This is a genomic window from Streptomyces griseus (genome assembly GCF_900460065.1).
Lineage (GTDB): Bacteria > Actinomycetota > Actinomycetes > Streptomycetales > Streptomycetaceae > Streptomyces > Streptomyces griseus.
Window position 1 is genome coordinate 517,378 of the sequence record NZ_UAVD01000029.1, and the last position, 111,985, is coordinate 629,362.

Annotated in this window: 111 protein-coding genes, 1 pseudogene and 1 riboswitch (2 of these 113 running past the window's edge); of the genes and pseudogenes, 70 read left to right on the forward strand and 42 right to left on the reverse strand. The window is 73.7% G+C overall.

Annotation, left to right across the window (positions count from 1 at the left end):
- The 11 genes from DTB53_RS22080 to DTB53_RS22130 all read left to right on the forward strand — a co-directional run.
- A protein-coding gene (locus tag DTB53_RS22080; protein ID WP_012377889.1) for an acetaldehyde dehydrogenase (acetylating) crosses the window boundary here: on the forward strand, positions 1-535 show its 3' portion. It extends 392 nt beyond the left edge of the window; only the last 535 of its 927 coding nucleotides appear in the window; its start codon lies beyond the left edge, outside the window; it ends in the stop codon at positions 533-535.
- Positions 532-1,554: a 4-hydroxy-2-oxovalerate aldolase gene (dmpG, locus tag DTB53_RS22085; protein ID WP_003964429.1), complete on the forward strand. Its 1,023-nt coding sequence runs from the start codon at positions 532-534 to the stop codon at positions 1,552-1,554. Before DTB53_RS22080 ends, dmpG begins: the two co-directional genes overlap by 4 nt.
- Positions 1,555-1,583: 29 nt before the next feature.
- A complete protein-coding gene (locus DTB53_RS22090) occupies positions 1,584-2,453 on the forward strand; it encodes a cupin-like domain-containing protein (protein WP_003964428.1) in 870 nt (289 codons plus the stop codon).
- A complete protein-coding gene (locus DTB53_RS22095; RefSeq protein WP_012377887.1) occupies positions 2,450-3,703 on the forward strand; it encodes an 8-amino-7-oxononanoate synthase family protein in 1,254 nt (417 codons plus the stop codon). The genes DTB53_RS22090 and DTB53_RS22095 overlap by 4 nt, the downstream gene beginning before the upstream one ends.
- Complete coding sequence (locus tag DTB53_RS22100) at positions 3,700-4,569, forward strand: HpcH/HpaI aldolase/citrate lyase family protein (RefSeq protein WP_012377886.1); 870 nt, start codon at positions 3,700-3,702, stop codon at positions 4,567-4,569. Before DTB53_RS22095 ends, DTB53_RS22100 begins: the two co-directional genes overlap by 4 nt.
- A complete protein-coding gene (locus DTB53_RS22105) occupies positions 4,566-5,591 on the forward strand; it encodes an ornithine cyclodeaminase family protein (protein ID WP_012377885.1) in 1,026 nt (341 codons plus the stop codon). Before DTB53_RS22100 ends, DTB53_RS22105 begins: the two co-directional genes overlap by 4 nt.
- On the forward strand, positions 5,578-6,936 hold the full coding sequence (locus DTB53_RS22110; protein ID WP_012377884.1) for a hypothetical protein: 1,359 nt from the start codon (positions 5,578-5,580) through the stop codon (positions 6,934-6,936). Before DTB53_RS22105 ends, DTB53_RS22110 begins: the two co-directional genes overlap by 14 nt.
- Before the next feature lie 85 nt (positions 6,937-7,021).
- The gene (locus DTB53_RS22115; protein WP_003964423.1) at positions 7,022-7,576 is read left to right on the forward strand and encodes a MaoC family dehydratase; all 555 of its coding nucleotides are present in this window, start codon (positions 7,022-7,024) and stop codon (positions 7,574-7,576) included.
- 112 nt (positions 7,577-7,688) lie between these two features.
- Positions 7,689-8,138 (forward strand): nuclear transport factor 2 family protein, encoded by a 450-nt coding sequence (locus DTB53_RS22120; RefSeq protein WP_012377883.1) that lies wholly within the window; start codon positions 7,689-7,691, stop codon positions 8,136-8,138.
- A complete protein-coding gene (locus DTB53_RS22125; protein WP_012377882.1) occupies positions 8,135-9,343 on the forward strand; it encodes an MFS transporter in 1,209 nt (402 codons plus the stop codon). Before DTB53_RS22120 ends, DTB53_RS22125 begins: the two co-directional genes overlap by 4 nt.
- 76 nt (positions 9,344-9,419) lie before the next feature.
- Complete coding sequence (locus tag DTB53_RS22130) at positions 9,420-10,085, forward strand: TOPRIM nucleotidyl transferase/hydrolase domain-containing protein (protein WP_012377881.1); 666 nt, start codon at positions 9,420-9,422, stop codon at positions 10,083-10,085.
- Positions 10,086-10,235: 150 nt separating this feature from the next.
- Here DTB53_RS22130 and DTB53_RS22135 read toward each other — a convergent pair whose 3' ends face one another.
- From DTB53_RS22135 to DTB53_RS22145, 3 genes are read right to left on the reverse strand one after another with little or no spacing between them, the layout of a single operon-like run.
- Entirely contained in the window at positions 10,236-12,383 is a 2,148-nt protein-coding gene (locus DTB53_RS22135) for an iron ABC transporter permease (protein ID WP_003964419.1), read from the reverse strand.
- A gap of 2 nt (positions 12,384-12,385) precedes the next feature.
- Positions 12,386-13,360, reverse strand: a complete 975-nt coding sequence (locus tag DTB53_RS22140; RefSeq protein WP_003964418.1) for an ABC transporter substrate-binding protein — start codon at positions 13,358-13,360, stop codon at positions 12,386-12,388.
- A gap of 8 nt (positions 13,361-13,368) precedes the next feature.
- Complete coding sequence (locus DTB53_RS22145) at positions 13,369-14,169, reverse strand: ABC transporter ATP-binding protein (protein ID WP_003964416.1); 801 nt, start codon at positions 14,167-14,169, stop codon at positions 13,369-13,371.
- A 568-nt stretch (positions 14,170-14,737) separates the two neighbouring features.
- On the opposite strand from DTB53_RS22145, the gene DTB53_RS22150 reads away from it, so the two are divergent.
- Complete coding sequence (locus DTB53_RS22150) at positions 14,738-15,181, forward strand: subtilase-type protease inhibitor (RefSeq protein ID WP_003964415.1); 444 nt, start codon at positions 14,738-14,740, stop codon at positions 15,179-15,181.
- Between the two features lie 274 nt (positions 15,182-15,455).
- Here the strand turns inward: DTB53_RS22150 and DTB53_RS22155 are convergent, their stop codons facing one another.
- The 5 genes from DTB53_RS22155 to rpmG form a co-directional block, all read right to left on the reverse strand.
- On the reverse strand, positions 15,456-17,069 hold the full coding sequence (locus DTB53_RS22155; RefSeq protein WP_012377880.1) for an MFS transporter: 1,614 nt from the start codon (positions 17,067-17,069) through the stop codon (positions 15,456-15,458).
- 89 nt (positions 17,070-17,158) lie between these two features.
- On the reverse strand, positions 17,159-17,407 hold the full coding sequence (rpsR, locus tag DTB53_RS22160) for a 30S ribosomal protein S18 (protein WP_012377879.1): 249 nt from the start codon (positions 17,405-17,407) through the stop codon (positions 17,159-17,161).
- An 85-nt stretch (positions 17,408-17,492) separates the two neighbouring features.
- Positions 17,493-18,647: a CobW family GTP-binding protein gene (locus tag DTB53_RS22165; RefSeq protein WP_012377878.1), complete on the reverse strand. Its 1,155-nt coding sequence runs from the start codon at positions 18,645-18,647 to the stop codon at positions 17,493-17,495.
- Entirely contained in the window at positions 18,644-18,898 is a 255-nt protein-coding gene (locus DTB53_RS22170) for a type B 50S ribosomal protein L31 (protein WP_003964411.1), read from the reverse strand. Before DTB53_RS22170 ends, DTB53_RS22165 begins: the two co-directional genes overlap by 4 nt.
- A gap of 61 nt (positions 18,899-18,959) precedes the next feature.
- Positions 18,960-19,124, reverse strand: coding sequence for a 50S ribosomal protein L33 (gene rpmG / locus DTB53_RS22175; RefSeq protein ID WP_003964410.1), 165 nt, complete (start codon positions 19,122-19,124; stop codon positions 18,960-18,962).
- 68 nt (positions 19,125-19,192) lie between these two features.
- Between rpmG and rpmB the strand changes: the two genes are divergently transcribed.
- On the forward strand, positions 19,193-19,429 hold the full coding sequence (gene rpmB, locus DTB53_RS22180; RefSeq protein WP_012377877.1) for a 50S ribosomal protein L28: 237 nt from the start codon (positions 19,193-19,195) through the stop codon (positions 19,427-19,429).
- Complete coding sequence (gene rpsN, locus DTB53_RS22185) at positions 19,429-19,734, forward strand: 30S ribosomal protein S14 (protein ID WP_012377876.1); 306 nt, start codon at positions 19,429-19,431, stop codon at positions 19,732-19,734. Before rpmB ends, rpsN begins: the two co-directional genes overlap by 1 nt.
- A gap of 63 nt (positions 19,735-19,797) precedes the next feature.
- Here rpsN and DTB53_RS22190 read toward each other — a convergent pair whose 3' ends face one another.
- On the reverse strand, positions 19,798-21,078 hold the full coding sequence (locus DTB53_RS22190; protein WP_012377875.1) for a hypothetical protein: 1,281 nt from the start codon (positions 21,076-21,078) through the stop codon (positions 19,798-19,800).
- Between the two features lie 199 nt (positions 21,079-21,277).
- Between DTB53_RS22190 and DTB53_RS22195 the strand changes: the two genes are divergently transcribed.
- The 11 genes from DTB53_RS22195 to DTB53_RS22240 all read left to right on the forward strand — a co-directional run bounded on the left by DTB53_RS22195 (position 21,278) and on the right by DTB53_RS22240 (position 34,759).
- On the forward strand, positions 21,278-22,264 hold the full coding sequence (locus DTB53_RS22195) for an ABC transporter substrate-binding protein (protein ID WP_042495464.1): 987 nt from the start codon (positions 21,278-21,280) through the stop codon (positions 22,262-22,264).
- Positions 22,261-23,322 (forward strand): FecCD family ABC transporter permease, encoded by a 1,062-nt coding sequence (locus DTB53_RS22200; RefSeq protein ID WP_012377873.1) that lies wholly within the window; start codon positions 22,261-22,263, stop codon positions 23,320-23,322. Before DTB53_RS22195 ends, DTB53_RS22200 begins: the two co-directional genes overlap by 4 nt.
- On the forward strand, positions 23,319-24,377 hold the full coding sequence (locus DTB53_RS22205) for a FecCD family ABC transporter permease (protein WP_012377872.1): 1,059 nt from the start codon (positions 23,319-23,321) through the stop codon (positions 24,375-24,377). The genes DTB53_RS22200 and DTB53_RS22205 overlap by 4 nt, the downstream gene beginning before the upstream one ends.
- 85 nt (positions 24,378-24,462) lie before the next feature.
- Positions 24,463-25,368: an ABC transporter ATP-binding protein gene (locus tag DTB53_RS22210; protein WP_012377871.1), complete on the forward strand. Its 906-nt coding sequence runs from the start codon at positions 24,463-24,465 to the stop codon at positions 25,366-25,368.
- Positions 25,369-25,441: 73 nt separating this feature from the next.
- Positions 25,442-25,576, forward strand: coding sequence for a streptamidine family RiPP (amiA, locus tag DTB53_RS36910; protein ID WP_003964402.1), 135 nt, complete (start codon positions 25,442-25,444; stop codon positions 25,574-25,576).
- Between the two features lie 155 nt (positions 25,577-25,731).
- Positions 25,732-26,721, forward strand: coding sequence for a hypothetical protein (locus DTB53_RS22215; protein ID WP_042495461.1), 990 nt, complete (start codon positions 25,732-25,734; stop codon positions 26,719-26,721).
- Entirely contained in the window at positions 26,718-28,346 is a 1,629-nt protein-coding gene (locus DTB53_RS22220; RefSeq protein ID WP_012377868.1) for a CocE/NonD family hydrolase, read from the forward strand. Before DTB53_RS22215 ends, DTB53_RS22220 begins: the two co-directional genes overlap by 4 nt.
- Entirely contained in the window at positions 28,343-29,710 is a 1,368-nt protein-coding gene (locus DTB53_RS22225; protein WP_012377867.1) for a YcaO-like family protein, read from the forward strand. Before DTB53_RS22220 ends, DTB53_RS22225 begins: the two co-directional genes overlap by 4 nt.
- Before the next feature lie 14 nt (positions 29,711-29,724).
- The gene (locus DTB53_RS22230; protein ID WP_042495456.1) at positions 29,725-31,224 is read left to right on the forward strand and encodes a nitroreductase family protein; all 1,500 of its coding nucleotides are present in this window, start codon (positions 29,725-29,727) and stop codon (positions 31,222-31,224) included.
- Positions 31,221-32,960, forward strand: a complete 1,740-nt coding sequence (locus DTB53_RS22235) for an ABC transporter ATP-binding protein/permease (RefSeq protein ID WP_012377865.1) — start codon at positions 31,221-31,223, stop codon at positions 32,958-32,960. Before DTB53_RS22230 ends, DTB53_RS22235 begins: the two co-directional genes overlap by 4 nt.
- On the forward strand, positions 32,957-34,759 hold the full coding sequence (locus DTB53_RS22240) for an ABC transporter ATP-binding protein (RefSeq protein ID WP_012377864.1): 1,803 nt from the start codon (positions 32,957-32,959) through the stop codon (positions 34,757-34,759). Before DTB53_RS22235 ends, DTB53_RS22240 begins: the two co-directional genes overlap by 4 nt.
- 43 nt (positions 34,760-34,802) lie before the next feature.
- Here DTB53_RS22240 and DTB53_RS22245 read toward each other — a convergent pair whose 3' ends face one another.
- The 3 genes from DTB53_RS22245 to DTB53_RS22255 form a co-directional block, all read right to left on the reverse strand.
- Positions 34,803-37,268, reverse strand: coding sequence for a SpoIIE family protein phosphatase (locus DTB53_RS22245; RefSeq protein ID WP_012377863.1), 2,466 nt, complete (start codon positions 37,266-37,268; stop codon positions 34,803-34,805).
- A 216-nt stretch (positions 37,269-37,484) separates the two neighbouring features.
- A complete protein-coding gene (locus DTB53_RS22250; RefSeq protein ID WP_012377862.1) occupies positions 37,485-38,738 on the reverse strand; it encodes a glycoside hydrolase family 26 protein in 1,254 nt (417 codons plus the stop codon).
- A 122-nt stretch (positions 38,739-38,860) separates the two neighbouring features.
- The gene (locus DTB53_RS22255) at positions 38,861-40,150 is read right to left on the reverse strand and encodes a cytochrome P450 (protein WP_042498075.1); all 1,290 of its coding nucleotides are present in this window, start codon (positions 40,148-40,150) and stop codon (positions 38,861-38,863) included.
- 253 nt (positions 40,151-40,403) lie between these two features.
- Between DTB53_RS22255 and DTB53_RS22260 the strand changes: the two genes are divergently transcribed.
- Together DTB53_RS22260 and DTB53_RS22265 are read left to right on the forward strand one after the other, a co-directional pair.
- Positions 40,404-40,889: a tyrosinase family oxidase copper chaperone gene (locus tag DTB53_RS22260; RefSeq protein ID WP_042495453.1), complete on the forward strand. Its 486-nt coding sequence runs from the start codon at positions 40,404-40,406 to the stop codon at positions 40,887-40,889.
- A gap of 19 nt (positions 40,890-40,908) precedes the next feature.
- On the forward strand, positions 40,909-41,772 hold the full coding sequence (locus DTB53_RS22265) for a tyrosinase family protein (RefSeq protein ID WP_003964391.1): 864 nt from the start codon (positions 40,909-40,911) through the stop codon (positions 41,770-41,772).
- Between the two features lie 67 nt (positions 41,773-41,839).
- Here the strand turns inward: DTB53_RS22265 and DTB53_RS22270 are convergent, their stop codons facing one another.
- From DTB53_RS22270 to DTB53_RS22330, 13 genes and pseudogenes are all read right to left on the reverse strand, one after another.
- Positions 41,840-42,121, reverse strand: coding sequence for a chaplin (locus DTB53_RS22270; RefSeq protein ID WP_003964390.1), 282 nt, complete (start codon positions 42,119-42,121; stop codon positions 41,840-41,842).
- A gap of 139 nt (positions 42,122-42,260) precedes the next feature.
- Positions 42,261-43,409 (reverse strand): GNAT family N-acetyltransferase, encoded by a 1,149-nt coding sequence (locus DTB53_RS22275; protein WP_012377859.1) that lies wholly within the window; start codon positions 43,407-43,409, stop codon positions 42,261-42,263.
- The gene (locus DTB53_RS22280; protein WP_012377858.1) at positions 43,406-44,077 is read right to left on the reverse strand and encodes a YveK family protein; all 672 of its coding nucleotides are present in this window, start codon (positions 44,075-44,077) and stop codon (positions 43,406-43,408) included. Before DTB53_RS22280 ends, DTB53_RS22275 begins: the two co-directional genes overlap by 4 nt.
- Positions 44,074-45,210 (reverse strand): glycosyltransferase, encoded by a 1,137-nt coding sequence (locus DTB53_RS22285; protein WP_012377857.1) that lies wholly within the window; start codon positions 45,208-45,210, stop codon positions 44,074-44,076. Before DTB53_RS22285 ends, DTB53_RS22280 begins: the two co-directional genes overlap by 4 nt.
- Positions 45,207-46,019, reverse strand: a complete 813-nt coding sequence (locus DTB53_RS22290; protein WP_003964386.1) for a polysaccharide deacetylase family protein — start codon at positions 46,017-46,019, stop codon at positions 45,207-45,209. The genes DTB53_RS22285 and DTB53_RS22290 overlap by 4 nt, the downstream gene beginning before the upstream one ends.
- Positions 46,009-47,715 (reverse strand): murein biosynthesis integral membrane protein MurJ, encoded by a 1,707-nt coding sequence (gene murJ / locus DTB53_RS22295; RefSeq protein ID WP_012377856.1) that lies wholly within the window; start codon positions 47,713-47,715, stop codon positions 46,009-46,011. Before murJ ends, DTB53_RS22290 begins: the two co-directional genes overlap by 11 nt.
- On the reverse strand, positions 47,712-49,070 hold the full coding sequence (locus DTB53_RS22300; protein ID WP_012377855.1) for an O-antigen ligase family protein: 1,359 nt from the start codon (positions 49,068-49,070) through the stop codon (positions 47,712-47,714). The genes murJ and DTB53_RS22300 overlap by 4 nt, the downstream gene beginning before the upstream one ends.
- A 2-nt stretch (positions 49,071-49,072) precedes the next feature.
- Positions 49,073-50,554 (reverse strand): exopolysaccharide biosynthesis polyprenyl glycosylphosphotransferase, encoded by a 1,482-nt coding sequence (locus DTB53_RS22305; RefSeq protein ID WP_012377854.1) that lies wholly within the window; start codon positions 50,552-50,554, stop codon positions 49,073-49,075.
- Positions 50,551-51,714 carry a glycosyltransferase gene (locus tag DTB53_RS22310; protein WP_042498070.1) on the reverse strand — a complete coding sequence of 388 codons (1,164 nt, stop codon included), beginning with the start codon at positions 51,712-51,714 and terminating at the stop codon, positions 50,551-50,553. Before DTB53_RS22310 ends, DTB53_RS22305 begins: the two co-directional genes overlap by 4 nt.
- Before the next feature lie 328 nt (positions 51,715-52,042).
- Complete coding sequence (locus DTB53_RS22315) at positions 52,043-52,633, reverse strand: cysteine hydrolase family protein (RefSeq protein ID WP_012377852.1); 591 nt, start codon at positions 52,631-52,633, stop codon at positions 52,043-52,045.
- Positions 52,634-52,747: 114 nt separating this feature from the next.
- On the reverse strand, positions 52,748-53,797 hold the full coding sequence (locus tag DTB53_RS22320; RefSeq protein WP_012377851.1) for a polyprenyl synthetase family protein: 1,050 nt from the start codon (positions 53,795-53,797) through the stop codon (positions 52,748-52,750).
- Complete coding sequence (locus DTB53_RS22325; protein ID WP_012377850.1) at positions 53,794-54,852, reverse strand: tetratricopeptide repeat protein; 1,059 nt, start codon at positions 54,850-54,852, stop codon at positions 53,794-53,796. Before DTB53_RS22325 ends, DTB53_RS22320 begins: the two co-directional genes overlap by 4 nt.
- A gap of 222 nt (positions 54,853-55,074) precedes the next feature.
- A pseudogene (locus DTB53_RS22330) lies at positions 55,075-55,236 on the reverse strand (TetR/AcrR family transcriptional regulator); the annotation flags it as partial.
- Between the two features lie 49 nt (positions 55,237-55,285).
- On the opposite strand from DTB53_RS22330, the gene DTB53_RS22335 reads away from it, so the two are divergent.
- The 3 genes from DTB53_RS22335 to DTB53_RS22345 are packed head-to-tail and all read left to right on the forward strand — an operon-like array spanning position 55,286 to position 57,610.
- Positions 55,286-55,963, forward strand: coding sequence for an ABC transporter permease (locus DTB53_RS22335; protein WP_012377848.1), 678 nt, complete (start codon positions 55,286-55,288; stop codon positions 55,961-55,963).
- A 25-nt stretch (positions 55,964-55,988) separates the two neighbouring features.
- A complete protein-coding gene (locus DTB53_RS22340) occupies positions 55,989-56,663 on the forward strand; it encodes an ABC transporter permease (protein WP_003964377.1) in 675 nt (224 codons plus the stop codon).
- Positions 56,660-57,610 carry an ABC transporter substrate-binding protein gene (locus tag DTB53_RS22345; RefSeq protein WP_012377847.1) on the forward strand — a complete coding sequence of 317 codons (951 nt, stop codon included), beginning with the start codon at positions 56,660-56,662 and terminating at the stop codon, positions 57,608-57,610. The genes DTB53_RS22340 and DTB53_RS22345 overlap by 4 nt, the downstream gene beginning before the upstream one ends.
- Before the next feature lie 16 nt (positions 57,611-57,626).
- On the opposite strand, the gene DTB53_RS22350 is transcribed toward DTB53_RS22345, so the two are convergent.
- A complete protein-coding gene (locus DTB53_RS22350) occupies positions 57,627-58,526 on the reverse strand; it encodes a nitroreductase/quinone reductase family protein (RefSeq protein WP_012377846.1) in 900 nt (299 codons plus the stop codon).
- A gap of 311 nt (positions 58,527-58,837) precedes the next feature.
- Between DTB53_RS22350 and DTB53_RS22355 the strand changes: the two genes are divergently transcribed.
- Entirely contained in the window at positions 58,838-59,137 is a 300-nt protein-coding gene (locus DTB53_RS22355) for a DUF2087 domain-containing protein (RefSeq protein ID WP_012377845.1), read from the forward strand.
- Positions 59,138-59,167: 30 nt separating this feature from the next.
- Here the strand turns inward: DTB53_RS22355 and DTB53_RS22360 are convergent, their stop codons facing one another.
- Both DTB53_RS22360 and DTB53_RS22365 read right to left on the reverse strand, forming a co-directional pair.
- Complete coding sequence (locus DTB53_RS22360; protein ID WP_012377844.1) at positions 59,168-59,992, reverse strand: aldo/keto reductase; 825 nt, start codon at positions 59,990-59,992, stop codon at positions 59,168-59,170.
- Between the two features lie 173 nt (positions 59,993-60,165).
- On the reverse strand, positions 60,166-61,329 hold the full coding sequence (locus tag DTB53_RS22365) for an ABC transporter ATP-binding protein (RefSeq protein ID WP_012377843.1): 1,164 nt from the start codon (positions 61,327-61,329) through the stop codon (positions 60,166-60,168).
- A gap of 151 nt (positions 61,330-61,480) precedes the next feature.
- On the opposite strand from DTB53_RS22365, the gene DTB53_RS22370 reads away from it, so the two are divergent.
- A complete protein-coding gene (locus DTB53_RS22370; RefSeq protein WP_012377842.1) occupies positions 61,481-62,776 on the forward strand; it encodes an alpha/beta fold hydrolase in 1,296 nt (431 codons plus the stop codon).
- Positions 62,777-62,836: 60 nt separating this feature from the next.
- Here DTB53_RS22370 and DTB53_RS22375 read toward each other — a convergent pair whose 3' ends face one another.
- Positions 62,837-63,409, reverse strand: a complete 573-nt coding sequence (locus DTB53_RS22375) for a rhodanese-like domain-containing protein (RefSeq protein WP_003964370.1) — start codon at positions 63,407-63,409, stop codon at positions 62,837-62,839.
- A 286-nt stretch (positions 63,410-63,695) separates the two neighbouring features.
- On the opposite strand from DTB53_RS22375, the gene DTB53_RS22380 reads away from it, so the two are divergent.
- From DTB53_RS22380 to DTB53_RS22450, 15 genes are all read left to right on the forward strand, one after another.
- Positions 63,696-64,430 carry a PIG-L deacetylase family protein gene (locus DTB53_RS22380; protein WP_012377841.1) on the forward strand — a complete coding sequence of 245 codons (735 nt, stop codon included), beginning with the start codon at positions 63,696-63,698 and terminating at the stop codon, positions 64,428-64,430.
- A gap of 110 nt (positions 64,431-64,540) precedes the next feature.
- Entirely contained in the window at positions 64,541-65,140 is a 600-nt protein-coding gene (locus tag DTB53_RS22385) for a helix-turn-helix domain-containing protein (RefSeq protein ID WP_003964368.1), read from the forward strand.
- Between the two features lie 128 nt (positions 65,141-65,268).
- A complete protein-coding gene (locus DTB53_RS22390) occupies positions 65,269-66,234 on the forward strand; it encodes an NADPH:quinone oxidoreductase family protein (RefSeq protein WP_012377840.1) in 966 nt (321 codons plus the stop codon).
- Positions 66,231-67,424, forward strand: a complete 1,194-nt coding sequence (locus DTB53_RS22395; RefSeq protein WP_003964366.1) for an acyl-CoA dehydrogenase family protein — start codon at positions 66,231-66,233, stop codon at positions 67,422-67,424. Before DTB53_RS22390 ends, DTB53_RS22395 begins: the two co-directional genes overlap by 4 nt.
- Entirely contained in the window at positions 67,421-68,539 is a 1,119-nt protein-coding gene (locus DTB53_RS22400) for an acyl-CoA dehydrogenase family protein (RefSeq protein WP_012377839.1), read from the forward strand. Before DTB53_RS22395 ends, DTB53_RS22400 begins: the two co-directional genes overlap by 4 nt.
- Positions 68,540-68,684: 145 nt before the next feature.
- On the forward strand, positions 68,685-69,200 hold the full coding sequence (locus DTB53_RS22405; RefSeq protein WP_042495450.1) for a hypothetical protein: 516 nt from the start codon (positions 68,685-68,687) through the stop codon (positions 69,198-69,200).
- A 152-nt stretch (positions 69,201-69,352) separates the two neighbouring features.
- Positions 69,353-70,969, forward strand: coding sequence for an ABC transporter substrate-binding protein (locus tag DTB53_RS22410; protein ID WP_012377837.1), 1,617 nt, complete (start codon positions 69,353-69,355; stop codon positions 70,967-70,969).
- A 23-nt stretch (positions 70,970-70,992) separates the two neighbouring features.
- Positions 70,993-71,958, forward strand: a complete 966-nt coding sequence (locus DTB53_RS22415; RefSeq protein ID WP_172595286.1) for an ABC transporter permease — start codon at positions 70,993-70,995, stop codon at positions 71,956-71,958.
- A complete protein-coding gene (locus DTB53_RS22420; RefSeq protein WP_003964361.1) occupies positions 71,951-72,808 on the forward strand; it encodes an ABC transporter permease in 858 nt (285 codons plus the stop codon). The genes DTB53_RS22415 and DTB53_RS22420 overlap by 8 nt, the downstream gene beginning before the upstream one ends.
- Complete coding sequence (locus DTB53_RS22425; protein ID WP_012377835.1) at positions 72,805-73,806, forward strand: ABC transporter ATP-binding protein; 1,002 nt, start codon at positions 72,805-72,807, stop codon at positions 73,804-73,806. The genes DTB53_RS22420 and DTB53_RS22425 overlap by 4 nt, the downstream gene beginning before the upstream one ends.
- The gene (locus tag DTB53_RS22430; RefSeq protein WP_012377834.1) at positions 73,799-74,479 is read left to right on the forward strand and encodes an ABC transporter ATP-binding protein; all 681 of its coding nucleotides are present in this window, start codon (positions 73,799-73,801) and stop codon (positions 74,477-74,479) included. The genes DTB53_RS22425 and DTB53_RS22430 overlap by 8 nt, the downstream gene beginning before the upstream one ends.
- A 216-nt stretch (positions 74,480-74,695) precedes the next feature.
- Positions 74,696-75,574, forward strand: a complete 879-nt coding sequence (locus DTB53_RS22435) for a phosphatidylinositol-specific phospholipase C/glycerophosphodiester phosphodiesterase family protein (protein WP_012377833.1) — start codon at positions 74,696-74,698, stop codon at positions 75,572-75,574.
- Positions 75,575-75,691: 117 nt separating this feature from the next.
- Positions 75,692-75,886 (forward strand): hypothetical protein, encoded by a 195-nt coding sequence (locus tag DTB53_RS22440; RefSeq protein WP_003964357.1) that lies wholly within the window; start codon positions 75,692-75,694, stop codon positions 75,884-75,886.
- Between the two features lie 112 nt (positions 75,887-75,998).
- Complete coding sequence (locus DTB53_RS22445) at positions 75,999-76,742, forward strand: hypothetical protein (protein ID WP_012377832.1); 744 nt, start codon at positions 75,999-76,001, stop codon at positions 76,740-76,742.
- Positions 76,743-76,899: 157 nt separating this feature from the next.
- Entirely contained in the window at positions 76,900-78,489 is a 1,590-nt protein-coding gene (locus DTB53_RS22450) for a hypothetical protein (RefSeq protein ID WP_012377831.1), read from the forward strand.
- A gap of 43 nt (positions 78,490-78,532) precedes the next feature.
- On the opposite strand, the gene DTB53_RS22455 is transcribed toward DTB53_RS22450, so the two are convergent.
- Positions 78,533-78,898, reverse strand: a complete 366-nt coding sequence (locus DTB53_RS22455; RefSeq protein ID WP_003964354.1) for a DUF779 domain-containing protein — start codon at positions 78,896-78,898, stop codon at positions 78,533-78,535.
- 87 nt (positions 78,899-78,985) lie between these two features.
- Between DTB53_RS22455 and DTB53_RS22460 the strand changes: the two genes are divergently transcribed.
- Positions 78,986-79,375, forward strand: a complete 390-nt coding sequence (locus DTB53_RS22460) for a hypothetical protein (protein WP_003964352.1) — start codon at positions 78,986-78,988, stop codon at positions 79,373-79,375.
- Between the two features lie 76 nt (positions 79,376-79,451).
- Positions 79,452-79,631, forward strand: a complete 180-nt coding sequence (locus tag DTB53_RS22465) for a hypothetical protein (RefSeq protein WP_003964351.1) — start codon at positions 79,452-79,454, stop codon at positions 79,629-79,631.
- Positions 79,632-79,771: 140 nt separating this feature from the next.
- Here DTB53_RS22465 and DTB53_RS22470 read toward each other — a convergent pair whose 3' ends face one another.
- Together DTB53_RS22470 and DTB53_RS22475 are read right to left on the reverse strand one after the other, a co-directional pair.
- Complete coding sequence (locus tag DTB53_RS22470) at positions 79,772-80,443, reverse strand: hypothetical protein (protein ID WP_012377829.1); 672 nt, start codon at positions 80,441-80,443, stop codon at positions 79,772-79,774.
- Positions 80,440-80,622 carry a DUF6480 family protein gene (locus tag DTB53_RS22475; protein WP_003964349.1) on the reverse strand — a complete coding sequence of 61 codons (183 nt, stop codon included), beginning with the start codon at positions 80,620-80,622 and terminating at the stop codon, positions 80,440-80,442. Before DTB53_RS22475 ends, DTB53_RS22470 begins: the two co-directional genes overlap by 4 nt.
- A gap of 312 nt (positions 80,623-80,934) precedes the next feature.
- Here DTB53_RS22475 and DTB53_RS22480 point away from each other — a divergent pair, with 312 nt between their 5' ends.
- A complete protein-coding gene (locus DTB53_RS22480; RefSeq protein ID WP_003964348.1) occupies positions 80,935-81,126 on the forward strand; it encodes a DUF6381 family protein in 192 nt (63 codons plus the stop codon).
- Between the two features lie 116 nt (positions 81,127-81,242).
- Here DTB53_RS22480 and DTB53_RS22485 read toward each other — a convergent pair whose 3' ends face one another.
- Together DTB53_RS22485 and DTB53_RS37895 are read right to left on the reverse strand one after the other, a co-directional pair.
- On the reverse strand, positions 81,243-82,247 hold the full coding sequence (locus tag DTB53_RS22485; RefSeq protein WP_012377828.1) for a PHP domain-containing protein: 1,005 nt from the start codon (positions 82,245-82,247) through the stop codon (positions 81,243-81,245).
- A 97-nt stretch (positions 82,248-82,344) separates the two neighbouring features.
- Complete coding sequence (locus tag DTB53_RS37895) at positions 82,345-83,847, reverse strand: helix-turn-helix domain-containing protein (RefSeq protein WP_042495448.1); 1,503 nt, start codon at positions 83,845-83,847, stop codon at positions 82,345-82,347.
- A 242-nt stretch (positions 83,848-84,089) separates the two neighbouring features.
- Here DTB53_RS37895 and DTB53_RS22495 point away from each other — a divergent pair, with 242 nt between their 5' ends.
- Together DTB53_RS22495 and DTB53_RS22500 are read left to right on the forward strand one after the other, a co-directional pair.
- On the forward strand, positions 84,090-84,707 hold the full coding sequence (locus tag DTB53_RS22495) for a hypothetical protein (RefSeq protein WP_012377826.1): 618 nt from the start codon (positions 84,090-84,092) through the stop codon (positions 84,705-84,707).
- A gap of 160 nt (positions 84,708-84,867) precedes the next feature.
- Positions 84,868-87,402, forward strand: a complete 2,535-nt coding sequence (locus tag DTB53_RS22500; RefSeq protein WP_042495446.1) for a SpoIIE family protein phosphatase — start codon at positions 84,868-84,870, stop codon at positions 87,400-87,402.
- Between the two features lie 16 nt (positions 87,403-87,418).
- On the opposite strand, the gene DTB53_RS22505 is transcribed toward DTB53_RS22500, so the two are convergent.
- The gene (locus DTB53_RS22505; protein WP_012377824.1) at positions 87,419-88,780 is read right to left on the reverse strand and encodes an FAD-dependent oxidoreductase; all 1,362 of its coding nucleotides are present in this window, start codon (positions 88,778-88,780) and stop codon (positions 87,419-87,421) included.
- Positions 88,781-89,263: 483 nt separating this feature from the next.
- A riboswitch (cyclic di-AMP (ydaO/yuaA leader) is annotated at positions 89,264-89,422 on the forward strand.
- A 3-nt stretch (positions 89,423-89,425) separates the two neighbouring features.
- Here DTB53_RS22505 and DTB53_RS22510 point away from each other — a divergent pair.
- Complete coding sequence (locus DTB53_RS22510; RefSeq protein ID WP_012377823.1) at positions 89,426-90,268, forward strand: transglycosylase SLT domain-containing protein; 843 nt, start codon at positions 89,426-89,428, stop codon at positions 90,266-90,268.
- Between the two features lie 164 nt (positions 90,269-90,432).
- The gene (locus DTB53_RS22515; RefSeq protein WP_012377822.1) at positions 90,433-92,076 is read left to right on the forward strand and encodes a GMC oxidoreductase; all 1,644 of its coding nucleotides are present in this window, start codon (positions 90,433-90,435) and stop codon (positions 92,074-92,076) included.
- Positions 92,077-92,145: 69 nt separating this feature from the next.
- Here the strand turns inward: DTB53_RS22515 and DTB53_RS22520 are convergent, their stop codons facing one another.
- The 4 genes from DTB53_RS22520 to DTB53_RS22535 form a co-directional block, all read right to left on the reverse strand.
- A complete protein-coding gene (locus tag DTB53_RS22520; protein ID WP_003964340.1) occupies positions 92,146-92,625 on the reverse strand; it encodes a carboxymuconolactone decarboxylase family protein in 480 nt (159 codons plus the stop codon).
- The gene (locus DTB53_RS22525; RefSeq protein ID WP_012377821.1) at positions 92,622-93,701 is read right to left on the reverse strand and encodes an NAD(P)H-dependent amine dehydrogenase family protein; all 1,080 of its coding nucleotides are present in this window, start codon (positions 93,699-93,701) and stop codon (positions 92,622-92,624) included. The genes DTB53_RS22520 and DTB53_RS22525 overlap by 4 nt, the downstream gene beginning before the upstream one ends.
- A 118-nt stretch (positions 93,702-93,819) precedes the next feature.
- Positions 93,820-96,771 (reverse strand): CARDB domain-containing protein, encoded by a 2,952-nt coding sequence (locus DTB53_RS22530; protein WP_012377820.1) that lies wholly within the window; start codon positions 96,769-96,771, stop codon positions 93,820-93,822.
- 164 nt (positions 96,772-96,935) lie between these two features.
- Positions 96,936-97,829, reverse strand: a complete 894-nt coding sequence (locus DTB53_RS22535) for a UbiA family prenyltransferase (RefSeq protein ID WP_012377819.1) — start codon at positions 97,827-97,829, stop codon at positions 96,936-96,938.
- A gap of 118 nt (positions 97,830-97,947) precedes the next feature.
- Between DTB53_RS22535 and DTB53_RS22540 the strand changes: the two genes are divergently transcribed.
- The 12 genes from DTB53_RS22540 to DTB53_RS37515 all read left to right on the forward strand — a co-directional run bounded on the left by DTB53_RS22540 (position 97,948) and on the right by DTB53_RS37515 (position 106,239).
- Complete coding sequence (locus DTB53_RS22540) at positions 97,948-99,000, forward strand: type III polyketide synthase (protein WP_012377818.1); 1,053 nt, start codon at positions 97,948-97,950, stop codon at positions 98,998-99,000.
- Positions 99,001-99,013: 13 nt separating this feature from the next.
- Entirely contained in the window at positions 99,014-99,547 is a 534-nt protein-coding gene (locus tag DTB53_RS22545; protein ID WP_012377817.1) for an isoprenylcysteine carboxyl methyltransferase family protein, read from the forward strand.
- Positions 99,544-100,560 (forward strand): NAD(P)/FAD-dependent oxidoreductase, encoded by a 1,017-nt coding sequence (locus DTB53_RS22550; RefSeq protein ID WP_012377816.1) that lies wholly within the window; start codon positions 99,544-99,546, stop codon positions 100,558-100,560. Before DTB53_RS22545 ends, DTB53_RS22550 begins: the two co-directional genes overlap by 4 nt.
- A 155-nt stretch (positions 100,561-100,715) precedes the next feature.
- Positions 100,716-102,377, forward strand: coding sequence for an MFS transporter (locus tag DTB53_RS22555; RefSeq protein ID WP_012377815.1), 1,662 nt, complete (start codon positions 100,716-100,718; stop codon positions 102,375-102,377).
- 3 nt (positions 102,378-102,380) lie between these two features.
- Positions 102,381-102,836: a VOC family protein gene (locus DTB53_RS22560; RefSeq protein WP_012377814.1), complete on the forward strand. Its 456-nt coding sequence runs from the start codon at positions 102,381-102,383 to the stop codon at positions 102,834-102,836.
- Positions 102,837-102,930: 94 nt separating this feature from the next.
- A complete protein-coding gene (locus tag DTB53_RS22565) occupies positions 102,931-103,329 on the forward strand; it encodes a DUF6221 family protein (RefSeq protein ID WP_003964329.1) in 399 nt (132 codons plus the stop codon).
- A 102-nt stretch (positions 103,330-103,431) separates the two neighbouring features.
- Complete coding sequence (locus DTB53_RS22570) at positions 103,432-104,295, forward strand: hypothetical protein (protein WP_012377813.1); 864 nt, start codon at positions 103,432-103,434, stop codon at positions 104,293-104,295.
- A 1-nt stretch (position 104,296) separates the two neighbouring features.
- Positions 104,297-104,737, forward strand: coding sequence for a hypothetical protein (locus tag DTB53_RS22575; RefSeq protein ID WP_003964327.1), 441 nt, complete (start codon positions 104,297-104,299; stop codon positions 104,735-104,737).
- A complete protein-coding gene (locus DTB53_RS22580; RefSeq protein ID WP_003964326.1) occupies positions 104,734-105,051 on the forward strand; it encodes a hypothetical protein in 318 nt (105 codons plus the stop codon). The genes DTB53_RS22575 and DTB53_RS22580 overlap by 4 nt, the downstream gene beginning before the upstream one ends.
- Positions 105,052-105,117: 66 nt before the next feature.
- A complete protein-coding gene (locus DTB53_RS22585) occupies positions 105,118-105,495 on the forward strand; it encodes a DoxX family protein (protein ID WP_003964324.1) in 378 nt (125 codons plus the stop codon).
- Positions 105,496-105,728: 233 nt separating this feature from the next.
- On the forward strand, positions 105,729-105,932 hold the full coding sequence (locus tag DTB53_RS22590) for a cold-shock protein (protein ID WP_003964323.1): 204 nt from the start codon (positions 105,729-105,731) through the stop codon (positions 105,930-105,932).
- A gap of 178 nt (positions 105,933-106,110) precedes the next feature.
- Positions 106,111-106,239 carry an LPFR motif small protein gene (locus DTB53_RS37515; protein WP_003964321.1) on the forward strand — a complete coding sequence of 43 codons (129 nt, stop codon included), beginning with the start codon at positions 106,111-106,113 and terminating at the stop codon, positions 106,237-106,239.
- Between the two features lie 172 nt (positions 106,240-106,411).
- Here DTB53_RS37515 and DTB53_RS22595 read toward each other — a convergent pair whose 3' ends face one another.
- Positions 106,412-106,660: a hypothetical protein gene (locus DTB53_RS22595; protein ID WP_012377812.1), complete on the reverse strand. Its 249-nt coding sequence runs from the start codon at positions 106,658-106,660 to the stop codon at positions 106,412-106,414.
- 335 nt (positions 106,661-106,995) lie between these two features.
- Between DTB53_RS22595 and DTB53_RS22600 the strand changes: the two genes are divergently transcribed.
- The 3 genes from DTB53_RS22600 (at position 106,996) to DTB53_RS22610 (ending at position 109,014) form a co-directional block, all read left to right on the forward strand.
- On the forward strand, positions 106,996-107,223 hold the full coding sequence (locus tag DTB53_RS22600; protein ID WP_003964317.1) for a DUF5133 domain-containing protein: 228 nt from the start codon (positions 106,996-106,998) through the stop codon (positions 107,221-107,223).
- Between the two features lie 30 nt (positions 107,224-107,253).
- Positions 107,254-108,345, forward strand: a complete 1,092-nt coding sequence (locus tag DTB53_RS22605) for a glutamate--cysteine ligase 2 (protein ID WP_012377811.1) — start codon at positions 107,254-107,256, stop codon at positions 108,343-108,345.
- 105 nt (positions 108,346-108,450) lie between these two features.
- Complete coding sequence (locus tag DTB53_RS22610; protein WP_003964315.1) at positions 108,451-109,014, forward strand: type 1 glutamine amidotransferase domain-containing protein; 564 nt, start codon at positions 108,451-108,453, stop codon at positions 109,012-109,014.
- Positions 109,015-109,050: 36 nt separating this feature from the next.
- Here the strand turns inward: DTB53_RS22610 and bla are convergent, their stop codons facing one another.
- Both bla and DTB53_RS22620 read right to left on the reverse strand, forming a co-directional pair.
- Positions 109,051-109,989: a class A beta-lactamase gene (gene bla, locus DTB53_RS22615; protein WP_012377810.1), complete on the reverse strand. Its 939-nt coding sequence runs from the start codon at positions 109,987-109,989 to the stop codon at positions 109,051-109,053.
- Positions 109,990-110,032: 43 nt separating this feature from the next.
- Positions 110,033-111,061, reverse strand: coding sequence for a S66 family peptidase (locus DTB53_RS22620; RefSeq protein ID WP_012377809.1), 1,029 nt, complete (start codon positions 111,059-111,061; stop codon positions 110,033-110,035).
- Positions 111,062-111,212: 151 nt separating this feature from the next.
- Here DTB53_RS22620 and DTB53_RS22625 point away from each other — a divergent pair, with 151 nt between their 5' ends.
- Positions 111,213-111,985, forward strand: the 5' portion of a protein-coding gene (locus DTB53_RS22625; protein WP_012377808.1) for a siderophore-interacting protein. The gene runs 121 nt beyond the window's last position; only the first 773 of its 894 coding nucleotides appear in the window; it begins with the start codon at positions 111,213-111,215; its stop codon lies off the right edge, out of view.

The following is a 111,985-nucleotide window of genomic DNA, read 5'->3' on the forward strand; positions in this document are numbered from 1 at the left end:
GCGCAACGTCAATCTGATCAGCTGCGGGGGCCAGGCGTCCGTTCCGGTCGTGCACGCGCTCGCGGCCCGTTTCCCGGTGACGTACCTGGAGGTCGTGTCCACCGTGGCGAGCGACGTGGCCGGCCGGGCGACCAGGCTGAACCTCGACGAGTACGTGACGGCCACCGGTCACGCCGTGACGACGTTCTCCGGCGTGAGCGACGTCAAGATCATCCTCAACATCAGCCCGGCGGTGCCGCCGGCCACCTTCCGCACCGTCATCCACGCCCGGGTGCCCGACGCCGACGCGGCGGCGGTGCGAGCGGTGGTCGACCGGGCGGCCGAACAGGTGCGGTCCTTCGCTCCCGGGTACGAGGTCGTCGCCTGCACCGCGGCCGACGACCTGGTGACGATCGTCCTCAAGGTCACGGCCTGCAGCGACGTCCTGCCGCCGTACGCGGGGAACCTCGACATCATCAACGCCGCCGCCGTCCTGGTCGCCGAGCAGTACGCCGCCCGGCCGGGCCGGGTCTCCCGGACGGGGGTGTCGTCGTGAAGCAGGTGGTGATCCACGACCCGACGTTGCGCGACGGCCAGCACGCCGTCCACCACCGGCTCGGCCTGACCGAACTGCGCCGCTACGCGGAGGCGGCCGACGCTGCGCGCGTCCCGGTGGTGGAGGTCGGCCACGGCAACGGCCTGGGCGCCTCCTCGTTACAGGTCGGGCTCGCGGCGGCGACCGACGACGCGATGCTGTCGACGGTCCGTGAGGCACTGCGCCACAGCCGGCTGGGCACCTTCATGCTGCCCGGCTGGGGCACCTCCGACGACCTCCGACGGGCGATCTCCCATGGGGTCGACGTCTTCCGCGTCGGCGTGCACGCCACCGAGGCGTCCTTGGCCGAACACCATCTGGGCTTCCTCCGGGACGCCGGGGCCGAAGCGCACTGCGTCCTGATGATGAGCCATATGGCCTCCCCGGGCGAACTGGCCGAGCAGGCCGCACGGGCCGTCGGGTACGGGGCGCAGGCCGTGGGGATCATGGACTCCGCGGGACACTTCCTCCCCCCGGACGTCACCGCGCGGATCGGCGCGATCGTCGAGGCGGTCGGCACCGTCCCGGTGATCTTCCACGGGCACAACAACCTCGGTATGGCCGTCGCCAACTCGGTGGCCGCCGCCGAGGCCGGCGCCCGGATCATCGACGGCTGCGCCCGTGGCTTCGGGGCGGGGGCGGGCAACACCCAGCTCGAAGTGCTGGTGCCCGTGCTGGAGCGGAGCGGGTTCGCCACCGGGATCGACCTCTACGCGCTGCTGGACGCCGCCGACCTCGCCGAGCGCGAACTCATGCCGGCACCGCCCGTGCCCGCCTCGATGAGCATCGTCAGCGGCCTGGCCGGAGTCTTCTCCGGCTTCAAGCACCGCGTCGTGGAACTCGCCGGGGCCGCGGGTGTGGACCCGCGCGAAGTCTTCTTCGAACTCGGCCGGCGGCAGGCCATCGCCGGTCAGGAGGACCTGATCGTGGACGTGGTGGCTGAGTTGAGCGGCCGCGGACCGAAGACCGACGCGGCATGAGACCCGGCGACGAGAGGAGGACCAGCGACATGGCAGTTCCGGAAGCTGTGCCCGGGCCGAACGGGACAGCGGGTGTCGAGATCACCCGTATGACGTTCGACGAGTTCCTGGCCGTGGGCCCCCGGGGGCTGTACAAGGCCGACCGCCCCGTGGTGATCAAGCTGCCGGCCGACGTGCAGGGGCTCGGACGGGACGAAGTGGCCGAGCGCCTGGCCGGGATGACCGTCACCCTGTTCACCGAGCCGGGCGACAAGAACCACCCGGGGCGCTGGGAGACCCGGGACATCAAGCTCCGCGAGTTCTTCGCGGACGAGCGGCACCTGACCGCCACGGACACCTGGCACCGCGTGGTGTCGAACATCCGCAGCAGCCCGGCCGACGTGAACGCCGTCATCGGCTTCGACGCCGAGGAGTTCTTCGGCTACGGCGACAGCCTGTACGCGGCCAACCTGTGGATCAGCCACCGCGGCGTGTTCACCAAGAACCACTTCGACGAGTTCGAGAACTTCAACATCGCGCTCGAAGGCCGCAAGCGCTTCATCATCGCCCCACCGGGCGTGCGCGCCTACTACCCGAGGTCGGTGCTGCGCGGGTTCGGGGACAAGTCCAACGTGGTCGACCTCGACGACGCCGACCTGTCGCGCTACCCGAGGCTCGCCGCCAAGCTCGCCCAACGCCGCGACTTCGTCCTCGAACCGGGGCACATGCTCTACCTGCCGCTCGGCTGGTGGCACCAGGCCGAATCGCTGGACGAGCTGAACATCAACGTCAACTTCTGGCTCAAGTCCAAGAAGATCCTCCACCGGCCGCACGTACTCGGCGTCGCCCTGTACACGTACGCCTACCGGAGACTCAAGGGCGTCTACAGCTACAAGCCCACCGAGGGGAACTCCCGATGAGCGAGCGCAGGACCATCACCCCCACCCACCGGTACCGCAACAACGACAAACTCATCGGGATCGGCAACGCCTTCTGGAACCGTTCCTACGAGAACGGGGTCGCCGGCATCGTCGGCGACCTGGAGGACGGCGTCTTCCACATGCCCGACGGGCACGAGTTCGTCAACTTCACCGTCTGCTCCTACCTGGACCTGGACACCCACCCCGCGGTCATCGACGGGGCGGTCGCCTCACTGCGCCGCTTCGGGGTGCTCGACCACTGCATCCCGCGCACCCGCGTCCAGACCCCCGTGCTGCTGGAACTGGAGGAGTCCCTGGGCGAGCTGTTCGGCGCGATGGTGATCAGCGCGCTCTCCACCGCCGCGGCCAGCACCGGGCTGCTTCCCATGATCGCGTCGGGACACCTGGGCAACGGCACCAGGCCCCTGATGGTCTTCGACAAGAACGCCCACGTCTCCCTGGCGCACGCCAAGCCGAGCTGCGCCGACGAGAGCGAGGTCGTGACCTGCGGCCACCACGACCTCGACTTCATCGAGGACATGTGCCTCACCTACGAACGCGTCTGCTACGTGGTGGACGGCTCGGACAGCCTCGGCGGCTACGCCCCCGTCCAGGAACTGGCCGAACTTCAGGACAAGTACAACCTCCTGGTCTTCTACGACGACTCGCACTCGCTGTCCGCGTACGGCGAGCGCGGCATCGGCTACGTACGCACCCACTCCCCGGTGCTCGACGAGCGGACCATCACCGTGGCGACCCTGACCAAGGGGTTCGGAGCCGGAGGCACCGCGATCCTGCTCGACGGCTACCCCGAACAGACGCGCCGGCTCGTCGAACGGTTCGCGGGCCCCCTGGGCTACTCGCAGAAGATGAACGCCGCCGCCGTCGGCGCGGCACTCGCCTCGGCCGAGATCCACCGCACCGAGGAACTCACGCGGCTGCAGGGGCGCCTGCGCTCCAACATCGCGCTGTTCGACTCCCTCGTCCAGACCGAACAGGCCGAGGGCACCTACCCGATCCGGGTGGTGCCGATGAGCGACGACACGGTCGTCGACGCCGCGAAACAGGTCTTCGCGGCGGGGTTCTACACCTCACCGGTGTTCTTCCCCATCGTCGCGCGCGGCACCGCCGGACTGCGGGTCATGCTGCGGGCCGGCCAGAGCGCGGACCAGATCAAGCGGCTCTGCACCGCGCTGGTCGAGGCCGGGGCACGCCCGGCGGGCCCGCTCCCCGGGGCGGTGCACCGGTGACCGGGGCGACGAGGGCGATACCGCGCAGCATCCTCTACACGCCGGCCCTGTCACCGGAGAAGGTGGTGAAGGCCTGGTCGTACGACGCGGACGTGCACCTGATCGACCTGGAGGACTCCGTACCGCCCGCCGACAAGCAGGCCGCCCGCGCGGTCTGCCGGGCCGCCCTGGAGAAGTCGCCGCGGCCGGCCGGCATCGCCGTGCGGATCAACGAACTCGGCAGCCTCGCGGGGATCCAGGACGTCCAGACGCTGGCCGACAGCCCGGTACGGCCCGGCATCGTCCTGATGACGATGGTGACCACGGCGGACGAGGTCGACCTGCTGCGCCGCATGCTGGCCTCGGCGGGCGCGTCCCCCGAGATCTACGTGACGGTGGAGACGGTCGAGGCGGTCACCCGCGTCGACTCCATCGCGCGCGCCGCCGACGGCCTGGTGCTCGGCTCGGCCGACCTGGCCGCCACACTCGGGGTCGACATCAGCTGGGAGGCCATGCTGGCCGCCCGGCAGGCGATGGCGATGGCCTGCGCCCGCTACGGCACGGCGTGCGTCGACACCGCCAACTACCGGCTCGCCGAACCGGCGGTCCTCACCGAGGAGACCACCCGGGTACGGGCGCTCGGCTTCCACGGCAAGGCGACCGTGCACCCCGGCGAACTCGACGTGATCAACCGCCTCCTGCGGCCCCGGACCGAGGAACTGGCACAGGCGCGCCGCGTCGCGGACGCCGTCGCGGCGGCCGACGGCGGAATCGCCGTCCTGGACGGCAACATGGTCGGCCCGCCGTTCGCCCGGCTGGCCCGCACCACCGTGGCCCGCGACGACGCCTGGACGAGCCGGTTCGGCCGTGCCGGAGGAACCGCGTGAGCGCCCCGGTGATGGTCCGGGCCGCCGACATGGCCGGCGCCCGGCGGATGCTCCGCGTGGTCGACGCGCTCGGCGCGATGTTCGTCGACCTGGCCGCCGGCCGCACCCGCTCCCCGGCCCGCACGGTCGTCGAGCACGGCGACCGGCGCGTCCTCCTGGTCAGCCCCGCCGTCTGGGAGCAGCGTGCGGTGGGCAGCGTCAAGGTCACCACGCTCACCCCCGACAACCCGGTGCGCGGCCTGCCGCTGATCCACGGGATCGTCGCGCTCACCGACCTGGAGACCGGGCAGATCACCGCGCTCCTGGACGGGGCCGAACTCACCGCCGTGCGCACCGGCGCCGTCGCCGCTCTGGCGACCCGCCGCTGCACCCCCGACGACGCCGACGACCTGGCGGTGATCGGCGCGGGGGTCCAGGCGCACGCCCTCGTCCGGGCGGTGACGGCGGTACGCCCGATCCGTACCGTCCGGCTGTACTCGCGCACCCGCGCCCGGGCCGAGAAGCTCGCCGGCCTGATCCGCGACACCGCACCCGGAACCGTCCGCGTGCGGGTCTGCGACACCGCGAGGGACGCCGTCGCCGACGCGGCGATCATCTGCACGGCCACCTCGACCGACGACTCCGTCCCCGTGGTGCGGGCGGACTGGGTGGCCCCCGGGGCCCATGTGAACGTGATCGGCGGCACCCACCCGGACGCCGTCGAGCTCGACCCCGCCCTGCTGGCCGACGCCGTGACCGTCGTCGAGGACCGGACCGCCGCGCTGGACGGCGCGGGCGAGGTCCGGGCCGCGCTCGCCGACGGCCTGATCAAGGCCGAGGACCTGTACGAACTGGGCGGCCTGGTGAGCGGCGAGGTCGACGTCACCGGCCGCACCACGGTCCTGCGCACGGTCGGCATGGCCATCGAGGACACCGCCGCCGCGGTGGCGCTGTTCGAGGAGTACCGCACGACCGAGCAGCAAACCGGCGGCCCGGCCGCCGTTCCGCCGACGAAGGAGGGTGTGCCGGATGGACACGCATGAGGAACTCGCTCCCGGGCAGGGGCACCCGTGGTTCGGCCGGCACCGGCTGAGGCCCGCCGCCCCGGCGGAGACGATCCGCCGGATGCTGCGGCACGAACTGCGGGACACCGGCTGGCCGTACCAGAAGATCCTTCCCGCCGCGCCGATCGCGATCCCGCGCGCCTCCTACGCCGAGATCTTCCGGGTGAGCCTCGCCCTGGTCGACCTGCTGCGCCGGGCCGCCCTGGAGAGCGGGCACACCACCGCCGACCGGCTGACGGCCTACGAGATGCCCGCCACCGAGGACCGGCTCTGGCTGCGCGACCCCTTCGTCGAGGAGCGGTACGCCGACTCCGTGGTGAGGCCGGATCTGGTCATCGGGCCCGACGGGCCGCAGTTCCTGGAGTTCAACGTCAGCGGCGCGCTCGGGGGAGTGGTGGAGACCCAGAGCCGTCTGTCGGTGTGGCGCGGGCTGCACGCCGATGAGGAGGGCCGGACCCCGTTCCGGTCGCCGAGCCCGTTCGCCGTACGGGCCGAGATGTTCCGGGCGCTCAGCGCCGAGTCGGCGGTGGCGCCGAGGGTGGCCGTCGTCGGCAGCGCCCGGGTGACGGGCGTGGAGCGGCGGTACTTCGAGATGGAGGCCGACCACTACAACAGCCACGGCCTGACCGCACGCTTCTTCGAGCCGGAGGAACTCCACGAGGCCTGGGACTGCGCCCCGCATCTGCGCTATCCCGTCGGCCTGCGGAACTTCACCATCCCGGACTGGCTCGACGCCGGCCTCGACACCACCCCGGTCCAGGACGCCCTGGACCACGGCTGCCTGCTGGTGGGCACCCAGACGTCGACGTTCCTGCACAGCAAGCTCACCATGGGGCTGCTGTCCGAGGGACGGCCCTGGATGACCGAGGCCGACCGCGGGCTCGTCGCCCGGTATCTGCCGTGGACACGGATCCTCTCCGAGCGCAGGACCGACCGCGGGGGACAGCCCGTCGACCTGGTGCCGTTCGTGCTGAAGAACCGTGAGCGGCTGGTGCTCAAGGCCGCCCTCGGGGAGAGCGGACGACAGGTGCTCATCGGCCGCCGAACCGAGCAGGCCGCGTGGGAGTCGGCCGTCGGCGAGGCCGCCCGGGGCCGCACCAGCGTGGTCCAGGAGTTCGTGGAGCCGGCCACCTGCCGGGTGTCGCTGATCGCCGACGGGATCGACGAGCCGTACGACGCCGATGTCGCACCGGTGCTGGGCCCCCTGCTGTTCGGCGGCCGGCCGGCCGGCCTGTTCTGCCGGTTCTTCGGCGACGGTTCCGCCGGGATCGTCAGCGTCCGGGGCGGAACGAGCAGTTCCGACAACGTGATGGTGGCGATCTGACACCGGCCCCGCCCATCCCGCACCGCGTACCGGCGCCCCCGTCCGCGCCGCCACCGACCGAGTGACATCACCGGAGAGATGCCGCATGACCCTGCGCCACGTCAAGGACAACGAGTACGTCGAGGAACACGGCGGCGACTACGAGGACTTCGAACCGGGCATGGTGATCCGGCACTGGCCGGGCCGTACCCTCTCCGAGGCCGACAACACCTGGCTGACCCTGCTGACGATGAACCAGCACCCGCTCCACTTCGACCAGCACTACGGCGCCGGAGCCGAGTACGGAAAGGTCCTGGTGAACAGCGGCATCACGCTGTGCCTGGTCGGCGGGATGACCGTGCAGGCGCTGTCGGCGCGGGCGGTGGCCAACCTCGGCTGGGACAGGGTCCGGCTGAAGACTCCCGTCTTCGTCGGCGACACCCTGTACGCGACGAGCCGCATCCTCGACAAACGGCTGTCCCGGTCCCGGCCGGGGCAGGGCATCATCACGGTGGAGACGACCGGCACGAAGTCGACGGGAGAGACCGTCATCGTCTTCGAACGGTCCTTCATGGTCCGCTGCCGTGAGCTCCCCGCCCCGCCGACGGAACGGACCCGCAAGGAGGCGACCACCGCTGTCGAGGGCGCCCCGCCGGCGTGACGCACGCGCCCCACGGTCCCGGCAGCGCCCCCGGCCCCGCTCGGTTCACGGGCGGCCCACGCCCGGCCGCCCGTGAACTGCGACCCGCACACCCCGCGGCTACGCTCGGACCATGGAAGACAGCGGAGCCGGCTCCGTGCCGCCGCCGAACGGCGCCGACGTCCAGGACCCCGCGGCACAGGCCCGGCTCGTCGCCCTGGTGGCGGAGTGGTCCGCCGCGATCGTCTCGAACGACGTGTCGAGGATCAGGGCGTTCATGGCGGAGGAGTGGGTCATCGTCTCCGAGTCCGGCATCACGGACCGGGACGCGTTCCTCGGCTTCGTCGCGTCCGGCGACCTGACCCACTCGGCGATGCGGTCCATCAGCCCGCCGAGGGTCCGCGTCCACCGGGACACCGCCACCGTCACCGCGCGGATGACGAACACGGCCCACTACGCCGGCCGCCGCTTCGACGCCGACGAATGGGTCACCGACGTCTTCGTCCGACGCGAGGGCCTGTGGCTGTGCGTGCTCACCCACATCACCTCCGCCGCCCCGACGGACCCCGCGCCCGCCGTATGAGCCGGACGACGCCCGACTCCGCGCACCGGCGGAAACGCCTCGGCTACCCGGCCGCGGCGGCCGTCTTCGCCGTCGGCATGGCGGGCACCACGCTCCCGACCCCGCTCTACGGCCTCTACCGGGAACATCTGGGCTTCTCCGAGCTGATGGTGACGGTGGTGTTCGCCGTCTACGCGCTCGGGGTGATCGCCACCCTGCTGCTGGCCGGGAACGTCTCCGACGAAGCGGGGCGGCGGCCCGTCCTCCTGGCCGCCCTGGGCTTCTCGGCGGCCAGCGCCCTCTGCTTACTCTTCGAGGGCGGGCTCCCCGCCCTGCTCGCCGGACGTCTCCTCTCCGGGTTCGCGGCCGGCCTGCTGAGCGGCGCGGCGACGGTCACGGTGATGGAACTGGCCCCGCCGGGACGCGCGGCCCGGGCGGGACTGGCCGCGACCGCCGCGAACATGGGCGGCCTGGGGTGCGGGCCGCTGCTGTCCGGGCTGCTCGCCGAGTACGCCCCCTGGCCCCTGCGGCTCCCCTTCGTCGTACATCTGGCGCTGATCGCGGTCGCCGCCGTACTCACCTGGTTCCTCCCCGAGACGGTCGCCTCCGCCCGGGTACGGGGAGTACGACTGCGGCCCCAGGGACTGGCCGTCCCGCCCACGATGCGCGGCGTGTTCGCCACCTCGGCCCTGGCCGCCTTCGCCGGTTTCTCCCTGCTGGGCCTGTTCACCGCCGTCGCCCCCGCGTTCGTCGCCGAGACGCTCGACGTGCACAACCTGGCCCTGACGGGACTCGTCGTCTTCTCCGTCTTCCTCGCCTCGACGGCCGGGCAGGCGCTCATGGGACGGGTCGGCGAACGACGGGCCCTGCCGGGCGGCTGCTTCGTCCTGGTCGGGGGCCTTCTCCTGGTGGGCGCCTCGCTGCTGTTCACCTCGCTTCCCCTGCTCGTCGCCGGTGCGCTCTGCGGCGGCCTCGGCCAGGGGCTCGCGTTCCGGGGCGCGGTGACGGCGATCAGCGCCGCCGCGCCGGCCGAGCACCGGGCCGCGACCGTCTCCGCCTTCTTCGTCATCGCCTACCTGGGCATCTCCCTGCCCGTGGTCGGCGTCGGCGCCCTCACCCTGGGCATCGGCCTGAGGAACGCCGGGCTGACCTTCGCCGGGTGTGTGCTGGCGCTCGCCCTGGGCGTCGGCCTGTACCTGGCACGCAGACCTCCCGCACCCCGGTGACACACCCGGGACAGCCCTGGACGGCGTACCGGAAAACCCTTGCCGCCGACGTCGATCACGGTGCGAGACTGGCCCCGTGGACACAGCGACGCGCCTCCGGCAGACGGTCATCTCCTGGGCCGCGGGCGACGCGGACACGCCCGCGCCCGCCCAGGCCGGGGCCGCCCGCGCGCTGGCGGCCGAGCTGAGCCTGCGCACCGTGGTGCTCGTCGAGGGCGTCAGCGACCGGGCGGCGGTCGAGGCCCTCGCCGAACGCCGGGGCCGCACCCTGAGCGCCGAGGGCGTCGTGGTCGTGCCGCTCGGGGGAGCCACCAGCATCACCCGCTACCTGCGCCTGCTGGGGCCGCACGGCCTCGACGCCCGGCCCGCGGGCCTGTGCGACGCGGCGGAGGAGCACTTCTTCCGCCAGGGCCTGGAGCGGACCGGCTTCGGCGCCGCCCGCACCCCGGGCGACCTGGCGGCGCTGGGCTTCTTCACCTGCCGCGCCGACCTGGAGGACGAGCTGATCCGGGCGCTCGGCGCGGACGGCGTCCAGCAGGTCGTCGACGACCAGGGGGACCTGCGCACCTTCCGGATCTTCCAACGGCAGCCCGCCCAACGGGAGCGGCCGGTCGAGGCGCAGCTGCGGCGTTTCATGGGGACCATCGGCGGCCGCAAGGAGCACTACGCGCGAGCGCTGGCGGACGCGCTGGACCTCGCACGTCTGCCGGAACCGCTGGACGGGCTCCTCTCCCACATCTGACCGGGGCACACGGACCAGGGCGCCCTGCGCCACCCCGCCCGAGCGGCCGCACGACCACCGGTCGAGCCGCTTCCACGGCTGCCCCACCGGGGAACGCCGGAGCCGCGCGGTCGAGGACCGCGCGGCTCCATGACCGGGACAGTCTCCCGTTCACCCCTCGCGTCGCGACCGCCAGAGCAGCCAGATGAAGTACGGGGCGCCGATCACGGCCGTCAGCAGTCCGACCGGGATCTGGGCCGGGGCGATGATCGCCCGGCCGACCAGGTCCGACACGACCACCAGCAGCGCGCCGAGCAGCGCGCTCACCGGAATCACCCGTGTGTGGCGGCGGCCCACCAGGGCACGTGCCGCGTGCGGGGCGACGAGGCCGACGAACCCGATCACACCGACCGCCGCCACGGCGCCCGCCGTCAGGAGCACGGCCAGGCTCAGCAGCGCCAGCCGGGTCGCGCCGATCCGCACTCCGAGCAGGGCGGGCGTCTCGTCGTCCAGCCCGATCAGGTCCAGCTCACGGCGCATCAGCGCGAGGGCGGGCAGCGCCACGACCAGACCCACCAGCACCGGGATCAGCTCGGGGAACGTCCGCCCGTACGTCGAACCGCCGAGCCAGGCCAGCGCCTTGGTCTCGTTGTACGGGTCGGTGAGCACGATCAGCAGACTCACGAAGGCGCCCGCACCGGCCTGCACGCCGATGCCGATCAGCACCAGGCGGTTCTGTTCCAGCCCCCGGCGTGCGGCGAGACCGAACACCAGCGCCGCGGCGGCCGTCGCGCCGGCCAGCGCGGAGCCGCCGATCAGCCAGAAGCTCGCGAGCGGGACGACGGTGAGGACGGCGACCGCCCCGACTCCCGCCCCGCTGACGACGCCGAGGACGCCCGGCTCCGCCAGCGGATTGCGCGACACGGCCTGGACGACGGCCCCCGCCACGGCGAGCGCCGCACCGGCCAGCAGGGCCGCGGCGACCCGGGGGACGCGGGTGTCGAGCACGTAGCCGACGAACTGCCCCGCCCGGCCGGTGAGCCAGTTGCCCACATCGCCCAGGAGCAGCGTCGCGTCGCCGAACAGCGTCGCCGCCACCACCGCGCCGAGGAGCCCCACGGAGGTCGCCACCAGGGTGAGGACGAACGCCCGCCGGCTGCGCAGCCGGGCGAACGCCGTCGAGCCGCTGTCCGTGCCCATGTCGCGCGACCGGTAGGCGAGGACGATGAGGACGAGCGCGCCGAAGCAGGTCGTGACGATGCCGGTCGGGACCTCGGCCCCCGCCTGGGCGCCGAACACCGCACGCAGCAGCACATCCGCGCCGAGCACCACGAGCACACCCGCGAGCGCCGACGCGGGGATGAACGCGTGGTGCCGCACCAGCCCCGGGATCCAGGTGCTGAGCAGGCGGACCACGGCGGGCGCGCACAGGCCGACGAAGCCGACCGGGCCGGCGACCGCCACGGACACCGCCGCCAGCAGCACCGCGAGGATGACGGCGATGCTGCGCGTCAGCCGGGGGCTCACGCCCACGACCGCGGCTCCGTCGTCGCCGAGGGCCAGGATGTCCAGCCGCCGGCCCATCAGCATCAGTCCGGCGAACGCCACGAGTGCGACCGGGGTGAGCCGGTCGATGGACTGCATGCCGATCTGGGCGAGCGAACCATTGCCCCAGGCGAACAGCCCGGTCGTCTGCTGGGAGCGCAGGAGCAGCAGCATCCCGCTCAGCCCCGACAGGGCGAGCGTGAGCGCCGAACCCGCCAGCACCAGCCGGATCGGTCCGGCCCCCGCCCGGGACAGGCCGAGGACGACGCCCGCCGCCAGCAGCCCGCCGAGGAAGGCCGTGGCCCCGGCCGGCAGCGCGGGGAGCGTGATGCCGAACGCGGCGACGGCGACCACCGCGAGGTACGCGCCCGCGTTGACGGCGAGCGTGTCGGGGGAGGCCAGCATGTTGCGCGACACCGACTGGAGGGCCGCGCCCGCCGCGCCCAGCGCACAGCCGACCAGCAGCCCCGCGGCCAGCCGGGGCAGCCGGGAGTCCAGGACCACGGCGGCCGTCTGCTCGTCGGCGGTCCGGTCGGAGGCCGCTCCGGTCGCCAACTGCCAGAGCGTGTGCAGATCGACGGCGGCGGTGCCCTGGCCCACGTGCACGATCGCGAGTGCGGCCAGTGCGACGATTCCCGTGATCGCGAGGAGGAGCATCCGGCCGCGACGGGCCGGTGGGCCGGCCGCCACCGGGGGCTCGGCCCCGGCCGGACCGGCCGCGCCCGCCCCCGTCTTCACGGGGGCGGGCGGGGCGGTTGTGGTGCGTGTGCTCATCGTCAGGCGGTCAGCGCGCCGACGAGGGCGTCGATGTACTCACGCATCGACGCGGTGCCGCCGAACATCCAGATGCCGTCGGGCAGCCGGTGGACCTCGTCGTTCTTGACGAACGGGAGGGACTTCCACACCGCGTTGTCCTTGAGCCCGTCGGCGAACGGGTCGCCGCCGTCGGAGTCGTTGGCGATGTACGCGAACCGCGCGTCGCCGATCTTCGTGAGGCCCTCGACGTCGGTCGCCGCCAGGCCGTAGGCCGCGTCGCCCTTCAGCTTCCACGGGTCGACGAGGCCGAGTTCGGTGTTGACGTCGGAGAGCAGCGAGCCCTTGACGTACGGGCGGACCGAGACCTGGTTGCCCTCCTGCCAGCCGTCGGCGAAGGCGACCTTCTCGCCGTCGAGACCGGCGTCCGCGAGCTTCTTCTTGCCGTCCGCGACGGCCTTGCGGAAGGAGTCGACCTCGGACTCGGCCTTGTCCTCGTTGCCGGTGGCCTTGCCGATGAGTTCGACGGTGTCGACCATCTGGTCGATCTGCCGGCTCGCGTCGGCCGAGCGCACCACGGCGACCGGGGCGGCCTTGGACAGCTGCGCGATGGCGGAGTCGGACAGGTCGGTGGTGGCGAGGATGAGGTCGGGCTTGAGGCTCGCGACGGTGGCGACGCTGGGCTCGCCGCGGGTGCCTATGTCCTTGATGCCCTTGGCCAGCGGCGCGGCCGTGTTGTACGCGGTGTAGCCCTTGACGTCGGCCACGCCGACCGGCTGGACGCCGAGGGTCACGAGCGACTCGACGACGTTCCACTCGGTGCCGACGACGCGTTCGGCCGGACCGTCGAGCGTGATCTTCTTCCCGCGGGCGTCGGTGATCGTCACCGCGCTGTCCTTGGCGGACTCCTTCTTCGGCGCCTCGGTGGTGCCGCAGGCCGTGAGGGCGAGCGCGGCCGCGGCGGCGAGGACGGGCCACGTCAGGTGCTGGTTCTTCATGGGGGTGTTCAGGGCCTTTCGGAACGAAGGTGGTGGCGGCCGACCGCGCGGGTGCGCGGGATGCCGGTGGAGGAGTCGGGTTCGACGTCGATGCGGATGCCGTACGCGTCGCTGAGCCGCTCGGGGGCGTAGACCTCCGCGGGGGTCCCCGCGGCGACGATCCGCCCGGAGGAGAGGAGGACGACCTGGTCCGCCACGGCGGCGGCCTGGTCCAGGTCGTGCAGGACGACGCCGACGGTGACGCCGTGCGTGTCGGCGAGGTCGCGGACGAGGTCGAGGATCTCGACCTGGTAGCGCAGGTCGAGATAGGTGGTCGGCTCGTCGAGGAGGAGTACGTCGGTGTCCTGGGCCAGGCAGCAGGCGAACCAGACGCGCTGCAACTGCCCGCCGGACAGGCTCTCCACCCCGCGGTCGGCGAACTCGGTGAGGTTCGTGACGGTCAGCGCGTGCTCGACCATCCGGGCCCCGTCCGGATCGGTTCCCCGGAGCCGGGCCCGGTAGGGGTGGCGGCCGAATCCGACCACGTCGCGCACGCTGAGGCCGGCCGGTGCGTTGCGGCTCTGCGCGAGCAGGGTGACCCGGCGGGCGAAGTCGGAACGGGACAGGGCGAGGGCGTCGACGGGCTCGGAGCCCTCGCCCTGGGGCGCCACGGTCACCCGGCCGGTGCGGGCCTTGTGCAGCCGGGCCACGGCCCGCAGCAGGGTGGACTTGCCACTGCCGTTCGGCCCGATGAGCGCGGTGACGCGTCCGCGCGGCAGCCGGAGGTCGGCCCCGTGCACGACGTCGGTACGGTCGTACGCGATCGTCATGTCGCGGGCGTCGAGTCCGGCATCGGGTCCGGCGGCCTCGAAGGCCGTGGCCGGGCCGGCTTCGGCGTCGGGGGGCGCGGCGGTGGCACCGGCAGCGGGCGCGGAGCGCCGACGCGGCGGTGGGTCTTCTCGGTCGAGGGCAGGAGCGATCACGACAGTAAGGTTAGCCTAGCCTAAATTGCCCTGGTCAAGCGGGATTCGGAATCGTGTCCTCCGCGTGACCCTCGGGGATCCGTCGCCCGTCCTCCCCTCGCCGTCGAGGTGGTGACGGCGGCTCTCCCGCCCGGGGCGCGGATGCCCCGGGCGGCGGTTTCTTCCGGCCGAAGCCGCAGAGCGGCGCATCGCCGACTTTCCGTGTATCCGCAGGTCAGGAGGTAGTTCTGCGTTGAACCGCCGAGCTCCGTCCATATGCTGGACGCCTCACGCCGGGCGTCTGAGCTGCCCGAATGACCATTCGGTCGGCTCGAACGCCCGCCCGCGGCTGGAAGGCGGCCGTCGGCGTGCGCTTACTTTCCGCATGCGTAAGACTCCTGACCGCAATCAGGCATTCGACCAAGGAGCCTCACCCATGCGACGCAACCCTCACGCCGCCTTCGCGACCGTCACGGCGACCGCCCTTCTGCTCGGTGGATTCGCCACCGCCACCGCCCAGGCCGCACCGGCGGGGGCCCCGAGCCTCTACGCGCCCTCGGCGCTCGTCCTCACCGTGGCCCGCGGCGAGGACCCGCTGACCGCCACCGTCGAGCGGGCCGTGACGCTCACCTGCGCCCCCACCGCCGAGGGGACGCACCCCACCCCCGCTGCGGCCTGCAAGGAACTGGCCGCGGTCCAGGGGAAGTTCTCCGAACTGACCGCCGGTCCGTCGAACCGGACCTGCACCCGCCAGTGGGACCCGGTCGTGGTGTCCGCGCACGGCGCCTGGCAGGGCAGGCAGGTCCGGTTCAGCACCACGTACGGCAACGCCTGCGAGATGGCGGGCAGCACGAACGGCAATGCCGTGTTCGCCTTCTGACCCACCGGGGCGCGCCGACGCCGGGACGACGGAGCACGGCTCCGTCCCGCCCGACCGCGTTCCGGCGGCCTACCCGCCCCGCCCGGCGTGCCCCGCACACGCCCCCGACCGACCGGGACCGCACCGGCCGTTTCCGCCGCGGCCGGCAGCGACCCGCCCCGGTCGTTTCGCCCACCGGACCCGCCCGAGTGCGGGCGTACCTCCGGCTCCCGCTAGGTCCTGTCGTCGAACTGCCGCCTGCCCCCGGGCGACGACGGCAGTTCGACGACAGGACCTAGTCGGAGGACTCCTGCGTCACCCGGGTCCCCGGATGGCGCAGCGAGATCAGGAAGGCCACCCCCAGGGCGATGGCCATCCCGTAGAACACCCACTGGTTCGCCTCGGCGAAGTCCATCCGGATCGCCGACATCGCATCCCGTACGGTCTCGGCCACCGGCCCGGAGCCGGAAGGGCCCCGGGAGTCCGCCTGACCGGTCACCGACTGTGCGATCGACTCGGCGATGTCGCGCGACTCCCCGGGCGGCACGTCCTTGGCCCGCAGGGTCGCGTCGACCTTGGTGATCGTCGTATGGGTGAGCAGGGTCCCGAAGACGGCCAGGCCGATGCTGGCCGCGAAGTTCCGCACGGTCTGGGTGATGCCGGTGACCTCGCCGTAACTGGCGTCGATCGCCCGGTTCACCGCGTCGGTCGAGGCCGGCGCCAGCAGCAGTCCGATGCCCGCGCCCGCCATCGCCGCGTACAGCCACTGGTCGTGCATGGACAGCGTGGTCAACTTCCCCGCCCACAGGGCGAACCCGACCGCCCCGAGTGCCGTGCCGAGCTTCATCGCGGGGCGTGCGCCGCGTTTGTCGAGGATCCGGCCGCCCCACTGCGAGGCGAGGCCGAAACCGATGAAGAAGTACAGGAGGTACAGCGCCGCCTGGTTCGGCGACGCGCTCAGCGAGACCTGCGCGTACACGGAGGCGAAGAAGAACACCGGGACGAACGCCATCATGGCGAAGAACAGCACCGCGTTGTCGACACGGAACGCCAGGTCGCGGAAGACCCGCAGGTTGATCAAGGGCGAGCGCGTGCGCAGCTCCAGCCGGCAGAAGGCCGCCAGCACCAGCAGGCCGCCCGCGATGCACGCCCAGGTGGCGACGGAGTCCCAGCCCCAGGTCGACGCCTGTTGCAGCCCCAGCACGGTCAGCCCCATGCCGACGGCGACGAGCGCGGCTCCGGGCAGGTCCAGGGGCTCGCGGCGGGGCCGGTCCGGGATGCGCGCCAGTACCGCCAGCACGATGGCGACGACGGCGACCGGGACATTGACCCAGAAGATCGCCCGCCAGGTCCACCCGGTGAGCCAGCCGCCGAGCAGCGGCCCGACCGCGGTGAGCGCCCCGGACACCCCGAAGAACAGGGCCAGGGCCCGTCCGCGCCGCTCCACCGGGAACACGGCGATGACCACGGCGAGCGCGGCCGGGAACATCAGGGCCGCGCCGACGCCCTGGACGGCGCGGAAGCCGATCAGCCAGGCCTGCGCGAAGTCCCCGGAGGGCACCGCGCCGCACAGCGCGGAGGCGATGACGAAGACCAGCGTGCCGATCAGCATCACGCGGCGGTGCCCGAAGAGGTCGGACAGCCTCCCGCCCAGGGCGAAGAAGGCGGCCAGCGTCAGCAGGTAGGCGTTGACGACCCACTGCATCTGCGAGGAGGTGAGGCCGAGTTCATCGATGATGTTCGGGGCCGCGATCGCCACGATGGTCTGGTCGATGAACGTCATCGACACGGCGAACAGCATCGCCGTGAGGGCGAGGGCCTGGTTCGGGGGGCCGCTCCGCCGGCCCGCCGTTCCGGGCTCCGGCGATCCAGGCCGCGGGGTGCCCCTTTCGGGGGATTCTCTGCCCATGGGTCCATGGTCGCCGGGCCGCCGCCGTGCTGCATCCCGAGCCGCGGGCCCGCCCCGCCCGCGATGCGCGGGGCGGGCGGGGCGTCGCGCTAGGTGCCCGCCGGGGACCCGGTGTACGGCAGCAGGGCCATCTCGCGGGCGTTCTTGATCGCCGCGGCCACCTGCCGCTGCTGCCGGGCGCTGATCCGGGTGACCCGGCGGCCTCGGATCTTCCCTCGGTCGGAGACGAACCTCCGCAGCAGATCGGTGTCCTTGTAGTCGATGTACGTGATCTCCGCGGCGTCCAGGGGGTTCGGCCGGCTCTTGAACGGTTTGCGGGGTTCCTGCTGACGGGCCATGGGGCTTCCTCGTGTGCGGTCTGCGGTCGTCGGGTGTGCGGTGGTCGTCCGGGACGCGGGTTACGGGGGTGGGTGCGGGCGCGCGTCAGTGGACCGGGTCGAGGAGCGCGTCGAACGCGGCGGGAAGTCTCTTCCAGGTCTCCCGGCCGCCGCCGTACTCCTCGTCCGTGAGCAGGCAGGAGTCCAGCAGTCCGGTCAGGCCCTCGCGGTCGAGGCCGGGGGAGACGAAGACCAGGTGCTGGCAGCGGTCGCCGTGCTCCGGGTGCCAGTCCAGCGCGGCGGCGGCCCGCCGGTAGGGCGGCACCATGGACCAGGCGGCGTCCGGGAGCGAGGCGAGCCAGGGTCCGGTGTTCTCCACGCAGAGCGCGCCGCCCGCGGCATCCCAGGAGAGCAGGGTGTCGGGCCGGTCCGCGAGCCAGAACCGGCCCCGGCTGCGAGCCGCCGCGCAGCTCAGGTCCTCCAGCGCGTCGAGCAGGCGCTCGGGGTGGAAGGGGCGGTGCCGCCGCCAGACGAGCGTGCCCACCCCGGCCTCGTCGGCCTCCTGCGGAAGCAGCGCGCAGGCCGGGTGCTGGCCCGCGTCCGCCGCCTCCACGTCGAACCCCGCGAAGGCGAGCCGGGCCAACTCGGCCGATCCGGAATCGGCCTGACGGGCCGTCGGGTTCAGCTGCCGGATCAGGGCACGGTCCTCGTCGTCGGCCGCCGGGCTCGCCACCACGGCCAGTACGGGCGCGTACTCCACCTGTCGGGCCCAGGTGTCGCCGATGGTCCGCCGGTCGGCCGGCGCCGCCGCGAGACCGGCCTCGGCCAGATCGTCGCCGTTGGAGAGGCAGGGCAGCACGAGCGTGGGGTCGACCGCCGCGAACACGTTGGTGACCTCGGCGGCGGTGGTGTGCGCGGCGATCACCTCGGCCATGGACTTCGGCTCGACGGAGTCCCAGAGCTCCAGGACCGCGAGGCGGGTCCGGCCGTCCCCCGCGAGCCGCTCCAGTTCGGGTACCAGGTCCTCGCGCAGCGCGCAGCAGGCGCACGCGTTCACCAGCGGCGCCTCGCCGGAAGCCAGCTCGCCGCCGTGATCCCGCAGGGAGCGGCCTACCGTCCCTCCGGTGGCCGTGGACAGGTCGTGGTGCAGCGCGACGCTGTGCGGGACGTCCCGCAGCAGCCCTTCCACCACCTCGCGGCGTGCCTCGGAGTGCAGGCCGCAGACGATGACGACGGGCAGTATCCCGCGGTGCCCGCTCACCGGGCTCCACCGCGTCCGTAGCGGCGTTCGAAGCGCTCGACGCGTCCGGCGGTGTCCAGGACGCGTGCGGTGCCGGTGTAGAAGGGGTGGCTCGCGGAGGAGATCTCCACGTCGACCACCGGGTAGGTGTTGCCGTCCTCCCAGGCGACCGTGCGGTCGCTGGTCATGGTCGAGCGGGTCAGGAACGCGAAGTCGGCGGCCTTGTCGCGGAAGACGACGGGGCCGTAGGAGGGGTGGATTCCGGGCTTCATGAAGGTGTCCTAGGGGTCGGGTCCGGGGCGGGTGCGGGGGAGCGGAGCGGCTTCGCCGCGTTCAGCGCTCCTCGCGGAAGTCGACGTGGCGGCGGGCGACCGGGTCGTACTTGCGCAGCACCATCCGGTCGGGGTCGTTCCGCCGGTTCTTGCGGGTGACATAGGTGTAACCGGTCCCCGCGGTGGAGCGGAGCTTGATGACCGGGCGTACTTCGTTGCGAGCCATGGGCGCTACTATATGGCAATGGTTTCCATTTTCAATAATGGACGCGTCGAAGGAGAGGCAGGTAACCCATGTCCGCCCACTGCCAACTGACCGGCTCGAAGCCGGGATTCGGCAACAACATCTCCCACTCGCACCGCCGCACGTCCCGACGGTTCGACCCGAACGTGCAGCGCAAGCGGTACTGGCTGCCCGGCGAGGGCCGCTCTGTGCGCCTCACGCTGAGCGCCCGGGCCATCAGGACCGTCGACAGCATCGGCATCGAGGCCGCGGTCGCGCGCATCCGTGCGCGGGGAGGCAAGGTCTGATGGCGAAGAAGAGCAAGATCGCGCGGAACGACAGGCGCCGGGAGACCGTCGAGCGCTACGCCGCCCGCAGGGCCGAGCTGAAGGAGGTCATCCGCCGCCCCGGTACGCCGGAGCCCGAACGGAACCGGGCCGTCGAGGAGTTGCGGCGGCAGCCCCGTGATGCCAGTGCCACCCGGGTGCGCAACCGCGACAGCGTCGACGGCAGGCCCCGGGGGTATCTGCGCAGGTTCGGACTCTCCCGGGTCCGGATGCGTGAGCAGGCCCACGCCGGGTTCCTCCCGGGGGTGACCACGTCCTCCTGGTGACGGCGGACCGAACGCGGGTGGCGGTACGGCGGTCGCGCCGCGCCGCCACCCGCGACGCGTCCCTCAGCGGCCGACCGGGTCGGCCTCCGCCCCGTCCCCGGGGGTGAGGAGGGCGAGGTGGCCGCCGTCGTCCAGGGGTGTCGGGACGGTCAGGGTCGTGAGGAGGTCCGCCCGGTCCGCGTCGAAGACGTGGACCTCGCCGTGGCCTCCCCGGCTGACCGCCACCAGGCCGCCGCCGGGGGAGGCGGCGACGGCCCTGCGCTGCACGCCGTCCCAGGGGGTCCCGCCGGGCCGGGGTGCGCCGGACATGGCGGGCAGGGGCAGGCGTGCGGCGATCTCCGGACGGGACCCGGCGACCGGGGGCGCGGTGAGCAGGACCAGTTCGTCGCCGTCCGGGTGGACGCGGGTGTAGGCGATGTGGCGGGCGGTCACCGCGAGTCGGAAGACCAGTCCGGGGCCCAGGTCCAGCCGGCCCGTGACGCCCGTGTCGAGTTGGTGCCACCAGGCGTCGTTGGACCACGTGGGCCACTGCCCGGGGTCGCCGGGTCCGCCGCGCACGCAGGACCAGAGCATCCGCCGCACGGGGTCGAGCCGCAGGTAGTGACCGCGCCCGCCGGAGCGCCCGTCGGCGGACCAGGGCAGGGGGGTCTCGCCGACGAGGCCGTCCCCCTCCCGCCGTGCGCGATGCACCCCCGACCCCGCGGCGGCGAACACCCGGCGGGTGAGGGGGTCGTGGGCGTCGCCGTGGCCGTCGTCGTCCGGCAGGGCGATCCGCCCGACGGGAGCCGCCGGAGGGCAGGCCGGGGCCGAACGCATCAGGTCGCGGTGCCGGTGGGCCAGCAGTTCGCCCGGCTCCCGGTGGCGCAGCACCACGAGCGGGGACGGCCCGCCGCCGAGGACCGTGACTCCCGGCTCGCCCGTCCGCCCCCGCACGCGTACGGCGACGGCGCCGTCCGGGGCGTCGAGGTCGACGGCCGTCAGGAGTCCGGTCCAGGCCTCCTCGTTGCGCCCGAGGCCGGTGGTCACCGCGAGGTGCCGGCCCCTCGGGTCCGCCGCCAGGTGTTCGGCGGGGACCGCGACCGGTATCCGGCGCCGGACGAACGGATGTCCGGCGCCGGGGCCGTAGGGGTCCAGGACCAGCAGCTCGCCCGCCCGGTCGTCCACGCAGGCGGTGAGGCCGTCCGGCAGGGCGAGGAAACCGGCGTGCTCGGCGAGGTGCCGGTGGCGCAGTTCGGCGCGCTCCGTGCCGTCCGGGAGGTCCAACAGGCTGATCCGACCGGCGACATGGTCGGAGACCAGCAGGCGCGGCGGTGCGTGGGGCGAAGGGTGCGGGGACTGTGGCACGGCGAACTCCTGGGGTCGGTGGGGTCATGGGGGAGACGGGGGCCGGTGCGGTCCGGCCGGAGCCGGGGGCGACCCCGGCCACTTTATTGGAAATGATAATCATGTGTAAGGTTTCGGCTTGTGGCGGGGATCGCTCCCGGGGCTCCGCCGCCGCTCTGCCGCATCCCCGGGACCGCACAGGAACGTTGAGGGACCGTCGATGCCACGAACCGCGCTGAGAGTCCGCCGCTGGGCCGCGATCGCCGTACTGGGAGGCCTGTTGGCCGGCTGCGGAACGGGGGAGGCCGACCCGGCGGGACCGGCCGCCGCCCCGGGGAGCGGGGCCGGTGCCCGCACGACCACGGACGTGCGGCCCATCGAGGCCGCCACCCGGATCACCGACGCCGAGGGCGTCACGGTCTCCCTGCCGAAGCCGCCGGAGAGGATCGTCTGCCTGGTGGCCCTCTGCGACGACATGCTCGTCGAGCTGGGGATGACCCCGACCGCCACCAACTCCCGGGTGCTGGCGCACCCGAAGTTCCTGGGCGAGGAGAAGGCCGCGGGGATACCCGTCGTGCCCGGCGGCTTCCTCAGCCCCGAGGTCGAGGCCGTCCTGGCCCACCGGCCCGACCTGGTGATCGGCCTGGAGGACACGCACGGCAAGCTGGCCCCCGCGCTGAAGGGCGCCACGACGTTCTGGCCCGTCCAGCCCGGATCCTGGCAGGACAGCGTCGGCTACCTGCGAAACCTGGCAGCGCTCACCGGCCGCACCGAGCAGGGCGAGAGGGCGGAGAGGGGCTTCCGCACCCGCCTGGCACGGGCGGAGCGCAGTGCGAGCGACAGGACCGCGCTCATCGTCTACGGCAGCGACGAGAACTTCGGCGTGGCCACCCCGGAGACCGACGTGGCGGCCGGACTGTTCCCGAAGATCTCCCACTACCCCTGGAAGAGCCGGGGCGTGGAGGGCAGTTACAGCCTGGAGGAGATCCTCGCCCGGGACGTCGACGTCCTCTTCGTGGAGACGCTCTCCTTCGGCGCACCGGACGGCAGGCTCTCCGACAAGCTGGCGCAGAACCCGCTCTGGTCACGCATCCCCGCCGTGAAGAACGGCAAGGTCATCGAGGTCGACTCCGAGGTGTGGGCCAAGGGGCGCGGCACCCGTTCCCTGGGCGTCGTCCTCGACGAGGCGACGGCCGCACTGCGGTGAGGCGCCCGCCCGTCGTGCCGCTCTGCCTGGGCGCGGTGGCCCTGGCGGGCGCGGTCTGCGCGCTCAGTCTCGGCACCCCGTACGTCCCGCCCGCCGCGCTCCCGGCCGCACTGGGGTCCGACGGGCTCGCGGGGCTCGTCGTCACCGAACTGCGGCTGCCCCGCATGGTGCTGGCGCTGATCGCCGGGGCCTGCCTGGGGGCCGCGGGCCTCGTTCTCCAGGAGGCCCTGCGCAACCCGCTCGCCGTGCCCGAGATGCTGGGCGTCTCCTCCGGGGCCGCCCTGGGCGTCGCCGCACCGCTGGTCCTGGCCCTGGCCGTGCCTCTCGGACTGCAACCGTTCCTGGCCCTGGCCGGGGCGGCGCTCGGCGGCCTGCTCACCCTGGTCGCCGCCGGATTCGGGCGGAGCCCCTCGGCCGTCCTGCTGACCGGTGCCGCCGTCGCCGCCGCACTCCAGGCCGCCCTGCTGGTGCTCATGGTGATGGCCGACCAGCTCGACCTCCAGCTCATCTACCGCTATCTGCTGGGCAGCCTGTCGGCCCGCACCTGGGACGACGTCACCGGACTGCTGCCCTGGCTCGCCGCGGCCGTCCCGGCGCTGGTGCTGTGCGTACCGGTGCTCGGTGTGCTGCGCCTCGGCGACGACGACGCCCGCGCGCTGGGCGTACGGGTCGAACGCGCGCGGGTCGCCGCGCTGGGCATCGCCGTCGTCCTCATCGCCCCCGTCGTCGCGGTCTGCGGACCGGTGGCCTGGGTCGGCTTCCTCGCTCCCCACCTCGCCCGCCGGCTCCGCCCCGACGGCGGCGCGGCCGGGTGGCTCGTCCGGTCCGCCGGGTGCGGCGCGATCGTCGTGCTGTGCGCGGACCAGCCGGCCCGGCTGGCGCTCGCCCCCGTGGAGACGCCCGTCGGCGCCTGGACCGCCCTGGTCGGGGTGCCCGTCGGGGTCCTCCTGCTGAAGCGGGGGAGGCGGCCCGCCCGGGTCCGGCGGCCCCTGCCGCCGTCCCTGCCGCAGGCCCCTACGGCTCTTGCCGCTCCCGTCCTGCGGAAGGCGGAACGATGACGCTCACCGACACCGTGCCCGGACCGTCGCGTCGGTTCCCGCGCGCGCCGGGCGTCCGGATGGGCGGCCTGGCGCTGCTCGTCGCCGCGGTGGCCTGCGCCGATCTCCTCGCCGGCCGGGGCGTCACCCCCGACGGCGCCCGGGCCGTGCTGCTCGGCCACGGCGACGACCCCACCGCCCAGCACATCGTGCTCCATCTGCGACTGCCCCGGATGCTGGTGGCGCTGGTCGCCGGAGCGTGTCTCGGAGTGGCCGGGCTGGTGCTCCAGTCGGCCCTGCGCAACCCGCTGGCCGGGCCCGAGGTCACCGGCGTCACCCCCGGTGCGGTGCTCGGCGCGGTCACCGCGACCGGCCTCGGCCTCGCGGGCTGGGAGTCCCCCACGGCCGTCGTCGTGGCGGCCTGCCTCGGCGGTTTCGCCGGGGCGGGGCTGCTGTGGCTGCTCGCCGGGCGGGACCGGGGCGACCCGGAACAGACGGCCGTGTACGGGGTCCTCGTGTCGGCGGTGCTCGCCGGGCTCACCGCGGTCGTTCTCCTGGTGGCCCCCGGCGAGCTCGGCAGCGTCGTCCAGTGGCTGATCGGGTCCACCGAGGGCCGGGTGTGGCAGCACTGGGAGCTGCTCTGGCCGTGGGCCGCCTTCTGGGGCGCCGCCGCCTGGCTGCTCGCCGGGCCGCTGACCCTGTTGCGCTGCGGCGACGAACAGGCCTCCGCGGCGGGCCTGGCCACCGGTCGGGGCCGGGGGGCGGCGCTCGTCTGCGCCGTGGCGCTGACGGCCGGTGCCGTATCGGCCGTGGGGGCGCTCGGCTTCGTGGGGCTGCTGGTGCCCCACCTGGCGCTGGCCGTCTTCGGGGCCGACCTGCGCATCACCCTTCCGGGGGCGGCGCTGCTCGGCGCGGCGGTGGTGTGCGGGGCGGACGCCGCCGCCCAGTGGCTGTCACCGCTGCTGGCCACCGCGCTCGACGCGGACCGGCTGACCCTCCCGGTCGGCGCCCTGACCACCTGCGTGGGGGCGGGGCTGCTGATGGTCGTGGCGCGGCGGCGGGCGGACGAGCGATGACGGTGGACGGTGGACGGACGGGGCGCGCGTGCGCCCCGTCCGTCGACGCCGACGGAAGTGGAGGACAGCGGATGAGGAGGGTGACATGCCGGAAGGCCTGACCGGACCAGTGGAGTCGAGCCCGGTGGAGGAGGCCGGAGCGGAAGCGGAACCCGGCGGGGCGCCCGGTCCCGAGGTCGTACGGGCGGAGGGGCTGACCTTTGGCTACCCGGGCCGGCCGGTCCTGCGCGGGGTGGACCTGAGCGTCCGGGCCGGGGAGTTGGTCGCCCTGATCGGACTGAACGGCTGCGGCAAGAGCACCCTGCTCAAGCTCGCCGCCGGACTGCTCACCCCGAGCGGCGGGCGCGTTCTGCTGGAAGGCGACGACGTGGCCCGGCTGCCCCGCCGTGCCGCCGCCCGGCGCGTCGCCCTGCTCCACCAGTCGGCCCCCGCCGTTCCGGGACTGACGGTGCGGCAACTCGTGCGACAGGGGCGCTATGCCGCCCGGGGGCCGCTCGGGATGTTGCGGGAGGGCGACGACGAGGTGACGTCGCGGGCGCTCGCGGACGTCGGCGTCACCGCCTGGGCCGACCGGCCCGTGGACGCCCTGTCCGGGGGTGAACGCCAGCGGGTCCGGCTGGCCATGGCGCTGGCCCAGGACGCCCGCCTGCTCTTTCTCGACGAGCCGACCACCTATCTCGATCTGCGGCACCAACTGGAGGTGCTCCGGACGGTCGTACGGCTGCGCGCGGAACGCCGGCTGACGGTGGTGATGGTGCTGCACGACCTCAACCACGCCGCGCGGTTCGCCGATCGGATCGTCGCGCTGCGCGAGGGCCGCGTGGCCGCCGACGGGCCTCCGGCCGAGGTGGTCACCCGGCGTCTGCTGGCCGAAGTCCTCGGTGTGGAGGGCCGGGTGGGGATCGACAGTGAGGGCGGCTGGCCCGTCTGTTACCCAGATCACCCTCTCGAACCGCTCCAGCTATTGCGGAATGAAAATCATATTCATTAGTGTCTGTGCTGCGGCACGCACCGAAGCCGCGACCGAAACACCCGTCCGATCCTTCTGAATGGAGACGCAACTCATGGAGAACAACACGGTGTTCAGCCCGATCGCCGACCAGGGTCAGCTCGCCCACCTCTCCGCCACCCACTCGAACGCCCTCGTCGAGAACCCCTTCGACGACGCGGTCGAGGCCGACACCGCGGCCGAGAAGTAAGCGACGCCTGCCGCTGAGGGCAGGTTCCCCGCCTGGCGCGGGGGCGGGCCCGCCCGGTGACATCCCGGGCGGGCCCGCCCCCGTTCGGCCCCGGCGTCCACGCACGGCCGCCAACGTCCCTTCCCCGCACACCCTTCACCGCTTCGGAGGATTCCGTGACCCGCAGTCGACTCGCTCCCGGCGCCGGGATCGTCACCGTCCCCGGTCGAGCCCCCGTGCTCCGGACCTCCGGAGGGGAGTTCCTGCGCGTCGACACCGGCGGTGTCACCGGCGAAGCCCTGGTGCGCCGGCTGGCGGGGCAGGAGGAGGCGCCGGACGAGGGCGGGAACGCCGCCGAACTCGACCGTCTCGTGCAGGCCTTCGAGGCTGCCGGGTACGCGGTGTCCGCTCCGCCCCGGGCCCCGCTCGCCGGGCGCACGGTCCATGTCCTCGGCGACCCCGTGCTCGCCGAGCCGCTGGCGCGCTGTGCCGGAGCGGAGGGGGCCGAGGTCCACCGGATCACCCCGGACCGGGTGGCGGAGCTCGTCCGGGCGGCCCCGGACCCCCGCGTCGTAGGGCGCGTCGCCGTGGTGTGGTGTCTCGACTCACCCGTGCCCGAAGGGCTCTGGGACGCGGCGGACCTGCTGCCCGGGCGACGCGTCGCCTGGCTGCGCTGCCACCGCGAGGGCGCCCACAGCTGGACCGAACCCCTGGCCGCCACCCCGGGAGACGTCACCTCGCGTCACGTCCGGCTCCGCAGACTCGCGGCGACCCCCGCCCATCGCGAACTCGCCGCGTACTGGGCAGGGCACCGGACCCCCGACACCGGACCGCACCCCACCGAAGCCTCCGCCGCCCTGATCGCCGCGCTCCTCACCGCCGATCTCCTCGCCTGGGCCGAAGCCGAAGCCGAAGCCGAAGTCGAGGAACGGGCCGGAGCCGGAGCCGGGGCGCGGATCGAAGCCGGGGCAGAGCCGGAGGCCGGGGCGCGGGCCGCCGCCGAGCCCGGGGCGCGCGTTCTCCCGGTGCGCCGTCGGCTGCGCCGGATCGACCTGCGCGCTCTCACCTTCACCGAGCACCCCGTGCTCCCCGTCCCGGACGTCGCACCCCTGCCCGCCCCGGCCCCCGCGCGCGCCGGGACCGGAGTTGCCGGGGCGCGCCCGTGAGCACCCGCACCGTGTACGTCCCCACGCCGGACGGCACCGCGCTCGCCACCGACGTATGCCTCCCGGACGGCACCCGCCCGGTTCCCGCCGTCCTGATCAGAACCCCCTACGGACGCCACGCACACCGCGCCGAGCTGCGCGGCTGGGCGGCCCACGGATTCGCCGCCCTCGCCCAGGACGTGCGCGGACGACACGGCTCGCCGGGGGAGTGGCACCCCTACCGGAGCGACGAGGCGGCGGACGGCGCCGCCGCCGTCGCCTGGACGCGCGCACAGACGTGGAGCAACGGGGAGGTCGTCGCCGTCGGCGCCTCCTACGCCGCGTACTGCGCCCTCGCCACCGCACTCACCGCCCGTGGCGCCGCCGGTGGCACGACCCGCGACGACGCCCGCGACGGCGGACCCGGCCCCGCCCCCCACGGCCTCGGCCACTGGGGAGTCCCCGACGCCGTCATCGCCGCCGTCCCCGCGCTCGGACTCGCCGAGACGGCACGGGAGGCCGGGGGCCCGGAGCGGCTGTGGGCCCGGGCCGGCTGGTGGGCGGCCCACGGCGACCGCGGCGACTCCGACCCGGACGCGCTGGCCCGCGTCCTGGCGGACGACCCCCGGCTGCTGGAACACCTCCCGCTCGCCCGCCTCGCGGAGCGGCTGGCCGGGGGACTGGGACGCGAACTGCCGTCCTGGTCCCGTCTCTGGGCCGAACGGGGAAGAGGCCGGCTCGTCGCGCTGGGCGCGACCGCCCGCCTTCCCCTGCTCGCCGTCGGCGGCACCCGCGACCCCTTCGCCGAGGACACCGTGGCCCTGTGGCGCGGCTGGGGCGGACCGTCCCGCCTGCTTCTCGGGCCCTGGGGGCACCGCCTCACCGCCGACCCGGGCGCACCGGACCGCGCACACCTCAACCTCGGCGCGCTGTACGTACGGTGGGCCCGCGCGGCGCTCGCCGGGCGGCTGGACCCGAGACGGCACGGCGTCATCGCCCTGGGCGACAGCGGCCGCTGGCACACCGCCCCGGGTACGGTGCTCCCTCCCGACGCCACCCCACCGGACCGCCCGGAGACGCGGTGCCGCTGGCCCTTCGGCTCGCCCACCGGTCTGCGGCTGCTCCACGGAGCCGAGTTCAGTGCCGACCCGGACCGACCCGTGCGCTCCGACGACCTCGCCGTACCGGCCGACCGCGACCGCCCCGACCGCTGCCTGCTCCTGTCACCACCGCTGCCCCGCCCGCTCGACCTGGCGGGCCCCGCCGTCGCCCGGATCAACGTCACGGCCGATACGCCCAGTGCCGACTGGGCGGTACGTCTCACCGCCCTCGACCCGTCCGGCCGCGCCGATCCGCTCGCCTTCGGCATCGTGCGGCGTACCGGCCCGCCCGGCGAGGCCGCCGACATCACCGTGCCGCTCGGCACGGTGGGCCGTCGACTGCCCGCCGGAACCCGGTTGCGCGCGGAGATCGCCGGACACCACTTCCCCGCCCACGCCCGCAACCCGCACACCGGCGAAAACCCGGTCACCGCCACCCGGCTCGCCCCGTCCCGCCGCACCGTGAACACCCGGGGCAGCGCCCTCCACCTGCCCGTCGTCGCCCGACGCCGCTACGTCGAGCCCGCACCGGAGATATGCCGTTGACCAGCCTCCTGCCCCTCGAAGCCCTCGTCGACCCCGTCAGCGGGATCATCCGCGACGTCGCACCCGTCGAGCACCCCACCGGGGCGCCGCCCCGCTACACCGCGATGACCGCCGACGTCGCCGACGCCCGCCGCCTCGGCGCCTGGCCCGCCGACCGGGTCTCGCTCGGCACCACGTTCGGCGACCCCCGGGGCGCCTGGATCGCCGCCGTCGCCGAGGCCGTGGAGCGCTACTGCGGCAACCGCCTCCCGCCGCCCGGCCACCCCCAGGAGCCCCGGCGTGCCACCGCCGCCGAGCTGACCGCCGAGGGAGCCCGCGTCTACGGCCCCGGTGCGCTGCCGACCTACGCGCCGTGGCAGTTCGGCCGCCCGGGCTTCCCGTACGCCGAACTCACCCCCGACACACCGGCGCTGTGGACCCGGGCCGTCGAGAACGGGGAACCCTGCTGGGCCCCCGTCGCCCTGACCCACCTCAACTGGCGCCAGGGAGAGCTGCGTTCGCTGCCCCGCACCCACCACCTCAACTACGCGGGCATCGCCACCGGGCAGGGACTCGACGACGCCGTCGAGCGCGGGCTCCTGGAAGTCGTCGAGCGCGACGCCCTGGAGCTGTGGTGGCACCTGGACGGGCCCACCCGGGGCATCGACCCGGCCGGCGTCCCCGGGCTCACCGAGGATCTGGCCGGCTGCGGGCTGGACGTGCACATCGTGGAGATGCCCTCCGAGTTCGCCCCCTGCGTCGCCGCCCTCGTGCACGATCCCGGGCGCGGTCTGTACGCGGCCGGGTTCGCCTGCCGGTACGACCCGGCGGAGGCGGCCCGCAAGGCCGTTCTGGAGGCCGTGCACACCTGGGTGTTCACACAAGGCGCGGTGGATGCGGACGGGTGGGTGTACCGGGCGATCGAGGCCGGGATGCTCGCCCGTGGCCTCTACCTCGACCACCGGGCCGACCGGCGTTATCTCGACGACTGCGGGCCCGGGTTCGCCGCCGTCCGGGACCTGGGCGCCCATGTCCAGGTCTGGCTGGACGACCGGATGGCCCCGCTCGCCCGCCGCTTCACCGAACCCGCCCTGGGGGTGGTCCCGGTCACCGCGATCACTCCCGGCAGCCGCGCCGCGCTCGACGCGGCACTCGCCGCCGGGGACCACCGGGTCATCACCGTGGACCTCACCACGGAGGACGTCGCCGAGACGCCGCTGCGCGTCGCCCGCGTCCTGGTCTCCGGACTGATCCCCAACGCACCCGCTGCCTTCGGCTACTTCGGCTGCCCCCGCCTCGCGGAGGCGGCGCTCGCCCGGGGCTGGCGCACCCGACCGCCCACCGCCCCGGGGGACTTCACCCTCGCCCCGCCCCCGCACATGTGAAGGAGCGCGCCGCCATGCCCGATACGCCGGAGCGAGCCGCCGCGCCCGGTCGCGAGGCGGGTACCGTCCTGCCCGCCGCACCGGACCTCCTGCCCGAGGCGCTCGCGGACGCCCGGTCGCCGCGTGCTCCGGAGCTCTCCCCGTACGTTCCGGAGCGCCCGTTCCCGTGGAACGGCCCCGTAACTCCCTACGCCGGCGAGCCCGGGACCGCGATCGACCTGGACCGTGTGCTGCGGCTCTCGCTGGCCGCGCCCGCAGGCACACCGGGCCGGCTGCGTCCCGTCCCCTCGGCGGGTGCTCTGCACCCGGTGCGCGCCCATCTGCTGCTCGGCTCGGGATGTTCGCTGCCGCCCGGACGTTACGTCTACGACCCGCGCGCCCACCGCGCCCACCGGCGCGGTCCGGCCCCCGACGGTATACCCCCGGGAGCTCTCGCCGTCCTCACCGTGGCCGCGTCCCGTACCGTCGCCCACTACGGCCACCGGGCCTGGCCGCTGCTGCTCCTCGACACGGGGCATGCCGCCGCCGCCCTCGCGCTGGCCGGGGCCACGACCGCCGACGTGCTGGTCTCCCTCGACGCGGACGGCCCCCTCCTGTCCGCCGCGGCCGGACTCCCCGAGGCCCCGGAGTGGCAGGACGTCTGGCCCGGCACCGAGCCGGAACTACCGCTCGCGGCCGTACGGTTGACGCATCCGGGCAGTCCCGTCGAAGCCGGACCGCCGCTGAGCGCCTGGGCTGCTCGGTCCCGCGCCTCAGCCCCGACGCCACAACCCGGCGCCGATGCCACCCCGCCCCGTGGACTCGCCGCGGCACGGCACCTGTTGCACCACATCGCCGCAGTGCGTGGGCGACCCGACGGCACCTGGCACCCGGCCCCGCGCACCGGAGAGCCGACCGACCAGGATCTCCTGACGCGCCGGAGCGCCCCGCCCGAGGACCTGAACCGGCCGCCCGAGAAGGAGCTGCTGTCTCGGATCCTGGCCACCGCGGAGAGGGTGCTGCCGGAGGGGCCCGCCTGGACCGTGGCCCTGGGCGGCGCCACCCCGGGCCTGTACGCCGCGGCTCCCGGCAGGCCGGGCCTCGCCGTCCGCGCCGTGGGCGACGCGCGTCCCACCCTCGCCCACTGGGCCGCGGGCCAGCACTGGATCGGTACCGCAGGCGCGGTGCTCCTGGCCCACGGGTGCCCCGAGGACGCCCCCCGGGCCACCGTCCGCAGCAGCCACCTCGCCGCCGGATACGCGGTCGGCGCGGCCCAGGCGCACGCCACCGCACTGGGCCTGCGCTCGCGCCCCATCGGCTCCTGGCAACAGGCCGACCTGGGCGCGGCCCTCGGCGGCACCCCTGGACGCGAATGGATCGTGCACGGCCTGGCCCTCGGCGCACCCCCGACGACAGCAGCCACCCCAGCCACGACAGCGGCCACGGCCGCCGCCACTTCAGCCCCCGCAGCGACCACCCCACCCACGGCATCCGCCGCCCCCGCGACCCCGCCCGGCGAGGAAGAACGCCCATGATGCTCCACCCCGAACTCCTGCGGGCCGCGAAGACCGCGCGCCGCCCGCTCGGCCTCGCCACCGCACTGCTCGCGGCCGTCACCGCCACCCACCTGGCCCAGGCGGTCCTGCTCGCCCTCGTGCTCGCCCGGATCGCCCGGGGCGAGACGGCCGCCCTCGCCCCGCTGCTCACCGCCGTCATCGCCGTCGTCCTGGTCCGTGCCGGACTCGGCCGCGCCCAGCGCCTGACCGCCGTCACGGCGGGAGCCGCCGTACGGATCGGGCTGCGCGACACCCTCCTGGAGCGCCTCGGCGCCCTCGGCCCCACCGCGATCACGGGTGCGCGCGCCGGAGCCGTGCGCGCCACGCTGGTGGACGGGGTCGAGGGCGTCGACGCGTACGTCTCGCGCTATCTGCCCCAAGCACTCATCACCTGCGCCGTCCCCCCGCTGCTGCTCGTCGCCGTCGCCCTCGTCGAGCCGTACGCGGCCCTCGCCCTCGGCCCCGCCCTGCTGCTCGCCCTGTTCGGGCCGCGCTGGTGGGACCGGCTCCTCGCGCGGCGGGGCAAGGAGCACTGGGACTCCTACGAAGCCCTCGCCGCCGACTACCTGGAGGCGCTCCAGGGGATGCCGACCCTCCGCGCCACCGGTGCGGTGGGCCGCGCACGGGAGCGGCTGGAGCGCCGGTCGACCGCCCTGCACCGGAGCACCGTCGCCAAACTCCGGGTCTCGCTCGTCGACACCGGCCTCACCGACCTGGCCGTCCAGGGCGGCACGGCCGCCGCCGTCCTCGTGGCGTGTTCGTCGGCGGCCACCGGCCGTACCGCCGCCACCGGCACCTACCTCCTGCTCCTCCTCGCCTCCGAGTGCTTCCGCCCCGTACGCGACCTCTCCCGCGAGTGGCACGCGGGCTACCTGGGAGTGTCCGCGGCCGACGGGATCGCCGCCCTGCGCACCGCCGAGGCCACCGTGCCCGACCGGGGCGCCCTGGCCGCCGCCTGGGAAAACCCGCCCGAAATCCGTTTCCAGGACGTGCGCTTCACCCACCCGGGGAGCATGCGCCCCGCCCTCGACGGCGTCACCTTCACCGCCGCCGCCGGGCGCACCACCGCCGTCGTCGGCCCGTCCGGGGCGGGCAAGTCGACCCTGCTGAGCCTCCTGCTGCGGCAGCGCGACCCGGACAGCGGCAGCCTCACCGTCGACGGGACGGCCACCGCGGCGTACACCCTCGCCTCACTGCGCCGCGGCATCGCCGTCGTCTCGCAGGACACCTACCTCTTCCACGCCACCATCGCGGAGAACCTGCGGATCGCCCGCCCGGCGGCCACCGAGGAACAACTGCGCGCCGCCGCCCGCACCGCCGGGATCGACCAGGAGATCTCCCGGCTGCCGGACGGATACGCCACCCTCGTCGGCGAACGCGGCGCGACGCTCTCCGGCGGACAGCGCCAACGGCTCGCCCTGGCCCGGGCGTTGCTGGCCGACGCCCCCGTGCTGATCCTGGACGAGGCGACCAGCGCGGTCGACGAACGCGGCCAGGCCCGCATCGTGCGGGAACTGTCGGCGGCCGGCCGGGGACGCACCTGCGTCGTCGTCGCCCACCGCCTCGACGCCGTACGCCACGCCGACCACATCGTCGTCCTCGACGCGGGCCGAGTCGCCGATGCGGGCGACCACACCACCCTGCTCGCGGGCGGCGGCGTGTACGCCTCGCTCGTCGCCGCCGGACGCACCGCACAGGAGGACCACGCCGCATGACCCCCACCACGGCCCCGGCGGAGCCGGCGCGTCCCCCCGGCCCCGCCGCCACCGACGACGCCGCGACCGGCGCCCTGCGCTCGCTGCTCCCGGTCCTCGGCGCGCACCGCGCCACCGTCCTGCGCACCTGCCTGGCCGCCCTGGTCGACCAGGCGGCCCTGGTCGCCCTCGTGACCCTGGCCGCGCACACGGTGGGCACGGCGGTCACGGAGCACCGCCCGCCCGCCCAGGGAACCGTCGCCGTCCTGATCGGGCTCGTCCTCCTCCGGGCGCTGGCCACCTGGCGGGAGATGGACCTCTCGCACGACCTCGCCTACCGGGTCCTCGCCGAACTGCGCGTCCGGGTCTTCGACGGGCTGGCCCGCAGCGCCCCCGCCCGGATCGCGGGCCGGCGCAGCGGCGACCTCGCGGCCACCGCCCTCGGGGACGTCGAGGCACTGGAGTTCTTCTACGCCCACGCCATCGCCCAACTCCTCGCCTCCGGCGTGGTCTTCGCGGTGTCGGCCGCCGTGCTGGCGGCCCTCGGGCCCTGGCTGCTGCTCGCCGTCGTGCCCGCCGCGCTCCTGCTGATCTGGTCGCCGCTGTTCGAGGCGCGCGGACGGGCCGAACGCGGGGCGCGTACCCGGAGCGCGCTCGCCGAGGTGTCGTCCGAGACCGTGGAGAGCGTCGACGGACTGCGTGAACTCCTGATGACGGGGGCGCTGAACCGCAGGCGGGCCCGGCTCCGGTCCGCCGGACGCCGGCTCGCCCGCGCCCAGCGCGCCGAACAGTCCTGGGAGACCGGTGCGGGAGCCACCCGCGACCTGCTGGTCGTCGCCGCCGTCATCGGGGTCGTCGCCGCCGCCGCCCACGCGGCCTCCGCCGGACGACTGGACGGGGCGTGGGCCCCGGCCGCCATGGCGCTCGCCCTGGGAGCCCTGGCCCCGGTCGCCGAATCGGCGGCCGCACTCGGCCGGGCCGGAGGTCTGCGCGCCGCCGCCGCACGGGTCCGGGCCGCGTTGCACGCACCCGCCGGAGCCCCCGCCCCCGCCGACCCCCGCCCCGTACCGCCGGGACCGCTCGGTCTGCGGCTGCGCGGAGTCCGGTTCGGCTACGGGGGAGCGGCCGTGCTCGACGGCCTCGACCTGACCGTCCGGCCGGGGGAGACCGTGGCCCTCGTCGGAGCCTCCGGGGCGGGCAAGTCGACCTGCGCCCACCTCCTGGCGCGCTACTGGGACCCGCAGGCCGGCGCGGTGGAGCTGGTGCCCGAGGCCCCGGCCCACCCCGTGGACCTGCGGGACCTCACCGACGAGGACCTCCGCGCCGCCGTGTCCGTGGTGGGGCAGGAAGCCCCGCTCTTCCACGGCACCCTCGCCGAGAACCTCCGCCTGGGCAGTCCGGACGCCACGGCGGACGGACTGGCCGCGGTGACCCGGATCTGCGGCGTCGACCCCGTCACCGACACCCTGCCCGACGGCCCGGACACCGCCGTCGGCGAGCGCGGCGCGACCCTGTCCGGCGGCCAGCGCGCCCGGGTGGCCCTGGCCCGGGGGCTGCTGAGCGACCCGCGCGTACTCGTCCTGGACGAGACCACGGCCCATCTGGACCACCGGGGCGACGCGGAGCTGGCCCGGGCCCTCGCCGCCGACTCCGCCACCCGGACGACCCTGGTCATCGCCCACCGCCCGGCCACGGTCCGCAGGGCCGACCGGATCGCGGTCCTGGACGGCGGGCGCATCGTCGAGGAGGGCACCTGGGACGAGCTGATCCGGGCGGGCGGCCCGCTGACCCGCCTCTTCGCCCGCGAGGGGGGTCCTTGAAGGCGGTCCCGGGGGTGCCGGGCGCCCCGTGGGGCGGGCCGGATCAGGGGAGAGGCTGCTCCGCCCAGATGATCTTCCCCCGGGGGGTGTAGCGCGTGCCCCATCGATGGGCGAGCTGAGCGACCAGGAACAGCCCGCGCCCGCCCTCGTCCGTCGTCCTGGCGTGCCGCAGCCGCGGCGAGGTGTTGCTGGCGTCGGACACCTCGCAGGTCAGCGCCGACTGGAACAGCAGCCGCAGCCGTACCGGCCCCTCGCCGTACCGGATCGCGTTGGTCACGAGTTCGCTCACGATCAGCTCCGTCGTCATCGACAGCTCCGCGAGCCCCCACGCCTCCAGCCGGCGCGAGACCTTCGCCCGGGTCTCGCCGACCGCCGCGGGGTCCACGGGCACGTCCCACGAGACCAGGTGCTCGGGGCTCAGGCGGTGCGTCCGGGCGAGGAGGAACGCGATGTCGTCCGGCTGCGGCACGGGCACCAGCTCCCCGACCACGGCCGGACACAGCTCGTCCAGCGGCACCCCGGCCCGCGACAGCGCCCGGCCGAGCCGCTCCATGCCGCGTTCGAGGTCCTTGTCGGCCCCCTCGATGAGCCCGTCGGTGTAGAGGCCGAGGAGGCTTCCCTCGGGCAGCTCGATCTCCAGGGCCTCGAAGGGCAGCCCGCCGAGTCCCAGGGGCGGCCCCGAGGGCAGGTCGGGGAAGTGGACCCCGTCGTCCGGCGTGACGATCACCGGCGGCGGGTGACCGGCCCGCGCCATCGTGCAGCAGCCGTTCGACGGATCGTAGACGGCGTACAGACAGGTGGCCCCCACCACCGTCGTCCCGCCCCGCTCCGCCGGTCCCCCCGCGCCCTCCTCCTCGCTGAGCCGCAGGACCAGATCGTCCAGGCGGGCCAGCAGCTCGTCCGGGGGAAGGTCCATGTCGGCCAGCGTCTGCACGGCGGTGCGCAGCCGTCCCATGGTCGCGGCGGCCCCGATGCCGTGCCCGACGACATCGCCGATGACCAGGCCCACCCGGGCCCCGGACAGCGGGATCACGTCGAACCAGTCGCCGCCCACCCCGTCCTTGGCGTCCGCCGGAAGGTACGACGACGCCACGTCCAGCGCCGTCCCACCGCGCAGCGTGTGCGGCAGCAGGCTCCGCTGGAGCACCAGCGCCGCGGTGTGCTCCCGGGTGTAGCGGCGGGCGTTGTCCACGCACACGGCCGCGCGCGCCACCAGCTCCCTGGCGGGCGCCACGTCGTCCTCGTCGAACGGCACCGGATTCCGCGACCGCATGAAGGTGGTCAGCCCCAGCACGGTGTCGCGCGCCCGCATCGGCACGGAGATCAACGAGTGCAGCCCGAACTCCCTGAGCCGGGCGGCCCGTGCCGGCTGCTCCACCGTCCACCCGTGGCTGTCCGGGTCGAGCGCCGGGAGCAGGACCGGGTCGCCGTCGAGGAGGAAGTGCGCGTCGTGCGGCGGCGGGACGAAGTCGACCGTCTCCCCGACCCGTACGACCGCTTCCGGGCAGCCCTCCCGCACCGAGCTCATGCCCGCCCGGCGCATGGCCGGCCGCTCGCCCTCGGCGGGCGCCACCGCCCCCCGCCGGTCGCCGCCGAACGGGTTCTCCAGCAGGTCGACGAAGACGAAGTCGGCGAACCGGGGCACCGCGAAGTCGGCGAGTTCCTGCGCCGTGCGCTGTACGTCCAAGGTGCTGCCGATGCTCGCCCCGGCCTCGTTCACCAGCGAGAGCAGCCGACGCGCGTTCCACCGGTCGGTGACGTCGAGGACCATGTAGCCGACGCCGATCCGCCGGTCGCGGGCGTCGGCGAGCGGGAAGAACGAGCTGGCGTACGCCCGGCGGCGGTGCGGATCGGCCCAGCTCCAGCCCAGGTACTCGTAGTCCGTGATCGCCTCGCCGGTCGACAGGACCTGCCGCATCAGCCGCTCGATGGGCGCCGCCAGCGCCTCGGGCAGCACGTCGCCCGGCCGCCGCCCCAGACGCTGCTCCCGGGGCACGCCGCCGAACCGTTCCAGGGTGTCGTTCAGCCAGAGATAGCGCAGCTCGGGATCGAGCACCGCCATTCCCACCGGCGACCGGGTCAGGAAGTCGTCCAGCACGGACCCGCGCATCGTCCAGTGCGGGGTGAGCTCCCGCCCGGACACCAGGAAGCCCTCCCGCCCGGCGATCAGGAACGAGGCGGTGACCCGTACGTCGATGTCCAGCGACCGGCCGTCCCGGGCCCGCAGGGGGACCAGCCCGCTCCACCCCGAACCGGCCCGGCAGCGGGCGGCCACCGCGGCCGTGCGCCGGGCGTCCGGGGGCCCCGCGAGCAGCTGGGAGGCGGACCGGCCGACCACCTCGGCCGCCGGATACCCGAGCAGTGCCTCGGCCCCGCGGGTCCAGCCGATGACCGTGCCGTCCCCGGCGATCACCGCCGCGGCACCGTCGGTCGTCCGCACCGGTTCCCGCCCGTCCCCGGAGGGCAGCGGGCCGGGCTCCGCCGGGGAGCCCTCGTCGGCGGATGCCATTGCACCTCACCACCCTCTGTAGGTTTCCATGGTCGCTCGTCACCCCGGACCGCGCCCGGTGCGGGCTGTCCCTCGTTCGGCGGCGTGACGGAGCGGGCCGGGTCCGCGTTGGTGGGGGTGACGAGCGGTTGCTTGTCCACCTGCCCCGCGCTGGACCCGTGTGGGTGGACGGCTCCGGCCCCGACAGGAGGGCCGGAGCCGTTTCCATGCCCGGGATCAGTAACGGAAGCAGATCTCGCGCTCCCGCAGCCACGGGCCCAGCCAGTCGCCGAACGGGACCGGCACGCACCACTCACGGACGGTCGGCGCCCCGGCCGCCGGCTCCGTGGGTGCCGGCGGCGCCGGGGAAGGCGCCACGGACGGCTCGACCGTCGGGGAGGGCGCCGGAACCGTCGGCGCTGCGGTGGGGGGAGGAGTGGGGGTGGGAGTCGGTGCCGGGCTGGGCGTGGGCGCGGCCGGCGCGGCCATCTCGGTCAGCATCGTCCGGAACACCCTGGAGGACCGCGGATTGCTCTTGCACTGCCAGACGCCGTGCGGGCAGTAGTCCGTCACCGTCTGGTACAGCGGCTTGTGCCGGTCGATCCACTCCAGCATCCGTCGCATGTACTCCGGGTTGTCGCCGTTGCGGAACAGCCCCCACTCCGGGAACGAGATGGGCTTGCCGTGCTCCGCGGCGAAGTCGACGTGCTTCTGGAGCCCGTACGGGTCGGTGACCTGGTCGTCGAAGGTCTCGCCGGGCGGCTGGTCGTAGGAGTCCATCCCGATGATGTCGACGACGTCGTCGCCCGGGTAGCACTCGGTCCACGGCACGGCGTCCCGGCCCCGGCTCGGCGTGAAGTCGAAGCGGAAGTCCTGGCCGGGCACCGCGCGCATCGCCGTGACGATCCGCTGCCAGTAGGCCTTCCACGACGCGGGATCGGGGCCGCACCGATGGGTGTACGTGGTGCCGTTCATCTCCCACCCGAGCACGATCACGGTGTCCGGAACACCCAGCTCCACCAGCCGCTCCGCGAGCCGGCTGAAGTGCTGGTCGTACTCCCCGGCCGCGCCCGCCCGCAGCAGGGTGCGGACCTCGGCGTCCGGGACCCGCTCCTCGTTGCGCTCCAGCATCGGCACGTTCAGGACGAACATCCGTGCCGGGTCCGCCTGTCTCCAGTCGGCCCAGGCGTCGAGGAAGTCGGGCGCCCCCTCGATGTTCACCCACAGATCGCCCGGCAGGTACGTGTGCCCCACCCGCAGCTCCGCCCCGCCCAGCCAGCGCGACAGCTCGGCCATCCTGCTGACCCCGGCGGGCCCGTAGTCCAGATACGCGCCGTGCGCCGTGCTGCTCGCGGCCCTCGGCGCCCCGGGGGCCGCGCCGTCGACGGAATCGGCGCCCGGTGGCGACTGACCCGCGATACCGCCACCCGCCAGGAGGCTGAGAGCAGCCGCCGCGATGCACGAAACGATGAGACGGCGCTTAGCCGGCATTACTCCTCCTGGCTGCGGTGAATTCCGGCCGGTTCGGCCCGATAGGGAGAGAATCGCATCATCGTGCACCCGGGGCATGCGCAGGAGTCCATTTATCGTATTCGGCGTTGCGGGCGTGCCGATCAGGTGAATGTGGGGCCGAACGTGAAGGGCAGCGAGCCGACGCGGTTGTCGAAATTCGAGTCCACCAGGTCCGGATCTCCCAGATCGCGCATGACGGGACGACGCGCAATCAGTTCCCGGAAGAGGGCCGTCATTTCGAGCCGTGCCAGATGCGCTCCCAGACAGTGGTGCGGACCTCCGCCGCCGTATCCCAGATGGGGATTGGGCGACCGGGTGATGTCGAAGCGGTCCGGATGGGTGAAAACCGTCTCGTCGCGATTGGCCGACGCGTAGATGAGAGCGACTTTCTCCCCCGGGAGAAACGTACGACCGCCCAGGGCGCATTCCTCGGCGACCGTCCTGCGGAACTGGATGATCGGCGTCGAATGCCGCACGATCTCGTCGACGGCGCCATCGATGTACCGGTCGAAGTCGGACCGCAGCAGCTCCCGCTGCTCCGGATGCCGGTCGAGGAGGAACAGTCCGTGCGCGATGGCGTTGCGGGTCGTCTCCACCCCGGCCACCAGCAGCAGCGAGAAGAAGGCGCCGAGTTGCCGCCCGGACAGCGCCTCGCCGTCGATGTCCGCGTTGACGAGCGCCGATACGAGGTCGTCCTCGGGGCGCTGCCGCCGCTCCCGGGCGAGCCGTCCCATGACGAACTGCATCCTGGCCAGCGACGCCAGTCCACGACCGGGAATCCGCAGCCGGGCCCGGCCGCGGCGTTCGACGCCGACGTGCTCCGATGCGTGGTCGATCTGCTCCGCGATCCGCGCCCGGTACGCCGCCGGGACGCCCATCAGGTCGCAGATCACCTCCAGCGGCAGCCGCGAGGCCGCCGACGGCATGAAGTCCCGGGGGCGCTCGGCGATCAGCTCGTCCACCAGCCGCCCGGCGAGCCGGCCGACGTTCTCCTCGGCCTCCGCCAGCAGCCGGGGGGTGAAACGCCGCGAGATGATCCGGCGCAGCGCCGCGTGCTCGGGCCCGTCCATGTTGACCATCGAGTTCCCGAACAGCGCCTTGGCCCAGCCGGCCGGCTCCGGCGTGGTGACCCCCGGAGCGCTCGCGAACACCTGCGGCGTGCGGCTCGCAGTCCGCACGTCCGCGTGGCGCACCAGGGCGCGGAACGGCTTCCCTGCGGTACGCGCGGTACCGGCCCGCGGGGTGAACAGCACCGGCTCCTCCAACTCCCGCAGCAGGGCGAAGGCCCGGAGCCTCACGGGCCGGGGCAGCCGCCAGAAGGCCGGATCGGCCAGATCGACGTCCGCCGCGCGCAGTACACGGCCCTCGGACAACTGGTACGGAACGGTCATGTCCATCACCTCCACGGTTCGCCAGGCCATGGTCCGGCCGCCGGCCGCGAGGAGCACCGTCGACGCGGCCCGTCACTCCCGATGGGCCCCCACCCTCACGCGTTTGACGGAACGGACGCGGCCCGAGTGCTCCGTACGCCCCACGTACGAGAACCGTTTCGCCATCGCCTCGTTGTCAACATCGCCATCAGAAGCACCTCGGACGAGTTAACGAATCGACGAGGCGAGTCAACGAGAGGCAGGTAGTCACCTCATGAGCCCCACCCCCGCGAAACCGGGCGGCACCCGCGTTCCCTCCCGCCGGATCGTCCTGCGCGGAGCCTTCACCGCCGCAGTGGTCACGGGCACCGCGGGCGCCCTGTTCCCGCTGCTCGACCGCGGGCCGGCCGCCGAGGCCCGGCCCGCCCCCGCCGCGCCCGCGTCCGGCCCCGCGCCCCGTCCCGTGCGCACGGCCGACGAGTTCGCCGAGATGTACCGGGGCCGGGAGATCCGGGCGACGGCGACCGCGGTCGTCCCCGCCGGAGCCGCGGACGAGGACCGGGTCGCGATCGCCGCCGAACCGGGCGCCGAGGTCCGCATCGACGGCAGGCCCCTGCACGTCATGAGGCGGGCGGACGGCACCTATCTGAGCGACGTCCGGCACTACGAGTCGTACCCGACGCTGCTGGAGGCGGCCCGTGCCGCCGTCGACGAGCTCGGAGCCGCCCGACTCGCGCACCCCGCCGCGCACCGCATGTGAACCAGGAGGAGCAGCACCGGTGTACACCCGCAAGAACCAGCGCGACCTCACGCGCACCGAGAAGCGCCGACTCGTCGACGCGATCCTGAAACTGAAGCGCTCGGGCCGCTACGACGACTTCGTCGTCATGCACCGGGAGTACTACGTCATGGACACCGAGCGGCGACCGCGCCCGGCGCACATGACGTCCTCGTTCTTCCCCTGGCACCGCCAGTACCTGCTGGAGTTCGAGAAGGCGCTCCGGGGCGTCGACGCGGGCGTCAGCGTCCCCTACTGGGACTGGACCCAGGACAACAAGCCGACCTCGTCGCTCTGGGCGGAGGACTTCCTCGGCGGCAACGGCAGGACCGGCGACCGCCAGGTCACCACCGGGGCGTTCGCCTACGGCGCGGGCAACTGGAGCGTCGGCAGGGGCGTCACCGACGAGCACTACCTCACCCGCAACTTCGGCAGACCCGGCCGTGACCCGGTCTCCCTCCCCACTGAGGGCGACCTGGCGCGGGCGCTCAAGGACCCCGTCTACGACACCGAGCCCTGGAACAGCGTCTGCTCCGAGGGCTTCCGCAACCGCGTCGAGGGATGGGGGATCCAGGGCGTACGCGGGGTGGGCCTCCACAACCGGGTCCACCAGTGGGTCGGCGGCCCGATGGCGGGCGCCGCCTCCCCCGAGGACCCGGTGTTCTGGCTCCACCACTCCTTCATCGACCTGCTGTGGGACCGGTGGCGCACGGCGCACCCGGACTCCGCCTACCGGCCGGGTCGCAAGCCCGCCTCGCCGAGCCGGGACCGCGACTACGTCTTCGGCCTCGACGAGGCGATGCCCCCCTGGGGCGTGACCCCGAGGAAGCTCCTCGACCACAGCAGGACCTACCGCTACGCCTGAGCCCGGACGAAGGAACGGCCGGCCCCCTCCGCGAGGAGGGGGCCGGCCGTTCCGGAACGACGGGAGATCAGCGGCCGTAGCCGTAGCCACCGTTGTCGTGGTGGCCCGCGTCGACGTTGGCGCAGGTGTTGCCGAAGGCCGGGTTCAGCAGGCCGATCACGTTGATCGTGTTGCCGCAGAGGTTCACCGGCACGTGCACGGGCACCTGGACGGCGTTGCCCGAAGCGACGCCGGGGGAGCCGGCGGCGAGGCCCTGCGCGCCCGCGTCCGCGGAGGCCATGCCGGCGCCGCCGGCGATCAGGGCGCCGGTACCGGCCATGACTGCGGCGACCTTCGTCATACGAGACATTCGGAACTCCTAGAACAGTTAGGGGGTGTGCTGCGGACGCGAGGCCCGCACCCCCTGACAACGCGGCAGAGGCCGGACGGTAACGGATCAGCCCATAGGTGATATCTCCGACGCACCTGTCCGGCGTACGCCCGGCGCGTCAGCGCCCGATCACCGGCAGCCCCGACAACCGCTCGTGCCAGTCCCGCGCCGCCGGGAACCGGGCCTTCACGGTCTCCACGGCCCGCTCCCGTACGGCCACCTGCGACTCGCGCAGCCGCAGCAGCGGCTCCAGGCCCGGCCGCGCCAGCAGCAGTCGCTGGTTGACCACGGGCACCGGCCCCCAGTGGTTCTTGTAGCTCTCCGCACCGCGCAGCAGGCTCAGCACCGTCCGGCCGCCGTCCGAAGCCTGCTGGGCGACCTCGCGCAGCAGCATCGTCGACACGTCGACCTTCCGCTCGCGCAGCGCCGGGTCCGCACCGTACAGGTAGCCGCCCGTCAGCCGGCCGGACTGCAACGACAGGTTGGACGCCACCACCGCGCCGTTCAGCCGGAACTCGGTCATGGCCGCCGTGCCGTCCCCCACCATCCGACCCACCGACCGGACCAGGTGGTCCGAGAACCGCGACCGGAGGTGCTCGGGGTTGACCCCCCGGCCCTCCCACTGCCGTTCGTGCAGCCGCAGCAGCGTGCCGATCGCGGCGGGCACCCCGTCCCGCGGGACCCGGTGGGCCTCGACGCCCAGGGCTTCGACCTTGCGCAGCTTGGAGCGCAGCCGCTGACCCCGCGAGCCCGTCAGCCCCGCCACGAAATCGCCCAGCGGCTCGGCCGGCAGCTCCATGCACGTCGAGTCGGTGAGCCGGCTCCGGGCCCCGGCCCACCGCCCGAACAGCAACTGCGCCGACGCGTCGGGCCTGACCTCCCGCAGGTCCACCACGGTGTGCCGGGCCGCCCGGTCCAGACCCCGCCCCAGCGCCCCCACCGCGTACCCGGCCTCCTCCTCGTCGAGCAGGATGTCGAAGAAGTCGGAGATCGCCCCGCCCATCGGGACGAGCAGCGGCATCGGACGGTGCACCAGCATCAGCGGCGCCGCCCCGATCAGCCGCCCCGCCCGGCGGACCAGCAGCACCCGCAGCCGGCCCTCCTGACCGTAGGAGATCCACCACGAGTGCAGCCAGGCGTGGCTCTGGAACGGGGTCGCGGTGGCGCAGCGGCGGTGCAGCGCGTCCCACTCCCCGGCGAGGGCGCCGAACTCCCCGAAGTCCCGGCACAGGGTCACGACGAGGCCGCCCGCCCGGCGCCCCGTCATCGGACGAGCTCCCGGTCGTCCTGGGCGACGCCGCCCCCGGCCGTGGGACCGGGAACCTGCGCCGCCACGGGCCGGGCCGCCCGGCGCGGCCGGACCAGCAGCACGAGGCCGCCCAGCAGCCCGCCCGTCGCGGCCCCCACCGCGCCGCCCAGCGGCACGGACGGCGAGACCGGCCGGTCCGGCGTCATCGCATGGGTGAACTTGATCAGCTTCACCCCGGTGTCGTCGGCGACGTGGCCGCTGCTCACGATGACGGCCTCGATGACCGCGTTGGCGATGTCGGCCGCCCTGCGCCGGTCCTCGGACGTGCCCGTCACCGCGATCATCGGCGAGTCGGGAGAGGTCTCGGACCGGACGTGGGACCGCAGTTCGCGCACCGGCTCGCCCGCCGCGCCCTGGGCGTACGAGAGCGTCGCGTCGCTCGTCGTCAGCCGCCCGTACGACTGGGCGTACCCCAGGGCCGCCGAGGGGTCCGTCTCCCCTTCGGCGACCGCCATCGCATAGCTGGTGGCCTCGTACCGGTCCGCGGCGAGCGCACCGTACGAGAGCCCGGACGCGGTGCCGATCAGTACGCAGACGGGCAGCGGCCACCAGTGCGGCAGCCGGGCGAGGGCGGTGCGCAGCCGACGGACGGTGATGTGTCGCTGCTGCTCGGGCGAGTCGGTCATGAGAGGGCTCTCCGGTTCGGTGGGGCGGTGTCGAGGGCGTACGCGTAGACGTCCATCAGGCGCTCGCTGCTGCGCCTGATGTCGTAGTGGCCGACGGCCCGGGGCGGCGGCTGCCGGGCGGTCGCGGCCTGTATCCGCTGCCGCAGCCGGGCCGTCAGCTCCTCGGGGCTCCCGGCGATCCGGGTGGCCGAGGGGGCATGGGCGGCGGGCAGGTCGTCGATGGCCGGGCAGGCGTCGTGGAGCACGGGCAGTCCGGCGGCGAGCGCCTCCACGGCGGCGAGTCCGAAGGACTCCTCGCGGGAGGTGGAGACGAAGACGTCCAGGGCGCTCAGCAGCGCCGGGACACCCGGGACCGGACCGTCCCCGTGCTCGTCGCACTCCCCGAGGAACCGGATCCGGTCCACCGCCCCGAGGCGCAGGGCCAGCGCCCGCAGCGCCCCGGCCTCCGGACCGTCCCCGGCCAGCAGCAGACGGGCCTCCGGCAGGGCGGCGACCGCGCGGATCAGTACGTCGAACCGCTTGCCCGGCACCAGCCGCCCGACCCCGCCGACGACGAACGCCCCGCCGGGAATGCCGAGTTCCGCCCGCACGGCCGCCCGGCGGCCCGCGTCGAAGCGGAACAGGTCCGCGTCGATGCCGTTCGGCACCAGCCGGATGCGGTCGGCCGGCACGCCCCAGTCCCGCAGCCGGCCGGCCACCGTGGAGGAGACGGCGACGGTCGCCGCCCCGAGGCGTTCGGTCGCGAGGTAGAGGGCCCGCACGGACCGGGTGAGCGGGCGGCCCTCGATCTCGGCCCGCCCCAGGGAGTGCTCGGTGGCGACGGTGGCCCGGGTCCCGGCGATCCTGGCCGCGATCCTGCCGTAGACACAGGCCCGGTACAGGTGTGTGTGGACCACGTCGTAGCGGCCCTGCCGGATCAGCCGGGCCAGCCTGCCGACGGCCGACAGATCCCGGTTGCCGCGCATCCCGAGGTGGGTGACCCGGATGCCGTCGGACCGCAGCTCCTCGGCCACCGCCCCCGGGTTGGTGAGCGTCACCACATCGCATTCCACCGGCAGGTGCCGCAGCAGCAGCCGCAACTGCCGCTCGGCGCCGCCGACCCCGAGCCCGGTGATGACGTGCAGCGCCCTCACCGCGGGCCGCCCGTCCGCACGGGTGCGGCGACCCGGGCGCCCGCACCGGGGGCCGCCACCTGCCGCAGCCCGTGCCGCAGGTCCTTCGCCCACAGGCGCACCCCCCGGTCCGCCTGGCTGATGTGGGTGCGGGGCAGCGCGAACCGGCTGAGCAGCGGGCCGGGGGCCAGCGCGCACGCGTAGCCGTAGCCCGCCGAGCGCGCGGCCTCGGTGACCCGGCGGTCGAGGATGCCGTACGGGTAGCAGAAGCCCTCCGGGAGCGACCCGGTGAGCTCGCCGATCAGCTCCCGGCTGCGGGCGGTCTCCCGGCGCAGCTCCTCGTCCGGAAGGGCCGTCAGATCCCGGTGGTACAGACCGTGCGAGCCGACCTCCATGCCCGCGGCGGCGACCCGCCGGACGTCGTCGTGGCTGAGCAGCGGCTTGCGCGGGCCGAGCGGATCCCACTCGTTGACGCCGCCCGGCCTGCCCGGCAGGACGAAGACCGTCGCCCGGAAGCCGTGCTCGCGCAGCACCGGCAGCGCCTCGCCGAGGAAGTCCGCGTACCCGTCGTCGAAGGTCAGCCCGACCAGGCCGCGCCGCCCCGCGTCCCCCGCGCGCAGCAGCTCGGCGACCCCCACCCCCGTCAGCCGCCGGCTGCGCAGCCAGGACAGCTGCTCGTCGAGGCGGTCGGGGGAGACGGTGATGCCGTAGGGATCGTCGCTCGGGTCGGTCACCGAGTGGTAGGTGAGGATCCAGGGCTGACGGCGGGTGTGCGGGCGGGGCCGGGACGAGGGAGCGTCGGCGCGGTGTGCCGAGGATTCAGCGGCCATCAAGGAACCTCCGTCGGGTGAGTGCCAGCAGGGAGACGACCTCGGGCGAACGCAGGGCGAGCCCGGTCAGGAAGAACACGGCGGGGACGAGGAGACAGCCGACGGCCAGGCTCAGCACCGGGTCGGGCACCAGGGGAGCGCACGCCCAGCCGGCCGCGCCCGCCGCCAGCGACGCCCCGGCGAGCCGGCCCAGCGAGAGGGCCACGGCCCGCGCCCGGATCGGCACCACCCGGGTGCCGAGGCCCATGAGCAGCAGCAGAGCCGTCGAGCTGATCCCGAGCGCGTTGGCGGTCGCGATGCCGTCCACGCCGAAGCGGTACGTCAGGGCGTACCCGGCCCCCGTCGTGACCAGCAGCCCGGTGCCCATGGCGAACGCCGGAAACCAGGTGGGCCGCCCGGACGAGAAGAACGGCCGGCTCAGCGCCCCGACCAGACAGTGGCCGAGCAGCCCCAGCGCGTACACCCGCATCACCTGGGCGGTCGACGCGGTGTCGGCGGGGTCGAACGCGCCGCGCTGGAAGAGGACCTCGATGATCTGCGGCGCGTAGCCGAGGACGACCGCCGTACCGAGCAGCACCACCATCCCGGCCAGCGCCAGGTCCCGCTCGACCCGCAGCCGGGCCCTCTCCCGGTCTCCCGCGGCCATGGCCTGCGCGACCACGGGGAAGGTCACCGTGCAGATCATCAGCGACAGGACCATCGGCATCTGCGCCACCTTCTGCGCGTAGTTCAGATGCGAGATCGCGCCCGCCGGCAGCGTGGAGGCCAGGAACCGCTCCACCAGCACCTGGGACTGACGGCTCACCACGAACAGGACCACCGGGGCCAGCACGGCGAACCCCAGCAGCGGAGCGGTCCGCGCCGCGCGCCGACCCCGTCGGAACCTCGGCGGCCGGGGCCGCGCGAGCGGCACCAGCCGCAGGAACACGGGAAGCTGGGTCAGGATCATCAGCACACTGCCGACCGCGACCCCCACCGCCGCCGCCCGTACCCCCCAGGCCGCGTGCAGCGCGAGCGTCATCCCGATGATGCCGAGGTTGTACGCGGCGTAGACCCCGGCGGGCGGCAGGAAGCTGCGGTGCGCCCGCAGCGCGGCGCTGAAGTAGCCGGTGATCCCGAAGGTGAGGACGGTGACCGAGGTCAGGCGCGTGCAGTCCACGGCGAGCCGCGGATCGGCCAGCCCCGGGGCCAGCAGGCCGACGACCCACGGGGCGCCCGCGATGAGCAGCGCCGCGCCGCCGGAGAGCAGGAGGAACAGCCGGGGGAGCGTGGTCGCCACCAGATCGCGTACGGGGTCGGATCCGGGGGTTTCCCCGGCCGCCGCCCGCCGGGTCAGGGCGAGGCTGAACGCGGGGACCAGGAGGAGCGCCATCCCGTCCTCGATCAGCAGCGTCGCCGCCATCTCGGGCACGGTCCAGGCGATCAGGAAGGCGTCACTCGCGTCGCTCGCCCCGAAGTACCGGGCGATGGCCTGGTCCCGCACCAGACCGAGGACGGCCCCCAGCACGGTCAGCACCGCCGTCCCCGCCGCCGCGCGGGCGAGGAAGGACCCGAGCCGGGGCGCCTCGCCGCCGCCCGTCCCGGGGGAGAGCGGGCCTTCGGCCCCACCCCCCGGGGCGGGCAGCGGCGGCGGGGCCGCCGCGTGTGCCGGACGCGCCCCGGCCCGCGTGCCCGTCCCGGTGCCGGCGTCGCTCATACGGTGCTCACCCGGTCCGGCCCGGCCAGCGCCCACCAGGCGGCCAGCCCCAGCACGATCCCGCTCAGCACCGTGGTGGGCCCGCCGATGTCGGCGTACAGGAAGTTGACGCTCTGCCAGGTCATCAGGGCCACCGCCGCCAGCCCGCAGTCCACGGCCGCGTGTCCGCGGGAGCGTGCGACGTACAGTCTGCGGACCGCGCCGACCAGGAGCGCCGCCCAGCTGCCGACGAGCGCGGTCAGACCGATGAGGCCCTGCTCGCCGAGGACCAGGAGATACATGTTGTGCGGGGAGAGGAGCGCCTGCCGCCGGAACTCCTGGCCCGCCCCGGCCGTGTCGCTTCCGGAGGAGAGCCCGATGGATGCGTGTCCGTCACGGTGGGCGGGGAAGCCCTTGAGGCCGACCCCGGTGGCCGGCCGCTCCCGCCACATCGCGCCCGCCGCGCCCCACAGCGCGTAGCGGTCGCTGACCGACCGGTCGGGGGTGCTGGTCACCCGGGTCACGCTGGCGGCCCGGTCCGCGATCATCTCGGAGCCGATGCCGAGCCCGCCGACCAGGACCACCCCGGCCGCGCCCAGCACGGCCAGCGCCGTCAGGGCCTGCCGCCGCCCGGCCAGGGCCAGGACGACGAGGAGCGCGGCGACCGTGGCGACCCACACGCCCCGGCTGAACGACAGCGTCAGGGGCACGACCAGCGCGACAGCGAGGACGGCGGCGCAGGGCCGCAGCGGGCCCGGGGCGTTCCGCGGCGCCCGCAGGGCGCAGGCCGCGGCGGCGAGCAGCCCGTAGGCGACGACGGTCGCCATCCCCATGATGTCGCTGGGCCCGAACGTGCCGACCGCCCGGATGTCCTCGCCCATGTAGGAGGCGCCGGTGCCGGTGACGTACTGGTGGACGCCCGTGACGCCCTGGACGACCGCCAGGAGGGCGAGCGAGCCGGCGACGATCCGGAACCCGTGGGCGTCCCGGAGCAGCAGGTACACGGCGGTCGGCACGAGGACGAAGACCTGGAGGTAGCGCACGAGCCCCGGCAGGGCCGCCGCCGGGTCCGCCGCGGTGACCGTGGCCACCGCGAAGCCCACGGCGGGCAGGCCGAGGACCAGCGGGGCCGTGCCGCTCAGCGGACGCTGCCGCAGATACAGCAGCCGCCCCGCGCACACCAGCACCGCGAGGGCGGACGCCACATCGGCCGGACCGGCCCCGCCCCAGGCCCCGGAGGGCAGGGCGGGCAGCAGGACGGTGGCGACCAGCGGCAGCAGCGGCCAACGGCTCCGCAAGCCGCTCCACGGAAAGCGCACGGTCGCGCGGGGCCCGGCCGCCGCCGACGGCGCGGGCGGGGTCAGCACAGCGGCCATGATCAGCTGCCTCCGAGCCGGAACAGGGAACCCGCGGTCCGCGCGAGCACGCACGCGTCCTGCCACAGCGACCAGGTCTCGATGTAGTGGTTGTCGAAGCGGGCCCGCTCCTCGATGGAGGTGTCGCCCCGCAACCCGTTCACCTGGGCCAGCCCCGTGATGCCCACGGGCATCCGGTGACGGGCCTGGTAGCCGGGATGGACACGGCTGAACTGTGCCACGAAGAAGGGGCGTTCGGGGCGCGGGCCGACCATGCTCATATCGCCCCGCAGCACGTTCCACAGCTGCGGCAACTCGTCGAGGGAGGTTCGGCGCAGCGCCCGGCCGACCCGGCTCATCCGCCCGTCGGACGCGACGTTCCAGCGGGTGGCCGACTCCTGGACGTCGGCGGGACGCAGCGTGCGGAACTTCAGCAGGACGAAGGGGCGCCCGTGCCGGCCGACGCGTTCCTGACGGAAGATCACGCCCGGCCCGTCGGAGAGCCGAACGGCCAGGGCACAGGCCGCCATCACCGGGGCCGCCAGCAGCAGACCGACCGCGGCCAGGGCGGCGTCCATCGCCCGCTTCGCCCGGTGGCCGACGGGACGGTTCGTGCCGTCGTGCAGCGGCCGCACGGTGAAGCCCCACAGCTGATCGGGGCGGCCATCCGCCGGCACCCCCGCGACCGCGCCGGGGCCGGTGACCAGCCATACCCGGCAGCCGTGGCCGGTGAGCAGCGTGAAGAGAGCGGGTCCGTCCGGGGTGGCTTCGGGCGGGGCCGTGAACACCGCGTGCCGGACGCTGTTCTGGACGACGGCCCGCCCCACCTCCTGCGCCGAGGCCAGAACCGGCAGCGGCGCCGAGTCGGAACCCGTCGGCTGCTTCTCGTCCCCGGACGCCGCCGGCGCGACCAGCCCGACCGGCCGCAGCCCGTAGGCGGGGTGGTCGTACAGGGCGGCCGTCACCTGACGAGCCGACGGCCCCTGCCCCACCACCAGCGTGGACAGCGGGCGGCGGACGGCGGCCCGTCGCCGCGCCGCGTACACGGCCGCGCGTCCGGCGCAGGTCAGCACGGTCTGCGTCGCGGCCCCGTACGCGAGCACCGCCCAGCCGATCGCCTGCTGCGGCGCCCAGAGGGCCAGCACCTCCATGGTCACGTACCACTGGAGGAGGGTGAGGCCGAGGAGAGCGGGGAGTTCGGAGAGGGCCGAGGGGGACAGCCGCATCCCGTACAGGCGGCGTCGGGCGAAGATCAGCACCTGCGCCACCGCCTGGACGGCCACCAGGGGCCAGGGCCACGGGGCCGGGACGACCAGGGTGAACGTCACGGCCGGGGCGAGCGCGTCCGCGCACAGGAGCGGCGCGAGACGGCCGTACCGGGAGGCGCCACGCTCGCCCGGCTGCGCCCGGGCGCCGCCGCCGCCTCTTCGCGGCGGGTGAACCGTGTGAGCCTGCACGGCTGTCGCCCGACCAGCGCCGGGAACCGGTGTGCTCTCCATCGTCATCGCTCGGTGCGCTTCCTCGTGGGGCCGGACATGCCGACCAGTTCCTGGTAGAGACCGGCGACCGCCCCCGCGGTCCGTCGGACGTCGAAGGCCGACCGGGTGTGACGCAGCGCCCGGCGGGACAGCGATGCGCGCAGCTCCGGGTCGGCGAGCAGGGCGGTCAGCGCCGCGGCCAGGGCCTCCGGATCCTCCGGAGGCACCAGACAGTGCTCCTCGTGGCCGGGCGGCAGGCTCTCCCGCGCCCCGTTCACGTCGGTCAGCACGACGGGGCGCCCGCAGGCCATGGCCTCCAGCGGGGCCAGCGCCATGCCCTCCCAGCGGGAGGGCAGCACCAGGACGTCCGCCGCGCGGATCCACGGCCGTACGTCCTCGCGGGCTCCGGTGAACTGCACGCCCGGCGGGGCCGACGCCTCCAGTCCCTCCCGGTCGGGCCCGTCGCCCACCAGCACCAGACGGGCCCCGGCCACCGGCATCCGGCGCCACGCCCGCAGCAGCACGTCCTGTCCCTTCTGCCGGGTCAGCCGGCCGACGCAGACGACCAGCGGGGCGTCCGCGTCGGCCCCGCGCGGCAGGGGCAGCGAGGCGCGGGCCTCCGCACGGTCCCCGCCTCCGCCGGGACGGAAACGGTCGAGGTCGACGCCGTTGTGGATGACCGACCAGCGGGCGGTGATGCCCGCCTCCTGTCCGGTGCGGCGTTCGGACTCGCTGACGCACAGGATGTGATCGGCCCACCGTGCGCCGAACCGCTCCCAGCCGAGAGCGAGGCCCGCGGTGCGACCGCCGACCGCCTCGAACGACCAGGCGTGCGGCTGGAACACGGTGGGGATCCGGCCGCGGACCGCGATCCGGCCGGCCAGTCCCGCCTTGGCGCTGTGGGCGTGCACCACGTCCGGGCGGCTCACGCGCACGATCCGGCGCGCGGCGGCCACCTCACCGGCCAGCCGGGGCCCGGGGGCACGGGTGACGGACCAGCCGTGGACCTCGGCCCCCGCGGCCGCCGCCCCGAGGGCCAGCGGGCTCCCGGGCGGGCAGGCCACCACGGGACGCAGCCCCGACCCGGCCTGGGCCCTGACGAGATCGGTGACGACCCGGGCCACTCCGCCGTCCACGGGCTGAACCAAATGAAGGACCGTCAATGGGCGTTCTTCGGTACGACGCATGTGCAGCACGCACGGCTCTCTTCGCTCAATCCGGTGAGTAAAGCCGAAGTGCACTTTGGCAGAGTTGTGGCGAAATCGTGCGCGTGACTCGCTCATACGACCACAGGGGGATGACGGCGGAACGAGGGCCGTTCGGGTGGTCGCGCAGCAGATCGGCGCATGCCCACGGGCTTTTCACGGACAGCCGGTGAAAGGGCTTGCGGAGAGTCCCCGTACGGAATGGCGCAGGTGTTCCGCGCCCATCCCGCCGTTTATATCGTCAGCGTTTTTCCGGCCTGCCGTACTGCGCCGATCGCCGCACCGGATGGCGGCACCATCTATCGGAGGGCTAGGCCGTTCTCGTGGTGGTGAACGCAGCGGCGAAAGAGACGTGTCCGGCGCGCGCCACGATTTCCACCTCGTCGCCCAGAGCCCATTCCGCGACCCGTGAGGCCATCGCCGCCGGCACCACGTCGCTGATGTCCGGAGCGGCCGGAATGTCGTACGTCGCGTGGGCGTCATGGGGCAGCACGACCCGGTAGTCCAGCTCCAGGGCCCGGCGGGCGGTGGCGAGCACGCACATCTCCGACATCACCCCGCACACCGCGAGCGCCCGGACGCCCGCCGCCGTCAGCTCGGCCTCCAGCGACGTCTCCTCGAAACCGTCGTCCTCGGTCTTGCGGATCACCGTCTCGGCCGGCCCGGTGCGCACCGGCAGGTGCAGCTCCCACCCGGGCGTCCCCGGCTCGTCGGGCGTGCCGGCCGGGCCGTCGTTCTGCAGGTGCACGACGAGCGCCCCGGCTTCCCGGGCCCGCCCGACCAGATCCGTCACCCGGTCCAGCAGCCGGGCCGCGTCGGGCACGGCGGCGTCCCCGGAGACGAAGGCCGACTGTACGTCGACGACGAGCAGCGCCGTGACCGGGGCGGGGAGGGCGGTCATGCCGGGGGAGTCCTCACGTCGTCGCGGACGGTGCCCGGGCGCGGGCCCGCCCGGGCCCATCATGCCGTACACGGGACGGCGGCCGCCCGCCGATCTCCGGCGGGCGGCCACGGATCAGCCGGTGCGGTCCACGAGGTACGGGATCAGCGTCAGCAGATCCCTCCGCGCGCTCCTTGCCAGCGGCACCCGGTCCAGACAGGCGCGGGCCGCGGCCAGGTGCTCGTGCGCCTCGGCGACCGTCGCCCGCCGCCCGCCCGCCTCGTCGATCAACTCGGCCGCACGGCGCGCCGCCGGGTCGTCGAGCGGCCCGGCGGAGGCGAGCAGCGCGTCCAGACGCCGGGCCGCCGGGTGATCGGCGGACAGGGCCGCGAGCACCGGGTACGTCTTCTTGAGCCGCCGCAGATCGCTGTGCACCGGCTTCCCGGTCACCTGCGGATCGCCCCAGATCCCGAGCAGGTCGTCCACCGCCTGGAACGCCACCCCCACGTGCCGACCCGCCAGGTCCAGCGCCTCGACGGTGCTGGCCGGGGCCCCGGCCAGCACCGCGCCCAGGGCGGCGGCGCATCCGAGCAGGGAGCCCGTCTTGTGGGTGGCCATCGACCGGTACTCGTGCGGCAGGACCGCCCCGGGCCCGGTCCACGGCCGGGACTCGAAGAGCAGGTCCTGCGCCTGACCGTGCACCAGGTCGCCCAGCGCTCCCGCCAGTTGCCGGACCGCCGCCGCACCGCCGGGGCCCGGAGCCTCCGCCAGCGTGGAGACGGCCAGCGCGAACAGCGCGTCCCCCGCGAGGACCGCCGGGCCCGTGCCGTACGCCTTCCACAGCGTCGGACGGCGACGACGGGTCTCGTCCCCGTCCATGATGTCGTCGTGGATCAGGGAGAAGGTGTGGATCAGCTCGACGGCCACCGCGCCGAGCACCGCGTCCGCCCCGCTGCCGCCCGCGGCCTCCGCGCCGAGCACCGCGAGCGCCTGGCGGACCCCCTTGCCCTGCGATCCGGGCGCCGGCTCGCCGCCGGTCCCGGTCCAGCCCAGCGAGAAGGCCGCCGTCTCCGCGTGCCAGGGATGCAGCCGTCCCACCGACTCCACCAGGGCCGGCCGCACCAGTTCGCGGCAGCGGTCCAGTATCTGCGGAGCGCTCGCCCGGCTGGTCGTGGAGAGCGTCATCGGCGGCCGTCCCGCTCGCTCGCGGAGGCCGGTTCCACACCGAGCTCGGCGTACGCCTTCTCGACCATCTCCTGGGCGTTGAGCAGCCCGATCCGGCTCAGCCTGTCGCGCAGCCCGTCCAGGTCGGAGGCGGTGGCCGCACGGTCCCGGCCGAGCCTGGCCCGCGCCTTGACCAGGCCGAGCGAGGCCAGCGCCTCGCCCCGCGGCTCGTCCATCGCGCGGAACTCGCCGAGCGCCTGTTCGTAGACCTCGCGCGCCTCCTCGTACCGCCCGGCGCGGAAGAACACGTTGGCCCGCATCTTGTGGTTGTAGGCGAGGGCGCTGGAGAGGTTCATCTCGCGGCAGGTGACCTCGGCCTCGGAGAGCAGATCGAGGGCGCGGCCGGTCGCCCCGTCCCGCAGGGAGACGATGTCGGCGATGCCGCGCAGGGCCCAGGCCCGGCCCCGCCGGTCGTCCGCGTCGCCCGCCAGGACGGCCGCCTCCTCGAACATCTCCAACGCGGTGTCCAGCGAACCGGTGTTGCGGTGGATCTGGGCGATGCCCTCCAGCGCCCAGACGGTGTGCCGGGCCTCGCCCCGGGCACGGGCCTCGGCCAGCAGTTGTTCGTGCAGCGTCGCGACGGTCGCGTAGTCGCCCTGGATCCGCCCGGTCTCGGCGAGGCCCGCCAGCGAGTATCCGCGGGCGACCACGTCACCGCCCCGCTTCCCCAGCTCCGCGGCGAGACCGAGCAGTCTGAACGCGAGGCGCAGCGAACCGCGTTGGCGTGCCAGCGTGCCCCCGCTCCACAGCGCCCACGCCATCGCACCGGTGTTCCCGGCCGTCCGCGCGGCCCGGTAGCTGGCCTTCCAGGCCCGGTCGGCCTCCGCGACCTGCCCGAGCCTGCGGTGCGCCTCCGCCACGGCCAGACCCGAACGCGCCACCTCCTCCTGCGATCCGGAGAGCTCGGCCTGCCTCAGGTGGCGAACTCCCTCGGCCAGTACGTCGGTGAGGGAGGCGTTCACCGACATCTTGGTGAGCGCACCCTGGTACTCGGGGGCCAGTGCCTTGGTCTGCATGGGGGCCTTCCGCGCGGTGCCGGGCCCCGCGCCGCGCGGCTATACCCTCCATGTATACGCGGAGAGTATAGTCCGGCGGTCGTGCGGGCCCGGATCTTGTGGGGGTTGGGCGCCGCACGTCACACGCGGCGCACCGTCCTGTCGTGGATCAAGACGGCAGCCGGGCCCGGAGGGTTGCTCGCGGAGGTCAGGTCGTTCCGCGTTCCCGCCGCGAGCGCCTCCTCACGCCCTCCCCGTGCGGCGCAGCCGGTGGCGTACCGCCCGCCGGGCCTCCGGGCCGAGCTCGTCCAGCACCCCGGCCGGTTCGGCGAGCTGCTCCAGCGCGTCGAAGGCGCGCCCCGCCCCCGCGGGGCCGGCGCCCTCGTACAGCTCCAGGCCCACGAACGGCGGCGTCCGACGCGCGACGGAACGGCTGCCGCGCTCGAATGGGCGGGTGACGGCCCCACCGGACGACTGCCTCGCCCGCAACGAGTGGATCTGCGGGGCCTACCTCTCCAGCCGCCGCGAGATCCTCGTGGACGCGGTCCTGCAACACCTCCAGCTGACGGGCGCCGCGGTCGCCGTCGCACTCCTGCTCGCCGTCCCCCTGGCGGTGGCGGCCCGCCGGTGGCGCTGGGCGGCCGGCCCGGTGCTCGGGCTGACGACGATCCTGTACACGATCCCGTCGCTGGCGATGTTCTCGCTGCTGCTGCCGCGGTACGGACTCTCCGCCGCGCTGGTGATCGCGGGGCTCGTCCTCTACTCCCTGACGCTGCTCGTCCGCAACATCCTGGCCGGGCTCCGGGCCGTCCCCGAAGAGACCCGGCAGGCCGCACGCGGCATGGGCTACGGGCCGCTGCGCCTGCTGCTCGCCGTCGAGCTGCCGCTCGCCCTGCCCGCCGCGATGGCCGGGCTGCGCATCGCCACCGTCTCCGCGGTCTCCCTGGTCACCATCGGGGCGATCGTCGGCCACGGAGGGCTGGGCAACCTCATCTACTCCGGCATGAACACCTACTTCAAGGCGCAGGTGCTCACCGCCTCCGTCCTGTGCGTCGTCATCGCCGTCGCCGCGGACCTGCTGCTCCTGGGAGCGGGACGGCTGCTGACCCCCTGGACCCGGAGGCGGGCGTGAACGCGTCGAGCAGGGGGGTGCGGAGGTGAACACCCTCTCCGAAACCTGGTCCTGGCTCACCACCGCAGCCCACTGGTCCGGCCCCGACGGAATCGGGAACCGGCTCGGCGAACACCTCTACCTCACCGTCGTCTGCCTGCTCATCAGCTGCCTGGTCGCCCTGCCCGTCGCCCTCGTCCTGGGCCACCTCGGCAAGGGCGGCGCGCTCGCCGTCAACCTCTCCAACATCGGCCGGGCCGTGCCCACCTTCGCCGTGCTGGTCCTGCTGCTGCTCACCCCCCTCGGGACGCGCGGGCAGTGGTCGACGGTCATCGCGCTGGTGCTGTTCGCCGTGCCGCCGCTCCTCACCAACGCCTACGTCGGGATGCGCGAGGTCGACCGGGACGTCGTCCGGGCCGCCCGGGGCATGGGGATGACCGGCCGCCAGCTGCTGCTGGGCGTGGAACTGCCGCTCGCCCTCCCGCTGATCCTCACCGGCGTGCGGATCGCCGCCGTCCAGCTGGTGGCCACCGCCACCATCGCGGCGCTGGCCGGCGGCGGGGGACTGGGCCGGATCATCACCGCGGGCTTCAACCTCGCCTCCACCCCGCAGGTGGTGGCCGGAGCGGTCCTGGTGGCCGCCTTCGCCCTCCTCGTCGAGGGTCTCTTCGAGGCCGGACGGCGCCTCGCCCCCCGGCGCGGCCGGGCGGCCGCCCCGTGAGCCGCGCCCGCCGGACCCTGGCCGCGCTGGTCCTCCTCGCCGCCACGGCCTGCACCACCGGCCCGACGCTGGAGAACCGGGGCGAGGTCACCGCGCCGCCCGGCGACAGCAAGCACCTCACCGTCGGGTCGGCCGGCTTCACCGAGAGCGACCTGCTGGCCCAGCTGTACGCGCTGCTCCTGGAGCACGCCGGGTACTCCGCGGACATCATCTCCGTGACCAACCGCGAGATCTACGAACCGGCCCTGGAGAACGGCCAGATCGACGTGGTGGCGGAGTACGCGGCGACCTTCGCCGACTGGCTCAACGCCAAGGCCAACGGGGCCGACGCGCCCCCGGTCGGATCGCCCGACCTCGCCACCACCATGAAGGAGCTGCGCTCGCTGGCCGCCCCGCGCGGGCTCACCGTGCTCGACCCCGGCCGGGCCGTCGACCAGAACGCCTTCGCCGTCACCGCCGCGTACGCGAAGGAGCACCGGCTGAAGACCCTCAGCGACGTGGGCGCCGCGAAGCTGCCCGTACGGCTGGCGGCGGGCGACGAATGCGTCCAGCGGCCCTACTGTGCCCCCGGACTGCGCGGGACGTACGGTATCGACGTCGTCGCCGTCGACCCGAAGGGCGTCGGCACCACCCAGGCCAAGCAGGCGGTGCAGAGCGGTCAGGACCAGATGGTCCTCACCACCACGACCGACGCCACGCTGGACCGGTTCGGCCTCGTCCTGCTGGAGGACGACAAGAACCTTCAGAACGCGGACTACGTGGTCCCCGTCGTCAACCGCGCACGCGCCGGCAGCGCCGGGGTGCGCGACGCCCTCGGACGGCTCAACACCGTGCTGACCACCGCCGACCTGGCCTCGATGAACGAGCAGGTCGATAGCTGGCGCAGACTGCCCGAGGACGTCGCACGCGCCTACCTGGAAGGGAAGAAGCTCCTTCCCGAGGGCTGAGGCGCGGCCCGGCGGCTCAGGAGGCGGCGGCCGGGGGCCAGGGCACACCGGCCAGCAGGGGCAGGAGGTGTTCCTCCTCGTAGTCGAGGTGGGCGGTCAGCTCCTCGGTCATCCGGGTCAGCTCGGCGCGGAAACGGTCCGGCTCCGCGACGGCGACGTCGGCCAGCAGGGCCGCGAGCGCCGACTGGACGGCCCCGATGCTCCGGTGCTCCTCCCGCAGCCGGTCGAAGACGCGCCCCAGACGGGGGTGGTGGCCCTCCATCGCCGGGAACAGGTGGCCGTCCTCGGCCGTGTGGTGGAACTCCAGGGCCTGGCAGAACGCCAGACAGCGCTGGCGGATCTGGAGCCCGAGGCCGGGTGCGGGCGCGTCGTGGGCCCCGCGGTCGCCCCGCGCGGCGAAGTGCGCCTCCGTCTCCGCGTGGACGTGGCGGAGCTGGGCCCGCAGCCAGGTGTGCGTCTCCACCAGCTTGCCGGCGAGCGAGGTGATCGCGGGAACCGCCGCGTCGGGGTCGGGCCGCTCCAGGACCACCACCGGCAGCACCCGGTCCGTGGCGTCCTGGTAGTCGGCGTACCCGGGCGCCTCGGCGACGACCCGGGCGAAGAGTTCGTCGCGTCGCGCGCCTTCGGCCGGTACGGCGAGGGACTCGAACTCCTCGTCGCCCAGCTCGACCGTCACGGCGGGGCGGGCGAGGAGATTGCGGTACCAGTCGGGGTGGAGCGGCGCGCCGAGGTTGGAGCCGACGACGAGCAGCCGACGGCCGTCGCGTACGTATCCGAGCGGTGTGGTGTGCGGCTTGCCGGAGCGGGCCCCGGTGGTGGTGAGCAGGAGGAGGTCGGCGCCCTCGAAGGGGCCGCCGACCTTCCCCGCGTTGGCACGGAATTCGGTGATGACGGACTGCTGGAAGGCATGGGGCATGGAGGTTCTGGGTCTCCCGGAAGGAAAGGGGCGGCGAAGGCCCGGCGGCACGGGGTGCCCGCGGCGAGGCGTTCGGAGGCGGAGCGGCTCAGGGGCCGAGCCGCTCAGGAACAGGGGGCGATGAGTGGACTCATGGCGTCATCCCCGGGAAGAAGGTGCCGGCTTGATCGCCGGCCGGCCCAGATCTCTTTGGCCGGCGTCACGCTGCACGTCCACATCACAACCCGGGCGGTGCGGGCCTGTCAACGCGAGGACGGGCAACGCCCGAAAAGGCGTTGCCCGTCCTCGGGGCGGCTGAGACGCTTGCGACCATGCCCGCCCCACAAGACATCCTCACTCCGCCGTCCGGGACGCCTCGCTCCCGCCGGGTCGACGCGCTTTTCTCGCACGGCCGCCTCGTCGCGATCCCGCGCAAGGAGGCCCGGCGGGAGCAGTTGCTCGTGCACCTCGCCGACACGCTGTTCGAGCGGGAGCGCTCGTACACCGAGCATGAGGTGAACGAGGCGCTCCGCACCGTCCACGAGGACTGCTCCGCGCTCCGCCGCTACCTCGTCGTGGCGGGGCTGCTCGTCCGGACCCGGGACGGCAGCAGCTACCGCCGCGGACGCTGACCGGTCGACCGGATCGGTCGACCTGACCGGTCAGTTGAGGGTGTCGGGGTCGGGGCCGGTGCGCATGCCGCGGTCCAGGGCGGCGATGGCGTCCATGTCCTCGGCCGAAAGCTCGAAGTCGAACACGTCGATGTTCTGCCGGATCCGGTCGGGCGTGACCGACTTGGGGATCACCACGTTGCCGAGCTGGAGGTGCCAGCGCAGCACCACCTGGGCCGGGGACTTGCCGTGCCGTCCGGCGATGGAGACCAGGGCCGCGTCCTTGAGCAGGGCGCCCTGGGCCAGCGGGCTCCAGGCCTCGGTGGCGATGCCGTGCTCGGCGTGGAAGGCGCGCAGTTCGGCCTGCTGGAGGCCCGGGTGCAGTTCGATCTGGTTGACCGCGGGGACGAGCGTGCCCGTGTCCAGCAGCCGGCGCAGGTGGGCGGGCTGGAAGTTGGAGACCCCGGCCGCGCGGATCCGGCCGTCGGCGGCCAGCTTCTCCAGGGCGCGCCAGCTCTCCGGGTACAGGTCGTGCGCGGGCGTCGGCCAGTGGATCAGGTAGAGGTCCACGTGGTCGAGGCCGAGCTTGGCCAGGCTCGCGTCGAAGGCGGCGAGCGTGGCGTCGTAGCCCTGGTCGGTGTTCCACAGCTTCGTGGTGACGAACAGCTCCTCGCGGGGGATCCCGGAGGCGGCCAGCGCACGGCCCACGCCGACCTCGTTGCCGTAGATCGCCGCGGTGTCGATGGACCGGTAGCCGGCCTCCAGCGCGGTGGAGACGGCGGCGGTGGTCTCGTCGTCGGGCACCTGGAAGACGCCGAAGCCGAGCTGGGGGATGGTCACGCCGTTGTTGAGCGTGAGGGTGGGGACGGTGGACATGTGACGGCCTTCCGGTAGTGCGGTGCAGCGGTGTGCCTCGTACGCGTCACCCGCCGACATTCCCGGCGTGCAACGTTTACTGGCGTCGACAATAATTGCAAACGCGGGTTATGCGCAAACGCTGGCTAGGTGTGGTGGCGGCCCCCTCGGCGGGGGCGGACCACCCCCGGCTCCTACGCGTCCGCCACGGAATCGAAGTCCACCTCCTCGCGTCCCACCCCCTGCGCGTCGGCGTCCACCGACCGGCGCAGCGCCTCGTGCAGCTTCGCGGGGGTCAGCACCCCGAGGAACCGGGCCCCGTCCAGCACCGCCACCCACCCCGCGTCGTGCTGGAGCATCTCGCTGAACGCCTGCTTCAGCGGAGCGCCCACCGGCACCCACGCGTCCATCCGGCGGGCCAGGCCGCCCACCGTCCCCTCCTCCCCGGACGACCGCAGCGCGTCCGCCGACACCCAGCCGTGCAGCTCGCCCGCGCCGTTCAGGACCACCGCCCAGCGGGCCCCCGCGGCCGCCAGCCGGGCCGCCGCCGCCCCGGCGCGCTCCTCCAGCCGGGCCACCGGCGGCTCCTCCAGGTCCTCCGGCTCGATCGCCGTGACCGACAGCCGCTTCAGCCCCCGGTCGGACCCCACGAACCGGGCCACGTACGGGGTCGCCGGGGTGCCGAGCACGGCGGCCGGGGTGTCGAACTGCTCGATGCGCCCCTCCCCGTACACCGCGATCCGGTCGCCCATCCGCACCGCCTCCTCGATGTCGTGCGTCACCAGGAGCACCGTCTTGCGCACCCGCTGCTGGAGCGCCAGGAACTCGTTCTGGAGATGCTCCCGCACCACCGGGTCCACCGCCCCGAACGGCTCGTCCATCAGCAGCACCGGCGGATCCGCCGCGAGCGCCCGCGCCACGCCCACCCGCTGGCGCTGCCCGCCGGAGAGCTGCGCCGGATAACGCGAGCCGTACGTCGCCGGGGCCAGGCCCACCAGGTCCAGCAGCTCCGCCGCCCGCTCCCGGGCCCGTGCGCGCTTCCAGCCGACCAGCGCCGGAACGGTCGCGGTGTTGTCCAGGACGGTCCGGTGCGGGAAGAGGCCCACCTGCTGGATCACATAGCCGATCCGCCGCCGCAGCTTCACCGGGTCGACCCCGGCGATGTCCTCGCCGTCCACCAGGATCCGGCCCGAGGTCGGCTCGATCAGCCGGTTCACCATCATCATCGTGGTCGTCTTGCCGCAGCCGGACGGTCCCACCAGGGTCACCAGCTCGCCCCGGGCCACCTCGAAGGTCAGCCCGTCGACCGCCGTCGTCCCGTCCGGGTAGACCTTGCCGACCTGCTCGAACCGGATCATGCCTGAACGCTAGGAGCCCTCCGCCCTCCGCGCACACGGGCCGGGACCGTCCGGGGCACCCCGGGACGCCCCCTTCGCCGGACCGGTGCGGCCATGTGCTGGACTGGCCCTTTCGCCCGGATCAGTCCGCACCCCGGATTCAGGAGTCCCCGTGAACAGTTACCGGCAGCCCGGCGTCGTCCTCACCGACCGCCGCTTCACCGTGCCCCTCGATCACAGCGACCCCGGCGGCGAGCAGATCGAGGTCTACGGCCGGGAAGCGGTCGCCACCTCCCGGGCGGGCGAGGAACTGCCCTGGCTGGTCTATCTGGAGGGCGGCCCCGGATTCGGCGCGCGCCGGTTCGTCGGCACGGAGGCCTGGCTCGGCCGCGCCCTGCGCGAGTTCCGGGTGCTCCTCCTCGACCAGCGCGGCACCGGACTGTCCACCCCGGCCAACCGGCAGACCCTCCCGCTGCGCGGCGGACCGCGCGAGCAGGCCGACTACCTCGCCCACTTCCGCTCCGACTCCATCGTCCGCGACTGCGAGCTGATCCGGCAGCGGCTCACCGGCGGGGCGCCCTGGACGGTCCTGGGCCAGTCCTTCGGCGGCTTCTGCGCCGTCCGCTACCTCTCCTCGGCCCCCGAGGGCCTCGCGGCGGTCCTGATCACCGGTGGCCTGCCCTCGCTCGACGCGCACGCGGACGACGTCTACCGGGCCGCGTACCCGCGCATCCAACGCAAGGTGGCCGCCCACTACGCCCGCTACCCCCAGGACGTCGAGCGCGCCCGCGCCATCGCCGCACACCTCGCCGAGCACCGGACCGAGAGCGCCGGACACCGGCTGACGCCCGAGGGCTTCCAGTCGCTGGGCATCATGCTCGGCTCGGGCAGCGGCAGCCACCAGCTCCACTACCTGCTGGAGAACGCCTTCGTCCGCACCCCGGGCGGCACCGAACTCTCCGACACCTTCCAGGAGGCCCTGCGCACGGCCGCCTCCTTCGCCGGACACCCGCTGTACGCCCTGCTCCACGAGGCCATCTACGGGCAGGGCGAGCGCCCCACCGCCTGGGCCGCCGAGCGGGTCCGGGCCGAGTTCCCGCAGTTCGACGCGGCGACGGCGCTGGCGGGCGACGGCCCGGTCCTCTTCACCGGCGAGACCATCCACCCCTGGCACTTCGACGTCGACCCGGCCCTGCGCCCGCTGCGCGAGACCGCCGAACTGCTCGCACGGCGCACCGACTGGCCCGTGCTGTACGACCCCGAGCGGCTCGCCGCCAACGAGGTTCCGGTCGCCGCGGCCGTCTACCACGACGACATGTACGTCGACACCGCGGACGCGCTGCGCACGGCGGCGGCGATCCGGGGGCTGCGGACCTGGGTGACGGACGAGTACGAGCACGACGGGGTGCGGGCGGGCGGCCCCCGCGTCCTGGACCGGCTGCTGGCGCTGGTCCGCGACGAGATCTGACCGGCCCGGGCCCGCGCGCCCGGCGCCGGGGCCGGCCGCGGACCGGCCGGCCCCGGCGGATCAGCGCTGGAGCTCCTCCAGCGTGGCGTCCAGGTCGCCGACGGCACGCGGGGCCCGGTTGTGCGGCAGCCTGGAGAGCAGTGCGGCCATCCCGCACGTGTTGCTGACCGCCGAGTACACCAGGCCCGTGCCGACGCCCGCGGACAGCCAGCGCGCGGCGGGGAAGCGGATGCCCGCCACCAGCCCCGCCACCACCAGCGAGCCCGCCGCGAGCCGCACCTGACGCTCCATGGGCCAGGTGGTGCGCGCGCCCTCGGGGCGGTCCAGGCCGCGGCCGTCACCTTCCCAGGCCGAGGTGCCGCCGGTCAGCGTCACGGCCTCGATGTCCGCTCCCGAGAGGATCTCGCAGGCCCGTGTGGACCGGACCCCGGAGGCGCAGACCACCAGCAGCGAACCGCGCGCGGAGGCGGACTTGAGCGCGGGCAACGCGTCCGGCAGCTTGTCGAGCGGGATGTTCAGTGCGCCGGGGACGTGTCCGGCGGCGTACTCGCCCGGAGCCCGTACGTCGATGACGGTGAACTCCTCCAGACGGGCTGCGGCCTGGGCGGGGGAGAGGGAAGCGGGGCTGGGCACGAGCGGGTTTCCTTTCGTTCGCCGGAGCGGTGGGTGAGGGGCGCCCCTCACCCTGCCCGGACGGGCCGGGCGGCCGGGTGCGCGGTGACCGTCACCGGACTCCAGCCTCGCACGCCCGGCGCCGGAGCCGGGAGGCCCGCCGGGGCGACCGTGCCGGGTGGCCCGCTGTGGCGCCCCCGTGCACGGGGGCGCGGCGGGGTGCCCCCTTAGGCGTGCGCGGGGGCCGCCTGTGGTGACCGTACGCCCGTGGCCTGCCGTGCCGACGGTACGTGGGTAGCCTGCCGGTATGGACTCGCAGCGACTCGCACCCATGCCCGCCGACTGGCAGCGCGCCCTGGCCGTGGTCGCCCACCCCGACGACCTGGAGTACGGGGCCGCCGCCGCCGTGGCGGAGTGGACCGACGGCGGCCGTGAGGTCGTCTACCTGCTCGCCAGCCGCGGGGAGGCCGGGATCGACACGCTGTCGCCCGAGGAGTGCGCGCCGGTGCGCGAGCGGGAGCAGCGGGCGAGCGCCGCCGTCGTCGGCGTGCGGACCGTGGAGTTCCTGGACCACCGCGACGGCGTGATCGAGTACGGCGTCGGCCTGCGCCGCGACATCGCGGCGGCCGTCCGCCGCCACCGCCCCGAGCTGGTGGTCACCCTCAACCACCGGGACACCTGGGGCGGGGCAGCCTGGAACACCCCCGACCACCGCGCGGTCGGGCGCGCCGCACTGGACGCCGTCGCCGACGCGGGCAACCGCTGGATCTTCCCGGAGCTCGGCGAACAGGGGCTCGATCCGTGGAACGGGGTGCGCTGGACCGCCGTGGCGGGCAGCGACCGGCCCACCCACGCGGTCGACGTGACCGCCGGTCTCGAACGTTCGGTCCGGTCGCTGCTGGAACACCGCACCTACATCGAGGCGCTGACCCGGGAGGACCCGGAGCGCTACTGCCGGACCTTCCTGGAGGGCATGGCCAAGGACGCGGGCGAGCGGTTCGGCGGCCGGCCGGCGGTCACCTTCGAGGTCTTCGCACACTGACCGCGCACCTGCCGCGCCCGCCGTGTACCCGCCGCACCGAGCGCGCACGGGCCGCGTCGACGTGCACCGGCCGTATTGACAAACCGGCTTGCCGATTCTGCAATGGCCGCATGAAGGAACACGACCGGGACGACCCGGAACTGGAGTCCGTCCTCTCCGGCGTCGGCCCCCGCCTGCGCCGGCTGCGCAAGGACCGCGGGGTCACCCTCGCCGCGCTCTCGGCCGCCACCGGCATATCCGTCTCCACGCTCTCCCGGCTGGAGTCCGGCGGCCGTCGCCCCAGCCTCGAACTGATGCTGCCGATCGCCCGGGCCCACGAGGTGCCGCTCGACGACCTGGTGGGCGCCGCACCCGTCGGTGATCCGCGCGTGCGGGCCAAGCCGATCGTGCAGCACGGGAGGACCATGCTGCCGCTGACCGCCCGGCCGGGCGGCCTCCAGGCGTACAAGCTGATCCAGGAGCCCGGCAGCGGCGGCCCGCCGGAGCAGCGCACGCACGAGGGGTACGAGTGGCTGTTCGTGCTCTCCGGGAAGCTGCGGCTGCTGTTGGCCGAGCACGATCTGGTGCTGGAGCCGGGCGAGGCCGCCGAGTTCGACACCCGGCTGCCGCACTGGTTCGGCCCGGCCGAGGACGAGACGGTGGAGTTCCTCAGCCTGTTCGGTCCGCAGGGCGAGCGCATGCACGTGCGGGCGAAGCCCAAGCGCGCCTGAGGCCCGGAGCCTCCCGAGCCCCGGGCGGGGTGTTCCCAGATCGGCAAGCGACCGCTTAGTATGCGGCGCAGCAGTGGTAATGCCGACCGCTTCGGCGGTTGATGCCGACAGTGTTGTGGAGGCCCCTCATGCAGGCATGGCGAGTGCACCGGAACGGCGAGCCGGGCGAGGTGATGCGGCTGGAGGAGACGGACCGGCCGACGCCCGGCGACGGGCAGGTGCTCGTCGAGGTCCGCGCGGCGAACGTCAACTTCCCCGACGCCCTGCTCTGCCGGGGCCAGTACCAGGTGCGGCCCCCGCTGCCGTTCACCCCGGGCGTCGAGGTGTGCGGCACCACCGAGGACGGGCGGCGGGTCCTCGCCACCCCCGCCCTGCCCCACGGCGGCTTCGCCGACGTCGTCGTCGCCGACGAGGCGGCCCTGCTGCCCGCCCCCGACGCCCTGGACGACGCCGAGGCCGCCGCCCTGCACATCGGCTACCAGACCGGCTGGTTCGGCCTGCACCGCCGCGCCCGCCTCCAGCCCGGCGAGACCCTCCTCGTCCACGCGGCGGCCGGGGGCGTCGGCAGCGCGGCCGTCCAGCTCGGCAAGGCCGCCGGCGCGAAGGTCATCGGCGTCGTCGGCGGCCCCGAGAAGGCGGCCGTCGCCCGCGGGCTCGGCTGCGACCTGGTGATCGACCGGCGCGCCGAGGACCTCGTCGCCGCCGTCAAGGAAGCCACCGGCGGGCGCGGCGCGGACGTCGTCTACGACCCGGTCGGCGGCGACGCGTACGCCAAGTCCACCAAGTGCGTCGCCTTCGAGGGGCGCATCCTCGTCGTCGGCTTCGCCAGTGGCGTCATCCCCACCCCGGGTCTCAACCACGCCCTGGTGAAGAACTACTCGGTCGTCGGACTGCACTGGGGCCTCTACAACACCAAGGATCCGGCCGCCGTCCGCGCTTGCCACGAGGAGCTGACCGAACTCGCCGCACAGGGCACCGTGAAACCCCTGGTCAGCGAGCGCGTCGCCATGGCCGGCGCCGCCGAAGCCGTCCAGCGCGTGGCCGACGGCACCAGCACCGGCCGCATCGTCGTCCTGCCCGGAGGAGCCCGGTGAGCCGCGCGATCGACGCCGCGGAGGTCCGCCGCCGCACCCGCGAGCTGCTCGCCGCGCACCCGCCCGCCACCACCGGCCGCACCGACTTCCTGAGGGCCCGCTTCGACGCCGGCCTCGCCTGGGTCCACTACCCGGTGGGCCTCGGCGGGCTCGACGCGCCCCGCTCCCTCCAGCAGGTCGCCGACGCCGAACTCGCCGCCGCCGACGCGCCCGACAACGACCCGCGCCGCATCGGCATCGGCCTCGGCATGGCGGCCCCCACCGTCCTCGGCTTCGGCACCGACGAGCAGAAGCGGCGCTTCCTGCGCCCGCTGTGGGTGGGGGAGGAGGTCTGGTGCCAGCTGTTCAGCGAACCCGGCGCCGGATCCGACCTCGCGGCCCTCGCCACCCGGGCCGTGAGGGACGGGTCCGGCGACTGGATCGTCGACGGCCAGAAGGTCTGGACGTCCAGCGCCCACCTGGCCCGCTGGGCGATCCTCATCGCCCGCACCGACCCGGACCAGCCCAAGCACCGGGGCATCAGCTACTTCATCTGCGACATGACCGACCCCGGGGTCGAGGTCCGGCCGCTGCGCCAGATCACCGGGGAGGCCGAGTTCAACGAGGTCTTCCTCACCGGCGTACGCATCCCCGACAGCCACCGGCTGGGACCCGTCGGCGAGGGGTGGAAGGTCGCCCGGACCACCCTGATGAACGAGCGCGTCTCCATCGGCGGCTCCCGCATCCCCCGTGAGGGCGGCATGATCGGCCCGGTCGCGAGGACCTGGCGCGAACGCCCCGAGCTGCGCACCCCCGACACCCACCAACGCCTGCTGACCCTCTGGGTCGAGGCCGAGGTCGCCCGGCTCACCGGCGAGCGGCTGCGCCAGCAGCTCGTCGCCGGACAGCCGGGCCCCGAGGGTTCCGGCATGAAGCTCGCCTTCGCCCGCCTCAACCAGGAGATCAGCGGCCTGGAGGTCGAACTCCTCGGCGACGAAGGCCTGTTGTACGGCGACTGGACCATGGTCCGCCCGGAGCTGGTCGACTTCACCGGACGCGACGCCGGCTACCGCTATCTGCGCTCCAAGGGCAACTCCATCGAGGGCGGCACCAGCGAGATCCTGCTGAACATCGTGGCCGAGCGCGTCCTCGGCCTGCCCGCCGAACCCCGCAACGACAAGGACGTCGCCTGGAAGGACCTGAGCCGATGACCGCGCCCACCCAGCCCTCCGCCACCCCCGACCTGCTCTACACGAGGGACGAGGAGGACCTGCGCTCCGCGGTGCGCGCCCTCCTCACCGACCGGGCCGACGCGCCGACGGTGATCGCCGCCACCGAGTCCGACACGCCGTACGACCCGCGGCTGTGGTCCTCGCTCGCCACCGGCATCGGCGCGGCCGGACTCCTTGTGCCGGAGGAACTCGGCGGCCAGGGCGCCTCGCACCGCGAGGCCGCCGTGGTGCTGGAGGAGCTCGGCCGGGCCGTGGCTCCCGCCCCGTATCTGACCAGCTCCGTCGTGGCCACCGAGACCCTGCTCGCGCTGGGCGCCGACGGCGGCCCGGCCGGGGCCCTCCTGGGCGAGCTGGCCTCCGGCACCCGTACGGCCGTGCTCGCCGTGCCCTTCGCGACCGCCCCCGCCAGGGTGGACACGGCACTCGCCTCACTGGACGGGACGGTGCGCGGTGTCGCCGAAGCGGCGGCGGCCGATGTGCTGTTGGTGCCGACCGCCGAGGGCCTGTACGCCGTCGGGACCACCGACCCGGGCGTGGCCGTGCAGCCGCTGGTCCCGCTCGACCTGACCCGGCCGCTGTCCGCCGTCACCCTGACCGGGGCCGCCGGGACCCTGCTGGCCGACGCGGACGCGAGCACCGCCGCCGTGCGGCGCGGACTGCTCGCCGGGGCCGGACTGCTCGCCTCCGAGCAGCTCGGACTCGCGGAGTGGTGTCTGACCGAGACGGTCCGGCACACCCGGGAGCGCCATCAGTTCAACCGGCCCGTGGGTTCGTTCCAGTCGCTCAAGCACCGGATGGCGCACCTCTGGCTGGAGGTCGTCTCGGCCCGTGCCGCCGCCCGCAACGCCGCCGACGCCCTCGCCACCGGCAGCCCCGACGCCCCGCTCGCGGTCGCCGTGGCCCAGGCGTACTGCTCCGGGGTCGCGGTTCACGCCGCCGAGGAGTGCGTACAGCTGCACGGTGGGATCGGCATGACCTGGGAGCATCCCGCGCACCTCTACCTGAAGCGGGCCAAGGCCGACTCGATCGCGTACGGCACGGCGGGCAGCCATCGCCGGGCGGTCGCGGAGCTGGCGGACCTGCCGGCTCCGTAGCGCCCGAGGGCCCGCGGACGCCTCGGTCCGCTCGTCCGATCCGGTGGACTGCGCGTGCGGGGCGATCCGTTCCGCCCCGGTGGGCGTTTGCCCGTGGGGCGCGCCTGCGCCCGGGGAGACGACGGACAAGGGTGTGAGGCGGGCGATGACGGACAGGGATCGCAGAAGTGTGCTGCGGCTGAGCTCGGCGGCGGCCATCACCGCGGGGCTGGTCGCGGGGGAGGGCGGGATCGCCCATGCGGCGCGCAGGGCGGCCCGCCGGATCGTCCTCACCGGCAGGCGCACGGGCGCGAACATCCCGGACGTCCTCACGGCCGGCGTCCCCTACTTCGTCCGGTACGAACTGTCGGACGCGCGGGGCGACAGCGTGGGCACGGAGAACGCGCACTGCCTGCCGGTCGCCGTGGGGCTGGACGGCTCGTTCGTCGTGGCGACGCTGGTCCTGAGCCTCGACGACGGCCTGATCACGGCCGCCACGGGCTTTGAGCGACCGCTGCCCGCCGTGACCGAGCCTCCGGTGGAAGCGCGGCCGTGGTCCCACCTCTTCGCGATCACCGGAGGGACGGGCGCCTACACCGGCGCGTCCGGCTCGATCACGATCGACCACCCCGCGCGGGACGAGGACGTCCTCACCATCGACCTCGCCGAGGCTTCGCCGTAGGGCGGGCGGGGACCGGGAGGCCATCCCCGGTCGCGCCGACCCCGGTGCACCCGTCTCGTCCGTCGAGGCGGGCTGTACCGGGGTCTTTTACGTGATGTTTAATTGCACACTGTTCGCAATAACAGCCGATCTTGAACAGGGATGTGCAGACTATGACGGCCCGATCGATACGGGTGGCGGTCGCCGCCACGATGGCGACCGCCCTGTCCCTGACCGCAGCCGCCTGCTCCAACCCGGACAGCGCCCGGGGCGGTTCCGGATCGGGCTCCGCCTCCGCCGTCGTGGGCATCGCCTACGAGCCCGACAGCCTGAGCCCGCTGCTCGGCTACGGCAAGGACGGCAACTCCAAGATCTTCGACGGACTGCTCGCCCTGGACGCGGACATGGAGCTCCGCCCGGCCCTCGCCGCCGAGCTCCCCGAGATCAGCGCCGACGGGCTGACGTACACGTACAAGCTGCGTCAGGGCGTGAAGTTCAGCGACGGGAAGCCGTTCGGGGCCAAGGACGTCGTCTTCACCTACCGCACCATCCTCGACGAGAAGACGAACAACGCCTCCCGCACCGAGCTGGACGCCGTCAAGGACGTCACGGCGAAGGGCGAGGACACGGTCGTCTTCACGCTGAAGTACCCCTACGCGCCGTTCGCCCAGCGCACCGTCCTGCCCATCGCCCCCCAGCACATCGCGGGCGAGCAGGACGTCAACACCGGGGCCTTCACCACCAAGCCGGTCGGCACCGGGCCCTACGTCCTCACCAAGTGGTCCAAGGGCGAGAAGCTCAGCTTCGCCGCCAACCCCGACTACTGGGGCGGCGAGCCCGAGGTGAAGAAGTTCACCATGGCGATCATCAAGGACGACGACGTGCGCGCCACCCGGTTGCGCTCCGGCGACCTCGACGGCGCGATCCTGCCGCCGAACCTCGCCAAGGGCTTCGCCGACGACCAGGGCAAGAAGACCTACGCGGCGAACAGCTACGACTACCGCACGGTGACGCTCCCCACCGCCAACAAGGTCGCGGGCGACACCGCCGTGCGCCGCGCCCTCGATGTGGCGGTCGACCGGCAGGCGATGGTCGACGCCATCCTCAACGGCAGCGGCAAGCCCGCCTACGGCCCCGTCCCCACCGACAGCGAGTGGTTCACGAAGGGCACCGAGCGCCCCCACGACCTCGCCGCGGCGAAGAAGATCCTGGACGAGGCAGGATGGAAGCCCGGCAAGGACGGCGTCCGGGTCAAGGACGGGGTGCGCGCCACCTTCCCCCTCTGGTACCTCAGCGGTGACAAGCTCCGCCAGGAGCACGCCCTCGCCTACGCCTCCGACGCCAAGAAGGCGGGCATCGACATCCGCACCGAGGCCGGGACCTGGGAGGTCATCGAGCCCCGCATGAAGCACGACGCCGTGCTCGCGGGCGGCGGCTCCCCGGCCGACCCCGACTTCGACCAGTACACCCTGCTGAAGTCCTCCCTCGCGGGCGACGGCTTCAACAACATGGCCTGGTACGACAACAAGGCCGTCGACGCCGCGATCGAGGCCGGGCGCAGGAGCGGGGACCAGGCCGAGCGGAAGAAGGCGTACGACACCGTCCAGCGCGAGCTGGTGAAGAACCCGGGCTACACCTTCCTCACCCACATCGACCACCTCTACGTCGTCGACGACCGCTTCGGCCCCCTCACCACCCAGGTCGAGCCGCACGACCACGGGCTGGCCTCCGGCCCCTGGTGGAACGTCGAGAAGTGGTCCACCGAGAACGCCGGGGGCTCGGAGAAGTGAGCCGTCGCCTCCCCTGGGGGCCGATGGCGCGGATGGCGGGACGGCGGGCCCTGTCCGCCGTCCCCGTCCTCGGCGTCGTCACCTTCGGCGTCTTCGCCGTCGCCGCCGCGTCCCCCTTCGACCCGGTCAAGGCGTACGCGGGCACCGCCGGGCTCACCGCTTCGCAGGAGAACCTCGACCAACTGCGGGCCAACCTCGGCGTCGACCAGCCGCTGGTCGCCCGCTGGTGGGACTGGCTGACCTCCGCCCTCCGGGGCGACCTCGGCGACTCCAGCGTGATGCGCCAGCCCGTCGCCGACGTCATCGCGGAACGCATGGGCTGGTCCGTCCTGCTCGCCGCGACCGCCTTCCTCGTCGCGATCCTCCTCGGCACCGGACTCGGCGTCCTCGCCGCCCGCAGGCCCGGCGGCTGGCTCGACCGGTGCGTCAGCTCCGTCGCGTACACCCTGGAAGCCGCCCCCGCCTTCTGGCTCGGGCTGCTCGCCATCTGGTTCTTCGCCCTGAAGCTCGACGTCCTGCCGGCCGGCGGGCTCACCGACGCCGCCAGCGACGTCGTCACCTTCGGCCAGGTCGGCTCCCACCTCGTGCTGCCCGCGGCGGTCCTCGGCATCTCCCAGCTGCCGTGGTTCTTCCTGTACGTACGCCAAGGGGTCGCCGACGCACTGGCCGAGGACCCGGTCCGCGGAGCCCGCGCCCGGGGACTGAGCGAACGCACCGTGCTCCTCGGCCACGCCCTGCGCTCCGGGATGCTGCCGATGCTCACCCTCATCGGCTCCCGGGTCCCCGAACTCATCACCGGCGCGCTGCTCGTCGAGACGGTCTTCAGCTGGCCCGGCATCGCCGCCGCCACCGTCCAGGCCGCCACCTCGGTGGACTTCTCCCTGCTCGCCGCGCTCACGGTGCTCGCCACCGCCGCCGTCCTGCTCGGCAACCTGATCTCCGACCTCCTCTACGGACTCGCCGACCCCCGGGTGGCCTTCGATGGCTGAGACCGCACTCGCCCGGCCCGGGCGCGCCACCCGCCGCGTCCGGGTCGTCACCTCGGCGGTGATCGTCACCGCCGTCGCGCTCGCCGTCCTCGTCGTCCCGCCGCTGGCCCAGCTCGACCAGCAGGCCGTCGACCTGGCCAACAAACTCGACCCGCCGTCCCTCGCCCACCCCTTCGGCACCGACGACGTCGGCCGCGACCTGCTGCTGCGGTGCGTCTACGGGTTGCGGGTCTCCCTGCTCGTCGGCCTGGTCGCCGCCCTCACCGCCACCGTCATCGGCACCGCGATCGGCGCGCTCGCCGGAGCGTTCGGCGGCTGGACCGACCGGATCGTGATGCGCGTCGTGGACGCCCTGTCCTCCATCCCGCACCTGCTGCTCGGCATCTTCATCGTCGCGATGTTCCGGCCCGGCGTCTGGCCGGTGATCGTCTCGGTCGCCCTGACGCACTGGATCTCCACCGCCCGGATCGTCCGCTCCGAGGTGCTCTCGCTGCGCTCGCGCCCCTTCATCGACGCGGCCGTCTCCGGCGGCGCCTCCCGCACCCGGGTCGTCGTGCGCCACCTGCTGCCCGGCGTGCTGCCGCAGGCGGGACTCGCGGCGGTGCTGATGGTCCCGCACGCCATGTGGCACGAGTCCGCCCTGTCCTTCCTCGGGCTCGGACTCCCGGCCCATCAGGCGAGCCTCGGCAACCTCGTCCAGTCCGCGCGCGGTTCGCTGCTCGCGGGTGACTGGTGGCCCACCCTCTTCCCCGGCCTCTTCCTGATCATCCCGACCCTCGCGCTCGCGGGACTCGCCGGAGCCTGGCGCGACCGGATCAACCCGCGCCGGAAATCGGAGCTGATGCTGTGACCGCCGACCGCGAGAACACCGCTGTGCCCGTCCTCGACGTCCGGGACCTCTCCGTCCGCTTCCGGATGCGCGGCGGCCGGGACATCGCGGCCGTCACCGACGCCCGCTTCACCGTCGCGCCGGGGGAGTGCCTGGCCCTGGTCGGCGAGAGCGGCTGCGGCAAGTCCGTCCTGGCCTCCGCCCTGCTCGGCCTGCTGCCCGCCAACGCGGCCACCACCGGCAGCGCGGTCCTCGGCGGGGACACGGACCTGCTGACCGCCGACGAGCGCACCCTCGCCCGCACGGTACGGGGACGGCGCATCGGCCTCGTACCGCAGAGTCCCGCCGCCCACCTCACCCCCGTGCGCACGGTCCGGGCCCAGTTGGAGGAGAGCCTGCGCGAGCTGACCGGGGCCCGGGGGAGCGAACTGCCGAAGGCCGCCGTTGAGGCCGCCGCCCGCGCCTCGTTCCCCGAGGGCCACCTCGACCGCTACCCGCACGAGCTCTCCGGCGGCCTCGCCCAGCGCGCCGCGACCGCCCTGGCCCTGGTCGGCGACGCCCCGCTGCTGCTCGCCGACGAACCGACCACCGGGCTCGACCGGGACCTCGTCGAACGGACGGTGGACGAACTGCGCCGCCACACCGACGAGGGCCGGGCGCTGCTGATCATCACGCACGACCTGGCCGCCGCCGAACGGATCGCGGACCGGGTCGCCGTGATGTACGCGGGCCGGATCGTCGAGATCGCCAAAGCGGCCTCCTTCTTCGGCGCACCCGGACCCCGCCACCCGTACGCCCGGGGGCTGCTGAACGCCCTGCCCGAGCGGGACTTCACCCCGATCCCCGGGATGCCGCCGGAGCTGGGGGCGCTGCCCGAGGGCTGCGCCTTCGCCGCCCGCTGCGCGCACGCGGACACCCGCTGCACCGGCGAACGCCCGGCGTTCACAGCGGGCCTGGCCTGCCACCACGCGCCGACCGGCCGGGCACACGCCGCGACGAAGGAGTCCGCCGATGCTTGAGCTGACCGGGATCACCGCCGGCTACGACCGCCGCGACCCCGTCGTCCGCGATGTCTCCCTGCGCGTCGCGGCGGGCGAGGCGGTCGGGCTGCTGGGCCCCAGCGGCTGCGGCAAGTCCACCCTGGCCAAGGTCGCCGCCCTCCTGCACCGCCCGGACGCCGGAACCATGACCCTCGACGGCACGGTGATACGCGGGTGGCGGCACCGCGCCCCGCGCGAGCGGCGCACCGCCGTCGGCGTCGTCTTCCAGCAGCCCCGGCTCTCCGCCGACCCCCGGCTCAGCCTGCGCGAACTGATCGCCCAGCCGCTGCGGTCCACCGGGCGCCGCCGGGACGTCCCCGAGCGGGTGGCGGAACTGGCCCCGCTGGTCGGCCTCTCCGAGGAACTGCTGGAGCGACGTCCGCACGCGGTGAGCGACGGCCAGCTCCAGCGCGCCTGCCTGGCACGGGCCCTGGTGCTGGAGCCCCGGCTGCTGATCTGCGACGAGATGACCGCGATGCTCGACGCCTCCACGACGGCCGCCCTGGTCGCCGTGGTCGAGCGCTACCGCGCCGCGTCCGGGGCGTCCCTGCTCGCGGTCGGCCACGACCGGGTGCTGCTGGAGCGCTGGTGCGACCGGACGGTCCGCTGGGGCGAGCCGTCCAACGGAAGCGAGCGCCCGGCCGTCGGCTGACCCACGGCCGCCACCCGAGCGGACCGCGGCGAACGGCGAACGGGGAACCGCGCGCCAGTGGCGCCCGGCACCGGGCGCCCGGCGAACAATCGACGCGGCCCGGCCGACCGGCGGGCGACGGTCCGGCCAACTCTTGGCAGGTACCTGCCCAGAAGCGGGCCGTGACTCCATACTCGACGCGACCGTTCCCGTCCGTCCGCCGCTCAGGGAGTCCCCATGGCCCACCCCACCCGCCGTCGCGCGCTCACGGTCGCCCTCGCCACCGCCGCCGTGGCCGTCGCCGCCCCCACCGCGACGGCGGTCGCCGCCCCCGCCCGTCCGAGCGGCCCGCGCCCGTTGCGCCACGCCCACGCGCACAACGACTACCTGCACCCCCGGCCGCTGCGCGACGCGCTCGCCCACGGGTTCACCAGCGCCGAGGCGGACGTCTTCCTCGTCGGCGGCGACCTCCTCGTGGCCCACGAGCCCGCCACGCTCGACCCCACCCGCACCCTCGCCTCGCTCTACCTGGAACCACTCGCCGCCTTGGTCCGCGCGGGGCACGGCAGCGTCCACCCGCACCACCGCGCCCCGCTGCAACTCCTCATCGACATCAAGGCCGACGGCGTCGCCGCCTACCGCGAACTGGACCGACAACTGCGCCGCCACCACCGGATGCTCACCCGCTACCGCCACGGCCGCGTCCACCCCGGCGCGGTCACCCCGGTCATCTCCGGCGACCGCGCCGCCCGCGCCCCCATGGAGGCGCAGCACACCCGGTACGCGTTCTACGACGGCCGACTCGACGACCTTGGTACCGCGGCCCCCGCCTCGTTCGCCCCGCTCGTCAGCGCCAACTGGACCCAGACCTTCGGCTGGCTCGGCGCCGGCCCCTTCCCCCGGGCCGAGCGCGACCGGCTCCGCGCCCTCGTCGCCACCGCCCACCGCGAGGGCCGCCGCATCCGCTTCTGGGCCACGCCCGACCTGCCCGGACCCGCACGCGACGCCGTCTGGTCCGAACTGCTCGCCGCCGGGGTCGACCACCTCAACACCGACGACCTGGCCGGTCTGGAGCGATTCCTCCGCGCTCACGGTGCCGGCGCCCCCACCCCGTAACGCCTCACCGCCGGGAAGTACCCGTTCGGCCGACGCGCCAGTGCGCCGAACAGCCCCTCCGCTGCGCGACACTGGCGGCCGAATGCCGCAAATCCGGCGCGGCGGAGGAGGTTGGCCATGGCTGTATCGATCTCGGTGGTCCTGCTCATGCTGATCCTGGCAGTGATCTTCCTGCGCAACGGCGGGCTGAAGATCTCCCACGCCCTGGTCTGTGTCCTGCTGGGGTTCTTCCTGGCCGGTACGAGCATGGCGCCGACCATCCACGACAGTGTCGGGGCCACCGCAGACCTGGTCAGCGGCCTGGACCCCTGACCCCGGCCGCACCCCCGCAGCCGCCCCCGGACTCGACGCGCGGCCCGGCGCGGGCCGGGCCCGCGCGGGATGCCGGTGCACGCCGCGCCCCGGCATCCCGCACAATGGACAGATGTCTTTTCCGCCCTCCGGCCGGCACGCGGGCGCCGCGCACCACGAGTACTGCAACACCGGCCTGTGCTGCCGGTGCCAGATGCGGATCTGGACGACGAAGGCGGGCAACGAGCGGCTCTGCGGTCCCTGCGCGGCCTGCTGCCAGGACTGCGGCCGGGCGCCCGCACCCCACCTGGACGGGCTGGACGGAGGGCTGTGCGCCGAGTGCCGCGGCCTGTGCGGCCGCTGCCACGCCCGGAAGCGGCCCGACGGAACCTGCTCCTGCGACCGCTGGCGGGAGAACGCCAAGAGCAACCCCCGCGGCTATGTCCTCCAGGCCTTGCCGCAGCAGCTCCTCCAGGCGCTCGGCGGCCGGATCCCCAGCACCGTCCACGATCTGATCCACCAGGAGCTGGCGAACCGCAGCGCGGGTCTCCTGCGGGAACGCGTCGAACGCCGCTGGAACCTCCGCTGGGCCCACGCCCTGCACGAGAAGGACGAGGACGGCCGCCGCCGCTTCAGCGCCCAGGACATCGCCGAACAACTGCTGATGCCCGGCTCGTGCTCCGATCCGCAGTGCGAGGACGGCCACCGCGTCACCACCGACACCCCGTGCACCCGCTGCCGGCAGCCGCTGCACCGCTTCGTCACCTCGGCCGCCGACCACACCGCGACCCCGGAGCACGCCCGGGCCGCGGCGGCCCGCATCCGCCGGGCGATGCTGGAGAACCGCTCGCACCGGAAGCCCCCGCCGCGCGGCTGAGGGCGCGGCGCGGTGTGCCGCGGGCGTTGCCGTACGTGGCGCGGTGTTGCGGCCGCGTGTCGGGCCCGCGAAACCCTTCTCGTCTCCATGGACACTTCACGGTGCTCCTCCTAACGTCGGGCGGCGGCGCGACCCCCGTCCGCAACCGAGGAGCCCGATGCCCCCGCCGTACCGCAGAGCGCTCGCCCGTGCCCTGGCCCTGACCCTCGCCGCCGCCACGCTCACGCTGGCCGGGCCCACGGCCCCCGCACTGGCAGACGAGATCCCCAGAGCCCCCGGCCACCGCCTGGTCGCGGGGTACGAGGGCGCCCCCGCCACCGCGTCGCCGGTCCCCGGACAGGCGCCCCCGCAGCACCCCTTCCTCGCACCCAACGGGCGCAGCGGCATGCACGCGGACGCGGCGGGCAGCGGCACCCACCCCTACACCGGACCGCTCGGCCGGAGCCCCGAGGTGACCAGCGAGAAGATCGCCCCGGTCGGCGGCGAGTGCGCCACCGCGACGTTCGACGCGGCCGGCCGGCTGATCACGGTCTGCGGGACGTTCACCGGCTTCCTGCTCAAACTGCTCGATCCGCGCACCCTCGACACGCTCGCCGAGTACAAGCTGCCGCAGCGGTCGTCCACCGTCGAGGCGATCACCCGGCTCGACTTCGCCAGGATCTTCAAGGACACCTCGGGCGGCGCCTACTTCTACCTGGACGACCAGGACCGGGTCGTCCTCGCCGACTCCCGCCAGCACGTCCTGCGCATCGCCCACCGGCAGGGCGCCGACGGGCGGTGGGAATTCGTCGTCGAGGACGACTGGGACCTCACCGGGCACGTCCCGCACGACTGCGTGTCCTGGACCAACCTCTTCCCCAGCGGCACCTGCGACCCGGTGACGTCCGTGATGCCCGACTGGCAGGGCCGGATCTGGTGGGTCACCCGGCTCGGCCGGGTCGGGACGGTCGACCCGGGCACCTCGGCCGTCCGGTCCGTCCGGCTCGACGGCGAGGAGATCCAGAACTCGTTCTCCGTGGACCGGAACGCGGTCTCCATCGTCTCCGACCACGCCCTCTACAGCTTCACGGCCGGCCCGGACGGCACTCCGCGGATCGGGTGGCGTCAGACGTACGACCGAGGCACCGGCACCAAGCCCGGTTCGGTGAACCAGGGGTCGGGCACCACCCCCGACCTGTTCGGCACCGCGGAGCAGTACGTCGCGATCACCGACAACGCGGACGACCGGATGAACGTCCTCGTCTTCCGCCGGGGCGCGGACGTCCCCGCCGACCGTCGCCTCGTCTGCTCGGTCCCGGTCTTCGGCCACGGGCAGTCGACCACCGACAACTCGCTGATCAGCTGGGGCGACAGCCTCGTCGTCGAGAACAACTACGGCTACGAGAACCCCACCTCGCTGCTGCTCGGCCGCAGTGTCGTCGGCGGCGTCACCCGCATCGACGTGCGCCCCGACGGCAGCGGCTGCGACACCGTGTGGGAGAGCGCCGTCCGCTCGCCCTCCACCGTGCCGAAGCTGTCCACGGCCAACGGGCTGCTCTACTTCTACGAGAAGGAGCCCAACGTCCTCGGCGTCGACGCCTGGTATCTGACCGCCGTCGACTTCCGTACCGGTGAACGCCGCTGGCGGACGCTCACCGGCACCGGACCCGCCTACGACAACAACTGGGCGCCCCTCACCATTGGCCCCGACGGCACCGCCTACGCGGGCGTCTTCAACGGCATCGTCGCGGTGCGCGACACCTCCTGACCGCCGGTGCGGTTCCCCGGCCGTCCCGCGGCGGTGCGGTTCCTCAGCCGTCCACCAGACGGGAACGGATGAGGAACCGCACCCCCTCCGGAGCCTCCAGCGAGAACCCGCTGCCGCGGCCCTCCACCACGTCCACGATCAGCCGGGTGTGGGACCACACCTCGTACTGGCTCCGCGACATCCAGAAGGGCACGCTCTCGGACATTCCCTCGACGGCGAGGTCCGCGAGCAGCACGTCGGCGTTCCCGGTGCGGAACTCACCGGCCGGATAGCACATGGGCGCACTGCCGTCGCAGCAGCCGCCCGACTGATGGAACATCAGCGGGCCGTGGTCCGCCCGCAGCCGCCGCAGCAGACCGGCCGCGGCGGGCGTCAGCTCGACGGCGGGAGAATTCGGGTCACGCTCCATGGACCTGCCCCTTCTCGGTTACGGCGACACCGCGACAACCGGACGCGAGTCAACCCGACCGGAGGTTGCGACCGGGTTGCACGCCCTATGCTCGCGGCCATGGAGCAACGGGAAGTCGTGAAGCGCGTGATCGGCATCCTCACAGAGGCGCGCGAAATGCAGCGTCTGCTGGAGGCGGACCTCGAACGGGAAGATCTGGACGCGGGAGCGGGCGCCGTCACCGCCCTGCTGAACGAGACGATGCCCCACATCGCCATCCCCGACGACTTCTCCGTGGAGGAGGTGGTCACCGTCGTCGGGCGCGAGGTCGGCGGTGCGGTCGAACAGCTCGTGAGCGCCTTCACCCTCGCGTTCACGATGCTGGCCCAGGTCCACGACTCCGGGCAGACCGACGTGTCGTCGGCGGACGTCCTCCAGGACCTCGCGCTGCGGGTCGAGGGCGGTGGACCGGACGACGACGAGAATCCCCTGCTGTAGGGGCCTGCGTTCCGCCGCCCGGGTATGCATAGTGGAGGGGGAAAGCGCGTATCTCCCTCGCGGCATGGAGGCAGCTGTGGGAAAGAGCACCGACATAGCCCGCGCCAAGGCGCGGAGGCTCAAAGGCATGATCAAGGAATCGGACGGCATCGCCCTCGAGAACGAGCGGCTGAAGGCCGAGGGCAGGAGGGAACAGGCCGAGGCCCGCCGCGAGGAGGCCCTGGCACGCGCGGCGCGGGCGGCCTCCGACCGCTGAGAACCGCGGATGCCCCTGCCGTCACCTGCGGCCCCGGGTGCCCGTGTCGTCGTGTACGGCACGGGCATCCGCGCGCTTCCCGTCCCGGCCCCGCCCGGCGAAGCACTGCCGACCGGGACGCCGCGCGGGCGGCACGTGGCTCAACTCGGGGCGCGAGCCTTTTCCCGGACCGTCTTGACGACCTCCTCGTCGAGGGCCGCCCTGACCAACGCCGCCGCGAACGCGGCCCGGCCGCCGTCGGGCGCGAGCCGGGCCAGTGCGCCGGGGGAGGTGGGCAGGCCGAGCTTCTCGGCCCCGCGGAGGCCCTTCGCTCCGGCCCGGAACCCGGTCTCCGGCCAGAGGTCCTGTACCTCGCGCACGAAGATGTCGGCCCCGGCCGGCCCGATGCCCCGGACCCGCTGGAGCCCGTCGCACACCGCGTCCGCGCTGCCGTCCGCCTCCGCGCGCAGGCGGCGCAGATCGCCCTTCCAGACGTCGAGGACGAGACGGGCGCCCTCCCCGAGCTGGGTGGAGGTCCGCTCGTCGTAGCGCCGGTAGCCGCCCTCGCCCAACGCGTCCACCCGCTGCTGCCAGGACGCCCCGGCCATTCGGCGCGGGGTGCGCAGGCCGTCCGCGAACAGCGCCCGCGCGGCCGACACGGCGATCGACGCCCGGATCCGGGCACTCAGCAGATGACTCAGCACCAGGAGCCGGTAGAGCGGCTGCGGGGTGTCGCGCAGCCGGATCCCCGCCTCCTGTGCGTAGGTCCGCCCGTATCCGTCGAGCAGCGCGTCGGTGATCCGGCGCGCCGACGCGGACACCTCGCGGCTCATCCGAGCCCGAAGATCCGGGCGAGGAAGAATCCGGCGACCATCAGCGCGCCGATCACGATCAGGGAGGTCCAGACGGCGGGGTGCTCCCACAGCCCTCCGTCCGGGCGTTCCTCGTGGGCCTCCCCGATGGAACCCTCGGCCGGCGGTGTCTCTCCTGGGGGATTCAGTAGAACAGCCATGAGTCCAGGGTCTCTCCGTTCCGGCCCCCGCGCACGCCGTCCCCGGCCCCCCGGCCGACGGCAGGCAGAGGCAAGCCTCACCCTCGACTTCAGGGTGAGGCTTACGGGCGGCTCCAGCGGGACGGAGGTCGCTCCACCAATTCGTCCGGGGCACACCGCCGACGCGGTGGCCGGAGCACACCCGGATTCCGGCGCGGGAGCACAGGCCGTGCGGGATGCGGAGACGACCGGTCGCTGATTCGCTGGGGACGGGGGCACGTCCGGCCCCGATCCCGGACAGGCCCGGAGGTTCCCAGCGTCCAAGGAGTGGTGATGAGCGGTTCGAACGAACCCGCCGACCTGGCTCGGCAGATGCGTGAGAAGGCCCAGCAGCTAGCGGAGGCCGCGAAGCACGCGAGCGACCCGCACGAGCGCGAGCGGCTGGAGAGGAAATCCCGGACGATCCGGGACCGGAGCGAACAGCAGAGCGCCATGGAGGCCGGGGACATCTACCCGGAGAAGTAGCCCGGCCCCGCGCGCGCCCGCCCGTTCCCGGAGGACTCGCCGTACCTCCGGGGCGGGCGGCCGCGCGGCCAGGGCCGCCGCCTCCCGCGCACGGCGACCGCGTGCCCCGGACACGATCAGTGGGCCCACTCCAGGAGCCGGTCCGCGCTCCAGGTCGTCACCACCCGGTCGGCCGGCACCCCGCACTCCTCGGCGCGGGCGCACCCCGACCGCTGCCAGTCGAGCTGCCCCGGGGCGTGCGCATCCGTGTCGATCGCGAACAGCGCACCCGCCGCCACGGCGGCGCGCAGCAGCCGCAGGGGCGGATCCCGCCGCTCCGGACGGCAGTTGATCTCCACCGCCGTCCCCGCCTCGGCACAGGCCGCGAAGACCCGGTCCGCGTCGAACCGCGACTCCGGACGGCCGCGCCCGGACAACAGGCGTCCCGTGCAGTGGCCGAGCACCCGCGCCCGTGGATGGCGCACCGCCGCCTCCAGCCGCCGTGTCATCGGGGCCGGGTCCATCCGCAGCTTGGAGTGGACGGAGACCACCACCACGTCGAGCCGCTCCAGCAGTCCGTCCTCCTGGTCGAGCGAGCCGTCCGGAAGGATGTCGCACTCGATCCCCGTCAGCAGCCGGAACGGCGCCCATTCCTCATTGAGCCGCGCCACCACCGCGAGCTGCTCCCGCAGCCGCTCCGGCGACAGGCCGCGGGCCACCGTCAGCCGGGGCGAGTGGTCGGTGAGGGCCGCCCACGCGTGCCCCAGCTCCGCCGCCGTCCGGCCCATCTCCTCGATCGGACTGCCCCCGTCCGACCAGTCCGAGTGCAGATGGCAGTCGCCCGTCAGCCGGGCGAAGAGATCCTCTCCCCCCTCGACGGGCGGCACGGCGGCTTCTGCCTCCAGCCGTTCCAGATACCCGGGCGTCTCTCCGGCCAGGGCCTCGCGGATCACCTCCGCGGTGCGCGGCCCGATCCCGGCGACCCGCTCCAGGGACTTCGCGGCCACCCGCTCCGCCGCCTCCCCGGCGGCCATCGCCTCCACGGCCGCCGCGGCCGTACGGAAGGCCTTCACCCGGTAGGTCGCGGCCTGGGAGCGTTCCAGCAGGAAGGCGATCCGCCGCAGGGCGGTGACGGGGTCCATCGGCACCTCCACCAGGAGCGCGGTCCGCCGGGCAGTCCGCCCGCCCCACCAGGATGGGCGCTTGGGGCCCCGGCCGCCTCCGCGCCGCCCCGCGGCCTCAGGACGCGGCCTCCCCGGCATCCGGCACGGACACCCAGCGCCCGGTGGCCGTGTCGTAGTCGAACACGGGGCGTCCCCCCGTCCCACTCGTACGGAAGGGCCGTCCGCCGTCGTCGACGCGCACCGTGCCGGACCGGCCCCCGCTGCTCCAGGTCAGCTCCGCGTACCAGTCGCAGTCGCAGCCGACCGCGCGCGCCGTGATCAGGAGGACCTCGGGATCCGTGACGGAGACGCTGTACGGGAAGGAGACCGCGGCGATGGGCTCGCCCGAGTCGTTGCCCGCGACCGGGCGGGCGGTGGGGCGGGGCGCGTCGAGGTCCACGTCGAACATCCTCGGCGTGAGGGACCCCCCGCAGCCGGAGCTCATCCGGTAGACCCGTCCCGGCGCCGGTGAACGGCGCTCGACCACCTGGATCCGCAGGGCTTCGAGCACCACGGCCCGCTCGTCCCGGCCCTGCAACGTGATCCGGACACCGGCCTCGCCCGCGTGCACCGCGCCGAGCGCTCCGGCCCAGGACTCCGCGTCCGCCTCCACCGGGGGCGGCGGGACGGCCGTCGGCACCCGGTCCAGGAGGTAGGAGTGGTCACAGCCGTTCTTCCAGACGTGGGCGTCCGCGCTCCAGGTGAACGGCACACGGCCCGCCTTCGCGCTCGGTGAGCCCCCGGATGCCCGGGGGAGCGCCTTCGAGCGCTGTTCGACGCCGGGCGGCACGGTCGCCGGCCCGGTGCCGCCCGAGGGCGTCGCGCGGTCGGTCCCGCCGGCCGTTGCCCGCGGCGTGCGGGGCGCGGGGGAGCCGGAGACCGAGGGATCCGGGCTGCCCGACGGGGGCCCGCCCGGCCGCTGGGCCACCGACGGGCCCCGGTCCGGAGCCGGGGGCGACGTCCCGCCCAAGGCCGCGACCAGGGCGACGGCGAGCGCCCCGGCGGCGAGCACGCCGAGCCCCGGACCGTACCGGCGTGCCCGACGCGACCGGGACGCCGGCCCCCGGGGAGTCCCGCTCCCGATCGCGGCCACCCGCCCGACGGCGGGGCCCGGCCCCGGGCGAGGGCCCGGGCGGCCCAAGGGCCCGGGCAATGCGGACGGCGGCGTCCCGGACCCGGCACTGCCGGACGGACCGGCCCCGGAGGCGTGCGGCCCCGCCGCCCGCCGCCCGGCGGAGCCGTCCACCGGCCCGACGTCCGTCGCCTCAGCCGCGGCGTCCGCCTCCCCCTCGGCTCCGCCCTCCGCCGCCTGCCGATCCAGACGTTCGCGGTCCGCCAGGATCCACAGCCGGTGCAACGCCTCCCGCTCCCCGGCCGGAGCGCCGCACAGCCGGGCCAGCCGCTCCACGGGGGCGAACTCCGCGGGCACCGTCCGCCCCGTGCAGTACCGGTGCAGCGTCGAGCCGCTGACCCCGATCCGACGGGCCAGCGACGCGTACGTCCGGCCCGACCGCTCCCGCAGCGCGCTCAGCCGCTCCGCCAGCACCACCCGTGCGGACCCCTCGGCCCCACCCGTCACGCTCGACCTCCCCACAGCCGTTCCAGGGCGTTCCAGCCCCCCGAGAACACCCACGTCACCAGGGGTGGGACGGTTCCAGCCCGGCGGGAAGCCGTGTCGCGCTTGTCCGCCTCCGGTGCGGCGGCCCAGTCTTGGGCTCGTTCCCGTACCGCCGCCGCAGGGCCCTCAGCGGGCTCCGTACACCTCGGCGCGGCGCCGTACGGCCAACCTGACCGCACCATCCGAAACGGGGAAACCTCATCATGCGCACCCTTCGCACCGCAGTCCTGACCGCGGCCGCCGCCGCCCTGGCCGTCACCGCACTGGCCCCCGTGCCCGCCGCGGCGGCGCCGGCCCCCGCTCCCGTCCAGCCGAAGTTCCTGAGCGCGGGCCAGCTGCCCGCATCCGCCACACCCTGGACCGCCGGTCCCGTACGCCAGGGGACGCCCGCGGAAGGGTCGGTGTGCACCGCGGGCATCGCCCCGGCGTCCGGCACCCGCCACCGGGACTTCCGCACCGAACTGGACACCGGCGCCCGCCAGACCATCACGCTCGCCCCCACCACCGCCCGGGCCAAGGCGCTCGCCGCCGAACTGCGCAGCGCCCTGGAGACCTGCCTCGACCGGCTGAAGGAGCAGAACCCGGGCCTGGAGGGGGAGGCGTTCTACCAGGGCCGTGTCGACATCGAGGAGGGCGCGCACGTCTACAGCATCGACACGTCGTACCCGGAGGTCGGCTCCACCGACATCGGGCTGTACTCCGTGGGCCGCGACGGCAGGGCCGTGACCGTCGTCGAGTGGGGACAGCTGGGCGAACTCGACGGCGCACCCCTGGAGGGCTTCACGAACACGACGCGCACCGCCGTCGCCAAGCTGTACTGAGACCTCCTCCGGCGACCGACCGTCGGGGGGCGGCCGGTCGCCGGAGGTGCGGGGTACCCCGCACCGGGAGCATGCTGGCTGTGTGACCCGGCACGAAACGCCCCGGCATCCCCCGCCCGCCGGAAACGGGGCCGCGGCCGGGGGAGACGAGGGTGGCCGCGTGCCCGACGAACTGTCCCTCGTACTCGCGCAGGGCCTCGTCAGCGCCGTCGAGTCGAGCGACGGCTTCGCGGGGGGCGTCTACCTCCGCAGCCGGACGCCCGGGCTCCTGCGCCTCGCGGTGCTCGCCGGACTGCCGGGCCCGCTGTTCCGGCCCTGGTGGCGGATGCAGGTGAACCGGCCCTTCCCGGTGTCCGAGGCCTACCGCTCGGGGCGGCCCGTGCTGCTCTCCGACGCGGAGGAGGCGATGCGCCGGTTCCCGCAGCTGATGGCCGGACTGCCGTTCCCGTTCGGTTCGCTGTGGGTGCCGATCACCGGGCCCCGGGGAAGCATGGGCGTGCTGGCGATCCTGCGGGCCTCCACGCCGGGGCGGCCCGTCGCCCCCGCCGACGGCGACCGCCTGCACCGCCTGGGGCACCGGCTCGGTGACGCGCTCACCGATCTGGACCAACGGGGCGTCGACTGCGTGTGGGAGACCGAGCCGGTCCCCGTGCAACTGCCCGCCGCCGCCACGCCGCCGGTCCGGGTCGGCCGCTTCGACTGGGACCTGCACTCCGGGAAGGTCACCGCCGACGACGAACTCTGCGCGATCCTCGGCTTCGAACCCGCCGCCTTCCCGGGCACCGTCGACGCGCTCGCCGCACGGCTGGTCCCGGAGGACGTGTACGGGCTGTGGGCGCTGGCCCGTCAGACGGTGGAGTCGGCCGAACCGGTCGTGCGGCGGATGCGGCTGCGCGGCCCCGACGGCCGGTCGCACCTGCTGGAGCTGTCCGGCCGCTGGACGCACCCGGACGGCGACGCGTCCGCCAGCCGTCTGAGCGGCTTCCTGGTCGACCTCGGCGCGGGACCCGTCGTGCCGGAGGCCGCCGACCGGCTGCCGCGCGGCATCCTCTCCCTCGACCGGCTGGGCCGCATCACCTACGCGAACGGTCTCGCCGAGGAGCTGCTCGGCCACTCCAGGGAGGAGCTCGTGGGCCACGTGGTGTGGCAGGCCCTGCCGTGGTTCGGGCACGAGGCCTACGAGGACCACTACCGGGCCGCCCTGATGGCCGACGAGCCCGTCCACTTCCTCGCCCGCCGCCCGCCCTCGCTCTGGCTGTCGGTGTCCCTGTACCCGGGCCACGACGGAGTGAGCGTCGTCCTCCAGAGCACCGACCGCCCGGACTACACGCCGGGCTCGGTCACCGCGCCCGGCCTGGGCATCGGCTCGACCGCCGACCGCTCATCGGCCCTGTACCGGCCGGTGGCCCTCGCCATCGCCCTGACCGAGGCGGTCACCGCACGCCAGGTCTCCGAGGTGGTCACGGAGGAGCTGCTGCCCGCGTTCGGCGGCCGTCAGCTCGCCATCTACCTGCTGGACGAGGGCCATCTCCACCTGGCCTGGGAGACGGGGTTCCCGAAGGGCTTCCTCGACCGGTTCGAAGGGGTCGAGCTGGACGTCAGCATTCCCGGGGTGGAGACCCTGACCACGGGCCGCCCGATGTTCTTCGAGTCGATGCAGCGCCTGGCCGAGGCCTATCCGGGCATCCCGATCGACACGGACGTCGGGGCGCGCGCGTTCCTGCCCCTGATCGCCTCGGGGCGGCCCGTCGGCTCCTGCATCCTCGGGTTCGACCGCCCCCGCGGCTTCAGCCCGGAGGAACGTACGGTGCTGACGGCGCTCGCCGGACTCATCGCCCAGGCCCTCAAGCGCGCCCAGCGCTACGACAGCGAGTCGGCCCTCGCCCGCGGACTCCAGAACGCGCTGCTGCCGCACCGGCTGCCCGAGGTGGACGGGGTGGACACCCTGGGGCGCTACCTCTCCGGCACCCAGGGCATGGACGTGGGCGGCGACTGGTACGACGTCATCGAGACCGGGAGCGAACTCGCCCTCGTCATCGGCGACGTCCAGGGCCACGGTGTCGCCGCCGCCGCGACCATGGGCCAGCTGCGCAGTGCGGTGCGGGCGTTCGCGCTCAACAACTACGACCCCCAGGAGGTGATCAGCGGCACCAACCGGCTGCTCATCGACCTCGACCCGGGGCAGTTCGCGAGCTGCTGCTACATCGCCCTGGACCCGTTGACCGGAGTGGCCCGCGCTGTACGGGCGGGTCACCCGCAGCCCGTGCTGCGGAGGCCCGACGGCCGGACGGAAGTGCTGGACCTGCCCGGCGGCATCGTGCTCGGGATCGATGAGCAGGCGTCCTACCCGGTCACCGAGATGCGGCTCGAACCCGGGGCGATGCTGGCCCTGTTCACGGACGGGCTGATCGAGCGCCCGGGGACGGACATCGACGAGGGGATCGAGAGGCTGCGGGCCACCGTCGAACACATCGGCGCCGTCCCCCTGGCGGAGACGGCCGACCAGGTCATCGGAGAGGCCAGGGCGGCCACCGACCGCCCCGACGACATCGCGCTCCTGCTCGCCTCCCGGTGGGCCGGGACCCGGGCGGTCCGGCGGCTGCGGAAGGACCGGGCGCCCGGGCCCGACCTGTGGCGGACGTTCAGGAGGCCGGATCCGGGGCGCGCGGCGGGCGCGCCGGATCCGGCCTCCTAGGGGTACGTCCGCCCGATCAGGCGCCGGAGGCGTCCAGCATGCCCTCGCGCTCCACGACCTTGATCCGCTCACGGCCCTGGGCCGCGCCCAGCGCCTGCTCGTGGGCGTCCAGCCGGTGCCAGCCCTCCCAGGTCGTGTAGCGGACGCCGCGGTCCTCCAGGAAGGCCTCGACGGCCTCCGGAGCGGGCGTGGCCGGCTCGGGCAGCCGACCGGCGGCCCGGTCCTCCAGGACGCAGGCGACCGTCTCGTTGGCGTCACCCTTGGTGTGACCGATCAGACCGATCGGCCCGCGCTTGATCCAGCCCGTGACGTAGACCGAGGCCATGTGCTCGTCGCCCGCGATCACGCGTCCCGCCTCGTGCGGCACGGTGCCGGAAGCCACGTCGAAGGGGAGCTTGGGCAGCTCCTCCGAGTAGTAGCCGACGGCGCGGTAGACGCTCTGCATGTCCCAGTCCGTGAACTGCCCGGTGCCCCGGACGTTGCCCGTGCCGTCCAGCTCGGTCCGCTCGGTGCGCAGTCCCACGACCCTGCCGTCCTCGCCGAGGATCTCGACCGGGGACTCGAAGAAGTGCAGGAACAGCTTGTGCGGGCGGTCGCCGACGTCGCGGATCGCCCAGTTCTCCAGGGTCTGCGCGACCATGTTGGCCTGCTTGTTCTCCCGGCGGGTCGCGATGGAGCCCTCGTCGTACTCGATGTCCTCGGGGTTGACGATGACCTCGATGTTGGGGGAGTGGTCCAGCTCCCGCAGCTCCATCGGGCTGAACTTGGCCTGTGCCGGGCCGCGCCGCCCGAACACGTGCACCTCCAGCGCCTTGTTCTCCTTGAGGCCCTGGTACACGTTGTCCGGGATCTCGGTGGGCAGCAGTTCGTCCGCCGTCTTGGCCAGCACGCGGGCCACGTCCAGGGCCACGTTTCCGACGCCGAGCACGGCGACCTTCTCCGCGGTGAGCGGCCAGGTGCGCGGTACCTCGGGGTGCCCGTCGTACCAGGAGACGAACTCGGCCGCGCCGTAGGAGCCGTCCAGCTGGATGCCGGGGACGTCGAGCGCCCGGTCGGCCTCGGCGCCGGTGGAGAAGATCACCGCGTCGTAGAACGACCGCAGATCGTCCAGGCCGATGTCGTGCGGGTAGCTGACATTTCCGAAGAGCCGGATCTGGGGCTTGTCCAGCACCTGGTGCAGGGCCTTGACGATGCCCTTGATCCGCGGGTGGTCCGGTGCCACGCCGTAGCGGATGAGACCGAAGGGCGCGGGCATGCGCTCGAAGAGGTCGATGGAGACCCCCGGGTCCTGGCAGACCTCGGATTTGAGCAGCGCGTCCGCAGCGTAGATACCGGCGGGGCCGGCTCCGACAATGGCGACGCGGACGGGGCGTGTCATGGCGTGGTGATCCTTCGGGGCGGGCGAACGCGGGCAGGTACAGCGTACGTCGGAGGTAAGGGTTGGCTTACTAATCTCCACCGCACACCGTAAGCGATCGTCCCGCGGGCCCCTCGACCGGCCCCGCCTAGAGTGTCCGATTGGTCCGCTTATCTGTGTCGGTATGGGCGATTTGTTTCTTTTAGGAATCCTGCTCCATAAAGGGCTTATTGGGGCTGCTGGGGTATTTGCATGACCTCGTTTTCGCCATGATCGTGAGGGAGTGGTGAGCGTCACGTCCGCGCGGGCGGACGGCTGAGCGGAAGCATCGGTTCCCTTCCGCGCGAGGAAAGTTGACGCCGTGACGGATGGAGCCGATCCGGAAATTCCGCCTTTCGATCTTGGGTGGAAAGGGGAATCCGGAATGCGGGGCTTGTTCTGTTCGGCATTTCTCGCCTACGGTCACCGTCAATCCGGATGGAACGCCGAATCCTGCCGCCGTCCGGGAATCCGAAACCCACTCACGTACGGCAGGAGCGGGGGACCCAGGTAAGTCGCCGAACCGTAACCGGAACGGCTTGGGGTGAAGTCGCACGAGTGTGCGGCCAGACATCTCCCGTCTGAACCCGACAGCTCACCTCGCAGGCGCCGGAGAGGAAATCCCCCATGCCCGCACAGGGTAAGCACCGTCGTTCCCCGTCCACCTCGCTGCGTCGCGGCCTGGCCGCCGTGACCGCCGGCGGAGCCGTCCTCGCCCTCCCGGTGATCGGCGCCACCAGTGCCTTCGCGGCACCCGCGCCCACCGCCGCGCCGCAGCAGTCCGTGGCGCCCGCCGCGGTGGCCCCGGCGAATTCCGTGGCGAAGGCCGCGCCCGCCCAGCATTCCGTCGCGGCCGGTGAGACGCTTTCCAAGATCGCCCGCGAATATTCCGTCAGCGGCGGCTGGGAGAAGCTCTACGAAGGCAACCGGAAGATCATCGGAGCGAATCCCGATCTCATTCACCCCGGTATCAAGCTGACTCTCGGAACCGTGGCCGATGCCTCTTCGGGTGGTACGGCGGACAAGGCCGCCAAGGCTTCTCCGTCCGCCGCGCGCGGCGCCGAGGCCGACCGCGCCGACCGCTCGGAGCGCATCGACGCCGCCCCCGTGGCGAAGACCGCTCCGGCCGCCGAGAAGGCCGTCACGTACACGAACGACCTCGACGGCTGGATCAAGGAGTCCCTGGCGATCATGGCCGAGCAGGGCATCCCCGGAACCTACGAGGGCATCCACCGCAACATCATGCGCGAGTCCTCGGGCAACCCGGCCGCGATCAACAACTGGGACTCCAACGCGGTCAAGGGCACCCCGTCCAAGGGTCTGCTGCAGGTCATCGACCCGACCTTCCAGGCCTACCACGTGCCCGGCACCTCGACCGACAGCTACGACCCGGTCGCCAACATCACCGCCGCGTGCAACTACGCCGCGGACCGGTACGGCTCGATCGACAACGTCTTCGGCGCCTACTGATCCGCCGCGACCGCGCCCGAGGGGCCCCGGACCTCATGGTCCGGGGCCCCTCGGGCGTACGGGGCTGCTCGGGTCCGCCGGGAAGTTACCCCCAAGTTTCTAGTGACTTACCAGGCGATCGACAGTAGAACCTGTTTCACTCTGTCGAGAGTGAGGAGTGTCACATGGGCGACACTACCGTGCACAAGGGCGGGACTCAGGGTGTCTCGCGTAGAAGGTTCATCACAGGAACAGGTTCTCTTCTGGGTGGAGCGGCGATCGCCGGGCACACCGCACCGGCCTGGGCGACCGTCCGGGCTGCGGCAGCGCCGATCGGCTCCGGGGCCCGGGTGCCGGCCTTGGTCATCGGCACCGGATACGGCGGCTCGGTGGCCGCCCTCCGGCTCGCCCAGGCCGGTACGGACGTCCACATGGTCGAGATGGGGATGGCCTGGGACACGCCGGGCGCGGACGGCAAGATCTTCGCCAACACCACCAGGCCGGACGACCGCTCCTTCTGGCTGCGGACCCGTACCAAGCAGCCGCTGAGCAACTTCCTCGGCTTCCCCATCGACCGATCCGTCAACCGCTACACCGGCATCCTGGACGCCGAGGAGTTCGCCGGGATCACCGTCTACCAGGGCCGGGGCGTCGGCGGCGGGTCCCTGGTCAACGGCGGCATGGCCGTCACCCCCCGCCGGGAGAACTTCGGAGCCATCCTCCCGACGGTGAACGCGCAGGAGATGTACAGCACCTACTACCCCCGCGCCAACAGCGGACTGGGCGTCACCACCATCGATCCCGCCTGGTTCGACTCCGTCGACTGCTACCAGTACGCCCGGGTCGGCCGAAAACACGCCCAGCGCTCCGGCTTCCCCTTCCTCTTCGTCCCCGCCGTCTACGACTGGGACTACATGAAGCAGGAGGCGGCCGGAACCGTCCCCAGGTCGGCGCTGGACGCCGAGATCCTCTACGGCAACAACTACGGCAAGAAGTCGCTCCAGAAGACCTACATCGACCGGATCAGGGCGACCGGCCGGGTCACCATCTCCCCGCTCCACAAGGTCACCAGGGTCACCCCGGCCCCGGGCGGCGGCTACACGGTGCTCATCGACCAGCTGAACACCGCCGGCCAGACCACCGCCACCAAGACCGTCACGGCGGACAAGGTGTTCTTCGCCGCGGGCAGCGTCGGCACCAGCAAGCTGCTCGTCGGCCTCAAGGCCACCGGTGCGCTGCCCCTCCTCAACGACGAGATCGGCAAGGGCTGGGGCGACAACGGCAACGTCATGTGCGGCCGGGCCAACCACCTCTGGGACCCGACGGGGAAGGTGCAGTCCTCCATCCCCACCGGCGGGATCGACAACTGGGACGCGGGCGGCGCGTTCGCCGAGGTCGCCCCGCTGCCCACCGGGATCGAGACGTGGGCCTCGTTCTACCTGTCGATTACCAAGAACCCCCACCGCGCCCGGTTCACCTGGAACGCGGCGGCGGGGAAGGCCGAACTGGACTGGCAGACGGCGTGGAAGCAGCCGTCCATCGATGCGGCGAAGACCATCTTCGACAAGATCAACCAGAAGGAGGGCACGATCTACCGCACGGACCTCTTCGGGGTCCACAAGATCTGGGGCGACCACCTCACCTACCACCCGCTCGGCGGCGCGGTCCTGGACAAGGCCACCGACAACTATGGCCGACTGCACGGGTACACGGGTCTGTACGTCATCGACGGCGCGCTGATCCCGGGCAACACCAGCGTCAACCCGTTCGTCACCATCACCGCGCTCGCCGAGCGCAACATCGAACGGATCATCGCGACCGACCTCTGAGGGCTGTCCCGCGGGCGCCCCACGGAGAGCCCGGGGCCGGGAGTGCCAACCCGGCGGCCCCGGACTCCGTCAGTGACCGGGCAGAACGCACACCGCGTCGATCCCCAGCACATGGTTGAGCCGCCCGAACGCCAGCCACGAGCCGATGCTCATCGTCAGCTCCACGATCTCCGCCTGGCTGTAGTGCGCGGTCATCCGCTGCCAGAAGGCGTCGTCCAGACCGTGGTGGTCGAGCGTGTACCGCTCGGCGTACTCCGCCGCCAGCCGGGTCCGCTCGTCGAAGGCGTCGGTCGTACGCCACTCGGTCACCGCCCCGGCGAACTCCTCCTCGACCTTCGCCCCGTCCCGCTCGGTCCGCCAGTCCAGGCAGAACAGGCACCCGTTGATCTGCGCGACCCGCAGCCTGGCCGCCTCGAACTCCCGCAGCCCCAGCGTCGTGTGCTCGTACACGGACATCGAGAAGGTGGCGGCGGCCATGCCGATGCCGGGGACCATCTCCCCCCACACGTAACCGATGGGCTCCTGACCCTCGGGAATGTCGATGATCATGCAGGTCTCCTTCCCAGCCTGCCGACCGCAGGCCGCAGGGGAACGTCGAGTGCGTCGTACAGGCCCGGTTCCGCGTCCACCAGCCAGTCGATGGCGGAGACGAGCCGCCCGACCGCCGTGGCGTTCCCGCCCGCCGACCGGTTCTTGTCCTCGTCGGAAGCCTCCACCGTCACCTCGATACGGGGACGGCCCTCGATCACCACCCGGTGCGCGCCCACACCGTCGGGCGGGGACGGCCAGTCCGGGGCGCACGAGGGGTGGATCCGGGTGATGTGCTCGATGACGATGCGCGGCACGCCGCCCACGATGCCCTGTACCTCGAAGCGCACGGCCCCCTGCGTGCCCGCCGCGAACTCGCCCATCGTGCGGGTGCCCACCGTGGACTCCAGCGCCCGACGGTCCATGGTCTCGCGGATCTCGTCCACCTCGACGTCCAGCGCCCGCGCCATCAGGCGTATCTGACCGCCCCAGACCATCGTCGGAACGCTCGGTGCCAGCATCAGCGGCTCGTACTCCATCGGGTGCCCCATACCGATCAGATGGCGCACCGACTCCTCCTGCTCGTACGTGGAGTAGTCGAAGATCTCCTGGCAGCGGATCACGTCCACCTCGGTGCCGAGACCGCTGACCAGCAGGGGCAGCACGTCGTTGCCCCAGCCCGGGTCGACGCCGGAGACGAACAGCGAGCCGCCGCCCTCGGCGACGGCGGCCAGGACCGGGTCCCGGAGCTCCGCCGGGGCGTTGCGCTGGTCGTAGAGCGGATAGAGGGAGGGCGTGACGACCACCGCGCCGGACCGGATCGCCCGGCCGATGTCGGCCAGCGCGTCATCGGGACGTATGTCGCCGGACGCCGCGTAGACCACCGCCCGGGGGCGGGCCGCCAGAGCGGCCGCGACGTCGTCGGTGGCCGCGACCCCGAGCATGCGCCCGACCCCGCCGAGCTCGCCCGCGTCGCGGCCGACCTTGGCGGGATCGTGCACGAGGACGGCGGCGAGTGTCAGTGCCGGATGGGCCTCGACGGCGCGGATCGCCGCGCGGCCGACGTTGCCGGTACCCCAGACAACCGTGGGAATCATGCGCGGAGGGTAGCCCCGGGACCTCGTACTTCCCAGAGCCGTGCGGGACCCAATTCGCCGGGGGACAACGGGTGTTCCCGGGCCGGCGACGATCCGCCGGCCCGGGGCGTGCCGGCCGCTACCGCTTGGCGCGTGCGCCGTTCGGGGTGCCGGCGACCGTGAACTGCGAACCGGGCTCGATGAGTACGTGACCGTCGCGCGAGTTCGTGATCGTCACGTTGGTGAGCGTCGCGTTGCCGCGCGCGCCGCCCATCGCGAGGATGCCGGACCCGTTGTTGGACTTGTCGATCCGGACGTTCTCGATCTTGACGTCCTGCATCACGCCGCCACCCGTCTTGAACTGGATGCCGTCATAGGTGGAGTCGATGATGTCCGTGTCGCGGATCGTGACTCCGGGGATCGGCAGGTTCTGCGGGAAGAGGGTGATCGCACCGAACTCCTGGTCCTCGTTCCAGAACGCTCCGCCGGTGCGGTACAGGCCGTTGTTGGCGATCAGCGTCTGCCCGGAGAAGGGCAGCGGGTCGTGGTCGGTCGCCAGCATGATGGCCGGGTAGTTCATCGTGTCGGAGATCAGGTTGTTCTCGATCTTGTTGCCGTAGCCTCCGTAGATCGCGATGCCGTTGGCACGCCACGGGAGCTGGATGGTGTTGTTGCGGAAGCTGTTGTCGTGGCCGATGTCGACGGACTGGTTCTTGACGTACTTGCTGGACCAGACGGCCAGGGCGTCATCGCCGGTGTTGCGGAACGACGAGTTGTAGACCGTGGAGTTGCGGGTGCCGTTGGCGAAGTTGATGCCGTCGGCGTACGTGTTGCGGATCCGCATCCCGGTGAACTCGACGCCGTCGCCCGGGTTCCACAGCTCCTGGATGTTGTCGAAGTCGCGGCCGGCCCAGACACCCACGTTGGCGTGCTCGATCCAGACGTTGCTGATCTTCGTGTCCTTGCCGAACCGGCCGTTCAGCGCGACGCCGCCCTCGTGGTTGCCGTCGCCGCCGCGAATGGTGCCGGAACCGAAGATCGCGATGTCGGAGATTTGCGTGTTCTCGTCGATATCGAAACCGAAGTTGCCCTCGTGCGGGTGGTTGATGCCGCCCGCCTCGTGCGGCGGGGTGAGGGTGTAGAGCTGGGAGTGCCACATGCCCGCGCCCCGGATGGTCACATCACGGATGCCGACCTGGTTCCACTGGCCCCGGTCGAGCGGGTCGTCGGTGAGGATCTTCTGCTCCTGGCGCCACTGGCCTGCCGGGATCCACACACAGTCGATCTGGCCGGTCTGGTTCGCCGTGACCGCCCGCTGGATCGCGGCCGTGTCGTCGATCCCGTCGTTCGCCACCGCGCCGTACGTCGTGATGGACACACAGCCCGAGGGCTGGGACGAGGGCGCCGCCACCTGCTCCAGGTCGATCAGGTCGATGATGTAGAAGGAGGCGTTGTCGCTCGCGTCGCGCTGGAGCCGGAACTTCGTGCCCGCCGGATAGGTCCGCGTGAGCAGGGCGTGCGACTCGTCGAACAGGCGCCGCGCGTCCCCGCCGGGGGTGTTGGTGAGTCCTTCGGGGCTGTCGGTGTTCCCGTACAGCCAGCTGTGCTTGGAGGAGAGGTCGAGCTTGCGGACGAACTGGCCGTCGGCGTACAGGCTGATGGTCGCCTCACGGCCGCCACCGCCCGGCGCGTCGGGGATGGAGTTGCGCACGACGACCGAGTTCGACGGGGCGGTCGAGGTGAACTCCACGTACTCGCCGGTCGCGTTGAGCCGGACCGACTCGCGGCCGGAGGACTCGGTGGCGAAGTTGGTGTGCCCGAAGGTGCGCTCGGCGTCCGACTTCAGCAGCGTGCCCCGGTAGGCGGCGTTCTCCGCCTCCAGCTCGGTGTACGGAACGGCCGCGCCGCGTCCGACCACGATGGAGCGGGCGAAGGTGTTGTTGGTCTCGTTGGTCTCGGCGACCTGGTTCGTCGCGTCCGCGGTGGCGGTCAGCGTCGCGCCGCCGCTCGCCGCCGTCCAGCTGCCGCTGACCGCGACGTTCGCGGTGGCGCCCGCCGCGATGGCCGGTGTGGTGCCGTTGAGCGTCGTGGAACCGACGGTCAGGCGGGTGACCGTGCCCGCGCTCACCGCGCTGGTGCCGCGGTTGTGGACCGCCACCGTGAAGGTGACCGCCGCCCCGACGGCCGGGTTGGCCGGGCTGGAGGAGATGGAGCGGACCTCCAGGTCGGGGCCGGGGCTCTGCCCGACCACCAGCGGGGAGGCGGTGGTGCGGCTGTTGTTGGTGTTGTCGGACTCGACGACCGTGTCCGTCGGGTCCACCAGCGCCGAGACGGTGTACGAGCCCTGCGGCCGCTTGCCGACCCCGACCGAGACGGGGGCGGAGGCGCCCGCGACGAGCGGGCCGACCGGCGCGCTGCCGACGACCACGCCGCCCAGGCTCACGTTGACGGTGGTCGCGGGGGAGGCGGCCGAACCGGCGTTGCGGACGGTCCCCCGGACGGTGATCTCGTCCGTCTCGGAGGGGGATGTGGGGCTCCAGGACAGGGCGCTCACGGTCAGGTCCGGGTTGGGGGCGGCGGTCCCCAGGACCTGGACCTCGGCGATCTGCCCGCCGGGCGCCCCGGTGTTGGCGAAGAACTTGAGCTGGAGGTCGGCGACCCGGCCGTCCACCGGGATCGTCACCGTGTTCTGGTTGCCCGAAGGGCTGAACGCGTAGCCGGCCCGGGCCCGGAGCGAGGTGAACGCGGTGCCGTTCTGGCTCCGGCCGAGCACCTGGATGTCCTGGGTCCGGCCGCCCCAGATCGGGTCGGGGTTGAGCTTGATCACCACGGACTCCAGGTCCGCGTCGGCGCCGAGCTTCACCGTGAGGTCGGCCGGCAGTCCGTTCGACTCCCAGTAGCTGTCGACCTTGCCGTCGTTGGCGTTGGCGGCCGGGTAGCCGCCGTGCGACCCGCTGGCGGCCACGGGCTTGCCCCGGGCCAGATCGGTGGCCTCAGCCGCGCTCGCGGCGACGGGCAGCAGTCCGACCGAGACCAGTCCGGCTATCAGCAGCCCGGTGATCGACTGTCCGGTGCGTCGTTTCCATCTCATGATGTCCTCTACTTCCACAATATTTGAGCCAGCAAGTCAATCTTTTGCGGTGAGAGGTTCATAGATTTCTGCGCTGTTTCTGATTTGTCAACGGTCCTCGCATGGTCATGTCATTCCGGTGCCTTCACTGACCGTGCGTCAGATCAACTGGCGGGAGGGCTCGTTCAGGCTCCGCCGACACCCCGGGCCAGCAGCAGCGCCAGATCCACCGCGGCCACGGCCACCGCTCCGGCCAGGGCGGCCTTGCGCCGGCGGCGGCCGAGGGCCGGTCCCGCGAGCGACGCCGCACCGGCCAGGACGAGGGCAGCGGCGCCCGCCGCACCCACCGGTCCCGGCGGCCCGAACGCCAGCACCGCCGTGGCACCGAGCAGCGGAACCGGCAGCAGCAGCCGGGTGCCCCGGTCGCCCAGCCGGTGCGGGAGGCCCCGGATCCCGGCCGCCCGGTCCGCCGCGATGTCCGGGAGCGTGTCGGCCAGATGTGCCGCGAACCCGAGCAGCGCCCCGGCCGTCACCGTCCACCACCGGGGCCACGGTCCGCCGGGCACGGAGAGGGCGACGGTGGCGGGCAGGGCGCCGAATCCGGCCACGTACGGGAGCCAGGACAGAGCGGTCGCCTTGAGCCGCAGGTTGTAGAGCCAGGCCGCGGCGACCGCGGCCAGGTGCACCGTGCCCGCGAGGACCCCGCAGGCCAGCGAGAGCGGTACGCACAGGGCGAACGCGACCCCCGCCGCCACCCACACCGCACGCGCTCCGACCGTGCCGTCGGCCGCCGGCTTCCCCCGGCGGCCGGCGTCGGCGTCACGCCGCGCGTCGTACGCGTCGTTGCACCAGCCCACCGAGAGCTGGCCGGTCAGCACCGCCGCCGTGACCAGCGCGGAGCGAGGGCCGCCGAGTCCGGAGCCGAGAGCGAGGGCGCACGCGAGGGCGGTCACCGCGAGCGCCGGTCCCGGGTGGCACGCGAGCGCGAGCCCCACGACGCGGCTTCCCCGCCCCGCGCGGGCCTCTCCCGCGCCGGCCGTCCCCGCACCGGCCGGGCTCACCCTGTCCACGGCGTCCATCGGGCGATCGTAGGGGCCTGGCGCCCCGTCAATGCGGAGACCGGGCGGGTCTTTTGCGCCGTTCCCCCGCCACGTGCGGGCAGGATGGGGCCATGACGCCACCGAAGCAGGAGGCAGAATGACCCGCATCGCCGCGGTCCACGGGGCTCTGCCGCCCCACCGCCACACCCAGCGCGAGGTCACCGACCTGGTGGCCCGCACCTGCCTGCCGCCCGGAGCCGACCGCCGTGTCCTGGACCGGCTCCACGAGAACGCCCGGGTCCGCGCCCGGCACACCGTGCTGCCCCTGGACGGCTACCGCGCACTCGACGGCTTCGGCGCGACCAACGACGTGTTCATCCGCTCCGCCGTGGACCTCGGCGCCCGGGCCGTACGCGGCGCGCTGCGATCGGCGGGGCTGCGGCCCACCGATGTGGACCTGCTGATGTTCACCTCGGTCACCGGCATCGCCGCCCCCTCCGTCGACGCCCGGCTCGTGACCCGCCTCGGCATGCGCTCGGACGTCAAGCGGCTGCCCGTCTTCGGGCTGGGCTGCGTCGCCGGAGCGGCCGGGACGGCCCGGCTGCACGACTACCTCCTCGGCCGCCCCGACGACGTGGCCGTGCTCCTGTCGGTCGAGCTCTGCTCCCTCACCTTCCAGCGCCACGACGCCTCGCCCGCCAATCTCGTGGCGACCGCGCTGTTCGGCGACGGAGCGGCCGCCCTGGTCGCCCTCGGCGGGCGGCGGGCCGTCTCCGGCCCCGAGATCGTGGCCACCCGCAGCCGGATGTACCCGGACACCGAGCACGTCATGGGGTGGGACGTCGGCTCCACCGGGTTCCGCGTCGTCCTCGATCCGGCCGTGCCCGACGTCGTGCGCCAGTACCTCGCCGACGACGTACGGGAGTTCCTCGACGAGCACGGACTCAAGCCGAAGGACGTCGCCCACTGGGTGTGCCACCCGGGCGGCCCCAAGGTCCTGGAGGCCGTCACCGAGGTCCTCGATCTGCCCGACGGCGCGCTCGACGTCACCTGGCGCTCGCTTGCCGACGTCGGCAACCTGTCCTCGTCCTCGGTCCTGCACGTCCTGCGGGACACCATCGAGCAGCGCCGCCCCGAGCCCGGCACCCCCGGACTGCTGCTGGCCATGGGCCCGGGATTCTGCTGCGAACTGGTGCTGCTGCGCTGGTAGGAAGGAGAGACCCATGACCTCGACCTGGTACACCCTCCTGGTGCTGGCCGTCGCGGCCGAGCGCCTCGCCGAACTCGTCGTGGCCCGCCGCAACACCCGCTGGAGCCTCGCCCGGGGCGGCGTCGAATCGGGCCGCGGGCACTATCCGGCGATGGTCGCGCTCCACACCGGGCTCCTGCTCGGCTGCCTGGCGGAGGTCCGGTTCGCCGAACGGCCCTTCCCGGCCGTGCTCGGCTGGACGATGGCCGGCGTCGTCGTCGCCTCGCAGGCGCTGCGCTGGTGGTGCATCCGCACGCTCGGCCCCCGCTGGAACACCCGGGTCATCGTCGTCCCCGGCCTGCCCCGGGTCACCGGCGGCCCCTACCGGTGGCTGAGCCACCCCAACTACGTCGCCGTCGCCGCCGAAGGCATCGCGCTGCCCCTGGTCCACGGGGCCTGGGTGACCGCCCTCGTCTTCACCGCCCTCAACGCCGCGCTCATGGTGGTGCGGATCCGCTGCGAGGACGGGGCGCTCGCCCGCCTCCCGGCCGCGGACGCGCCCGCGTGATCGACGTCCTGGTCGTCGGCGGCGGACCGGCCGGACTGGCCGCCGCGATCCGCGCCGCCGCGACAGGCCTGGAAGCGGTGGTGGTCGAGCCGCGCACCAGCCCCGTGGACAAGGCCTGCGGCGAGGGCATCATGCCCGGCGGTGTCGCGGCCCTGCGTGACCTCGGCGTGCGGGTGAGGGGCCGTGAACTGCGCGGCATCCGCTACACCGACGGCCGGCGCAGCGCGGAGGCGGCCTTCCGGGGCGACCCCGGCGCGGGCGTCCGCCGCACCGAACTCCACACCGCCCTGCACGAGCGGGCCGCCGCCCTCGGCGTCCGCGTCGTCGCCGCGAAGGCGGGGGAGGTCCGGCAGGACGAGCACACCGTCACCGCCGCCGGACTCACCGCGCGCTGGCTCGTCGCCGCCGACGGGCTGCACTCGCCGCTGCGCCGCTCCCTGGGCCTCGACCGGCCCGTCGCCGGACCCGGGCGCTACGGCCTGCGCCGCCACTACCCGCTCGCCCCCTGGACGGACCACGTCGAGGTGCACTGGTCCCGGCACGGCGAGGCGTACGTGACCCCGGTCGGCGAGCACCTGGTGGGGGTGGCCGTCCTGAGCCGGGACCGCCACCCCTACGACCGGCATCTGGCCGCCTTCCCCGCCCTCGCGGCCCGGCTCGCGGACAGCGCGGGCGCCACCCCCGTGCGCGGGGCCGGGCCGCTGCGGCAGCGCGCGCGGGGCCTGAGGGCCGGGCGCGTCCTCCTGGCCGGCGACGCCGCGGGCTACGTGGACGCCCTGACCGGGGAGGGCATCGCCCTCGCCGTCGCCACCGCGACGGCCGCCGTCGACTGCCTGAGGGCCGGGCGGCCCGAGGACTACCCCCGGCGGTGGACCCGGGCCACCCGGCGCCACCGGCTGCTCACCGCCGCCCTGCTGGGCGCCGCGGGCCACCCGTCGTCCCGGCGGCTGATCGTCTCCGCCGCCCACCGGGCGCCCGTCCTCTTCCGCACCGCGGTCCACGCGCTCCAGTGAATCGGGGCGCATCCGGGCCGCCGATCGTCCGAATGGCGGGGCTCCTGGTTCCGGCATAACGTCGGTCGGGTGAGCGTCCGCGTTCATCCGACCGACGCAGAGACCGGCTGCCCCCACCGGGCGCACTGCCCTCGGCACGAGAGACGACTTCCACTATGACGGGCTCCCGAGCGACCCCCGCGGACACGGCGAAGTCAACCGACCGGCACCACGGCGGACTGGCCCTCCTGGTCATCGCCTCGTGCCAGCTGATGGTGGTGCTCGACGTCACCATCGTCAACATCGCCCTTCCGCACATGCAGAAGGACCTGGGGTTCTCCACCGAGAACCTGTCCTGGGTCGTCAACGCGTACACCCTGACGTTCGGCGGCCTGCTGCTGCTCGGCGGACGCCTCGGCGACATCCTCGGCCGCCGCCGGGTCTTCATCTTCGGTGTGCTCCTCTTCGTCTTCGCCTCGCTGCTCGGCGGACTCTCCCAGGAGGGCTGGCAACTGCTGGCCGCCCGCTCCCTCCAGGGCGTCGGCGGCGCCATCGCCTCGCCGACCGCGCTGTCGCTGATCACCACCACCTTCCGCGAGGGCCCCGAACGCAACCGCGCGTTCGGGGTGTTCGCGGCCGTCTCGGCGGGCGGCAGCGCGATCGGGCTGCTGGCCGGCGGCGTACTGGTGGAGTGGCTCGACTGGCGCTGGGTGCTGTTCGTCAACGTTCCCATCGGTCTGCTGATCGCCCTCGCGGCCCCTCGCTACATCCCCGAGTCCGAACGCCGCCCCGGCCACTTCGACGTGGCGGGCGCCCTCACCTCCACGGCCGGCATGGTGCTGCTGGTCTACGGTTTCATCCGCGCTTCCGAGGAGGGGTGGACCGACCCGGTCACCCTCGGATCGTTCGGCGCCGCCGTGGTGCTCCTCGGCGTGTTCATCGCCATCGAGAGCCGCTCCAGACAGCCCATCACCCCGCTGGCGCTGTTCCGCGACCGCAACCGGGCCGGCACCTACACGATCATGCTGTGCCTCTCCGCGGCCATCTTCGGGATGTTCTTCTTCCTGACCCTCTTCGTCCAGGACGTCCTCGACTTCAGCCCGCTGCGGGCCGGGCTCGCCTTCCTGCCGGTGAGCGTCGTCATCGCGATCAGCGCGGGCATGGCATCCCAACTGCTGCCGCGGTGGGGGCCCAAACCCTTCATGGTGGTGGGCGCGCTCCTGGCCGCCGCCGGGCTGGGCTGGCTCACGCTGACCGACGTCCACAGCTCCTACCTGGGCTCGATCCTCGGCCCGATGCTCGTGTTCGGCTTCGGCATGGGCATGCAGTTCGTGTCGCTGACCCTGATGGCGGTCTCGGGCATCGCCCCGAAGGAGGCCGGCGCCGCCTCCGGCACCCTCAACGCCTCCCAGCAGGTCGGCGGGTCCCTGGGGCTGTCGATCCTGGTCACGACGTTCGGCACGGCCAGCCGCAACGAGGCGACCGACCAGGCCCCGCGGTTCCTCCGGGAGGCCACCCCCGCCCAGCTCCAGGAGTTCCGCACGACCGGACAGCTCCCGGGCCCCTGGGGCGACCAGGTCCTCACCTCGGGCGTCTCCAGCGCCTTCGTCGTGGCCGCCTGCTTCGCGGTGCTCGCCGCCCTGGTCGCCCTGTTCGTCATCCAGGTCAGGCCCGCCGACCTGGCCCGCCTCCAGGGCGGCGCGACACCGCTCGCCGGGGCGGGGACGGACGACCCCGCACCGGACGGGACCCGGTCCGGCGGCACGGACGCCGCACGGCCCGACACCGACGAACCGGGGCCCGGCCCGGACGCCGAGCGCCCCGCGAAGGAGAACTGACCCATGGACTGGACCCTCGAAGTGATCGTGCTGCCCGTGACCGACGTCGACCGGGCCCGGGACTTCTACCGGGACAAGCTCGGCTTCCACGTGGACATCGACGGCGAGGTGATGCCGGGCGCCCGTGTGGTCCAGCTGACGCCCCCCGGATCGGGCTGTTCGATCGCCCTCACCGAAGGCCTGCCCAACCCGACCGGGACCCCGCGGCCCGGCACGTACCACGGTCTCCAGCTCTGCGTCACCGACATCGACGCCGCACACGCCGAGCTCGTCGGCCGGGGGGTCGAGGTCTCCGAGCCGCAGCGGTTCACCCCCGAGGACGGGGCGACCTTCATGTACTTCACCGACCCCGACGGCAACGGCTGGGCGGTGCAGGAGTACCGCCGCCGGAGGGCCGAACCCCTGCACAAGGTCCTCGCCGACCTGGCCGCGAGCGACACGGGGGACACGGTGGGGTGAACCGGATGCGGAGGTGGATCGCGCCGTGTCCGGTCCATCAGAATGCTCCCCGTATCGAGTGCAGAGATCCATCAGCGCAAGGGAGCGGCATCCAATGGGCGCCAACGCAGACATGGTGGCCTTCGTCCTGGCGCGGCTCGCCGACGAGGAACACGTCGCACTGGCCGCCGGCGGGGACCGATGGCGGTGCCCGGCCGATGTGCCGGGCGAGGTCCACGACCGCACCGGCGGGGTGGCGTTCACGGTGCGCGGCCGGGGCTTCGACGAGCACATCGCGCTCCAGGACCCCGCGCGGACCCTGGAGCGCATCGAGACGAACCGGGTGATGCTCGGCGAGTACGTCGAGGTGGCCGACCTGGACACCGACCGCCCGGCCGAGGACTTCCGCTCCGGCCGTGCGGTGGGCCTCGGCTTCGCCGTACGCCAACTGGCCGCCGAGTACGCGGGACACCCCGACTACCAGGCCCGCTGGCTGCCCCGGTTCATCCAGTAGCACCCATGGCTCCGGGCCGTTCGCGAATTCCGTAAGTGCCGGTGCGTCAGGGCCAGTTGATCGATACCCTCTCCCCATCGGCCTACCGGGGGAGCTGCGAGCGTGCCCGACGTCTGGGAGAACACCCGATCACGGTGGGAGAGCGTCCGGCACGCGGTGGACGGCGGTCCGGCGGCCGGGGTCGTCGCGGCCACCCTGCACGGACGGCCCGGCCTCTCGGTCAACCCCATCGCTGTCACCGGCGAGGCGGGGGTGGGCAAGAGCGTCCTGTACGACGCGCTGACGCAGTCCATCCGCACCGGTGACCATGACAGCTCCCGCAGCCCCGACATCGAGAAGCACGCCACGGTCCTGCGGTTCGGCAGCCGCCGCACCCGGGCCGCCGTCACCGTCATCCCCGGGCAGCTGTCCACCCAGCGGGAGAAGGCCCTCCAGGACACGATGCGGGGCGACGCCTCCCCGCACGGCATCGTCCACGTCGTCGCGTGGGGGCACAACAGGATCTGGCAGCGCGCCTCCCAGCGTGACGTCCACGCGGCGCTCGCCGCCGACGGCGACGTCGACCAGGAAGCCGTGCGGAACTGGCACCGCCGCAAGGAGGTCGCCGACTTCCGTCTCCTGGTCGACGAGATCATCGAGGGGCAGGCGGCCCAACGGCTGCGATGGCTGATCGTCGCCGTCTCCAAGTGCGATCTGTACTGGGACCGGCTGGACGAGGCACGCGACTACTACATCCCGGGGCAGGCCCCCCGGGAGTCCCCGTTCGCCCTGCTCATGCGTGACCTGGAGAACGAGACGTCGCTCCGCCTGTCCGTCCTCCCGATGGTGTCCCGGCTCATGCGCCACCAGTACCTCCCGGGGCTGCCCCTGGGCACCTCGCAACTGGACGACGCGCAGATAGGCGCGTTGCGCACCTATTTCGGCCAGGAACTCCATTCGTTCATCACGCAGCGGAACGGGCACTGACATGGCCGCGATCGAGGACGGAGCGGCGTTCCTGCGGACGCTGGCGGACGCGGAACGCCGGCTGGCGGGCGTCCAGGCCCTGGGTGCGCGGCGGCGTCGGGTGCGCCGGCCCCGGATCGCGTCGGCCTCCCTCGCGGCGTTGATCCCGGGGATCCTCGCCGTCGCCGCCGTGGCGGGCGGCGGTCCCGGGAGCCTGCTCGTCGCGGTCGGCCTGTCCGTGGCCGCGCTCTCGCTCGCGGCGTGCGTCACCCTGCTGCTGAGGATCGAACGGCCGCTGAAGCGCCGGTTCGTGGCGGAGGAACAGGCCATGATCGAGGAGGTGAACCGGATGCGCGAGCTGTTCACCCATATCGCGGAGCGGGACCGGTGGGAGGAACGGCTGAAGCGGTCGGTCCGCGAACGGCTCTCCCGCTTTCCCGTGGACGGGGGGTCTCTCCGGTGATCCGACGATTCGCGGCCGCCTTCGGCCGGGTGGCCTTCCCCTCGGCCCTGTTCACCGCGGCCGGATACGTACTGGCCACGCGGACGCCGGGGCCGTACCAGCGGCTGTTCGAGGACCAGTGGGACGCCATCCTTACCGGGGCCGCCGTCACCATGTGCGGGGTGCTGGCCTCGGCCTACGGTGTGCGGCTGTGCTTCAGCGTGCTCGGCGGATTCCAGCCCGACAACGTGCGGCGGGGCGTGCTGGCCCTGGTCGCCGGAGTGCTCGTCGGCGGTGTGGGCCTGTCGCTGCTCTGGCGGCTGCTGGCGCTCTGAAGGGTGCGCGGCGCGCCGGAAGCCCGTAACTTACTGTGCGGTAAGTCCCGCTGCCGAAGGAGACGCATGTCCCGCCAGAGGCGTTCCGCCGTCCTGCTCGCCGCGTTCATGGGCGGAGCCGGAGTCCTGCACTTCGCCGCCCCGAAGGTCTTCGACGACACCGTTCCCCGGATGCTGCCCGGGCAGCCCCGCACGTGGACGTACGCCAGCGGGGTGGTCGAACTCGCCCTGGCCGCCGGCCTCGCCCACCCCGGGACCCGGGCGGTCGCCGCCCGGGCCACCGCGGGCTTCTTCGTCGGTGTGTTTCCGGCCAATGTGCAGATGGCCGTCGACTGGCGCCACCGGCCCCGTCCGCAGCGGATCGCGGCCTGGGCCCGACTGCCCCTCCAGGCGCCGCTGGTCCTGTGGGCGCGGGGTGTCGCCCGGGGTGCCGACGGCCCCTGAACGGACCGTAGTCGGTGTGGTACGAGCCGGTGACCGTGAAGGTGATCCACAGCAAAATGGCGTTGCTCTCTGGTGAGGAGTGATCCCGCCGTGTAGCGTCGCCGACAGATGTCGTGGTTCGCAGTACCTGCCCGCGCCTGGCGCGGGCGTTTTGCTGTGCAGTGCCTGAGAACCAGGGCGATCACCTCCGGGTCCGCGCGGTGCGGATCCGTTTACTGCTGAGAGGTACGGGCATGGCCAGCGGAACCGTCAAGTGGTTCAACTCGGAAAAGGGCTTCGGCTTCATCGCGCAGGACGGCGGCGGTCCCGACGTCTTCGCGCACTACTCCAACATCAACTCCACCGGCTTCCGTGAGCTCCAGGAGGGCCAGGCGGTGACCTTCGACATCACCCAGGGCCAGAAGGGCCCGCAGGCGGAGAACATCACCACCGCCTGATCCGGGTTGACCGGTCCCGGAGCCCCGGAGCGCGACGCGCTCCGGGGCTCCGGGGCGTTCCGGACCGGTTCCGGCCGCGGGCTCCCCGGTTGGGACGGCGCGTGCCGGGTACGCGGTGGATCTCGCACCGATCATTCCGGAACCTCCGGAAGGTCTGCGCGGGAATGGAGGGCTCCCCATGCTCAAGGCCATCGCAGATGTACTCCGCTCCATCGGAGGAGCCATCGCCACCGTGGTCACGCTGCCTTTCCGGGCCCTGGCCCGGCTGTTCGGCGGCGCGTCGAGCAGCGCGCGTGGCCACCACTGAGCGCACATGCCCGTGCCCCGGCCCTCCAAGGGCCGGGGCACGGGCATGTGGTGCGGAGCAGTCGCCCGGACGGCGGGGCCGCGGCCGGACCCTCCCCACCCGGGCTTTCGCGTGACACCGGGGCCGTCGCGTGACGGCCCCGCCTCTCCCGTGATGCCCCGAGGACCGGCCCTCAGCCCGTCGACTCGTCCGGGGTCGGTTGCCTTTCCGGGTGCGCGCCCGCGTTGCGCGGTGTGTTCCGGCCGGCGCCGGCCTCGTCCAGCTCGGGTTGCCCGCCCTGGCGCGCCACCCGGTCCGGCACCGGTATGTCGAGGGCGTCCTCGCCCTCCTGCGTCTGCTGGTCGGGCATGTCCGCCGGAACGGGGGGTGGGCTTCCGGAAGCCCCGGTGTAGGCGGTGCCTTCCGGCCTGCGGTCGGTCATGAGAGCTTCCTTCCGTACGGCCCCGGTGCTACCGGGGGCGAAGGGTGCGCCCTGGTGGGTACCCGCTGCCGGGCGAAGCAGTCCCAAGATCCGATGAGGGCCGGGACACCGAGCCCCGGCCCGGCAGGAGCCCGGGCGAGGTGCGGAGAAGATGCGCAGGCCCTGTCGCCCGGCCATATTGGAGCTCCGGCCACCTGCCCGGGGCCCGTCGCGGGGCGCCGGAGCGGCGGACCCGGGCCGCCGGTGTGTGGCTTGCCCGTGGGCGGGTACTCGGGGCGGTGCCCACCCGGGCGACAGGAAGCCACTCGACTCATCCCGGCGGAAGGATGCCCCGCATGCTGATGGCCCACCCCACGGTGCTGCGCAATCTGATCGACCAGTACGAGGCACTGCGTGTGCTGCACGCGGAGAGCGGCAGCGAGGAGGCGCGGCGGCGCATGGACGACGTGGCGTACACGCTGTGCGTGTCGACCGGCACGGCCGACGTCGACAGCGCGCTCGTCGCGGCCCGCCACCGGTTGCCCGGCGCCCGGCCCGAAGACGACTCCGTCCTGACCGCCTGACCGCGGCCGGTCGAGGGAGGGGAGGTCGCCGTGGTTCGAACGGTGGGTGTGGAGGAAGAACTGCTGTTGGTCGACGAGGTGAGCGGAGAGGCCCGCGCCCTGTCCTCGGCGGTGCTGGCGATCGCCGAGAAGGAAGCGGACGGTGAGTCGGCCTTCGAGTCCGAATTGCACCGCCAGCAGGTGGAGTTCTCCACCCATCCCTGCGCGAGCATGGAGGAACTCGCCGCCTCGGTCCGCCGGTGGCGCACCGAGGCGGTACGGCACGCCACCGAGGCCGGCGCCTCGGTGGCGGCCCTGGCGACCTCGCCGCTTCCGGTCAGCCCGACCATCGGCACGGGGGAGCGGTACCGGTGGCTGGCCGAGCGCTTCGGGCTGACCGCCCAGGAACAGCTGACCTGCGGCTGCCACGTCCATGTCTCGGTGGCCTCCGAGGAGGAGGGCGTCGCCGTGCTCGACCGGATACGCCCCTGGCTGCCGGTCCTGCTCGCCCTGAGCGCCAATTCACCGTTCTGGCAGGGACAGGACAGCCGGTACAGCAGCTACCGCGGCCAGGTGTGGGGGCGCTGGCCGTCCGCCGGCCCGGCGGACGTGCACGGCTCCGCGGAGGCGTACCACGCCCAGGTGCGGTCCCTGGTCGCCACCGGGGTGCTCCGCGACGAGGGGATGGTCTACTTCGACGCGCGCCTCTCGCACCGCTACCCCACCGTGGAGGTGAGGATCGCGGACGTCTGCCTGGATCCGGCCGACACCGTGCTGCTGGCCACGCTGGTACGGGGACTGGTGGAAACGGCCGCACGCGCGTGGCGGGCCGGTGAGCCGCCCGGGGACGTCAGCACGTCCCTGCTGCGGGTGGCCTCCTGGCAGGCGGGCCGTTGGGGCCTGGAGGACCGGCTGGTCCATCCGCGCACCCTGTGCCCGGAGCCGGCCTCCGAGGTGCTGCGTGCCCTGCTGGACCAGGTGCGCGAAGCGCTGGAGGACAGCGGGGACCTGGCGGACGCGGAGCGGGCCCTGGCCGAGGTGCTCCGACGCGGGAACGGGGCACGGATCCAGCGCGAGATCCTGGCGCGGACCGGGAGCCTGCGCGACACCGTCGCCGAATGCGTCCGGATCTCGGCGGGATGAGCCGCACCCGCCGGCGCGGTGCGCGCCGCTACGGCCCACGGGACCCGCCGGGACGGCACGACCGCACGAACGGCGACCCATGACACCAGAGGAACGGAGCAGCCCATGTCCACCACCGCTCTCGACGACCGCCGGATTCTGGCCATCGTCACCAACTACGGGGTCGAGCAGGACGAACTCGTCGTCCCCGTGAAGCACCTGCGGGCACACGGGGCGCGGGTCAGCGTCGCGGCGGTCTCCGCCGACGGGATCCGCACCCTCGTCGGCGACCGGGATCCCGGCGAGACCGTGCGGCCCGACCTCACGCTCGACGACGTCGACCCCGCCGCGTACGACCTGCTGCTGGTCCCGGGCGGCACGCTGAACGCCGACTCGCTGCGGCTGGAGGACGCCACCACCCGGATCGTCAGCTCGTTCGCGGCTTCCGGCCGGCCGGTGGCCGCGATCTGCCACGGGCCGTGGGCGCTGGTCGAGGGCGGCTACGTCCGGGGCAAGACACTGACCTCGTACGCGTCGCTGCGGACCGACATCACCAACGCGGGCGGCACCTGGGTCGACAAGCCGGTGGTCCGGGACGACGCCGCCGGCTGGCCGCTGATCACCTCCAGGAACCCCGGCGACCTGGACGACTTCCTCGGCGAGATCGACGCCGTGCTGGACGAGTCCTGAGCCGCTTCCCCGCCGGACCCCGTCACCCGCGGCCCGCTACCGGGTCAGTGCGGTGACGGCCGCGGACGCCGCCTTCGCGATCAGCGTGTTGTCGTGGTCGGCGTCCGCGGCCGTCCGGTTGGAGAGCACGGCCAGGACCAGCGGCGCCGCGTCGGGCGGCCACACCACGGCGATGTCGTTGCGCGTCCCGTAGGTGCTGCCCGCCCCGGTCTTGTCGCCGACGGTCCACCCCTTCGGGACCCCCGCCCTGATCAGTTCGCCGCCCGTGGTGTTGGTGGTGAGCCACTGGGTGAGCCGGGCCCGCTCGGGCCCGCCGAGGGCGTCGCCCAGGACGAACGCCCGCAGGTCCTCGGCCAGGGCCCGGGGCGTGCTGGTGTCGCGGGTGGCACCGGGAGTCCACTCGTTCAGCTCGGTCTCCCGGCGCACCATCCGGGTCACCTCGTCCCCCAGTCCCGCGAGCACCGCCTGGAGCTTTCGGGGCCCGCCGACCGCGTCGAACAGCAGATTGCCCGCGGTGTTGTCGCTGAAGCGCACGGCGGCGTCGCACAGCGCGCCCAGGCTCATTCCGGTGGCCACGTGCTTCTCGGTGACGGGGGAGTGGTCGACCAGGTCCTCGCGGCGGTACGTCACGATCCGCTCCAGCCCGCCCAGCCCGTATCGGCGCAGCACGGCCCCCGCCGCGAGCGCCTTGAACGTGGAGGCGTAGGCGAACCGCTCCCCGTCACGGTGGGCGACCGTGGTGCCGGTCCCGGTGTCGACGGCGTACACGCCGAGCCGCGCCGCGTACTCCTTCTCCAGCGCCTCGAACGCGCGCCCGTCGGCCCGCGCCGGGGGCGTACCGGCCGGCTTTCCGGCCGGCGAGGGGGCTGGGGCGTCGGATTCCGTGCCACAGGCCGTCAGCGGCGCGGACAGCAGGGCGCCGCCCAGCAGACGGAGTACGGAACGCCGGGCGTGGGGGTTCGGCAGTCGACTCATCCCGTCATGCTAGACACTCCGGGGGCGCGAGCCGCCCGGCGGCTCAGTCCAGCGTCTGCGTCAGCTCGCCGCGCGTCGCCGTGTGGACGACCCGGCCCCGCGCCCCGTTGACCAGGGGGAGGTACGGCTGGACGTGGCCGCACTCGACGTCCGCGACGATCGGGACGTTCAGCGGCCCGAGGGCGTCCAGCACCGCCTGGCGCTGGGTGAACGAGCCACTGTCCGGGGCCGAGGTCCGGGCGACGAGAACGGCGTTGGCCGCGTCGAAGAAGCCGGCCAGCCGCATCCCGTGCAGATTGCGGCAGATGGTGAACGCGTCGTGGCCGCCGGCCTCCACGTACACCAGGAGGCCCTCCGGGGCATGGGCCCCGGCGAAGGCGGGGACGTCGAGGTACGGCGTCCCGGTGAGGTTGCTCAGCATCTCGACGCAGCCCCCGATCAACCGGCCTTCGACGTCCACGTCGCCGTCGCCGTCCAGCCTCGTCCACCGGCCCGGGGTGTCGAGTGTGAACGTGCGGACGCCGGGGTGCGCGGCGTAGTCGTCGTAGCCCGTGGCCCGGTGCCGCCCCGGCGGAATCTGGGTGAACCGGTGCCCCGACGGCGCCGCGACGACGTCGAGCCAGGACACCAGCCCCTCCGGCACCCGGTAGGGCGTGTCCATGAGGTTGTTCCCGTGCACGGTCGCGGCCCCCGTGAGGAGGGTCAGCGGTGTCATGACGGTCGACATGTCCGAGTAGCCCACCACCCAGGTGGGCTCGGCCGTGCGCAGCCGCTCCCAGTCGAGCAGGGGCAGCAGGTCGATGGCCGTCTCACCGCCCCAGGGCGGCACCACGGCCCGGATGCCGGGGTCCGTCAGCATCGCCGTCAACTCGGCCGCCCGGTCGGCCGCGGGCGCGCTGACGTGCCCGGCGCCGTCCATGCACCGGCCGGTCACGACCTCGTACCCCCGTGCCTCCACGTCGCGGACCGCGACGGCGAGCCGCTCGCGCAGTTCCGCGGGCACTCCGCTGGACGGGGAGGTGACCCCGACCCGGTCACCGGGCCGCAGGGGGCGTGGATAGCGAACGGGCATGCGTCGGATTCTTGCACGACTCCCGGCCGTACCGCCGATGCCGTATCGAATCGGCGGGCATGGAAGGTTAGGCTGACCTAAGTCAATTCGGTTCTCTCGTCCCGGCGGGCGAGGCGCTCAGGCCGACCACGCGTACGAAGGGGCAGAGTCCATGACGATCCACCGAGCCGTCGTCGCCCGGGTGCAACCGCTCACCGAGTCCATGACCCGCGTCACCCTGCACGGTGACGGTCTGGCCGGCTTCCGGACCACCGGGGTCGGCGACGAGTACGTGCGGATCTTCCTTCCGCACGGCCCGGACCGCACCGACGTGTCCCTGCCCCGGACGACCGAGCAGGGCGGGTGGGAGACCCCCGAGGGGCAGCCCGTCGCGCCGATGCGCACGTACACGATCCGCGCCGCGCGCCCCGAGGCCGGCGAGGTCGACATCGACTTCGTGCTGCACGAGGGCGGCGTGGCGTCCGGCTGGGCCGCCGAGGCGCGGCCCGGGGACGTCGTGGGCGTCAACGACCCCACCGGCCTCTACAGCCCCCCGGCCGACCTCTCCTGGCAGGTGCTGGTCGCCGACCAGACCGGTCTGCCCGCCGCCGCCCGTCTGCTGGAGAACACGCCGGACCATGTCCGGACCCGGGTGGTGCTGGAGGCGCCCGCGCCCTCGGCCGTACTGCCCCTGCGGGAGCCCTCGGACTCCAAGGTGACCTGGACCTACGGCGGCAACGGCCACGGCCCGAGCCGCCTGGCCGACCTGGTGGCCGCCGCCGTTCCGCCGGGCACGGACCTCGCGGGCGGGTACGTCTGGGTCGCGGGGGAGACCAACGCCCTCCGCTCGGTGCGACGTTACCTCCGCCGTGACCTCGGGCTCCCCGCGGACCGCTTCAAGGTCGTCGGCTACTGGATACCGAACTCCGACACCTGGTCCGAGCG

Bases quoted from the DNA above. Each gene is read 5' to 3' on its own strand.
- DTB53_RS22090 (WP_003964428.1), top strand. From the start codon at position 1,584: ATGGCAGTTCCGGAAGCTGTGCCCGGGCCGAACGGGACAGCGGGTGTC.
- DTB53_RS22095 (WP_012377887.1), top strand. From the start codon at position 2,450: ATGAGCGAGCGCAGGACCATCACCCCCACCCACCGGTACCGCAACAAC.
- DTB53_RS22110 (WP_012377884.1), top strand. From the start codon at position 5,578: ATGGACACGCATGAGGAACTCGCTCCCGGGCAGGGGCACCCGTGGTTC.
- DTB53_RS22115 (WP_003964423.1), top strand. From the start codon at position 7,022: ATGACCCTGCGCCACGTCAAGGACAACGAGTACGTCGAGGAACACGGC.
- DTB53_RS22120 (WP_012377883.1), top strand. From the start codon at position 7,689: ATGGAAGACAGCGGAGCCGGCTCCGTGCCGCCGCCGAACGGCGCCGAC.
- DTB53_RS22125 (WP_012377882.1), top strand. From the start codon at position 8,135: ATGAGCCGGACGACGCCCGACTCCGCGCACCGGCGGAAACGCCTCGGC.
- DTB53_RS22135 (WP_003964419.1), bottom strand. From the start codon at position 12,383: ATGAGCACACGCACCACAACCGCCCCGCCCGCCCCCGTGAAGACGGGG.
- DTB53_RS22140 (WP_003964418.1), bottom strand. From the start codon at position 13,360: ATGAAGAACCAGCACCTGACGTGGCCCGTCCTCGCCGCCGCGGCCGCG.
- DTB53_RS22145 (WP_003964416.1), bottom strand. From the start codon at position 14,169: ATGACGATCGCGTACGACCGTACCGACGTCGTGCACGGGGCCGACCTC.
- DTB53_RS22150 (WP_003964415.1), top strand. From the start codon at position 14,738: ATGCGACGCAACCCTCACGCCGCCTTCGCGACCGTCACGGCGACCGCC.
- DTB53_RS22155 (WP_012377880.1), bottom strand. From the start codon at position 17,069: ATGGGCAGAGAATCCCCCGAAAGGGGCACCCCGCGGCCTGGATCGCCG.
- rpsR (WP_012377879.1), bottom strand. From the start codon at position 17,407: ATGGCCCGTCAGCAGGAACCCCGCAAACCGTTCAAGAGCCGGCCGAAC.
- DTB53_RS22170 (WP_003964411.1), bottom strand. From the start codon at position 18,898: ATGAAGCCCGGAATCCACCCCTCCTACGGCCCCGTCGTCTTCCGCGAC.
- rpmG (WP_003964410.1), bottom strand. From the start codon at position 19,124: ATGGCTCGCAACGAAGTACGCCCGGTCATCAAGCTCCGCTCCACCGCG.
- rpmB (WP_012377877.1), top strand. From the start codon at position 19,193: ATGTCCGCCCACTGCCAACTGACCGGCTCGAAGCCGGGATTCGGCAAC.
- rpsN (WP_012377876.1), top strand. From the start codon at position 19,429: ATGGCGAAGAAGAGCAAGATCGCGCGGAACGACAGGCGCCGGGAGACC.
- DTB53_RS22195 (WP_042495464.1), top strand. From the start codon at position 21,278: ATGCCACGAACCGCGCTGAGAGTCCGCCGCTGGGCCGCGATCGCCGTA.
- DTB53_RS22205 (WP_012377872.1), top strand. From the start codon at position 23,319: ATGACGCTCACCGACACCGTGCCCGGACCGTCGCGTCGGTTCCCGCGC.
- DTB53_RS22210 (WP_012377871.1), top strand. From the start codon at position 24,463: ATGCCGGAAGGCCTGACCGGACCAGTGGAGTCGAGCCCGGTGGAGGAG.
- amiA (WP_003964402.1), top strand. From the start codon at position 25,442: ATGGAGAACAACACGGTGTTCAGCCCGATCGCCGACCAGGGTCAGCTC.
- DTB53_RS22230 (WP_042495456.1), top strand. From the start codon at position 29,725: ATGCCCGATACGCCGGAGCGAGCCGCCGCGCCCGGTCGCGAGGCGGGT.
- DTB53_RS22235 (WP_012377865.1), top strand. From the start codon at position 31,221: ATGATGCTCCACCCCGAACTCCTGCGGGCCGCGAAGACCGCGCGCCGC.
- DTB53_RS22240 (WP_012377864.1), top strand. From the start codon at position 32,957: ATGACCCCCACCACGGCCCCGGCGGAGCCGGCGCGTCCCCCCGGCCCC.
- DTB53_RS22245 (WP_012377863.1), bottom strand. From the start codon at position 37,268: ATGGCATCCGCCGACGAGGGCTCCCCGGCGGAGCCCGGCCCGCTGCCC.
- DTB53_RS22250 (WP_012377862.1), bottom strand. From the start codon at position 38,738: ATGCCGGCTAAGCGCCGTCTCATCGTTTCGTGCATCGCGGCGGCTGCT.
- DTB53_RS22255 (WP_042498075.1), bottom strand. From the start codon at position 40,150: ATGACCGTTCCGTACCAGTTGTCCGAGGGCCGTGTACTGCGCGCGGCG.
- DTB53_RS22260 (WP_042495453.1), top strand. From the start codon at position 40,404: ATGAGCCCCACCCCCGCGAAACCGGGCGGCACCCGCGTTCCCTCCCGC.
- DTB53_RS22270 (WP_003964390.1), bottom strand. From the start codon at position 42,121: ATGTCTCGTATGACGAAGGTCGCCGCAGTCATGGCCGGTACCGGCGCC.
- DTB53_RS22275 (WP_012377859.1), bottom strand. From the start codon at position 43,409: ATGACGGGGCGCCGGGCGGGCGGCCTCGTCGTGACCCTGTGCCGGGAC.
- DTB53_RS22280 (WP_012377858.1), bottom strand. From the start codon at position 44,077: ATGACCGACTCGCCCGAGCAGCAGCGACACATCACCGTCCGTCGGCTG.
- DTB53_RS22290 (WP_003964386.1), bottom strand. From the start codon at position 46,019: ATGGCCGCTGAATCCTCGGCACACCGCGCCGACGCTCCCTCGTCCCGG.
- murJ (WP_012377856.1), bottom strand. From the start codon at position 47,715: ATGAGCGACGCCGGCACCGGGACGGGCACGCGGGCCGGGGCGCGTCCG.
- DTB53_RS22300 (WP_012377855.1), bottom strand. From the start codon at position 49,070: ATGGCCGCTGTGCTGACCCCGCCCGCGCCGTCGGCGGCGGCCGGGCCC.
- DTB53_RS22305 (WP_012377854.1), bottom strand. From the start codon at position 50,554: ATGACGATGGAGAGCACACCGGTTCCCGGCGCTGGTCGGGCGACAGCC.
- DTB53_RS22310 (WP_042498070.1), bottom strand. From the start codon at position 51,714: ATGCGTCGTACCGAAGAACGCCCATTGACGGTCCTTCATTTGGTTCAG.
- DTB53_RS22315 (WP_012377852.1), bottom strand. From the start codon at position 52,633: ATGACCGCCCTCCCCGCCCCGGTCACGGCGCTGCTCGTCGTCGACGTA.
- DTB53_RS22320 (WP_012377851.1), bottom strand. From the start codon at position 53,797: ATGACGCTCTCCACGACCAGCCGGGCGAGCGCTCCGCAGATACTGGAC.
- DTB53_RS22325 (WP_012377850.1), bottom strand. From the start codon at position 54,852: ATGCAGACCAAGGCACTGGCCCCCGAGTACCAGGGTGCGCTCACCAAG.
- DTB53_RS22350 (WP_012377846.1), bottom strand. From the start codon at position 58,526: ATGCCCCATGCCTTCCAGCAGTCCGTCATCACCGAATTCCGTGCCAAC.
- DTB53_RS22355 (WP_012377845.1), top strand. From the start codon at position 58,838: ATGCCCGCCCCACAAGACATCCTCACTCCGCCGTCCGGGACGCCTCGC.
- DTB53_RS22360 (WP_012377844.1), bottom strand. From the start codon at position 59,992: ATGTCCACCGTCCCCACCCTCACGCTCAACAACGGCGTGACCATCCCC.
- DTB53_RS22365 (WP_012377843.1), bottom strand. From the start codon at position 61,329: ATGATCCGGTTCGAGCAGGTCGGCAAGGTCTACCCGGACGGGACGACG.
- DTB53_RS22380 (WP_012377841.1), top strand. From the start codon at position 63,696: ATGGACTCGCAGCGACTCGCACCCATGCCCGCCGACTGGCAGCGCGCC.
- DTB53_RS22385 (WP_003964368.1), top strand. From the start codon at position 64,541: ATGAAGGAACACGACCGGGACGACCCGGAACTGGAGTCCGTCCTCTCC.
- DTB53_RS22390 (WP_012377840.1), top strand. From the start codon at position 65,269: ATGCAGGCATGGCGAGTGCACCGGAACGGCGAGCCGGGCGAGGTGATG.
- DTB53_RS22400 (WP_012377839.1), top strand. From the start codon at position 67,421: ATGACCGCGCCCACCCAGCCCTCCGCCACCCCCGACCTGCTCTACACG.
- DTB53_RS22405 (WP_042495450.1), top strand. From the start codon at position 68,685: ATGACGGACAGGGATCGCAGAAGTGTGCTGCGGCTGAGCTCGGCGGCG.
- DTB53_RS22410 (WP_012377837.1), top strand. From the start codon at position 69,353: ATGACGGCCCGATCGATACGGGTGGCGGTCGCCGCCACGATGGCGACC.
- DTB53_RS22415 (WP_172595286.1), top strand. From the start codon at position 70,993: ATGGCGCGGATGGCGGGACGGCGGGCCCTGTCCGCCGTCCCCGTCCTC.
- DTB53_RS22420 (WP_003964361.1), top strand. From the start codon at position 71,951: ATGGCTGAGACCGCACTCGCCCGGCCCGGGCGCGCCACCCGCCGCGTC.
- DTB53_RS22430 (WP_012377834.1), top strand. From the start codon at position 73,799: ATGCTTGAGCTGACCGGGATCACCGCCGGCTACGACCGCCGCGACCCC.
- DTB53_RS22435 (WP_012377833.1), top strand. From the start codon at position 74,696: ATGGCCCACCCCACCCGCCGTCGCGCGCTCACGGTCGCCCTCGCCACC.
- DTB53_RS22440 (WP_003964357.1), top strand. From the start codon at position 75,692: ATGGCTGTATCGATCTCGGTGGTCCTGCTCATGCTGATCCTGGCAGTG.
- DTB53_RS22445 (WP_012377832.1), top strand. From the start codon at position 75,999: ATGTCTTTTCCGCCCTCCGGCCGGCACGCGGGCGCCGCGCACCACGAG.
- DTB53_RS22450 (WP_012377831.1), top strand. From the start codon at position 76,900: ATGCCCCCGCCGTACCGCAGAGCGCTCGCCCGTGCCCTGGCCCTGACC.
- DTB53_RS22455 (WP_003964354.1), bottom strand. From the start codon at position 78,898: ATGGAGCGTGACCCGAATTCTCCCGCCGTCGAGCTGACGCCCGCCGCG.
- DTB53_RS22460 (WP_003964352.1), top strand. From the start codon at position 78,986: ATGCTCGCGGCCATGGAGCAACGGGAAGTCGTGAAGCGCGTGATCGGC.
- DTB53_RS22470 (WP_012377829.1), bottom strand. From the start codon at position 80,443: ATGAGCCGCGAGGTGTCCGCGTCGGCGCGCCGGATCACCGACGCGCTG.
- DTB53_RS22475 (WP_003964349.1), bottom strand. From the start codon at position 80,622: ATGGCTGTTCTACTGAATCCCCCAGGAGAGACACCGCCGGCCGAGGGT.
- DTB53_RS22480 (WP_003964348.1), top strand. From the start codon at position 80,935: ATGAGCGGTTCGAACGAACCCGCCGACCTGGCTCGGCAGATGCGTGAG.
- DTB53_RS22485 (WP_012377828.1), bottom strand. From the start codon at position 82,247: ATGGACCCCGTCACCGCCCTGCGGCGGATCGCCTTCCTGCTGGAACGC.
- DTB53_RS22495 (WP_012377826.1), top strand. From the start codon at position 84,090: ATGCGCACCCTTCGCACCGCAGTCCTGACCGCGGCCGCCGCCGCCCTG.
- DTB53_RS22505 (WP_012377824.1), bottom strand. From the start codon at position 88,780: ATGACACGCCCCGTCCGCGTCGCCATTGTCGGAGCCGGCCCCGCCGGT.
- DTB53_RS22510 (WP_012377823.1), top strand. From the start codon at position 89,426: ATGCCCGCACAGGGTAAGCACCGTCGTTCCCCGTCCACCTCGCTGCGT.
- DTB53_RS22515 (WP_012377822.1), top strand. From the start codon at position 90,433: ATGGGCGACACTACCGTGCACAAGGGCGGGACTCAGGGTGTCTCGCGT.
- DTB53_RS22520 (WP_003964340.1), bottom strand. From the start codon at position 92,625: ATGATCATCGACATTCCCGAGGGTCAGGAGCCCATCGGTTACGTGTGG.
- DTB53_RS22525 (WP_012377821.1), bottom strand. From the start codon at position 93,701: ATGATTCCCACGGTTGTCTGGGGTACCGGCAACGTCGGCCGCGCGGCG.
- DTB53_RS22530 (WP_012377820.1), bottom strand. From the start codon at position 96,771: ATGAGATGGAAACGACGCACCGGACAGTCGATCACCGGGCTGCTGATA.
- DTB53_RS22535 (WP_012377819.1), bottom strand. From the start codon at position 97,829: ATGGACGCCGTGGACAGGGTGAGCCCGGCCGGTGCGGGGACGGCCGGC.
- DTB53_RS22540 (WP_012377818.1), top strand. From the start codon at position 97,948: ATGACCCGCATCGCCGCGGTCCACGGGGCTCTGCCGCCCCACCGCCAC.
- DTB53_RS22545 (WP_012377817.1), top strand. From the start codon at position 99,014: ATGACCTCGACCTGGTACACCCTCCTGGTGCTGGCCGTCGCGGCCGAG.
- DTB53_RS22555 (WP_012377815.1), top strand. From the start codon at position 100,716: ATGACGGGCTCCCGAGCGACCCCCGCGGACACGGCGAAGTCAACCGAC.
- DTB53_RS22560 (WP_012377814.1), top strand. From the start codon at position 102,381: ATGGACTGGACCCTCGAAGTGATCGTGCTGCCCGTGACCGACGTCGAC.
- DTB53_RS22565 (WP_003964329.1), top strand. From the start codon at position 102,931: ATGGGCGCCAACGCAGACATGGTGGCCTTCGTCCTGGCGCGGCTCGCC.
- DTB53_RS22575 (WP_003964327.1), top strand. From the start codon at position 104,297: ATGGCCGCGATCGAGGACGGAGCGGCGTTCCTGCGGACGCTGGCGGAC.
- DTB53_RS22585 (WP_003964324.1), top strand. From the start codon at position 105,118: ATGTCCCGCCAGAGGCGTTCCGCCGTCCTGCTCGCCGCGTTCATGGGC.
- DTB53_RS22590 (WP_003964323.1), top strand. From the start codon at position 105,729: ATGGCCAGCGGAACCGTCAAGTGGTTCAACTCGGAAAAGGGCTTCGGC.
- DTB53_RS37515 (WP_003964321.1), top strand. From the start codon at position 106,111: ATGCTCAAGGCCATCGCAGATGTACTCCGCTCCATCGGAGGAGCCATC.
- DTB53_RS22595 (WP_012377812.1), bottom strand. From the start codon at position 106,660: ATGACCGACCGCAGGCCGGAAGGCACCGCCTACACCGGGGCTTCCGGA.
- DTB53_RS22600 (WP_003964317.1), top strand. From the start codon at position 106,996: ATGCTGATGGCCCACCCCACGGTGCTGCGCAATCTGATCGACCAGTAC.
- DTB53_RS22610 (WP_003964315.1), top strand. From the start codon at position 108,451: ATGTCCACCACCGCTCTCGACGACCGCCGGATTCTGGCCATCGTCACC.
- bla (WP_012377810.1), bottom strand. From the start codon at position 109,989: ATGAGTCGACTGCCGAACCCCCACGCCCGGCGTTCCGTACTCCGTCTG.
- DTB53_RS22620 (WP_012377809.1), bottom strand. From the start codon at position 111,061: ATGCCCGTTCGCTATCCACGCCCCCTGCGGCCCGGTGACCGGGTCGGG.